Source organism: Teretinema zuelzerae, assembly GCF_021021555.1.
GTDB lineage: Bacteria > Spirochaetota > Spirochaetia > Treponematales > Treponemataceae > Teretinema > Teretinema zuelzerae.
Window position 1 is genome coordinate 170,233 of sequence record NZ_JAINWA010000003.1, and the last position, 115,343, is coordinate 285,575.

Genomic DNA, 115,343 nt, shown 5'->3' on the forward strand with positions numbered 1-115,343 from the left:
GTTCCTGTTGCTGTTTGAAAAAGTCGAAGGCGCTTTGCGTTTTCGCAAAAAGCACCAGGCCCGTTGTCGCGGTGTCCAGCCGATGAACTAAACCGAATTCAATATCCTTATAGCCCTTCACGTTCCTGCCCTCCGGAAAGCGATCCAGAAACCAACTAGTCAGATTGAGCGTTTCATCGATTTTTAAAGGCGCGCTCGGCAATCCGTGGGGTTTTTCAAGCAAAGTCCAGCTGAGCGAATCGGCTATGACGCGGGGTTCCTGAATCAAAGCTCTTTCCTGCGGTCATAGGTATCCCTGAGCTTTCGAATTACCTTGGCGAATCTCCGGGGAAAGGGAGCGATGAACGTTTTTATTTCGGAGGAAAACGGCAGGGCTATAGTCAGCGAGCGCGCATGGAGCATGAGCGTAGCCGACGGGAACAGAGGGTCTTTTTTACCGTAAACAGGATCGCCGAGAATGGGGCAGCCCAAGAATTTGCTGTGAACCCGGAGTTGATGGGTTCGACCAGTATGCAGAGTGAACAGTACTAGCGAGTAGCTTCCGTACACGGCAACAACCTGATAGCTTGTCCACGAGGCCTTGCCCCTGCCCGATTCTTCAGACCAGGTAAAGCGTTTACGGTTTCTCGGATCGCGAAATAGATGCGTCTTGATTTCGCCGTCTTTTTTTTTCGGCACTCCGGACAAAATAGCGGCGTAGATTTTTTTCACCTTTCTCCCGCTGAATTGATCCTGCAGCCAGGTTTCGCTCTCTCGATTTTTCGCGGTTATGAGGACTCCCGAAGTGTCCTTGTCCAATCGATGGACGATTCCAGGGCGCATGCCTCCGCAGGAACATCTGCCGCCCCAATGCCATAACAGGGCGTGCACAAGAGTCCCCGTCCAATTTCCGGCGGCCGGATGTGTCACCATTCCCTGCTTCTTGTTTACGACGGTGACGTTTTCGTCTTCGTAAAGGATGTCCAACGGGATGTTCTCTGGTTCGGGAGTTTCAGGCAAAGGATCTTCCCATTCGATTATTATAACGTCGCCGGCGCGCACCTGGCGGGACATCTTAGCGGGTGCGTCGTTTACGACTATCTGGAGAGCTCCGTTTTTAAGCCTCGAACGGCTCGGAGCGCCCTCGAGCGTTGCGCAGTACTTATCCAGCCGCATGCCGGACCCCGCCGAGGAATCTACCGTATATTTATTGCGGGGCAACGCTTTCCTCCGGATTAACTGGAGTCACGACGATGGGATCCTTGTAATCCCGTAATTGCCTGCGGATTTCCTTTTTTTTCCGGCTTCTCTGAATCGTCTGCCAGGCAAAGTCGACGACCGCGACTCCGATCGATATGCCGATCGAAGTAATGAACACTTTTTTCTGTTCATCCTCCGAGAGAGGCACCGCGGTATCCGAGTTCTTGAACGGCCAGGGAAGATAGCCTTCATCCTGATCATGGTCGTAATACCGCCACACATCGTAATAGATTGAAGAGAAAAAGGTCACGAACGGAAGAGCGCCGAAGGACAGTATTTCGGCCCGTCGCAGATCCTGCTGCCAGCCTGAAAACTCGTCCGGTCCGTAGGGTTCCGGCTTCTCTGCTTCGGCCGCGCCCGCGAACGAAAGAGAAAAAACGAGTAACACCAGCGCGAGCAGGGGCTTCATGCGCGCTCTCCGAAAATAGCGGTTCCGATTCTCAAAAGGGTTGATCCTTCTTCTATCGCTATTTCAAAATCGTTCGTCATTCCCATCGATATGCACGAAAAATCGAGCGAAGGATATCTTTTCACGCATTCATCCCTTACGGCTATCGCTTTTCTGAATGAATCGCGGATCGGCTTTTCTTCCCGGGTGAACGGAGCCATCGTCATCAAGCCCGAACAGCGGAGATAAGGATATTCTGATAACAGATCTATCGCCTCGAAAAGGCTTTGTTCGCCAGCGAATCCCGCTTTCGAATCCTCTCCCGTATGCAGCTCGAACAGAATCGGCATCGTTTTTTGAAGCGCAGCGGCTTCCTTGCCGATTTCCGCCAATATTTCGCGGCGATCTACGGATTGTATGCAGGACACGAGAGGGAGGATTTTCTTCACCTTATTCCGTTGAAGGGAACCGATGAAATGGACGGCCGCGCCGGCATGATGCGCCAGAATATCGGGAAATTTATCGACGATTTCCTGCGCGCGGTTTTCAGCGAACAATACGTGCCCGGCTTGCAGAGCTTCCAAGATTTCATCGCGGGAATGGAATTTGCTCACTGCCGCCAAGGCGACTGAATCGGGAGAACGGCCGGAACGATGGCACGCTTTAGCTATCCGTTCGCGGATGTCGTCCAAATTCTCTTTCACGCCCATTTGGAAACCACCGTATCGGAAAGCCTGAGAAAATCATCGACCTTCAATGTCTCTGCCCTTGCTGACGGATCAATGCCTGCTTCTATAAGAATTTGCTCCGGGAACTCCTTCGAAAAACCGGTAAATTCCGAGCGGAGCGCCATCCATGCGGTGAAATTATTGCGAAGCGTTTTGCGGCGCGAGGAAAAAAGACCGCGCAATAGAGACATGAACACCTTAGGAGAGGAACAACGAGGCCAGTCCGAACGCTTTGCAAGCACGACTGCCCGGCTTGTGACATTCGGCTGCGGCCAGAACGAACCTCCCGCAAGATCCATCAGCGGTTTTACATCGTACCCCCACTGGCATAATACGGAAAACGAAGAGTAATCCTCTGAATCGGGTTTTGCCGCCATCCTGAGGGCGACTTCCTTTTGAACGGTAACAACGATGCGTTCAAACCTGATTCCCGCCGAGATGAAATCTCCCAGGATAACAGCCGCGATGTTATACGGAAGGTTTCCGAACAGGCATTGGGGCGTTCCGGCCCGGGTAAATTCTTTTTCCCAGGTTTTTAAGACATCGCCTTCGATCAGGGAAAAATTGGGATATTCCGAAAAAATATCCCTGAGAACGGCCGCGAAACCGCGATCTATTTCGAACGCGGTCAACTCGGCTCCGCGCTCCAGTATTTCATGCGTCATTGAACCCAATCCCGGTCCGACTTCCCATACCGTAGAGCCTTTCTCTATTCCGAGGGCGTCGACCAGACGAGTGCGGCTGCTTCGGTTTACCAAAAAGTTCTGTCCGAATTTCTTCTGCATGCCCAGCCCTCTTTCCTCGAGGTAGAGTTTCAGCGCGGTGGGAGAATCATAATCCGGTAAAGTATTCAAGCGAAGACCTCCTCTTGGAACTTCTGAAAGAGAGATATACAAAGCAAAGGCCTATGAGCAGCGGCATAAAGCCGGCGGTCATTTTACCCGCCGCAGATGATAATGACAATGGGGGAAACGCTCTGAAAAAATCGATAATTCGAAGGATGCATGCATACTGAATCTCGATCAAGGCGCCGGCAGCGTGGGCGAATGCTGGAACTAGCAGGGAAATAGTTACAACCGCCAGTCCGGAAACCAAAAAAAACGATGCGAACGGGCTGACGAATACGGATGCGAGAATGCCGCAGGGAGCGAGGCATCCGAAGACAAGAGAAACAAGAGGAGCCGTCATGCATTGGGCGCCGATGGACGCGGCGATCGGAGAGGCAAGAGATACGGGAATAGACGGTTTTACGATAGCAGTAAGCGATTCGCCGATGACGATTATGCCGAGAAGAGCCCCGGTCGAGAGCATGAAGGCGATTGAAACCATGTCGGCCGGAGCGATCATCATATGAAGGATCACTGCCCCTGCCAAAAGAGCCCCCGCTTTAACCGGAATTCCCAGAAGAAGGCATCCATGCGATAAAAGGGACATGAGGAGGGCCCTCAATAACGAGGGAGAAGATCCGGCGAACCAGACGAAAAAAAGCATTGCCGGCAGCGCAAGCCTGATTCCCAGCTTCCTGCCGCCTATTTTAGTTCCGGCTCCCAGGGCGACTCCGCCCAAAAGAGATAAATGCATTCCCGACAAGGCAAGAATATGCGAAAGCCCTGTCGATCTAAACGCTTCTGCCGTATCAGGCTCGAGATATTCTCTGCTTCCGGAAAGAAGCGCCAGAAGAAATCCTCCGGATGCTCCCAATTCGTAGAGCAAACGTATAAGGCGAAGCCTCAGTGCAGAGCGCAGCCGCATCGGTATGCCGACGCCTTGATCCGAATCCGTTGGAACCGTTTGCCGCGCCACGATCGCATCGGCATAAAAGGCCGATCGTCCGTTTCTATCTTTCCGCGTTTCGCCTGAAAGAACGAGGGGGAATCCATCTGCAATATAGGATCTCGTTCCCCTACCGTCCGCGATTCCCCCCGGCAAACCGGATCGGACTAGTTCGGCCGGAAGGACGGCCTCCATAGTTCCGCTTGCGGAAAATACGGCGCCGGCAGCGTCTGTAACTTCGCGGACATCGCAGGTTAAAACACGGAATTTTTCGCCCCAGTTGCGGGGTTCTCCCCGGGCTGTGCAATACACCGTCCGCCACTGATCGCGTGGCAAAAGGCTTGCATACCTGCCGGCTGTCGTCGCATGAACGCTCCACGCAGTAAAAGCGAGCAGAATGCCGGCATATATAAAACGGATTGTTCTGCATCCGGTCTCAGGGCGGGAGCGGAGCGATATATAGAGCGAGGCTGCGATGCCGGCGGCCGTCACTGCGACGCCGAAATCAATTACGGCAGCAAGCCGGCGTTCAAGCGTCAGAAGAGACGACAATGCGGTGAACGCATAAAAAGCGCACGCCGCCGAAACAGCCACAGGAACTACAGGAGGAACGTGTGTCGACTCTCTTACCATTGAAGCCTCGCGAGCGCGTCGCGAGAGGCCTTTTTAACCGATTCGGGATATTCGAGATAACCTACATAGAGAAGATAGTCAAAAGCGGTTTTATCGCCAAGGTCTCCCAACGCTTGAATTAGTGCGAGCATTAATTGCTCGTTAAAGGTTTTCTTCTGCTCGGTTTCGGAATTGAGCAATCCAAGAAAGATCGACAGGGCTTGAGCCGCTTCGTTTGTGCCCATTGCGCCTAAACAGCCGACGACGGGAACGAGAGACTCGACGCTGGCTTTGCCTGTTTTGTATTCGCCTTGAACCGCGTAGAAATACTTTACAACCATCGGGGACGCGTTCGACCATTTAAGCCGCGTAAGCTGCTCCATTGAATCTGTCGTCATTTGAGAAACAAGCCGATTGGGTATGCTTCCGCTTTCAGACAGGACAGCGACGGAACGAGAAAAAACGGCTTCGGCAATGCGGCCCGAGTCCGCGGACGATAGATCGCTTTTTTTCCGGGAGAGCGAAAACGCCTTATGTACGATAGATATGTCGCGATCAGCTATTTTGCCCAAAACGGCGTCGGCATACCCGTTTTGTATTTGATTGACCGCTGTTTCCGAGGCCTTAACCAGCCCTGTATCGTACTGCCCCGAAGAACCGCGGAACAGGACCGGAAAGGAAACGACCGAGCCCATTTTTCCAAGTACGGCTGCGCAGGCGGTTGCCGATCTCAAATCGACCGTTTTTCCCTGATCAAGAGCATCAAGGGAAGTGGACAGCCAGTCTGAAAGAAAACCGATGTATTCTTCGTTGTCCGAGGCGAGAACAGCGAAGGTCTCAAGACAGGCTATTCTCGGCCGGGGATCGGGAACGTTCTCGAAAAGGACTTTCAAAACCGGAAGCACCGATTGATCTGGCCATGCAGCGACGCGCTGAGCCGCGGCGGCCGCTAAATCCATCAACTGCGAATCGGTTCCGAGAACCGGCAGCGTTTGGAGAACGAACTGCATCGCGTCGAGATACAACGGCGTCATGTTCACCGTGCTGATGCGCGAGGCATCGTTGAGAAGCTCGATTTTCGTGCTCATGCTCGCGCGAATGAAATTCCGCTGATACGATAGAACGACAGGATCCGCCGATTGGGCCGATACCAGAGTTCCGATCAAAAGAAACAGGAATAGAGCTCGTTTTTTCAATTCATCACCTCCGTGAGGCAGTTATTTCGCTGCGAAATCCGGCAATTCCGGCAGTGCGTCCTCGTCAATATTGGACACAAGCGGAAGGATTTCTGCTTCATCGCCGACTGTTGCGGATGCTCCTGGCTTGCCGTCCAGACTGTCTTCCTCGCTGAGCCGGATAGCATCGAAACGCTCCCGTTCTTCTTCGGGGAGCACATTGTATACAAAGGTAAGTATGGCGTTTTTCATCCGTTGATTCAATTCCGTGCATTCGAGATGAAGGCGCGACTGATTGGTAGAAGCGTTGTATTCGACGGCGCGTATGACCCCCGGCATTACAATGACGACGTCGTGAACCGCGAACTGGATTTTTACTTGCATCCCCTTCATCGCCTTCCCCCGACGACGAACATAGCTCCGTCTTCGGAAAGATCCTCGAGAAGGCATTTCATGCCGGGATCGCCTTCGAGAGAAGAGTTGAGGGTTTCGCCGGGCTTGACGAGATACAGCTGCGCGTAAATCGAGCATTTCGCCCTTACCGATTTTCGTTTCTGGGATCTCACCAGCTGGAACGAATGCGCGGCGTGCAGTATGGCCCGTCCCGCGGACAGAGGATCGGGAAGGACGACCGTATCGAATACATAGCCCGCGTCTTCATGACGCCAGAAATAGACGCTGATGTTTCTGTTCGCCCAATCGATCGATGTAGCCTGGATTTTCGGACTCGAGGGATAGTCGAACACGAGGTCTCGGGAATTGTTCTTTACAACCTTCGAGCTGAAAACGCCGACTCCCGGAAGCAGGATTCTCACTTTCTGACCGACCTGAATGTCGCGGGTCGATTCAAGGCCGCGCTTCTTTCTGGACTGTTCGAGCTCGACCTCCGTCCGGTACGAGTAGAGGCGAGCCATCAAGCTCTGGTGCTCCTCCGTATTTTCGGTTCCCCTCTGGTGCGCCCGGCGGACTATCTCGGCGATGCACCGGTCCAGAGCGGGAAGAGACCAGAAAAGGGATTGAAGGTTTTCGAGTTCCGCGTATTCTCCTACTTTTAACAATAGCAGTATCTGGCCGGGCTTAAAGCCCGAGTCCAGACCCGCGGAGAAGAAAAGTATTTTTTCGCGCAGATTCTTTCCCCTCTCGGTCAGCAAAAAAGCGATAACCGAGAGGAAAATCACCGCGATCAGGATCAGTAACGCGATATACATGGAAAATTAAATGAGTCCCGCAACAGCAGAACCAAGAGTCACCGCGTTGTCCATCGTGACTATCTCGTACCAGATTCCCCGCTCTTCAGTGAGCGCCTGGTTGAGATATCCGGTTACCCGCTCTCTGAGATTGTGGGTGCGAAGGAATGTGGTTCCTTCGCAAAGCACGCTGACCGGGCGGACGGGACTCGTGCCCTTTCCGCTTTTTATTATCGCGGCTGCGATGTTCGCGGCTGCGAGCCGGGCTGAACGCTCGACGAAGGCGTCGAGAAGACGGAACGCTGTTTCGCGGTCCGCTTCGTTTCCTGCAGCGAGGATCGCGCCGAGCTTGGTGTCGGTCCGGTATGGTCCGTAGAAGAACTGGTCCATGTCTTTGAGCTCAAGAGTATCTACAGCGGCGAGTTTCGCCGAAACGGCTGAAGAAAACAGGCCTTCCTTAGCCGCTTCTACGAGAGCGAGGCGGGAGACCGGGCCCAGATAGGCGCCGGAGCACATCTTTTCGTATCCGTAGAGGCCGGGAGAGTTGGTGGAGTTATCCAGAACAGCGTCGAAATCGCTGCGCGCGACCTTGTTGCACTTGCCTGATTCGCAGACGATTATCTGGCTTTCGGGAGCGGGCGCTCCCAGAGAAGCTATCTTCGGTATCGCGCCGGATTCGATGTAGGCAGCGTTCATTCCGGTTCCAAGGATAAAGCCGACGTAGGAATCGTATTCTTTACCGTTCGTCGCGGCAGACGCTCCCGCAAGGAGAGCCGCGGTTGTATCATTAAGCAGAACGACTTTTTTCGGGCGATTCCAGCCGCGTTCCACAAGAGCGTCAGAGAGGCTTTCGCCGACGAGCGAACCGATGACTTCCTTCGCTTTAATTTCCTTGGAGAACTGAATCACCTTGCCGTCGCCCTCAGGGGTGATCGACATCGCATAGGAGAAGCAGAAACCGATTAGGTCGGCCTTATTCTTCAGGTGATCGAGAAACGAAGCGATTGTTTCGAAAAATTCTTTTTTTGTATATTCGCGATCCGTCGCGGGCATCGCCTTTTTTTCCATATCTGAAATAGTCGGGGTACCGTTCGCGTCGAAAGTTACCAGGCAGGAACGGAAATTGGTGCCGCCGGCGTCGATTACGATGACGGATTTATTTTTCGGAGAGCTTTTCGGAGGCACAGCCCAGGTGGGAATCATGTCCATCGAGGGTCCCTGAGCGGGAGGGTTCGAAGGATCTCGGACAAGGCCTTCTTCCATATCGTACATCATCGTCTGAATTATCGAATTAACGCTCGGGCCGCCGGCCTGGAAATTATGTCTGCCCAGGAAGGCATGAACTGCATATCGGGGATTCATTACGCACCTCTTTTCTGGAAAATATTGTCAATAGTATAGCATTGCTATTGAAAATATGCCAGCTTTCCCTGCGTGTTACGAGCGTGTAAGCTGAAGATAGACCTGGTCGGCAAGGCCGAATCCGGCGGATTTTGTGACCGTTCTGGCGAGTTCGTCGTAAAACATGTCGTTGTACATTCCGGATGCGAAGCTTTCTTTTCCGTCGATGCCTGTTTTCTGTATGGTGTTTTTCATGGAGGAGAGCATTATTTTTACGAAATACGATTCGAGCTCCAACGCCTGTTCATAGATTTTTGATGATCGGTCGATCTTGCCTTTCTGTCCTGCATTGGCCGCCGCTCCCACAAGCGGGGAGTCCTTGTCTATTGACGTGATATCTTTTTTCGCAAGTGAACTGATGAAGTCTCCGGGAAGCCGGGGATCCTGGAGACCGTTCTGCGAGAGGTTTTTCGAAAGGGCGCCGCCTAAGGAGGTGCTGGACGAAGACGCGTCGTCTTCGTCTATTCCGGAGCGGATTCCGTCGATGAGAGCGGAAAAACGGCGCTCGGTTTCCTGCGCCTTCGCGTTGTCGAGCAATCCGCCCATGCCGCCGATGCCCGATATGCCTGCCCCGAGTCCTGCCGAACCGGCGGCAAGAGTTGCGCTGGAAAGAAGTCCCGTCATCAGTGTGCCCTCCGCTTCAGATTATCGGCCGATCAGGTTCAGCGCTTGAGGCTTACCGCGGTCTGAAGCATATTGTCGCTCGTTTGAATGGCCTTCGAACTGAACTCGTACGCTCTCTGCGCGACGATCATGCCTACCATCTCGCCTACTGTCGATACGTTCGACATTTCAAGGAATTTATGGATCGCTTTGCCGAAGCCTTCGAATCCGGGCCTTCCCGCAATCGAATTTCCCGACGCGGGGGTCTGCTTATAGAGATTCTCGCCCACAGACGATAATCCCGCGGGATTCTGGAAACGATAGAGTTCTATCATACCGACATCCACAGGATCGTCGAGGTCGTCCACTTTAACGGAGACGCGGCCGTCCTGAGTCACGGTGAGGGTATCCTGGCGGAAACCGTCGGGAAAGGTGATTTCAGGAAGCACCTTCAAGCCGTTAGAGGTGACCAGTTGCCGCTCGGCGTCTATTTTGAACGAGCCGTCGCGGGTATAGGCATAGGAGCCGTCGTACTGGAGCACCCTAAAAAAGCCTTCTCCCTGTATCGCGATGTCGCTGATGTTCCCGGTGTTCTGAAGAGAACCCTGGTCGAACATTCTCAAGGTTGAGGCGACTTTCACGCCGTGGCCCATCTGCACGCCTACGGGAGTTATGGTGTCTTCGGTGGCCGGCGTTCCCGCGGTTTTAACCGTCTGATACAACAGGTCTTCGAATTCAACCCGCTGCTTCTTGAAGCCGGTGGTGTTCACGTTGGACAGATTGTTCGATATCGTATCAATATTTGCCTGCTGGCCGTTCATTCCGGTGGCGGCAGTCCATAAACTTCTTACCATTTCACATCTCCTTCGAATGCAGCGTCGATCTTGTCAGTCAAAGCGTTTATCTCATCTTTACCGTCTCGCCCCAGAGTTTCGCCATCATCGTGTCTTCTGATTGTATCGATTTCTGGTTCGCTTCGTAGGCGCGGTTCACTTCGATCATCTGCACCATTTCGTGCACGACGTTCACGTTGGACGCCTCGATGAAGCCCTGGGTCACCAGCGGCCGCTCCGGTCCTTCAGCCGGCAAGGCGGGCCCGGATACGGGCGTGTCGATATAGAGGCTCGAACCCTGTTTTTTCAGGTACCGGTCGTTTTCAAAGCCGACGAGCTTGAGCCTGTCGACGAGTTCAGAGTCGGCCTCGGGGTTTCCGATCGGCCGGGCCCATACTTCGCCGTTTTTGTTGACTGTATACACAGAATCCTGCAGGAAGATCCGGCCTTTTTCGCCGAGCAGGGGAAAGCCTTCCTTCGTCATGAGATAGCCTTCCTGGCCGAGTGTGAAATTGCCGTTGCGCGTATAGCGTTCGCCGTGAGGGGTTTCCACGGCAAAGAATCCCCTGCCCTCCAGCGCCATGTCGGAAGGCGAGGAGGTCTGTTTGTAGGAACCTTGCGAGAAATCGGTGAACAGTTCGTTCAGTTCTACGCCGAGTCCGATTTTGCCGATTATGGGGGCCGCGTCGGCGGAGCCGAAGGGATTCTTATACACTCCGTCGTCCTGGAGCCTGCGCAAAAGAAGCTCGGGGAAATTCTTGCTGACGGTCACATCGCGCTTGTAGCTCGTCGTATCGACGTTCGCGAGATTGTTCGATATAGCGTCGAGCCGATGCTGCTGGGCAAGCATTCCGCTCGCGCCGGTATACCATCCACGTACCATTGATTTCTCCTATTCTCATAATCGCGGGCATTGCCGATTCTTATATGATTATCGGAATTTCGGCTCTGGAACTGAGATATTTATTCAGGGTATAGTCTTCCCCATGAAAGTCGTGTTTTATGAACACTCCGATTCAAGCTGGAGAATGCTTGAAGACGAGCTTGATATACTCGAAACGCATCGCGCGCAGGAGATTCCTTCTCTTTTGGAAACGGCAGACAAGCGATGCGAGGCAGGAGAATACGCCGCGCTCTGGATGGCCTACGAAGCCTCGCCCGCCTTCGATCCGCTGTACCGGGTAACGCAACCGGAAGAACCGAAGCCGATTACGTGTCGAACGTCGCGAATGTACGCGTCGCGATCAGAACCGCCGTCTTCGACCATGCGGGCAAGAGCGCGCGCTACGGAACGGGGAGCGGAATCGTCTGGGGATCGGATGCGCTCGCCGAACGGCGCGAATGCCTTGATAAAACGGCGGTGCTCGACTCTGATGACGGCTTTTACGTATTCGACAGCATGCTGCTGGAAAACGGCGGGATTTCGGATCTGGACGCGCATCTTGCGCGCTTGCGGAAGAGCTGCCGTTATTTCTTTCTGCCCGAATCGACGCACGACGGTTTGGAAAACGAGCTCTTAAGTCTGTGCCGAAATACTACGGACGGCAGTTGGAAGGTCAGAATACTCTGCAGCGCTAACGGTACGCGAAAAATCGAATGCGATCCGGTTCCCCCGCTTCCCGCTCCCTATTGCGTTGCTCCTGCTCCCGGACGGCTCGCGGCGGACAATCCCTTCTTCGCGCACAAAACATCGCGCAGAGAGCATCTCGACGCTGCGCTTCGCGAAGCGCGGATCATGTACGGCGAAGCGTTGGCCGACGCTGTTCTGGTCAACTCCAGAGGCGAATTGATGGAAACGACGAGGGCGAACATCGTGCTGGAAATCGACGGAAAAAAATACACGCCGCCCCTCGATTCCGGAATTCTCCCGGGTGTATTCAGAGCAGGCATCCTTGAAAGGGGCCTCGTGCAGGAAAAGAAGCTCTACATGGACGACTGGCATCGGGCGGACAGAATATGGGCGGTCAATTCGGTCCGCGGCTGGATCGAAGCGGAGCGGATTCCGCCGGATTTTCGGGCCAGTCGTGTCGGGGATAGCGGCCCTTCATGTCCTTTCTGACTTCTTTCCAGGAACCGGCCCAGAACCCCGCAAGGTCGCGGGTGATCTGCACGGGACGGCGAGCCGGCGACAGAAGCTTGAGCACGATCGGCTCCCCCAGTATCTCGGGAGTCGAACAGCAGCCGTACAGATCCTGCACGCGGGTTTCCAGGACAGGGGTCGGCAGCTCCCCGGCGGCGGATTCTTCCCATGAGAGCGGACGCTCGATTCCGTTAGCCAGCTTTATTTTAAGCGGCACGAACGAGTCGACCTCCGCCCCGTCGAACTTCCATCTGAGAGCCTCGAGAAAACGCTGCTCGGCGAGGTTTCCCGATCCGTCGAGAAAGGGAACGAGCCAGTTCTCCGGATCTTCGAGAAGCTCATTCGCGGACGGAACGGCGCCGGATCTGCGATGACGCAAAAAACGGCATCGCGCGTAAAAAAGCCGCGAAGCCTGATTCCAGGGCAGAATATCGATTCCTTCATCGCGGAGAAGGCGGCAGAAAGCTTCCGGAATATCCTCAGGAGACGCCTGGGTCTGAATTTCCCTTAATATCAGTTTTCCGTAAAACGTACGGCGAACCTTTCTGATTTTCCGGTTCGCGAGCGGGCCGGAACCCGAGAGTTCGATTGACGTTTCAGTCGAAGCCTTTGCCTCGATCCAGCGAAGAGCCTCCTCGGAAGGGAGGATTTCGCAGGAATATATGCGGCCTTCCCGCTCGCCTGCGTCAACATCGGGCGCTACGATCCACTCGGGAAAGACCGCATACGAGGCGGCATCGCTTCCGGCAAGGCGAGCGACGCGCCCTGAGGGGAATTTATACAATCCGTCCTGTTGATGCCGGGCTATGCGGTCGGGGAAGCCTTCGAGAAGGCTCATGGAAGGAGACCCAGCCGCGGAAAAGAATCGCGCGGGGACCTGCGCAAGGCGGCGCTTCAAATCCTTAAGGGCCAATTCCTTTTCCCGCGGATTTCCCGAACGGTCCGCCAGCGAGGCAGCCTTTTCGAAGCCTCCCGCAAGCGCGACCGCTGCGAGCCGGGGATGCAGGCCGAGAGAGGAAAGAAACTTCCCCCGCTCGGTGATCGCGCCGGATTCGTCGATCGCCCCCATAGCGGCGAGAATTTCGCGCGAGGCAGCCCAGGCTCCGCTGTTCGGAGGGTCTATCCACTGAAGGTCTTCGGCCTTTCTCGCGCCCCAAACCGCGCATTCAAGCACGAGGGGAATCAGATCGGATCGCACGATTTCCGGGGGAGTTTCCGCCACGCGCAGATCCTGCTGCGCCCACAGCCTGACGCAGCGGCCGGGGCCGGTTCTGCCTGCGCGCCCGGCTCGCTGAGCGGCCGAAAATACGCTTTCCGGTTCGGTTTCAAGGCGAGTCATCCCGGTGCGCGGATCGAGACGGCTGATGCGGGCGAAACCACAATCGACGACGGTGGAAACGCCCGGAACGGTAAGGCTGGTCTCCGCGATGGAGGACGACAGTATAACCCGGCGTTTTCCGTCCGGGTTCCGCAGAGCCATCTTTTGTTCGGAAAAAGAGAGGGATCCGTGGAGAACGGCGACCTCGGCTCCGCAATTCTGCAGCCGCTGTTCTGCGAGACGGATGTCGGCTATTCCCGGCAGAAAACAGAGAATCCCGGTCGAATCGGTCTCCCGCAATTCTTCAAGAACCGCGTCCGCGACCGCATCCCCGATTCTCCGCGGCTGAGAGGATGCTTTGTGCACGATTTCCACCGGCCAGGTCCGTCCGGGAACGGAAACGACGGGAGAGTCGAGGATCGCGGCGATCTTTTCCGCGTTAATCGTGGCGGACATCACTAAAACCCTGAGGTCGCCGCGAAGCGTAACCACTTCCCTCAAGAGCGCGAGCGCAAGATCTCCGTGAAGCGACCGCTCGTGGAATTCATCGAGAATAACGACCGAAACTCCCGTCAACGCAGGATCGTTTTGAATCATCCGGGTCAGAACCGCTTCGGTTATTATTTCGATGCGGGTGTTTCGCGAAATCCGGGATTCAAGCCGCATCCGGTAACCGACCGTTTCTCCGCACCGCTCGCCGAGCGTTTCCGCTATCCGTTCGGCGATGGCGAGAGCGGCCACGCGCCTGGGTTCGAGCATGAGTATGCGTCCCGGGAAGGCCGAAAGGAAAAACGGGGGAACCGCGGTAGATTTTCCGGCGGCGGTTTCGGCCGTCAATACGGCAATATTGGATGGGGATTTTTTGAGAGTCTCTGCGATCGATGAAAGATGCGCTGTTATGGGCAGTTCAGCCATGTTCGGGAAATTCTCCCTGTGCATTCAGTTTCGAGATTTTAGAAACGAGGCGAGCCGCCCGCTTTTCGTCGCCGAGCGCTTCGGCGCACCGGAGGGCTTCTTCCAGATCGCCCAGCCGATGCTCGTTGTCGACAGCCGAAAGGCGGAGCGCCAGGGGATCGCCTTCGAGAACGCAGTCCTTCAGAAAGGAAGCCGCTTCCATGTATTTTTTTTCGGATCTGAGCGCGAGGGCACGGATCAGTGCCGCCCGTCCCTCCGCAGCTTCGATTGCGGAATCGAGGCGGAAAAGCAGCCGCGCAAGGCTCACGCAATCGATCAGATTATGCTCGCCTATCCTGAGCAGATTTCCGCTGTCGCCGGTTTTAAGCCAGGAAAACCAGGCTTCCGGCGCCTCGCTTCCCGGAAGATCGTCCTCCCTGACGACGCCGAGCATCGCAGCTTCGATCGTCTGCAGCCGGCATGATTCAAGCTTTCTTTTCCATAAACGCCGGGAAGGATGCAATAGATCGAGATGGAGAATCGAACTCGAAAGATAGGAAGGCCGCAGTCCGTTCATGAGATTTCGGGTTACGAGTATCTGGCTGTCGAAGCACTTTCCGTTGAAAGACACGAGTATCGGGTCTTTCCCGATCAAGGCTTCAAGCCGTTCAAGAAAATAGGGCTCTCCCGGATAATCGGCAAGGATGAGCTGATGCACGGTCAAAACCGCTCCTCCGTCTTCCAGTTTTCCGACAGCAGCCATGAACGCGACGGTACCGCTTCCGTGTGAAAGACCCGTCGTCTCCAGATCGAAAAAGACAAGCCGTTTTGACAATTCAAAATCATTACAATGCAACAACATATCTCTCTGCGAGGGAAACAACAGAGGAAGATGAGGCGAAAACGCTTTCACAGGTCCGAAATCGAGCGCGACTCGGGATTCCTTTTCATAATACTGGCCGTCATGCGCCGTCCATCCGGTTAACATCGAACCATCCGCTCCTGTCGCATCGAGACCGGTTTCTACTTCAGGAATCGCCTCGACCATGCCGGCCGGCGATGAGGTTTTCCCGGCGCGAATCCGCTCAAGCCGTCCGGATAATCCGCTGCGCTTCGCCATCGGTTCAACTTCCCGAAAGCGCGGCAAGAAGGGAGACCGCGGCGGACTTAACCTCCGCTCCGGTCGCAAGTACTCCGATGCACGACGGACATCCGGAATCGCAGCCGCAGGTGCGAGCCCGCTCGGAAGCCGCGGCGAATACCTCGGGAAGGCGCAAGGACAGAGCCTCGGACAGCCCAGACCCCCCGGGAGCCGAGTCGAACACGTAGAGCGCGGGGCAGCCGAAATGAGGATCGCGCACACGGGGGGCAAAGCCTATGTCGCGGCGGTCGCACAGCAGAAAGAACGGGGCTACTGAACGCAGAATCGAGCCGATGCCGGACAAGGCCTCTGCCCTTGCGGCTTCGTCGAGTTCTGCGTATCCCGGAGGATATAAAGGGCTGTCCGGGGCTTCGGGCATCAAAATGATCATGCCGCGCGTTTCATGCTCTTCCGCATCGAGAGCGATTTCTCCGAAACCGATGTTCTCGTGCGTATGAAATCGAATTTTCTTGAACTTGGACACCTGGGTCCGTACTAACAGATCTCCGAGAATCACCTCGGATCCTTGCGGCGCAGGTTCGATGCGCTCGTCTTCCGACAAAACCTTGATGTCCGTTTTCACCACCGCATCGGTATAGTAATTAACCTCGGTTTCCTCGACTTCGGCGCGCCGGTTCGGAATGTCGAGAGAAGTTACGACGTATTGGCGTCCCAGGTGGATGTAGATCGCCCGCGGAAAAAGCAGCTCGCGCGCTGAAGGCCGGTCCATTTCGCCGATCACCGCATTGCGGCCCTTCGTCATGTCCACTACGACGACATTGTCGGCAGTAGCGGAACGGAGGCTGACCGCTTCCGCCGGATAGGAGCGGTCCGACCAGTGCCACCTGCCTCCGGTATGGCGGAGAATGCCGTCCTCCTGCAGATATTCAAGAATTTCAGTTGCGGCGGTTTCAGGGAAGCCGCCGCGTTCAAGCTCCGCATCGGTAAACGGCAGTTCGAAGGCCGCGCATTTGATATGGTCCGAAATAACGTAGGGATTATCGGGATCGAGCCAGGCGGTCTCCTGGGGGCGCGCAAAGAAATAATCAGGATGGTTCATAATGTATTGATCGAGCGGAGAAGCCGAAGCGATGAATACGGCGACAGAGGCCCCCCGTCTCCTGCCTGCGCGGCCCGCCTGCTGCCAAAAGGAGGAGAACGAACCGGGAAAGCCTGCGACGACGGCCGCGTCGAGGCCTCCTATATCGATGCCCAGCTCAAGCGCGTTCGTGGACACGACGCCCTGAATATCGCCTTCGCGCAGTCCTTTTTCGATTTTTCGCCGTTCCAGCGGCAAGAGTCCGCCCCGGTACGGAACGACGGTGATGCCATGGTTCTGATTGAACACGTTCGCGAGCGAATCGTTGATGTAGGAGGCGATCACCTCTGTTTTCACCCGCGAATGGGCGAACAGTATCGTCTTAATCCCTGCCTTCAGAAAGGACAGGGCCCAGCGCTGGCTTTCGTTCATGACGCTGCGCCTGATGCCCTGCACCGCGTCCACGAGCGGCGGATTGTACAGAATAACCGTTTTCTCTCCCGAGGGCGCGCCGTTTTTATCAATGAGATTGACCGGCGCTCCGATCAGTTTTTCCGCAAGCTCGCCGGGATTGCCGATCGTGGCGGAACACAGGATGAATACAGGCTCGGAGCCGTAGAATCGCGCGACACGCAACAGGCGTCTCAGCAGATTCGCCATGTGGCTGCCGAAAATACCCCGGTACATGTGCATTTCATCGATCACGATGAATTTGAGGTTGGAAAAAAAGCGGATCCATCTGGTGTGATTGGGCAGAACTCCCGAATGGAGCATATCAGGATTCGATATGATGATGCGTCCCTTGTCCCGGGCGTCGTTTCTCAGCGACTGAGGAGTGTCTCCGTCGTAGATGCACACTCGCAAGGGAATGCGGCTCCCTTCCAGGCCGCCGCCCCGCTCTACATTGCCGACCATTCCGTTGATTTCGTTCTGCTGATCCTGGCTCAGCGCCTTAGTCGGAAAAAGATAGAGGGCCCGGGCGTCCGGATTCTCGAGAAGGGTTTGCATGACGGGCAGGTTGTAGCAAAGCGTTTTTCCGGATGCAGTCGGCGTTACGATGACTGTGTGCGATCCTCCGCGTACCGAGGCCCAGGATTCCCTTTGATGAGAGTACAGCTGCTTCATTCCCCGGTCGCGGCAAGACTCTTCAAGCCGGGGATCCAGATTTTCCGGAAAGGGAACCAGTATTCCGTCCTTCGCGGGAATCTTTTGAATGTTCCCGATGTAGGGAGCGAACGCGGGATCGGAGAGAATGCGGGAAAGAGAGTCCTCGGTAGTCATGAGGGGAGTATAGCACAGCGACAAAAAAAGTGAATATCTAAACCGGTTAAGCCGCTTTTTAAAGTGGCAGACCGCCGACGGCGGGAGTATAATCTAGACTGCTTGATAACAACTTGAAGGAGATCATCGTGTCAAAAGTCCTCTCGATAATTCTCGGCGGCGGAAAAGGAACCCGCCTGTATCCATTAACAAAGGAACGATCAAAACCGGCCGTACCGTTCGGGGGAAAGCATAGAATCGTCGATATTCCGATATCGAACTGCATCAACTCGGGATTCAATCAGATTTATGTTTTGACACAGTTCAACTCGGCGTCTTTGCATATGCATGTGGCGCACGCGTATAACTTCGATTCGTTTTCAGGCGGCTTCGTAGAGATTCTTGCGGCAGAACAAACCTTCGAACACTCCGGCTGGTACGAGGGAACCGCAGACGCGGTGCGGAAAAACTTCATGCACTTTAAAACGCAAAAGCCGACCCACTACATCATTCTTTCCGGCGATCAGCTGTATCATATGGACCTGGCCGAATTTCTCAAAAAGCACCAAGAATCCGGAGCAGACATCACCATAGCGTGTACGGCGGTCAATCGCGCCGACGCATCCGGATTCGGCATATTGAAGGCGGACAAAACCAATAAAATCACCGAATTCATGGAGAAACCCGGTTCGACAAAGGATATATCCGAATGGATCATTCCCGACGAAACCCGGACTCCCGGCGCCGTGAAAGGGAAGGACTACCTCGCTTCCATGGGCATATACATTTTCAATGCAAACGTCATGGAAGAATCCTTGAACAATACGCTCACGGATTTCGGCAAAGAAATCATCCCCGAGGGAATAAAAAAATACGCGGTCAACGCCTATGTCTACGACGGATATTGGGAAGACATCGGAACGATCAGAAGCTTTTACGATGCGACGCTCGATCTCACTGGAATAACGCCGAAATTCAATTTTTACGACGAAGACGCTCCGATCTACACGCATAACAGAAACCTTCCGTCATCGAAAGTGAATATGGCGACTCTCGACCAGGTTACCACCTCCGAAGGATGCGTCATCACTAACGCCACGATTAAGCGCTCTGTGATCGGCATCCGCTCGATAATAGAAAGCGGATCCTATCTTGAAGGCGTAATCTGCATGGGCGCGGACTGTTACGAAACAGATTCCGAAAAAGCGGACAACGCGGCGAAGAAAATTCCCAACATCGGAATCGGAGAACGCTGCGTAATACGCAGATCGATCATCGACAAAAACGCAAGAATAGGAAAAGACGTCTCGATCGGAATGGGAAAGATTCCCGAAGACGGAGACTACGGCTGGTATCATGTGGTGGACGGCATCTATGTCATCACCAAGAACGCCTGCGTACCGGACGGAACTGTGATTTAAAGGCTCAAAGCCGACGGCTGAAATTGAAATAGAGGTTTGCGTTCGAAGCGTCCGAATACAATTCGGGACGCCGGCGCAAACCTTTTTTATTTACCGGTATATTCCGGAGACTTCCGAAATGATTCGCAAACCTTCCCGAACCTCTTCCGCTGGCCGGGAATAATTCAGTCGGAGGCATTTTTCGCGATGCGGGTGGTTTTTCCAAGATTGTTCTGCGTCGGAGCCCTTTTCGCGGCCGAAGAAAAAATACTCGCCCGGAACGACCACGACTCCCCTGCTTTTCAGATGAGCGTATAACTCGATTGCCGGAATAGTCAGATCTGGAAGATAGAGCCAGAGAAAAATAGATCCTTCATTGCGATGAATCTGCCAGGGCCTGCCTTCCCAGAACTCGGAAACCCAGGCCTGGGCTTCTCGCGATTTTCCGCGGTAAAAGGGCTGAACGACATCGCTCGCGAGAGATTTGAGCTCCCCGCTGAGAATCATCCCTTCGGCGAGTACCTGGCCGAGCGACCCGGACGCAAGGGCGACGATGGAATTGAGAGAAGAAATCGCCCGGACGATTTCCGCAGAGGCAATCACGATTCCGGTGCGCAGCGAAGGCAGGCCGATTTTCGAGAGGCTCATCGATAAAATCGTGTGTTCGTCCCAGTAGGGCGCAGGCGTTCCGTCCAGCATGTCCGGGAATATGATGTCGGGAAACGGCATTCCGTAGGCGTTGTCGATCATAAGCGGAATTCCGTGCCGGGCGGCCAATCGGGCAAGGGCGCGGATTTCGTCATCGGTTAGAACGTTTCCTGTCGGATTCGTCGGCCGGGAAACGCACAGAGCCCCTACTTCCGGATGATCGGCGAGATATTCCGTAACCAAGGGCAAATCGATCCTGTACTTGAAGGTATGTTCGTCGTCGTTGGTTGTTCTGGCAGGAAGCGTTACGAAGGTGTCCGGGTCTATGCCCTGATCGGCGTACCCGACGTACTCGGGAACGAGGGGAAACAGAATGGTTTTCCGTTCCTTTCCGTTCTCGGAAAAAAGATTAAAGAGATAAAAAAAGGCGGACTGGCTGCCGTTCGTTATGGCGATGTTCTCCGGTCCTATGTCCCAACCGTACTGGCCGCGGAAAAAGCCGACGAGGGATTCGATAAATCGAATGCGTCCCTGAGGAGCGTCGTATCTGCTGATCGCGTTTTCAAACTCATCCGGACGGGCCAACAGCGATTCCATTTCACGCCGGTAGGCCTGTTCCACCTTGGTTATGCGCGCGGGATTGCCGCCGCCCAGCATCCGCGGAACGACGCCCTCGGGCAGCGGGCGTCCCAAATCATCCATAAGCCTCAGAATTCCGGAATCTCCGGTCAATTTTTTACCGAACGAGGAAAAATTCATGAAAACGAGTATATCAAATTATCATCTCTTTGTGCACGGCTCTTCGTTTTCGTGTTCCGGAACTCCCGATAAATCCTCGTCCCTGCTGCGCAAAGAGTCAGTCGGCGAGGCGGAATCCGAGCGCAAAACCGGCAACAGCGGTTTTTTCACGCTGATCGCCAGCTTTCCGCTGCGGCCGTCCACGCGGACGGTATCTCCGGGCTGCAATTGTCCTGAAATGATCAACAGCGAAAGCGGATCCTCGATTTCCTTTTGAATCAGGCGACGCATGGGCCGAGCGCCCATGGAAGGCTCATATCCGTTTTCGACGAGATACGAACGGGCGGCGGGCTTGAGATCGAGAGCGATTTTCTGTTCAGACAGCCTTGATTGCAGCTCTCCGATCTGTATTTTCAGGATCGACGCGATCTCGGGCCGGGTAAGCGCGTTGAACACGATGATATCGTCTATGCGGTTGATGAACTCGGGATTGAAAAGACGCTTGAGTTCGCTCATCGCGCTCGATCGAATTTCTTCATAATCCATCACTCCGTCCCGCCCGAGCGAGAAGCCGAGGCGGTTCTCGCGGTTGATGAGTCGAGCGCCGGCGTTGCTCGTCATGATGATGACCGTATTGCGGAAGTTGACGGTATGTCCGAGGTTGTCCTTTAGTTCGCCTTCCTCGAGCACCTGCAGGAGCAGATTGAAAACATCCGGGTGAGCTTTTTCTATCTCGTCTAGAAGGATCACCGCGTACGGATTCCGTCGGATTTTTTCCGTTAATAATCCTCCGTCTTCGAAGCCCACATAGCCGGGAGGAGCGCCGACCAGGCGGGACGCGTTGTGCTTCTCCATATAGTCGCTCATGTCTATGCGAACAAGGGAGTCTTCGGCGCCGAACAAAAATTTTGCAAGCGTTTTAGCGAGGAGGGTTTTTCCGACTCCTGTGGGCCCGAGGAAGATGAACGAGCCCATCGGCCTGCGCGTCGAGGAAATGCCCGCCCGCGAGCGCCTGATCGCGCTCGCTATGACGGATATGGCGTCGTTCTGCCCGATGATCGTCTGATGGAGCTCTTTTTCCAGGTTTACAAGCCGTACGGACTCGGACTCGTTCAACGCGCTCGCAGGAATGCCGGTCATTACGGAGATTACATCGCAGATATCCTGAGGAGTCACCGTATTGACCGAGGCAGGCTCGGGATTCTGCCATTTGGCACGGATATCCTCGATTTCGCTCTTTAAACGGCGTACTTCATCCCGTATCAGGGCGGCGCGCTCGTAATTCTGCGTTTGAACCAACTCTTTCTTCTGTTCGGCAAGTTCGTTGATCCGCTGTTCGAGCGTATTCAATTCGTCCGGACGTACGTCGCCCTCGATTTTCTTCATGGCACCGGCTTCGTCGAGGACATCAATGGCCTTGTCCGGGAAAAAACGGTCCGTAAGGTAGCGCCGGGAAAGATCAACGATGCTTTGAAGGGTTTCTTCCGTATACACGACCGAGTGATGGGTTTCATAGCGCGAACGAATACCCTTTAGTATCTTCAAGGTGTCGGCAGGGTCGCTTTCATGGACGAGGATAGTTTGAAACCTCCGCTCGAGAGCCGCGTCTTTTTCGAAATACTTTCGATATTCGGCGAGAGTGGTCGCTCCGATGCACTGCAAATCGCCGCGGGCCAAGGCTGGTTTGAGCATGTTGGAAGCGTCCATCGCGCCCTCGGCTCCGCCGGCTCCGATAATCGTATGAAGCTCGTCTATAAAAAGAATTATGTTGCCGGCTTCCGCGATTTCTTTCATGATCCTTTTCAGCCGTTCCTCGAACTCGCCCCGATATTTCGTTCCGGCTATTACGGAAGCGAGATCGAGAACGAGAAGGCGCTTTCCTACCAGATTATGGGGAACTTTTTCGGCGACTATCCGCTGGGCGAGGCCTTCTACAATGGCGGTTTTTCCGACACCCGGCTCTCCTACGAGAACCGGATTATTTTTATTTCTCCGGGAAAGTATCTGCACCATCCGCTTGATTTCATTTTCACGGCCTATGACCGGGTCCAGGCGCCCTTCCCTGCTCATCGCGGTTAAATCCCGGCTGAATTCCTGAAGCAGGCTCGCGTTTCTCTGATTGGCGGTTTCGTTCTGCGAGGGCCGTTTCGGACGGGTTACGACTGTAACGTCCCGGGCGCTGGTCATTTCGAGAATCAACTGGCGTACTTCGTCCACCGTTATCGTTTCCTGCTCGAAAAACTGGTTCATCACGCTCTGGGATTCCCTGATGCAGGCAAGAAGAATATGTTCGGTTCCGATATAATCATGGCGTAGCGTGCGCGCTTCGATCGAGGCTGCGTCCAGCATGCCCCGCAGTCGCCTGGAGGGAGGAATATCGCCGAAGACGATGGTTCCGACGCGGGCGGGAAGCGCCTGTTCAAGCTGAAGCTGCAGTGCGAGAATATTGATTTTCAGCCCCTGCAATACGGAGAACGCGGTGCTGTCCGCCGCGCGGACGAGGGCGAGCAGAATGTGCTCGGGAAGAAGCTGATCGGCGTTAGATCTTTTCGCTTCTTCCTGTCCCAGTATGGTTAACAGCTTTTGAGCCCGTTGCGACAATCCCTTAAACATATGGCGGCTATCTCCTCTCGTGTATGTCGGCGGTTTTAAGCACTTCCTGAATCACCATAGCTCTCAACCGGTCTAATTTCATTTCTTCCGACGTTATGTCCTCTTCAATAATAATACCGGTCGACGAAATAACAAAACCGATATGGGCAGTTTGTATTCGATACAGCAGGGCCGTTAAATCGCGGTGCAGAACTCCGGTCACAAGACCCAGATAGAGGCCGAGCCTCAAGGACCCGAGCAAGGATACGCCCTCGGTTAAACTGATGAAACGGGCGTATTTCGCGGTGACGATAGCACGGAAAACCGCGTCTTCGACCTCTGTTTTCCGCCGGGCCCACAGGTCTTCGCGAGCTTTGCGCTCAAGCTCGACAAGCTTTGCCGCCCCCTGCTCCATGAAGGCCAATTGGGACTCGATGGTTCCGACTCCCGCCGACGCGTTGGAAATGTGATACAGAGCCCCTAACGACGCAACCTGAGATTGGGCGGAGTCCCGGCCGGCTCCGTAATACCCGCGGATTATGTATTGCTGGGAAAGGAATTCCCGGATCACCCGCTCGATCAGTCCGGTCATTTCAAGAGCCGGAAGATTTAAAAGCGCTGAAATCTTCATGCCGGAACCCGTGTTCGACAGCGAAGAAGCAAGGTACCCGAAACCGGCGAGAGAAGCGAAATGGAGGCGCTCCTGCATTTTACCTTCCAGGGCGGTTGCCAGATCGAATACGGTCTTCAGCGACAAACCCGGCTGGTAGGCCGCGATTCTGAGATGGTCCTCGATGTTCACCGTGGCCGAAAGCACTCCGTCTTCGCGGAGTATTACCGCTTTCCATGGTTCGCTTCCAGCTCCGGTTTCCAGAAGGCCGCGCTCCGCGAGAATCTTGCGTCCCGGACCGTCTATGCCGGAAAGTCGAATCATCTGATAGAGGTCGACTTCATCCACATGATTGAACGCGTCGAACACGAGGGATTGTATGCGCTCGGCTTCATCGGATTTGAGAACGGCCGGGAAGACGAAGCCGCCCAGGTTTCTCGCCAAGCGAAGGCGCGAAGAAAGGCATACGTCAGAATCCGGACCGTCGCAGGTGTACCATGCGTCTTTTGGGGATACGCCGTTAGTCATTTTTATCTCCGAGCGCCCGTATTCGATCCCGATAATACGCCGCCAACTCGTAATCTTCGCGTTCAATCGCCTTTCTCAATTCTTCGCGCATGTTTTCCGGAGCGACCCGTTCGTTTTGAAAGGCTTCATGGATTGCGGGAAGCGGGCCTGTATAGGAGAAGTCTATGCCGTCCTTGCGCAGAATGCCGATGATTTCCGCTTGAAATGCATGATAGCATTCCGCGCAGCCTGCGCGGCCGGTTTTTCGTATTTCAGAAAGCGCGGTACCGCATTGGGGACAGGAGGGAATGAGTTTTCCCGCATCGGCTGAACCTTCGGTTATTCCGGAAAATATGCCGCCCAGGGATATATCCATCTTGCTTTCGCCGGTGGTGAAACCCCTCTCGCGGGCGCATTCTTCGCATAAATGCAATTCGATCGATCCGTCCCGCGAAACCTGTTGAACGAAAATAACGGCGGACTTACGCCTGCAAATATCGCACTTCATCACACCTTCCTTAAGGTATCGAGCGGTTTTTCCGATCCCGCCCTCAAAGCCGGAAAAATCGAAACAAGCGAAGAAAGCAGCAGGGTTCCGGCCGCCACGAGATACAGTTCGGCCGCATCGAGCCGAACGGGTATGCCCTGAATATAATACGCCGGATCGAGCAGCTTGACTGCGGCGGGAGGGGCCGACGAGGAAGAAGAGCCCAACGCATAGGCGAATCCCGAAATGCCGTTTAAAACCTGCTCCAAAAACGAAAAAATCTCGTTGATGTTCAATGCGCACAGGATTCCCAGCGGAAGGCCCGCGACGACTCCTCCCAGCCCCGTGAAGAAGCCGGCCAGAACGAAGGCGAAGGCGATGTCCGACGGATGAGCGCCGATGCTTTTCAGTATCGCGATTTCCTTCCGCCTTTCCATTACGGTCATAACCAGGGCCGAAGAAACGTTCACCGAGGCTATGCACAATATGAGAAACATGATGAACAGCAGGAGGATGCGCGTTGTATTGAAGGACTGAAGCTGGGATCTGTTCAATTCCTTCCAGGTATAGCAATCGAATCCGTCGGGGAGACTTCCGAGAAGTTCATCCCGGACGCCGGACAAATCGCCGTAGGGATCGTCCGTATACACGCTGATGAAGGAATGAGCAGTGTCCGGATCGAGGATGCTTGAGTCCGAGGCGAAGGGCACGAAAACCCACAGCGCGTCGAGCTCCTGATAGCCTGAGGAAACGACCGAGCGCACTGTTCTCGAGGCGAACTTCGGCGTTTCCTTGCCGGAAGGGCTTCGATGTATGGTGAGCAGCCTGATGCGGTCTCCGGGAGCGAGGCCGACAGTTTCGGCAAGTTTCTCTCCGATGACGGCTTCGCCCTGTTCAGGAGCCCCGCCCGTTCCCGCAACCACGCGGAGGAATCCGTCCGATCCGAAGGATCGGGTAAAGAAAGCATCTGACACGGCGCGAATCGTCGAACCGCTTCTTCCCTTCGGCCCGATGGCGATTCCGAGCCCCTGGCGTTCTGCCGCGGCGTCCGCAATCGAGGCCGAATACCGGGGCAGTTCGGCTCTCAATGACTCAAGAGCGCCCGCATCCCCTGAAGCGTCCGAAAGTCCCGAATAATCGGCGACTCGCAGATGGCCCGAGGATAATTCGATAATGCGCCCCGAAATGCCTTCAATCATGCCGTCGGCTACGACGAGAACCGCGATGAGCGGAACGAGGCTGATTCCGATTCCCGCCACGGCGCCTATCAAACTCTTGCGGGCGTTAGAGAGCGAAAGCCGTGATCCGATTCCCATAAGGCGCAGCGCGAAAAGAACCGAGACACCCATTCTCATGAGCGGACCAGCCTTCCTTCCTGAAGCCGATACAGATGATCGGCCCGCGAAGCCATAGCCGGATCGTGAGTGACGATGATCAGCGAAGCGTTGTGACGATCGGCGGCCGAGAATAGCACATCCTGGATCATCAGAGCGTTCGCGGGATCGAGATTTCCCGTCGGCTCGTCGGCGAGCATTAATGCAGGCCTGTTCACCAGGGCCCGGGCGACGGCTGCCCGCTGCCTCTCTCCGCCCGATAATTGCGAAGGGAAATGATGCAGCCGGTGTTCCAAACCGACGTCTGCAAGCAGCTCTTTCGCCCTCTCAAGAGCTTCCCTCCGGGATACGCCCGCCATGAAAGCAGGCAGCATCACGTTTTCGAGGGCGGAAAAATCCTTTAACAGGTAATGGAACTGAAACACCAGCCCGAGATACGAGCTTCTATACCGCGCAAGATCGCGTTCGCTCAAGGCATGAACCGAAAAGGAACCGGCCTGTATCGTTCCTGCATCCGGAGTATCCAGCCCTCCGATGATATTGAGAAGGGTGCTCTTACCGCATCCCGACTCTCCTGTTATCGCGATTTTCTCGCCCCTGGAGAGCGCAAGGCTCGCGCCGTTCAATATGCGCAGCACTTCGGCTTCGCTGGGATAGGTTTTTGAAACGTCCTGCAATTCCAGAACTATATCACTCATACCGAAGGACCTCCGCCGGTTTCAGCCGCGTGATAGCACGGCTCGCCAGCCATGCAGCGCAGGATGCTGAAAATACTCCGAATAAAAACACGAAAACGACTTCAGGGAAAAGAATGCGGACGGGAATTTCATCCATGTAAAAATAATCGGGACTGAACAAAGTGAACGAAGAGCCCGGAGCGGAAAGCAGGAGCGCCGAAACGAAGGTCTGTATTCCGTTCACCGCGGTTTCTGCGAAGGAGAAAAAATCGTTGATGCGCACCGAGACGAGCAAACCTGAAAGAAGGCCGATGACCGAGCCGGCAAGCCCGATTCCCAAACCGTTAAAAACGAATACGTATTGGACGTGTTTCGGAGCGGCTCCCATCGCAGTCAATACGCTGATCTCTTCCCTTCGTTCATAGACGGACCGGCGCATTGCGTTGTAGATATTCACCGTAACGACGAGAAAAATCAATACAGTCAAAAAAAGAAGCATGTTCTTTTCTATGCGCAAGGCGTTGAAAAACGCCCGATTGTAGTCGCGCCAGGAACGGATCTTAGCGCCGGGATACATCGAGGAGAGCTCGCGAATAAAGGCCGAGTCTCGTTCGAGAGAGTTTAATTTCACCGCCGTTTTTATGTTCGATCCGCCGCCGAGAAGCAAGCCGGCCTCCTGGCTCACCAGCGCGAAGGAGCTGTCGATTTCGTAATAGCCGGTTTTAAATAATCCCCGGACGATGAACTCGGCGTTTTCAGGAAACAAGTCCGTGTCCGCTCCTCCGGCAACCGCGACGAGAGACACCCTGTCGCCCGTGCGCACGGAGATAAGCCGGGCAAGCTCGTATCCGAGCAGGATCGACGAAGGTGATTCGAGAGAAAACGAGCCCGTCTGCATTTCGACTTTGTTTTTAAAACCGGCGTCGATCGACGGCAAATCTTCCGGAATGCCCCTCAGGAGCACGCCGGATTCACGGCTATACCTGCCCCGTATCAGAGCCTGCGTTTCGCTGTATTGGTACGCCGTCCGTACACCGGGAAGGCCTATAATCTCGATCGGACCGGGATCCGCGCCTTCGACCTGGACATGGGCGGAGCTGAATTCAAGGATGCTCTCGATATAACCCATCTGAAATCCGTTCATCACGGATAAAATGACAATGAGGGTCATGACTCCGAAGCCGATGCCCAATACCGAAAGAAGGCTCGTCACGGCGGATCGGCCCTTGTAATCGACCGATCCGAATCTTCGGGCGGTAAAAGATATCCAACGCGCGTCGGCAAGGCGTAATCTCATCGGGAAACCATCCCGGTTCGAATGCCGTCGACCCATTCGATAGTTAAAATCTCCAGGCCGTTTCTATAAATAGTTTCCGTCCAGTCGTCTTCATCCGTGTATACGGATCTGCTTTGCATCGCGGAATTCCGGAAAAAATCCACCGTCTTAAGGTACGGCTCGTCGCTGTAGCGGATTTCCTTGCGCGTAACAACCGCGCCGGCCGATTTTTCGTACGAGGTCAACCTGTTTTGTTCGTCCCAGGTCCACGATTCCCGTTCAAGAATCGATCCTTCGGCGTCCTTGCTTTCGCGGGAAACGGGATTTCCGGCGGAATCCCATTTTTGTTCTATCGTTTCCGTTTCCTTCGTATCTATGCGGAAGGTCGGAATAGAGCTGTTTCCTTCATAGACCCAGGAGGTTTCTACGGTAATCGCGTTATTCACCCAGGTCAACGCCGACGACGGCCGGGTTAATTGATCGTACTCTTCAAGAATCCATTCGTCGCCCGTGACGAGAATGGTCGAATCTCGTCCGGTTCTCGCATAGGACGGCTGTGCGTTCTCCTGTGAAAATGCGGAAAATGAGGAGAAAAGAACGAAGCAAGCCGAGGCAAGAGGCAGAATAGATTTCATCACTCTGTCAGTCCGATGAACTCGTCAAGATATTTCGATGCCGAGAACCGGGAAAAATCTCCGTAGCCTTCTCCGGTGCCGACAAAGGCGACGGGAAGCCCCAACTCCCTCCCCGCCGCGAGCGCGACGCCTCCGCGTGCGGTGGAGTCGTATTTCGTCAATATCAAGGCGTCGACGCCGACGGCTTCGTGAAAGACTTCCGCCTGGCGCAATCCGTTCTGACCGGTGGTCGCGTCGAGCACGAGCAGCTTTTTATAGCAGCCGTGGTCCGAGCGCGATGCGGCGATGCGGTCGATTTTCTGGAGTTCCCGGACAAGATTGTCCTTATTGTGCAGCCGGCCAGCCGTGTCGGCGATCACCAAGCCGCCGCCCTGCGAGCGGACCGCTTCGGCGGCGTCGTATATCACCGCGCCGGGATCGGCTCCGTGCGCCTGGGCGACGACCCTCAGCGAAAGACGCTCGCCGTGAAGCTGCAATTGTTCGATGGCCGCGGCGCGGAAGGTGTCGGCGGCGGCCAATACGACTGGCACATATCCCTGGGCGTTGTAGGCATGGGCCATCTTCGCGGCTGAGGTGGTTTTACCTACTCCGTTGACTCCCAGAAGAAGATACACATTCGTTTTGCCGATTTCAGGAACCAGAGAACATTCGCGGACATCCGGAGCCAACAGCTCCCCGAGCTTCCCCAGAATTTCGGATTTTTCCGTTAAGCCCTCGGTTTTGCAGCGTTTCTCCAGCGTCTCCACGATTTCAAAAGCCGCCCTGGCTCCGAAATCGCCCTCTATCAAGGCGTCGGCGAGATCTTCGAAGAAAGCATCGTCCATGCTGCCGTGAAGCCCGAAAAAGCGTTTCAATTTCTGTGCAAAAGAAGTACCAGCCATCACCCTATTCCTTTTCGGCGGAGAAAGAAGCTCTGCGCGGGACAGCCTGTTCGGCCGCCAAAATATATCTGACCAATTGAACGGCCAGATTGATTCCCAGTCCGATGCTGACCCCCCGGGAAACGGCGGCGGCCTGAGTCCACGCATTGATCGATTCGGCGATATCCGCCGTTTGCTCCAGCCTGCCCTCGTTGTATGCCCGATACATATTAAGGCTTTTCCCCTGAAGCATCAACGTCGGCGGGAGCGAAAGATAGAGCGCGCCCAGCGACCAATAAAAGGTTTTGCGCGCCTTTTCCATGCGTTTTTCAGTGTTCGTTTTATTGAGTCTCACCTGCGCTTCGAACGCGTCTTCCTGCTCGGTTGACGGGATGTCGAGAACGAACCAGGTGCGGACGTTCCCAGTTTCGATGTTGCCGACCGCTTCTCCGGGGACAAGATCAAGCACGGATGAAGAATCGGTTTTCAGCGTCTTATCGTGAATATAAACGGTCGAATCGAGGGAACCAGGATTGAAAGCGACCTGCACTGTCTGCAGGGGTTCGAGGGAAATGGCAACATCGAACTCGGACGCATCGAAAAAAGCCGCCTTCTTTTCGGCTGAACGGTAGCCCGGAGCCTCGACGCGCAGAACATGTTCGCCCTCATGGGTGCGGACTTCTCCGTCTGCAATATCCAGCAATGAACCGTCCAGAAAGACTCGGGCTTCCGCGGGGTCCGCCTTGATTCGAAGCACAACAGAGGGGCGATTCGACAGAGTCGGCGTCAATCTGAGGGCGAGCAACGTAACGAGCTGGTCCAGGTCTTCCCAGGCGCCCGCGGCCACTACGGGTTCTGCCGGTAAACCCGGCAAACCTGTTTGAAACGAGGCGGATACGCAAGCATAGCCGGCAATGTCTTCGACGGTTCCGGTCAAGAGGGCCGATACGCCGGCGGCTTTCAACTCCGATGCAAGGCTTGCCCCTTCTTTTCTCGTCCAGTATTGATTTCCGTCCTTCCAAAGACCGATCTTTCGCATCGAAGTTTGCGGAGACGGGTCGGACAGGAATACGTCGATTTCTTTCGATTTTGCATCGATTTCAGCTTGTTTTGCGGCGATATCATCCGCCGCCTTCCGTCGTTTTTTTTCTTTTTCGGAATCGTCTTCGGCGGAGAACAGAATCTTATCCCGGCTTAGAAGCAGATCCGAACGGGATTTGACGAGGGCCAGCTTTGCGTCCGACAGTTCTTTCAGCTTCCTGGCCTGCAATTCGTCGGGAAGCACCATGCGGGACGACACGGTAGAGATCCTGCCGAGAAGGAGAGACGGAATAGCCTTCGAATACGGAGCATAGAGGGGATTCGGTTCCGTCAAAGAGAACTCTTCGGCCGCGATAACCCAAGCGTCTTGCGCGCAAAGCCGGGAAACGAACAAGAAAGCCAGGACGGCCGGCGAAATGCGCCTAATGAGAGACAAGGTCGAGAACTCCGGGAATATCGGGACAGGAGAAAGGTTTTTGAACGAAGGCGGAAGCCCCGCATGAAAGCGCTTTTTCAACGAGGTCTTCTTCTCCCGGCGATGAAATGAAAATGAAATGAGTCGAAGGGCTGAGCGATTTCAGGGGAGCGGGATCTACGAAAAAAAGAGATTCGTAAAAAACGGCGAAAACATTCGAAGAGGATAATGTTCCGCTCAGCCAAGAGAGCGATTCGGCTGTCGAATCTTCTGATATAGCGGAAAGACAGGAGAGAACCTTCCTTCCCGCGATATTCAGAGAAATCTCATCGGCAAGAAACCTGGACCTGCTCAGCACTGCGATCATAAATCTTCGTCGTCTCCTTCCAGCGGCAATCCTTTCCATTTGCTGTTAAGCCACGCTTCCATGAAGGGATCCAGGTCTCCGTCCATGACGGCCTGTATATTTCCGGTTTCGTGGCGGGTGCGGAGATCCTTGACCATGGTATACGGCTGAAACACATAGGAACGTATCTGGTTACCCCAGGAAATATCCTTTTTTTCGGCGGAAAATTTCTGGTTTTCCTGTTCTTTCTTCTCCTTGTAATACTCGTATAATCTGGCTTTCAGTATGTTCATCGCAGTCTGTCTATTCATGATCTGGCTGCGTTCGGACTGGCATGCTACGACGATGCCGGTCGGAAGGTGCGTAAAGCGTACTGCAGAATCGGTTTTATTGACGTGCTGGCCTCCGGCTCCTCCCGCACGATACGTATCAACGCGGAGATCCTCAGGGCGGATATCGACTTCGATGGTGTCGTCGAGAATCGGGAACGCATGGACGGAGGTGAAAGAAGTATGCCGGCGCGCATTGGCGTCGAAAGGACTGATGCGCACCAGACGATGAACGCCCGACTCGCCTTTCAAATAGCCGAACGCGTATTCTCCGGTTATCTGGTAGGTCACGGATTTAATGCCGCCGTCGGCTTCGAGAATATCGACCGTATCTATTTTCAAACCCCGCCGCTCCGCCCAGCGGACGTACATGCGCGCGAGCATCTGAGCCCAATCGCAGGCTTCCGTGCCGCCCGCTCCGGCATGTATGGATAGCCAGGCGCCGTTTCGGTCGACTTCATCGGAAAGCAGATTGAGAATATTGAGTTTTTCGAATCGTTCTCGAGAAGCCTTCAAGCCCTGTTCGATTTCAGGAACCAGCGAATCGTCGCCGGATTCCTCGGCGAGTTCGTACAGGGCTTCCAAATCGGCGATCTGGGTGCGAAGAACGCTCCAGGGCTCGATTCGCGCCTTCAGACTCTTGAGTTCGGCCATGGTTTTTTCAGCTTTCTTCTGATCGTTCCAAAAACCCGGGGACGCGGAAAAATCCTCTTTTTCCGCTATTTTTTCGCGAATGGTATCCGGGTCAAAGACGCCCCCAGATTTCATCGACTGCGGTTTTTAATTCATAAACCGGCGCTTTGCATTCTTCTAATATCATTATCTAAACTCCTCTGCTCTGATAGTATTTGATTTATGCCCTTCCGCTCGTTTTTGCGCGGCCGGGAGAAGGCGGAACAGGAGGTTTTACGAGTATCCTCTTCCATTTTTTCTTCGACAAAACGGTGACGGCCATTGCTCCATCAACCGGAAACTGATAGAGCCGAACCGAATCGTAGTAATCGGTAACCCTATCGATCTCCTGCTTCAATTGAGCGGCGGAATGCTCGGAAATCGAGACCGATTCCCAACACGCCCGCTGAACTTTTTCAAAGCCCCAGGTCGCAAGTATTTCCGCTAATTGACGCGCTGATTCCTCCCCGCCGGGATCGAGAACAACAGATACAAACATAGCCTAGAATACGGGAAAGAAATTATCTTGTCAAATCATCAATTAACTGCGAAAATAAAAGGACGGAGATTCTGATGAAAAAAATCGTTATGCTGACGTATATTGCGCTGCTTGTTCCGCTCTTTTCGCAGGAAGCCGATCCTTCGATTTTACCGGACGATGCGCGTACGGAAGATTTCGACAGAACCGTACCGCCCGCTCCCGTGGTTACCGATCTTCGCGCCTCTATTTCCGAAACAGTTGTCAGCCTTTCATGGAACAGCCCGCCGACGCCCGCCGGCGGATTCGTCATTCTCAGATCGGACAAGCCGATTTCATCGATTTCATGGTTTTCGGCGGAACAGCGCGCCCGGCTCTCGCCCGACTCAACCGAATGGTCGGAAGCGATAGAACCGGGAGAATCATGGTATTACGCGGTGCTTTCCACAAACCCCGACGGGGGAGAATTCGGCTTGTTCATCCCGGCCGGCAATTCATTGCTGATACCGGTGGCTTCAGGCGGATCCGCCGCACAAGTTCCCGCTGTCTTCTCGTCGTTCGACGTCATGACGCGAAACGAGTCCGTTATTATCACATGGAAGGCGTCCGTCCCGGGCAAACAGCTTGTGTTGTACCGTTCTACCGCTCCCTTTACCGGGATCTCCGATCTTGCTCAGGCTGTAGTGGTTGGTTCCTTCATCGACACGAACATGCCCTTCGTCGACTACCCGGTGCCGGGAATACCTTTTTTCTATGCAATGCTGGACGAGGATCTTTTACGAAGCGGGGCTATTTCATTTTTGGACGGATCGAATACGAACCGGATTCCGGTTGAAATTCCGGTTCTGTACATCGGACTTTCCAGAAAACCGCTTCCCGCTGTGCGCCCGATGCCGCTGCCGTGGCTCAACCCCTCTCAATCGTTGGCGCGGGAAAAAATTGTATTTTCAACGGCCACGGAGCGAATGATACGCGAGATCGCGGAAATGGCGGATCGGCAGAAAATCAAAGCGCGCATGCCCTACGTGTTTCCCGCGGAAAAGGGGCCGTTTCAGGGAGCAGGCGAAGAACTGGCTCTACGAAAAATAATCGAAACGAGTTTTATTCAATCGAATTGGGAAGATGCATGCGCTGAAATAGAAACATTTCTTTCGATACGAAGGTCTCCCGAAGTCGCCTCCCGGGCAAGGTTTTATCTCGGCCAGGCTCACTATTATTCAGGAAGACCCGAGAAAGCGCTATTGGAATTTTTGCTCATCCGTGAAAGCGTATATGAAAAATCGCAGGAATGGATTCAATATTCTCTCGAACTCATGGCCTCTTCATCGCGGAATACAGCTGCGCGATGAAACGACGATTATCTGATCGACCGCAATAAAGCGAACAGAGGACTTTTCATTTCTTCACCGGCAAGACGCTCGGCCGAAGCCGGATCCTTTTCTTTTTCGACCGAGGGAATAACGGTATCGCCTGCTTTTACCCGATCGAACACGCCGTTGCGATCGATCCTTCCCAAAGACACATCCTCGTCGACCTCAGCAATCGTAATTGTACCGATTATCGACTCGGGAGCGTATTCAAGACCGAAGCCTTCATTTGAGACCCTTGCCTTCCCCGGAGCGAGAATCTCAAATTTGTCGCCTTTTTTAATTCCGTCCGTTTTTCCCAGATCAATAACCGCATCCGACTGGTATCTTCCGACGACGGCCGCGCGGACGGGAAGAGCTTGGGTGAGCGCTTGAGCCATGCGCCTGAGCGACGAGGAGTACCGATCGTTTCCGGTTCTGAACACGGTGAACCGCTCAGCCAGAGCTCCCGTTCTGGAAACATACACGTCCAGGACCAGCGAAAGGTCCTGATCGTTTTCCCTCAGCTCAAGCATGGCAAAATAATCGTCGCCGGAGGTGCGGGAAGCCCGAAAAGCTTCCGAATAGCTTTCAGACGGAATCTCTGAATATCGCACCTTGATGCGTTGATTGTAGGAAAGCGTTTCAGCCAACATGCGGGTCGTAATTTTATCCGCCTCGGGATGAAGAATATTTTCCGGGTCGGAGACGAAATACAAGCCTACCTGTATATGCGACTTCGACAAATATAACGGATCGATCTTCCATCTGTTTTGAACAGAGGATTGAAGCATTTTCTTATAAGATTCAACCGAATCGTTCACGGTTCTGTCGCTTTTTACCAGGGACTGGATGAACTCCAGCTGTTCCACATGGCGGGATGGAAGCCCCCGCGACAACAGCAAAGAAGCATAAGACTTCCGGAGCGCTACATTGTACGGATCGATCTTCAACGCCCGGCGGAAGGAGAATAGGGACTGGTCCGAAAGGTTTTTATCGAGGAATTGATGCGCCCGGTCTCCATGCCACTTTGCCCATTTAGAACGGGAGGTATCTTCGAGGGGTGCATGGTCGATGACGAGATTTTCAAGATAGGCCCTGAGAATCTCGTCGGAAGGATCTATTTCAACTCCGACGGCGGCTGCCCGTATCGCATCGTCGGTTCTGCCGGAAAGCTGATGCACCAATGCCTTCATATACCAGGCGTTTGAAATGTTTCTATCGCGTTCGATTCGTTTATCGCAAAGCTCGGAAACTTCCGCATACCTTTTTTGAGAAAATAATAGAGCGGAGAGAAGTTCTTCGGCTTCTTCATACTCTGGCTTAAGGGCAAGGGCCGATCTAAGCCTGTTTTCTGCCTCTCCGTATTGGCCGTCCCTTGCTGCGAGATACCCGGCTATGTAAAACACTTGAGGATTTTCGCCGTGAAAACGCAGGGCTTTTTGAATGTAGTCCCGGGCAAGTTCGCCCTTGCCGCTTTCAAGGCTCACGAGCGCGAGGGATAGCAAGGCCTTTCTGTTTTCAGGCTGTCGGTGCAGGGCTTCCTGATACAGGCCTGCAGCGCTCGACGTGCGTCCCAAGGCTAATTCGATTTCTGCTTTGCCGAACCTTGCTTGAACATCGTTCGGCCAAATCGTAAGGATTCGGGAAAAAAGAACGCGTGCATCGTCAAGTTTTCCCAAACCTACCAGATTGAACGCCTTCAGATTCAGCAGCATCGGATCGTCCTTGCCGAATCGCGCCGCCTTTTCTATCTGATCGAGCGATTGAACGAACTCTCCCAATGAGTAGAAGCATTCGGCCAAACCTGCATATGATTCCTTATGGTTCGGATTGACGCGCAGCGATTCTTGATATGCCTCGATCGCTGAATACCAATCCTCGCTGTCCTGATAACGACGGGCTCTTTCGAACAAATCAACCGCGTCGGCTGCGATTACCGAGCATAACATCGATAGAAAGAACAGAGCGATCAGTCGTTTCACGGAATCAACCTTCCTTTTGCTTCGCTATTTTCACCGTATTTATTCTATGTCCGTCCATATCCTGGATGACGAAATCGAAGTTCTTCCATGAAACCTTCTCGAATTTTACCGGGATTTTCCCGAACAGATCGAAAACGAAACCGCCGAGCGTGTCGAACTCGTTTTCAGGAAACTCCTCTCCGAGAATCGGAGACAATTCGTCGAGATTCATGCGGGCGTCGCACAGCCACGAGCCCTCGCCTATCGAAAGGATATCCTCGCGTTCGTTGTCGAATTCGTCCTGAATGTCTCCGACGATTTCTTCGATGATGTCCTCCATGCAGACTATGCCTGAAACGCCGCCGTACTCGTCGACGGCGATCGCGATATGGACATGCCGTCTTTTAAATTCCCGCAGAAGGGAGTCTATGCGTTTCGATTCGGGAACGAAAAAAGGCTTGCGTACAATTTTCTCAAGCTCGATCGGTTCCTTACGCGATGACAGCTTGATGAGATCTTTCACATAGAGCACGCCGATGACGTTGTCGATGGAATCCCTGTACACGGGGAATCTCGAATGGCCGCTCTCGGCTACTCGGGTCAACAGTTCGTCTCCCGAAGTTTCAAAGGGCAGAAAATCCACGTCGATTCTCGGAATCATTACTTCTTTGACAGACGTCTCCGATAGATCTACGATTCCCTTGATCATATCGCGTTTTTCTTCGTTTAAATTTTCGGCTATGCTTTCTTTGAGATCCAGCACCGGATCTGCATTCTTTTTGTTTTTAAAAAAAGCGCGAATGTCCATTACGATTCACCAACCAATGATATCGAAGAAAAACCGGAGAGCAGGTGCTCCTGGAATTGAAGCATTTCCTGTTCCGGAGAATTGTCCGCATGATCCATGCCGTCCAGGTGCAGAATGCCGTGGACGAGGAGCCGTTTGAGTTCGTCGTTCATCGACACGTTGAATTCCTCGCAATTCCGGGCAAGGGCGTCTACGCTGATCACGATGTCTCCGGCGTTGAACCAGGTAACCTCGTCGTCGTCGATGTACTCGTCTCCCTGTTCGAATGAAAGAACGTCCGTCGGACCTTCTATATCCCTGAAGCGCTTGTTGAGATCGGCGATAAAGGGGTCATGGCAGAACAATACCGACAACTCCCACTGATCGATATCGAGACGATTGAACACTTTCTGAATAAATGGTTCAACCCCGGTTATCCAAACAGGTTCAGCAAGCGCTTCGTCCGACGATACTTCGATCTTGTTACTCATTTCTTTTCCCTTTACCGATTAGGTCTTTTATCTTTTGTTCCTGGGCATCCGGATCTTTTTGGTTCGGATACTCGATTCTTGAATGATAATATCCGGCCAGAATATTCACAAATGTTCGCGTTATGATTCCGATGTCGCGGAATGTCAATTCAGAGGAATCCAATTGATGGGCGTTGATCTTCTGTGAAATTAGCTCTCCGATGAATTTCTCCAAACGCGGAACGGACGGCTTGTCCAATGTGCGGCACGCGGCTTCTACGACGTCCGCCAGCATGACGACGGCGGACTCCTTCGTTTTAGGAGGATTTCCGGGATACGTGAAATCTTCGGGATCGACTGAATCGTCAAGCTTCTTCGCTTCGTTATAAAAATAGGTGATCAGGCTGTTGCCGTGGTGTTCGGAGATAATATCGATGATTTCTCTGGGGAGCCGCAGCTGGCGCGCTTTTTCGATGCCCTGCTTCACATGGCTGCGGATGACTGTCGCCGATAGCCTCGGATTGATGTCCAGGTGCTTATTGTAATCCGTTTGATTTTCGACGAAATATTCGCTTTGATCCATTTTTCCGATGTCGTGATAATACGCCCCGACTCGCGCGATGAGGGGATCGGCGCCTATTTCGCGGCACGCGCTCTCTGCCAGAGTCGCTACCATGATGGAATGATTATACGTCCCGGAAACCGAGAGCAGCATTTTTTTCATGATGGGAGAATTAAGATCGGAAAACTCCATCAATCTGAAGCTGCTCGAAGTATTTAAAAGAGATTCGATGATCGGCAAAAAACCGAGCACGAATATGCCGCTCATGAATCCGTTTATCGAAGATCCGAATACCGGAGTCCACGCATCCCTCGATGAGGAGGGAAATACAACGCTTAAAAAGACAACAAGAAGAGGATTCAATACTGCGAGAATACAGGCAGATTTAACAAGATCGATGCGCTTTCCCGATACCCGCATCACCGCGATGCCGCTGATGCCAGAAAACAGGGAAAACAAGGCGGGAGCCAGAGTGAAATTCGAGGCGATCAAAGATCCGCACGCCAAAATCACGGAGAACAGCACGGCGACGCGCTGATTTATCAATATAGTCACCAGCATGGCGATCATGGCCGACGGAATGATCATAACCATATCCAGGGGAAGGGAGAAAAAGTGAATTCTCCCCGCGATGAGAACGATCAGATAATTGAGGGAAAAGAAGACGCATAAAAGAACTATCGTCCGGAACTCGGCCAACTCCTGGGGAAGCGCGGTGAAAAACATATAAAAGGACAAGAAAATAGTAAGAAGCAGAAACAGCAAGGAACCGCTGAATTGGCGTATATCTATGTATACGCCTGAATTAGCAAGCGCGTGAAGCTGGCGGAAGCTTTCATCAGTTATAATGAAACCCCTTTTGATTATTTTCTGGCCCTTTTGGAGAACAACCAGCACAGGCTGAACCTGGCGGATAGCGGCTTCCAGCTTAGCTTCGCTTTCGTCCGCCTGATACACCAGGTTTTCAGAGACGAAGGGTAAAAAGAGCGGCATAATCAAATCTGCCAGTTCAGTTTTTTTCTGCATGAGAGAAAGAGACTTCACGACATAGGACCGTAAACCGTCTCTGGTCAGCAAAGTCTTGATCGGCACTTCCTGCCGTTCGACACGGTCGTTTCGCGACCGAACGACCTCAACCTCAAGTTCGTTGAAACGCTCCATGCCCGCATCGGGAAAGGCCGTGACGCCCTCATTAACAAGCTGCTTAAAAAGACTTCGCGCAGTCAACAGCACGTCATCCCTGTTTTGAGCCGAGAACAGTTTTTTTGCCTCTTTCTGTTCAAGAATGCCGGGATATTCCTGTTGAAGATTCAGCATGAACTGATCAAATTGGCGGTACTCGTTGAACGATTGCGTTAAAAACAGAGCGAAGGATGAAAAATTATTCTGCATCGACGCGGAGAGCGCGTTGTCGTATCGGAAAACGGCAGTTATCAGTTTTTGCCTGGCTTCCCGGCGTATTCTGGTGGCGTTTTCGTCTACGAAGGATATTTCACGGGACGTGGTAACGTCTCGTTCTGCGACTTTACCTACCTCGAAATCCAGCAGATTCACCTGCCGGAAGCCGTTCATTTCCAGAAAGCTGAAATACGTCGCAAACGCCAATATCGCAAACACCGAAGAGAAGAGTATCAGCAACGCTAATTTCGCGCGTATCGTTTGCACTGCAAGAGAAATCAAATGTGCGAAAAGGCTATTTTTTTTCTTGTTCATATGCCTGTATTATTTTTTTGACCAAGGGATGGCGGATGACATCGCGATTCTCCATCTGAACTATACCAATCTCAGGTATATTTCGTAAAAGATCAAGGGCATGAGACAAACCCCCGCTCATTCTCCCGGGCAGATCGGTCTGGCTTGGATCTCCGGTTATTATCGCTCGGGATCCTTCCCCGAGCCGGGTTAAGAACATCTTCATTTGCTCAGGTGTAGCGTTCTGGGCTTCGTCCAGAATTACCACGCAATGATCCAGGGTTCTGCCGCGCATATACGCCAGGGGAGCCATCTCGATCATCCGCGAATCTTCCATTTTACGCAAAATTTCCGGCGGAAGAAGGGTCTCCATCGAATCGTACAGCGGTCGAAGATAGGGACTCAGCTTCTGCTCAAGGTCGCCGGGGAGAAAACCGAGGCTCTCGCCTGCTTCGACGACAGGCCTGGTCAGAACCATCTTCCTCGCCTGCCTCGACAAGACAAGACGAAGAGCTTCCGCTACCGCGATAAAGGTTTTTCCCGTTCCGGCTGGTCCAACCGCGAATACTATTTCGTTCCGTTGAAGCCGCTGAATCAATTCGGCCTGTTTTACGGTTTTAGGATAGACGCGTTTAATTCCATGGGGAATCTGGATGTACGCCTCCTCGGAAGGCGTTTCGTGCTCTAAGGACGATACGAGCGCCGCGATCATATCGGGACAGGGAGTTTCCGTGTATGACGAAATAAGCCTCTCGACGATAATCTGAAATTTCCTGCAAACGGACTCGTCAGATGAAGCGACGCTCAGTTCATTACCCCGAGAGACAACCGGCGCTCCAAGATAGTCTTCAATCGCGCGCAGATTGCCGTCGTTGACGCCGCACAATGAAAAAAGACGTTCCTGATCGCCTACGACAATCGTGTATCCAGTATCCAAATGAACCTCGTTTCAGAAGTGTACATAGAAGAACCGAGCACCGTCAAGGAGTCTTTCTTCATTCATCGGTTTCGTCCGTGGTATTCAAGGAAAACACCCCTTTTTCGGATGTCACCGTCGTTTTTATGTCGGATATGGGTTTCCACTGAACGACGAAGGTGATGATCGGGGTGAATTCGTATCGATAGCCGCCGTCGGTTTGAAGCTCAGGCTTGACGGACACCTTGAGATTCGCGGTCCAGTCATGAAGATAATGAGTCATTTCCATGCTCAGGCTCTTAAGTTTATAGCCGGTAGCTGTTCTATCCTGTTCGTTCCAGAAATTAAATGATTTGACTAGATCCGTAACCAAATTTGTTTCGCCCGGAAGCGGCGCGGGAAGATCCATCCAATCCTGAAAATAGCGCGCGATTTCCGAGTTTCTGCTGGTGGAACTGAACGACAAATCGAGGAATTCATATATTTTGAACGTAATAGTAGGGACGAAATCGAAGGAACTTTCCGTCAGTTTAAGAAGATTGAATTTGACGTTGGTGGATACCTTCGCCTGCAGAGATACCCGGTTTTTCCAAAGATTCAAGGACAGGGGTTTTGCGCTGTTCGTGTAGGAAAGCCCCGCCGCGGAAGGAAGAAATTCTTTTTCGTCAGCGCTCAGCTTCCATCCTGAACCGGCTACCAGCTCGTAGGGAACCGTATTCGTAAAAGTGTAAAACGCAGACGCGCCGTTCTTTGAAAGTGAAAAATGAAGCCGCGAGGGTTCGTCGCCTTGAAGGTCATAGGCATATTCCTGTCCGGCTTTTACTCCGAACGGCAGAGTCCAGGTTAAAGACGCTTTAAACGGATCCCACAACCAATCGTCTTCGTCGTCGACCGTCTTTTCATACAATTTCGAGCTGAACGACGCATTCAAAAAGGAAGTAGCGAAAGCCGCCGTGCCGGTCCAGGATTCGAGCAAAGGAGGGAGATTGCTGACCAAAGTGAATTTCTGATCATAGCCTCCGAGCTTCGCTCCGATGACCGCTGTGGCGGAATGAACATCGATGAAATCCTTCTCCCATTCAAGAGGCTTGGTTTCCCATTCAGGTTCATCGACCGTGCCGGTGAACTCGGATTTTATAAGATCGCCGGTAAAATTCCAGGCAAACGATACGGGCTTCAACACGGCATGCCTGTTAAGCGGAACGCACTTTACGGATGAGGAATTCTCGACAGTGTAGGTGCTTGCCTTATAATCGACAAGCTTAACCGTGTTTTTTTTCGCTTCGGTGTCGTACACTTCATCCGAAAGCCAGGGATGGTCCTGGCGAGTCCCGTTAAGGGAAACCGACGAAGAAACGTCTAAAAAGTTCTGATCGTAAGACCAAGCCCCCTTGAGAGCGCCGGTCGCCTTAGCCTGATAATAAATCGATGAGTACGTGTTCCATCCGATTTCATCGGGAGACTCCCAATCCGTCGGATTATACCTTATTTCCTGAACAACCGAAGGGTCGACATTCCAGGTCACAGACCACGCTGATTGCCCGGAAGACGAAGTAATCGCAGAAGTTCCTGTGGTGCCGGCGGCAGGAATGAATCTTTCCGCCTCGGTCTTGTCAGGCGCTTTCTGAGCGGAAAGCGTATCGTCAGGTTCTGCTGAACTGTCAGTGAAAGGATTCTCCAGCGAACCGATGTCCGGCTTCTCCTTCTCCGCCTCTTTTTTCTTTGGACTCCGGGTCTTTGAAGAAGAGATAAGAGTACCAGCTAAGGCCGCCTTGAATTCCGGCTTAATCATTTCAGGATAAAAGAATCTCCGCTCCGGAGAATACGACGATTCCGACCCGGTTATCGTCGCGTTCGGCTTTGAATTGAAAGAGAGAAGCCCGGAAAAAGAAGATATCGAAAAAGTCGTCAACCAGGGAGCCGCAAAACTCACATCAGGTTGAACCGACCCGTTCAGGTTCCAGGAAAACGAAGTTTCCTGGCTGATGGAAGATCCGGACGCAAGCTCCGCCTGATCCGTAAGCAGGGTGAACCAGTTCAAATCTTCGCTTCTATCGAGAAAGTCCTGTTTGAAAAAAGGATCCGATATCAGAGGCAGCGTTGCCGTGAGCCGAAACGGTTTTTTATCGAAAGTCAGGGATAGATTTGCCCGATACCTGAACGGCAATTCGTTCCCGAAAAACCATCCCGAATTCCAGTATTCAGTTCCTGTTGAATCGTACGTACTGTAAAACAAACCTGAAGACGGTGGGAACAGGGTTCTCGAAAATCCGGCATATCCGGAAAACGAAAGGCTTTTAATCAAACCGGTGCCGGAGAAGGATCCGTCGGCTCCGGTCATATATCCCAGTGATGAGTACGTATCGGCGACTATTTTGAAATAGTCCGACGAGGTCGACTTTGCGTCGGATTCAAGGTTTCGCAGAAACAACCCTTCGCGCTTCTGTTCTTTCAGCGTATCGCTTTGCAAAAAGTCCGAAAATGATGTTCCCGACGTTGTCGAACTCTTCGCCGCGATCGGTTTTCGTCCGTACAAATAGGTCGAAGTTTGAACAAAGTACCCCTCCCGGTTGCGGAAACCGAATACGGGATGAAAGATCATTTCGTCGGAGGGATAGTAAAATGCGGGGATGTAGAAAACAGGCAAGGGGCCGATGAAGAAAATGCCGTTCAATATGGCGATCTCGTTTCCCGGCAAGAGCCAGATGCGCGACGCGTTTATTGACCAATGCGGATTGTCTGCGTCGCAGGTCGTCAGAACGCCGTTCTTAAACGCCATCGTCGTGCTCGAGTCGCGACCGGAAATTTCTGCCTGTATGATGTACGGATCGGATTTAGCCTTTCCGGTCTCCTGGGTCACCGCGCCTGAAAGGAAAACGCCTTCCTGTTTTTTTATATCGAAACGGAGCGCCTGACCCTTGAATTTCTGAGAGCCTGATTTTCCGGTTGTATGTTCGTAGGTGACGTTGCCGCGCGCTTCAAGCATGTCTTTGTTTTTATCGTAGGTGACTTCGTCGGCGCCGATCTTGGAAACAGAGGTTCCCTCGGTAACGACAATCTTGACGTCTCCCCTAAACCGGATGAGCTCGCGGTCTTTCGACGAGCCGTCTTGAGAATCTGAAATATATTCCGTAGATCTTGCGGATTCGATCGTAACGGTGCGGTCGGCCGCCGAAACGGCGGAAGCGCAGACGACCGCAAGCGCCAGGATAATGCGGAGCTTCATCCCATGCGGTCCAAAAGCTCTTTTATATAGTATCCGGTGTACGACTCTGAACAATCCGCTAATTCTTCGGGGGTTCCCTCGGCGATTATCGTGCCGCCTCGTATTCCCCCTTCAGGACCGAGGTCTATGAGACGGTCGGCCTGCAGTATCACATCAAGATTGTGCTCGATCATCAGAACCGTGTTTCCCTGGTCCACCAGGCGCTGAATGACGACCATAAGCTGCATGACATCGGCGAAATGAAGTCCGGTAGTCGGCTCGTCGAGAATGTACAGCGTTTTTCCGGTGGATCTGCGCGCAAGTTCGTTTGCGAGCTTCACCCGCTGAGCTTCGCCGCCCGAGAGGGTTAAGGCGGACTGTCCGAGGCGGACATAGCCGAGCCCGACGGACAGAAGAGTTTCGAGCTTGCGGGCGATATGGGGTATGGGAGCGAAAAACTCCGCGGCTTCCTCGATGGTCATTTCAAGGACGTCCGAGATGTTCTTTCCTTTATATCTCACTTCCAGGGTTTCCCTGTTGAACCTTTTTCCCCCGCATACATCGCAGGCTACGTATACGTCCGGAAGAAAATTCATTTCTATCGTCAACGTACCGTCGCCCTGGCAGTTTTCGCACCTTCCGCCCTTCACATTAAATGAAAATCTTCCGGCCTTGTACCCGCGCTGTTTTGCGTCCGGAAGGCTTGCGAATAGATCGCGAATTCCGGTGAAGACGCCGACATACGTCGCGGGATTGGATCGGGGCGTTCTTCCGATGGGGCTTTGATCGATGTTGATAACCTTATCTAGCTGATCCAGGCCTTCAATCGAGGCGTAGGCTCCTTCGGCATGGGAAGACCGCATTACCCGGTTCGATATCGCCGGATACAGAACGTCAGATAGCAGCGTCGACTTGCCCGAGCCGGAAACTCCCGTTATGCAGGTGAAGGTTCCCAGAGGAATACGGACATCGATGTTTTTCAAATTATGTTCGGTTGCGCCGACGAGTGAAATAAAATGTCCGTTGCCGGTTCGGCGGTTTTTCGGGATCTCCATCTTCAACGTTCCGGCGAGATACTGCCCGGTAAGGCTTTCCTTAACCTTCATGACTTCTTCGGGCGTCCCTTGAGCTACGATATAGCCGCCGTGTACGCCGGCACCGGGCCCGAGATCCACCACATGATCCGCCGTTCTGAGAGTCTGTTCGTCGTGTTCGACTACTATGAGGGTGTTTCCAAGATCGCGGAGATACAACAGAGTGTCGATCAGGCGCTGATTATCGCGCTGATGTAGTCCGATGGAAGGTTCGTCGAGAATGTACAGAACCCCTATCAAACTCGATCCGATCTGAGTCGCAAGCCGTATGCGCTGGGCTTCGCCGCCCGAGAGCGTAGCCGCTTTCCGTTCCAACGAAAGATAGTCGAGCCCGACGTTTTTCATGAACTCGAGGCGCGAAGTAATTTCTTTTAAAATTTGGGAAGCTATTTGCGATTCGGTTTCTGTAAGGGCCAGTCGTTCGAAGAAAACGAGCGAGTCGGCAACGGAAAGAGCGGAAAGATCGTGGATGTTCTTGTCTCCGACGGTAACAGCAAGCACTTCCGGCTTAAGCCTCATTCCATGGCACAGCTCGCACTCGCGATTGGACATGTATTTCTCGTAATTCTCGCGTTGCGACTGGGAAAAAGTTTCGGTGTAGCGCCGCTTGAGATCGGCCATGATTCCAGGCCATGGACGATGATAATTAAAATGCCCTGTCCCTTCCCTGTTCTTATAGACGAAGTCTATGGATTCTTCGCCAGTTCCATGCAACAAAATGTTGTATATTTTTTTAGATAAATCGCAAATCGGAGTGGAAAGAGAAAACGAATATTTCTTGGCAAGAGCTTCGAACTGGCTGCGGTTCCAGGCGCTTTCGGGATTATACGGGAGTATTCCGCCTTCGTTAAAAGACAAATTAGGATCGGGTATGATCAAGTCCGGGTCGAATTCCTGCTTCGCCCCCAGACCGGTGCATTCGGGACAGGCGCCGAACGGATTGTTGAACGAAAACAAACGCGGCTGCAATTCCGGTATCGATATTCCGCAATCGGGACAGGCGTTTTTCTGGGAAAACAGAGTCTCGGAATCAGGCCCCTCTTTGTTTTGTCTGGTAACGAGAATTATGCCGCCCGAACTCGACAACGCAGTCTCGACGGATTCTGCGATTCTTTTTTGCGATTCCTTCGATACGACGATGCGGTCGACAACGACTTCTATCGTGTGTTTTTTTTGCTTGTCGAGTTTAATATCGTCTTCCAGGCTTACGAGAAGGCCGTCGATTCTCGCGCGCACGAAACCGGCTTTTTTCGCGTCTGCGATGACTTTTTGATGCTCACCCTTTTTCGCCTTGATTATCGGCGCGAGAATCTGGATTTTCGATCCTTCGTCCCATCCCACGATGGTGTTGACTATTTGATCAACCGACTGTTCCCTGATTTCGTTTCCGCACTGGGGACAATGAACATGGCCGACGCGGGCAAATAAAAGCCGGTAATAGTCGTATATCTCGGTAACGGTGCCTACGGTGGACCGCGGATTATTGTGGGTGGTTTTCTGCTCGATGGATATAGCCGGGGACAAGCCTTCAATGTAATCGATGTCCGGCTTGTCCATCCTGCCGAGAAATTGCCTGGCGTAGGATGAAAGGGATTCTACATAGCGCCTCTGGCCTTCGGCGAATATTGTGTCGAATGCCAAGGAACTTTTTCCGGATCCGGACAATCCTGAAATGACAATTAGGGCGTCGCGCGGAAGTTCTATATCGATGTTTTTTAAATTATGTTCTCGAGCGCCCTTCACGAAAATACGATCATGTCCGCGAGGGCTTTTTGCTTGAAGTTGCTTCATGAAATTGATAATACCTCTTGTTCGTCCCGCGGTCAATTATCAGGGATGAGGACAAAAAAAAGACCACGTAAATACGTGGTCTTTTGGGCGCTGAGGGGATCGAACCCCCGACATTCTGGGTGTAAACTCATTCCCGCCTTGCGACATAGGCTTATTACCAGTAAATAGAATAGTATAATATAGAAGAATAAATCAATACCTGTAAATGAAATATTTATATTGTGGCACAATTTTGACACACAAGACATTCTGGTAAGTGAGACAGCCGGCACAAAGGCGTTTTTAGTGTGCCAGAATTGTGCCAAAAAAAAGGAGAAATCCGGCCAACCTTATGCCGAATTTCTCCCTATTCCTTCCTTGGTTCTCCACCTAATGAGGCCTCTTTCTTAACAAAATTAAGGTTATTATAACAAAGGCAGCGGTGCTAACGATCGAGAAAAGTATATTTCGCTGCACTTTGCACCTGGCTAATTCATTATTGATTCGCCCTATTTCTCCTTCTTTCTGTGAGAGGACCCGGGACTGGCCGATCGCGTATACTTCGAAGGATTTCCGTAAACTCGTCGTTGTCGTCCGTTCCGTCCTCAATTGAGAGTTCAAGAGTTGCGAGTCCTTGTTCAAGGATTCTGCTTTCATCCTCAATTCTTGAACCTGTGATTCCCAATTCTGCCTGTTGCTCTGAGAGGTCTCCCAGAGCTTCTCTAGTCGGTCCAGTTCGTTCGAGTTCGCCAGAAACCACGCTTCCGGGTGTACGGCACCCAAAAAGAGAAAGAACAAGAATATAAAGGCAGATGTTTTTTGCTTCATAGGTTTTCATGATCCCAACTGATAATGAGGGTAATCCGGATAATCTTTCCAATCACCTCCCCAGGCAAATCCGCGCGCTTTGAAAACATTCGCGATTACTTGCCATCGGGGATCTGTTGCAGGTGGCCAAACAGCCCGCCCGCCTTCAAGCGGCACAACGTCAAGGGCCTTCCCGCTTTGGTGCCGGCTTCGGTTCTGGATACCATCAGCGTTGGTAACGGTATATCGATTTTCCTTTTCCGGAAGAGTCCCGAGACCGGCGATAGCCCGCAGCCTGTTTACCTCGGCCAAATCCTTTCGCCCTTGAGCAAAAAGAGCCTGCTGCTCTTCAGTTGTTCTCAAGGTCGAAACAACCGATACCCGGACCCCAAGCCTCCTCAGTTCGGCAAGGGCTTCTTCCGCCCGGCTTCTGGCCGGTTCTTTCAGATCGGATAATGCGCGGCTCATACGGGACCGCCTTCAAGGGACAAGAGATACCCTTCGTTCTTCAAGATAGGGTCATCAACAGACGTCTTCCGAAATTCGGGCAGGATGAACCGGTCGCGGGATGCCTTGTAGAGAAATATTTTCTCCCTTGTTCTGGTACAGATTACGTCTCTCGTTTTATTTGCCCAAGTGTACAAAATGATACTAATTCCTTGGGATATGATATCCCAGGAGGGGTACCCTTCCCCGCAGGTTGTTTTATGGGTCGCCGTCAGAAATACGGCATACTCCTTCTGAATGTCATGAAGAACATCTGCGAGATACCCAGCAATTTCATTAAAGGAAAGCTTCTCCCGCATGTGATTTTCATCGATTCGTTGAAACAACTCGCCCTTAATGAAATTCTCCACCTGGACGGCCGGAAACTCGCATTTAACATATTGGGTAAAGACGCGGTAAATATCGTCGCTCAAGGAGCGGACGATCCGGCGCATGTCTGCTTTTACTTTATCGTCGATGATGTTCGATTCGCGGAAAAGCGACTTCCTGATTTCTTCATCGTGTGCGCGTGCGGCTTCTTTTTCGTCGAGCTCTTTTTTTAACGAATTGAGTTTTTTATCAACCGTATCGCCAATAGAAACGCTTTTGTCTCCGGCGCCGAGCTTAAGGCCGCGGAACCATACAAGCACAAAAAGCAGAATCAATCCCATCCCGATCACCAGCCAGCCGGCGGTCGGGATGTATTGTACTCTCTCCATTTAAATCCCCCTGACACTATAGTCAGGTTAGGATTTTATGCTTGATAAATTATGAACTCTACCTGTAATGATCCAGATAAGGTAGTTCCTGATCCACTTGTTATAACCAAGAAAGAGCCATTACCGTTATGAACAAACTCAAGCTGTGTAGAAGTAACACGATGAAGTCTAGCTATTTCATTATGTAGATACCTTCCGTCACAACCAATACTGGTTCCAACTGCTGGGTTTAAATAAGGGCTCAATGCCGTATATACTGCTGCCTGTGTCGTTCCGGGGGCGAAGTATTTATAGAGCTTCGGAGCAACATCGGCCACGTTGGCATATGAAGGGAAATACCGTCCATCCCAGAGTTTGTTAAGTTCTCCTCTGGTGGCATCGTACACCTTTCCTACGACGCCGCCACCGGCTTCAAGGGGATCGGAGCGGATTAATATACCGGAACCTGGGCTAATATATCCGCCAGCAATAAACACTCCATTATCATCGGTTGCGACGCATGAAAAGTCACCGACTGCTCCAAATGGTTGCTGTATATTCTCTTCACTAAAATCTTTGCCGGTTGTCGAAAAGGCAATCTTTCCGCTTCCACCAACGGCGACCCATTTTCCACTTCCATAGACAACATCCAGTATTGTATTTGTCCCAAATGAACTTGATCCTAGCGTAAAAGATGTTCCGGTTGTAGAATATGCAACCTTGCCTTGCCATCCAACGGCGACCCACATTCCGTTCCCGTAAGCAACACCTTCAATAATGCTGACACCGAATGGACTACTTCCAAGGGAGAAAGATGTGCCATTGGTTGAATAGGATATAATTCCACTATTTCCAACGGCTACCCATGTTTCATTTCCATAAGCAACATCAAGTATAGCATTAGATCCGAATGGACTACTTCCAAGAGTAAAGGAGGTTCCATTGGTTGAATATGCAATCTTTCCAACATTACCACCAGCGACCCACATTCCATTTCCGTAGGAAATTGCCCATATGATTGTTGATCCGAATGGACTACTTCCAAGAGTAAAGGTGGTTCCATTGGTTGAATAGGCAATCTTTCCAGCATCACCAACGGCGACCCACATTCCATTCCCATATGCAATATCCTGGATGCTAGATGTACCAAATGGACTAGTTCCAAGAGTAAAGGTGGTTCCATTGGTTGAATAGGCAATCTTGCTTCCACCAACGGCGACCCACCTTCCATTCCCATATGCAATTGACCTTATGGTATCTGATCCGAACACACTTGATAGTCTTTCCCAAACAACGCCCGGATGTGATTCCACGCCATCATTTGCCTGAACACACCCAGCAAGCGTTAGCGCCGCGGCTCCGGTTGCCAGCATTCGAGTCCAGAAGTGCTTCATCCAAACCTCCCTTGTTCCATCCATGCCTAAATATTCTTGCATCGCGAATTCATACTCGCGTGTTGCATCATTAGGATAGCGCGGATTCTTCCCCATGTAAATCTGTCTTGTGCCCGGAGTTGATCCAGATCGTGGGACGAGAGTATTTCCGGCTATAGATGCGACGAATTCCTCGAACTGGATTTCCAGCGTCTTTATTTTCTCTGCCATCAAAACATTCGTCACAAGCACATCATACGCCGCATCGATGTCGGCCGGGATCGCCACACCATTCGCCTTGTACACTCGAGCTGATGCCGCGAGATCGATCAGCGCCATTGACCGGTACTTGAGGTAATCCTCGGTTCTGGGAGCCTCCCAGTAGTAGCCGTCGAACACCCGGAGCGCCTTGATTGAATCGCTCGTACCTGCCTGTACCAGTGTCCCGCCGCGAACGAATACGCAGTCCCCCGGCCGCGCCCTCTTCCCTACCGCAGATGCGGAGAACTTGTACGGCGCTGAGGTTGTCTGGTAGAGCGATACCGAACCGGACCCGTTTGTAACCGCCCCGGCGATACCAAGGAACTGCTGCTTGAGGGCGATTCGCACATCCGAGAGTCGTACCGCACGGGGATAGAGGGATACCGATTCCGTTACCTCGGCGCCGGTGTTTATCATCTCGCCGATCGCAAGCCAACTGGCTTCCGTTAAGGCGGTGAACGTCCCTTCAACAATACTATACCATGTCTGGTTTGATATCCTGAAAAACCCCACAACCGGGACACCGCCAGCGACAGGGAGCAGGATGTACCCGTCGAGTGCATAGTTCGGATTAAGCATGTTATTATTGACGGTGAGTTTCTTTTCATCGAAGTAGATAAATCCGGGAACGTCGGCGGCGACTCCTGCTGTCGTAAACCCGTGGATATAACATTCACCATCGTTGATATCTGCGAAGGCGGCGTATCCCTTTTTAACGCCGATGCCGAGCGAGGATTGCCCTTGGGGCCGGTAGCACCGGTTGGGCCAGTAGACCCTTGCGGCCCTTGTATAGCCGTCGGGGTCCACGGAGAAAGGCCTGTCTGGCCGGGCGATGCGCGCGCGAAAAGAGGCTGGGTGAAGAAAAAGTATGAGTCGGAGCCTGATATTGTACCGCTCTTTCTAAGAATAAGCCGTGCGTAAACCGCATTTGCCGGCGCGGTTGCAATACCCCCAATAAGTTTATATGCGGTTAGATATTTTCCGCCGGCCATCTCCCCATTATTAGCATAGAGAGGTGAGTTTCCAACCGTAGCGCCCGAAACATCGTACCAATAAACAAACACCTCGGCCTTACACCTATGCGCTCCAGACCTCACCTGATATTCGTATGTCTCCCCACCGATTACCGGAATTGACCTTGAGTGTAGGTCGCTATATCCGCCGGCGGTTGCGGACGATTGCCTAATATATCCGGTAAGACCGCCGAGTAGGTTCCAGTCCAGGCTCAGATTTACTCCAAATGTAGAAACCGGCGAATTTGCTCCAAATACCCACCCATCCGTACCGTTTTCCAGTGTAGAGTTATAGCACTCGTTACCGTTTGCGCCGCGAATTCCCTGCTCCCCGGTAGCCCCCGTCTTCGCCTTCGTGATGGTCTGGGTCTTCGTGAACGAGAACGAAACACCAGCCGAGGTCTTCCCGGTAATGGTATAAAGGATAGTTGCGATAGCGGTACCGGCTGGCATCTCGGAGTGAACGGCTACGGTAGCGAATGCGCCTGAGTCGGAGATTCCGCCCGGAGTAATTCCGGTACCGGCCGCTGTTACCTTCCATGATCCGTTTGCGGTGCCGACTCCATCGTAAGCAAGCAGGGTCGCCCCTTCGTACACCCGGATTTCCGTACCTGATCCGGTGTAACTGGTGACGTTGCCGTCAGCGTCGGCGGGTACGGAGTGCGATTCGTTCTGTAGGATGCCGGAGATTGCGGAGGCACCGGTAGAGCCGGGGGTTCCGGTTGATCCATCGGAGACCACAAGAACGGTCAGGGTATCAAGGAGCGTGGTAACGCCCCCGGCCGCGTACAGCTCGCACCGAATCCCATTCACTGATGAGTCAGTCGGCGTGCGGGTTTTACCCGTGGCGTTCGCCGATGCCGTTTCCTTGAGCACCCAGCTTGATCCGTCGGTTGTCTCGTAGATTTTCCAGTATCCCGCATACGGGACAGGAGCGGCGGTACCGGTTGTAGAAAAGAAAGAGAACGATGCGGCGGCGGGAGTGAACACCCCGGCAACGCTTTTTGCAAGGACGGGAGAGGCGGAGGAGATTGAATAGACGGTGGCCGGAAGCCCCTGCGGGCCGACAGTATTATTCTTCGGAGGGGCGATTCTCTCAATTTCTTTTTCGGTTACGGTTGCCGCGCCAACTGCTTCAATAGAGTATTCATACGATTTTGACGTTATCGATTTATACCTGGTGATTTTCTTTACTATCCGGCACTTTTGAGAAATTCCAGAAAAGGTTTGTTCCGAAAGTGTAACGAATGAGCCGACAAGTAAATCGGCTTTTGATTTTACGGTATAAGAAAAATCGAGATTGTTGAAATAATTATAGAGTAGATCAGCAAGTTCTTCGGCTGCAGAAGTCGAATTAAGATACTGGGCATCATATTTATATTTTTTCTTTCCACCCTTATTACTGGTTGTGATATTAGTTTCATTTTCAGCGTATACGGTCGTTGCTGTGATTCTCAATTTTGTTATTGAACACGGTGAGGCTCCCGCGGTAATTTTCAGATCGGCATACAAGCCAAGATCTGTAAACGAAAGTGTACTACTTGGGCTTCGAACTACATCCGGAGCCGCGCCAACGACCAGCAGTATTTTTTCTCCGGTCTGTAATTGATACTGGGATAGTACCGCCTGGCCATCACTGGAAGACGGATATACCGCCCCTGCTTCTACCGTGATATTGCAGGGGTTCGTATCGTCTGCGCCGGTAGTATCTTCAAAGACAACCGTATTAGATAGAGTCTTAACGGACTTCCAGTTCACATTTATCTGATCGTAGCGAGTTCTATTTTTTTCCAAACGAACGACGCAAAGATCGGAAATAATGGGAGCAACATCAGACCCTGTGTTAATCAGTTTGTATAGTCGCAAGCTACCTGATTCATCGATGTAAAATGTATATCCGAAATCGAGAAGCAACGGTTTAAGAACAGAGTAATATTGAACATCATCAACATCCCGGATTACTTTAAAAATCTTTTTTGTATCAAGATCGCCCAAGTAATATGAGGAAGTGACAAATACAATTCCAGCGAGTGAACAAATATCTGAGACCACTGAGATTGCAGATACATTATTATAAACGGTTTGTTTACCGTTTAATGATTGCCAGGACTTCTTAAGCTTTTTATTTAAACAATCTTCTGCAACTAGACTTATCTGTTGCCTGCCTTTTGCATCAACGCCAAAAGACCAGTTATCGGTCAGAAATCCTGTGAAAACAGGAACACCGCTTTCTGTAACGAGACATTCAATTTCGTCTATAGCTGTTAGCAGATCATCATAAATATTAGATTGCTGTAACAGCGAAAAATTAAAGGTCGCGCTCGATGGTTCCAGAGCACGAAAAAGGGGCTTTGTGAAAACCATCGACTCGATGATTACATCATTGGTTACGTCATACCCTACATCATTAATTACAAGATTTATTGTCATTGATTGTAATACCCCAAGGTGTCCAGTTCATCTCTCAGCATCAACGTGAATTCCTTCATTCCGTTACTGCCGACTAACGGTGCGTTCTGATAAATATTTATGATTATGTTTTGTGATCCGGTATAGGTTGCTCCGCCCGAACTTGAGTTGTTCATACTATTGACCGTTCCACCGCCAGCCGCAATAATTTGAGCTCCGGTTAAAGCTTGTAGTTTTTCATCTTCCAAATTCAATTTGGGGATTTTATCAATATCCACAAAAGGAAGTCTATTCAAGGCTCCTATAACTTTATTAGCCGCCTCGATAAAAAAGTTCGCGATTGCCTCAACGATATCGATCATTCCATTCTGGAATGGAACTAATGCCTTGTTATATACCCATATGAATGCTTCTGTAATAAAACTGATTACCGGCGCCAGCATTTTCAGTGCCGGGGCAATAAGGGTCCCAAGGAACTCACCTACAATTGTAAGAATCCCAATTAAAGGAGTCAGCAAATCATTAATGATCGGGCCGAGAACATTCATTATACCTTGCAGGATTACGCCGAACGGATTAAGAATCGCTTTCACCGTCGTAAGAGAACCGATCATTCCGGTTATCCCACCGAAAAAAGAATCGAGGCCTCCAACAACCTTTGTGATTACATCTCCCATTTTTCCCATTCCATCGAATGGGTTAAATCCGAATCCAGGTGTTTGAACTTCGGGCTTGCTGGTCGCACCGGCTCCGGAGAAGTCAAGCAAAGAACCGCCAGTCCCAAGGCCATTATCTGCCCCAGGAAGAAGAGAAAAACGGAGCTTTGATATATCCTCTCCGAAGAGATCGGAAACATTCAATCCGCTTGAAACACCAGAACCAGAGCCACTTCCTTTTTTACCCTCCTCAGTGACCTTGGTATTTTTTTCGAGTTCGGCGGTTAGATCATTTATTTCCTTTTGCAGTTTTTCAAGAAGAGCGACATCTTCTTTAGATGTCATTCTTGATCTTTCCCTGGAAAATTCCATATTGTATTTTTGACGATCAGCATTTGAATTTCCGGAGTATCGATCATAATCAAGCGCGCGTTGGTTCTTTAACCACGTTTCGAAACTCCCAAGACCTTGACTTCGCAGACCAATTTCCATATCAGTTTGCAAATCGGATGCCTGATTTTTTTTATCCTTTATACGATCAGAAAGCGATGCATTCGCGCCTTCCTTCATGACTTTCTGATGAAGGCGGCTGGCTTCGATTGCGTCATTGGTTCGATCGATCAGCTTTTGAAGCCAGTCAAGCATCGGAGAAAACATATTGAATGAATCAGTCCCGATGTTTTCTTTCAGGTCTCCGAACGACTCCGAAAGATTTCTGATTCTTTGAGCGGCACCACCGGCCAGTCTGTCCGTCATATCCTGCAATCGTTCGTTGATTATTTCAGTCGCCGCGCCAGCCTTCGCCTGCGATTCCGTCAGATTTCCAAGTTCTGGGATAAGCTTAGAAAGTCGCGCAGAAACCTTCCCTTCGAAGGTATCAGCAAGCAGGAGATATGAGGAATTCAAATCCTGCCCGGTTGCGTTAGCCAGGTTAACCGACGCCCGCGTGATTGCTTCTATCTGTTCATCTGATTTTCCAAGAGCAGAAAGAGCCGAAACAACATTATCAATGTCATCCTTTGAACCCTCGTAGCTCCTTCCCATCGTGTCGATCACATCGGATAAACGATCAAAGCTATTTCCAAGACGCAATTGAGCGCGTTCGGCAGTTGCGAAATCAGATATACAAGCCCCGGTGAAATCTGAAATTTTCTTCGCGAGAACTGTGAACGCGGTAATAGATGCAAATTTTGTTAGGGTATCCGAGAATGAACCAGCAGATTTTTCACCATCGGCGAAATTCTTTTTCACGCCACTAATTGCTGATGAGGTTTTATCCTGTGCGCTGATTATAAACTTTGCTTCTGCTGCCATGACTGTATAGTCAGGTCAGAGAAGAAATAAGCCCGGGGATTCCGGGCTATTTCTGTTTCGATTTCAGGTAATCGATATATTCATTTTTTATTATGTCCAGTATAAACATCGTGATTGCGCCCTGTTCAAGGTATCCTCCTGGATATGGATAATGAACATAGTAGGCATTCTGGTTATCAATAAGGCTGTAAAGCATTTGACACCAGAATAGATATTGATCACCTCCCTCAGATAATACATCATCTGAAATACGCCCATAATTAAAATAATCATGGGCCACATTATGGATTAATCTGTTTTCTTCCCCCGATCTGAGCTCTCCTCCTCTTTCATCTCGGGCATGATAATAAAAAGGACTTTCTCATAGTATTGCATGACTACATGTTCGAACATTTCAATCTTGGAAAGAATTGTCTCGACCATCTCCTGGCTCGAATACTTTTCATTCTCGGATTTGTATCCGTTGTGCTCTACAATCAAGTTCGGCAGGAGGTCCACAAGCGCATACATCGACTGTGAAGCTGATCCGCGGGTAACCCGCCACTTTTCTTTCAGATCGTATAGCTCGGTCGTTGAAGGCTCTCTGAGTTCTACGAAACAATCCTCCGGCGATCCGCCGAGAAAGTTCCCTATTAAAATCTTTGTTCTAATCAAATACCGGTTCTTTTCAATAATCAAAATAAGCTCCTTTATTTAAAAGATGGTTGCGATGTCGGAAACGACAGTCACCGTACACGGGGAAACGCCATCTTTTTCCAAAGCCACACCGGTTATAGATACAGTAAGATCTTCTTTCCCATTGATGTTCGGAAGACCGCCGTTAATCAACACGGCAGGAAGCGAAATTTCAAACTGGTGTTTTATACCAGCTTCTATCTCCTCCGGGCTTTCAAAGGTCAACTCGACTTCTACCGTGTCGCCGGTTTTATACTTCGTCTCGATTAGCGAATTCGCGGCCGCGTTGAACTTCGTATCAAGAGTGACCGAATACTCCCGGATCCCATGACCACCTTCGGAAGGAAGCAAGCCGGAACCAAGGGTATGATCTCCGACAGTCGCGGCATTGTTCCCTGAAAAGACAACATTCGTTACATCGGCGAAGGGTGTCCCATCAATCGCACAAACACCGTTAACGAATTTGTACGCTTTCTTCGAAGGTTTCGGAAGGGTCGTAATTGTCCCGGTTTCTTCCGATTTGCAAATTGCCGTTACCTTTGTTCTGATGTAATCCTTCGACTTTGCAGAAATCTCAAAGGTGCCGACCTGACATCCGGCATAGGCTTTGACATGGAGCTTACGGTCAACAATTGCTGTAAAACTCGGCAGCGCGACATTCGCCCCGACTGGAGTAATAACATGGTCTTTCGCTACGGTCGCGCCGTCATGGGAAACCGGAGCGGCCTGTAACCCAAGGGCCAAGGCGAAAAAAGAAACTGCGTTCTCTGGTTTCAAAATCGAGTCGTATCCGCCAGAAACATTGAAAGCCGCGATATCCTTATCGCGCGCGGAAATCGAGCCTATCACAGAATCTTCTTCGATGAATTCCGGTTCCATCTTGAACGACTCAGACAGAAAATTGATGTTCTGGGTTGCCGGAACCTTGGTACCCCAGACAGACTCTTTTCCGATTTGCAGGGTTGTATCTATACCGTTAATATTCATTATGACTACCTCTCCCTTTATAGTCAGATCACCAAACGATTTCGCACGAAAGCATAAAGGCCTTTATCGAAGAATTTCCTTCCATTCCGTCGAAATAATCTCCGCTTTTTATATCAATGGTCCCGATCCCGGCAAGATTCAAATCAGCGATAAAAAGGTCTTTTAACGCTTTTCCATATCGGAGAACTTTCTTGTAGAGAATCTCCGGAGCACTATTACGACACACCATAAGTAGATCAAGAGAAAGCGACTGCTCATAATCGCTGATACTTAAATCAGAGAATGAAATTGAATCAGGATTGATGAAAAGCGTATTCGCAGCGGAATGTTTTGCGATATCACAATCACCAATGACAATGTTTGAAGTCGATAAGTCAGGAAGCGGAACTTCTTCTGTTGAAGCCGTTAGATATAACGGAAGTTCCGCAACGATGTAAGCTTTAAAACTCTCGAGAAGTTCTTCCATTTCTTATTTTCCCTCCGCCTGCTTATTGAACTTAACGATTGCCTTTTCAAGAATCTTGTCGATGTCTCCCTGGAGTTTTCCGGATTGGTAAGAGCCAACGCCTTCGGAAAAAAACGGAGCTCGCGGTAAAGTAATGCTTTTTGTTTTTACCCAGGTGTCCCCGACTCGATATGTCAGGTACTTATATTTTTTTGATTGAATCGTTGATCCGCGTTCGAACGCTGTAGCGATGTATTGTTTTGTCGGGCTATACACAATTGCAAAGCCCTTCTTTCTGTTCGTCTTTACTTTATACGATTTATATAAACCTCCGGTCGGCTGCCGTAAATATTTCTTGTATCCTCTTTTCACCTCTGCAAGCGAAGCGCGACCGACCGCGCGGAGCATGTCGATTTTATAAAATTTTGTCGATGCTCCAAGGCGTTCAAGCTCACTGATTGCATTTTTGAAATCACCTTGTACATTTATTACGATCATACCAGCGCCTTGAATAATTTGTACTTTTTGATATTTTTCAGGTAACGGTCAAAATTAGAGTAACTGATGAAGGTTCTTGAGCCTGTATTTTGATCACTATATCCAGAAATCCCGACTTTCCCCCGTTCGGTGAGAAGAAGCGAAGCTATTTGAAGAATCACATGCAAGATAGAATCAGGAACTGTTTCAAACCCAGCTTCATAGGATACCGGAATTCGTGACTTAAACGTAAATGTCGTATCGCGAATCGTAACTATATTTTGATTAAGGTCAAAACTTCCCGATTCGTAAATCGTTCCGTCAACGGTGATGGATCCAGAGACAGGAAATGCTTGAAGGTAAAGGTTTCCATCGCCTAGACCAACGACATCATGAGTGTACCCCTTTTTCACCGGATGAAACCCAAGGTACTCGGTTACAATATCTTCCGCGGAAGCTTCGCATTCATTGACGATAGAATCAGTTTCCGGGAATATTGCTGAAAAGTCTTTTATTGCAGATGCTGTCACCAATGCAGCCATACATACCTCTTAAAGAAAAATGCCGGCCTACATGATGTGCAGGAAATCTGAACATCGCAGGCCGGCGCCCTTAACCGCTACCGGATCAGGTCTGCGCTCCGGTCTTCAGATACGCGAAGGAATCGGTGACAATTGCTTTCCCATCGAAGTAGGAAACGCCCTGCAGGTTGCTATTCAGGCTTCCGGCTACCGGGTTGATCATCCGGAGCTCGACGTTCTGAGCAACCGCAACGCCGTAATCAGTGAAGTTACCAATTACCGCGACCTTGCTTCCAGCGGTAAGAGTGGTCGGGGCATTGTCGTTCTCGAATATCTTCACACCATCGAAAGCGAATATTCCATTCTGGAAAGTCACATGAGTGTGATAAATATCCTCAGCCATGATCGCGCCCCAGAAAATGGGATTTATCACGATGGACAATTCTGAACGGAGGAATTTTCCGGTCAGCTTTGCGATGAGTGCGGTGATATCCACGATCTTCGGGCCTCCCGGCGCCGCGGTAGTAGCGTTTGCGGTTATCCCGGTATCCTTGAAAACGCCAAGCATTTCGCCGCTTCCGGTTCCGAAAACGATTTCTTTTGCCATCTTGCGAAGGAATTGTTTGTTGAACATCGGGGCAAGCTTGGCGACAGCTCCGCCGGGGTTCTGCTTCAAGAAGCTGTCAGAAACAGGTACAAAGGCGAGGTACGGCGCCGGAGTAACCACGACAGGAGTAAACGCCGTAGTTGATACGGTTGATCCAGTACCATCTTCGGAAACCCGCTTTACGTTGTCCAGGTTCGGCGAGAACAGAGGGAACTTCGTATTCGGAGCGGCATTTGTCTCCATCGTGATTGCGTTGAGAATATTCGTGAGATCGCCGGGTATTTCGAACACCCTGTTGGAAAACTGGCTGTCTCCATTTGCTCCTACAGCGACCGCGCGTTTCTCAAGCAACGCCGTAGCAATTGCCCGGGACTCGGCCTCTTCTTTCATCTCCACGGCAGCCAGCTCAAGCGCCCTGGTTTCGGCGACGACTATTCCGGCAACGCCTGGCGCCGGGGGGGCCGAACGAGTTTCCGGCGCCTGCGGGGCCGCGGGGTCTGATCGCTTTTCGGTTGGCTGGGCCGGAGGCTCTTCGGAGTGGAACGCGAGAACTTCGTTTCTGGCTTCGAAGAGTTCTTTTTCAGCCGGCGTAAGTTCTCGGTTTTCTTTCTTGATCTGATCAAGAAGCGCGTCATTCGCCTTCCGGAGTTCTTCAAGTTTTTTCTTGTTCATACATCATCCTTTATCTGGGAATCTCTTTTTTGAGGTTCTCGTAATAGGTTTCCGGAATGACGGCGACTTTCGGTTCCTGAATCTTGTTCTCTGACCTCTTAGTTAAAGACTGCAACGCAGTCTGTAAAGCAACTATGGTTTTTTTATCATCTTCTGAAAACTGATACGATTGGTTCTGCGCCCGAAGCAAGAGTCCTTCTAGTTCTTCGAATCCTGAGTCTTCGAAGGCTTTCGACCGGGCCTGCGCCTGTGCTTCGGGATAAGCCGGAAAAACGACGAAAGAAATTTCGATCAGTTTCACATCCTTGAGCGTTCTCAGGGCGGGTGTTACGGTGGTATCCCATTCATCGATGAGCGTATAAAAACCGAAAGAGATACTGGTTATATTCCCGGTTCTCACGTTCTCGTAAAGATCGTTTGCATAGGATGTATTTGCCAGTTCTACTTCGAAATGGAGTCCATCAGATTCAGATCGAAGCTTAAGGGTCTCGTTCTTTACGCGGCCGAGAATTTTGCTCCGGTCATGATCGATGAGACATTTAACGTCCGCACCATCATTCAGAGTATGCGCGAATGCGCTTGGAGCGATTACCTCAAAGAAACCGCCCATATTTTCAGAACGCGAAAGATACGGAATCACACCCGTAAGAACTTTCGCAGCGCCTTCCTGTTCCCGGATTTCAATTTTCGCCTGGTATTCGCGCAGTTCATATCTCTTTGCCATTATCACTAGCTCCCTTGTTATATAGTCAGATCAGGATTTATCATCTCCGCTTTTATTATGCTTGGATTCTGCCGCCGACTTTTGAAGAGCAAGTTTTGACTGTGCGAGAACCGCCCGAACATTATCATCCGTGAGCGGCATAATATTGACCGGTATAAAATGAACGTTACCAGCATATGCTTCATCCAAGGCCGGCATGTTTTCTTTCGCGCGGATTTCGTTAACAGAATAAATACCGCCCTCAATCGCGGCACGATAAGCTGTATATTTTGCCGACATTGAGACGGTCAGGATTGGATCGGTCGAAGTCTCAAAATAATACCGCTCTTCTTCGTAAGGCGTGAGAAGTTGATTCAGGTATGTATCGATGAGCCTGATCCAGGGGGAAAGTGTGTACGAAAGGAAAAGCTGATTTGTTTTTTCAAGGTCTTCGGTTCCGGTCCCGGTTAAAAGTGGAAGCGGCAAATTGAAAACCTTAGCGATTTCTTTAACCTGCATTTCACGAGACTCATTCAACTGAGCGTCTCGGTTGCTTGATATATCCACTGGCGTTCCCTTCGTTTTTGGGAGCATTACGAGGGCCTTCCCTGCGTTAGCAGGTCCAGTGCCATGATTTGCATAGTACCGCCCGATGTTGTTCAAGGCGGTCGTTGTTTTATCTTCATCCTCCCCATATTGGTTAAGATACTCCGTTGTGTCGATTAACAGCCCTGTATTAATTCCGTTTCCGATTGAATTCTTTGCAAATTCGTCAAGGGTATTACCAACTTCAACGGCATATTTCGCCGCTTCCATAGGCGAGTGTCCGACAAGTCCATCGTAATGTAATGAGGGGATATGAAGGATTTGTTCAGCTGTATATTCAGTGCCGGCATATAAGAAAATCTTTCTTCCTGTTTTATCACGAGTGACGTTCACATAAACGGGATTGAGGAATCGTAATTCGATAATATTTCCTGAACCATCCTGAGCTTTAAAGATGAACGCATTTCCATTTTCAAGCAAATACCTGATCAGGCGGTATATAAAGGTGAAAACACTTTCTTCTCCGTTCGGCTTCCTTTTCAGTAACGTAAAAAGAGGATGCCAGGTTGCGCGGACACGGCTATCATCATTTTTTTTAAAATACAGAACAATCGGAAGCTTTGCGATTGTTCCGGCAATGAGATTTATAGCAGCCGAAACAGTTGGATTTGCAATATTTGAAGTATACAGCGAAGGGCTACCAAAATTTAAAAGCGGATAATAAAAATCTGTTTTACTACTACGGGTTTCCTTCGTTATGTTCCATCCGAATATTTTCATAGACATATAGTCAGATCAGAACATCAGCGAATCAAAATTGATAATGGTCTTTGCGCTCGTTTCTTCCGGCATATTTCCAGCGGCAAGGGAGACGGCCATCACGCTTGTAATTACTCCATCGATGCGGGATCCGGATGTTTTATCCTCGTTCACTTTCGTAAGTTTCAGTAGGTTTTTCGGCAACGTCTTGCATTGGGCGTTCGACATCATCCATTTGAAAACCGGATTATTGTCTAAATCTGTAATATTTCCCCTGGATATTTCTCTTTCAAAAAGCGAAATAGGACCGCTCATATTCAAGTGTGATTGCGAAAACTTATGAACCAGGTCGGGATATAAGGCGGATATTTCTTGTGCTCGATACGGATCAACACCAATTGCGCGAAGATTGTATTTTTCTAAATCGTCGTTGATGTCTTCGTACAGGTTTTCCATGTCGATCATTTCACCATCACATGGTTTTATAAATCCTTTTTCAATCCAGTCAAATATATGTTTCGAATCTGATGCGAATCGCTGGGTTACGGTTGCATCTGGAATATAAAACTTATGTCGTAAAATAAATCGTCGAAGTACTGGGATAAACCAGCAAAGCGTATACGCGGTGAAGTCGTTTTTTATTGATAAGTCGATAGCGCCGAAGCATGGATATTCCGTTAAGTCCAGAGCTTTGCTTACTTCATCCGGCTCAGCTTTTTTTAACACTTCCGGAGTAATCCATGAGTCGAACGATTTCAAGAAAATATTACAGTGTTTGGTCATAAACTCGGCCCGTTTGGATCCGGAGTTTTTTGCATCCTGTAGCTGAGAAAGTAAAAAAGACTCCTTTACGGAAACATTGAGATTTGGATTCGCCTTGATAAAACAGGTCGGGTCGTCCCATCGATCTTCTTTATCGTATTGATAGATGATCGTAAAAAAGCGTTCATCTTCCAAAGCGCCGGTTAAAATCTTTCTGGACTTTTCATACTCCTGGTAACCGGGGGATTCGAAGTTATAACCGGCGGTTGTTATTTGTACCAGTGCAGGATTACGCCGGGATCCCATTGAAGACTGAACGACATCAACAAGGTAAGAATCCCGCATCGCGGCCACTTCATCGGCAAGTCCATAAGATATCGACATTCCATCTTGAAACTTTGATTCCTTCGAAAGGCAGAAGAACCGCCCGGCGCTCCCCTTGTTCTGGATTTCAGCTCGATAGACAGTAAGCAATTCTTCAAGGTCAGAGTTTTTAGCAATTATTTGCTTGAGATTTCGGAGTATAATTTGAGCTTGTTCTCTGGTTGTGGCAAAACTACATACCTGGGCTCCTGGTTCGGTTAAAAGATTCTCAAGAGCAAATCCGGAAAAGAGAAAAGATTTTCCGTTTTTACGTGCTACCATGATGAAGGCCCGGAGAAATCTTCGGCTTGTCGGATCGATTTTCAATCTCCATCCGACGATATTTGCAATTATGAAACACTGCCAATCGGACAATACCAGGAACTTATTATTGAACTCGCCTTCAAACTGTTTTAATAGTTCCAGGAAAGCGATCATTTTATCCGCGCGACGCTCATCAAAATAATACGGATAGTCTGATTCCTTAGACCTTTCAAGATCAGAAAGGAATCGTTTAACGGACAAGTTGACCAATGAACAATGGGGAATTCTATTATCTATGATATCAGAACAATATGAATGATATCTTTTCTTCTTCTCAGTCATTCTTCAACGCTTCAAGCAACGGATTCTTTTTTTCAACTTTTTTCTTATTCATCAAATCAGACACCTTCGTCCTCTCTGAGGGTACAGCACCGAACTGCTTGATGATCTGATTAAATGTTTTCACACCTGTGGAATAAAGAGTGGAAAGACGTTTGTAAATTTCAGATGTAACGGGCGTTTCCTTCAGAACCGTATACACTCGTTGATTTTCCGCATAGACATTAAACGCCTCATAGAGAGAAGTTAAGTCCATTACCGTCAGGACTCCGTTCTTCTTCAAAAAACCTGCGACTCTTTTGAACTCTGCAGCAGTAACTTTGTCATAAGATTTCGGGATAGAAATGACGATCTTGTCAGATGCGGTTCCTTGAACCTCTGTACGTTTCCCTTGCCGGGAAGGCCGGTAATTTCCAGTTTCTTTCAATTCCTGAATGGTCTTCCTTGGTGGTGCCAATTTTCTCCCCCTTCTAAAAATCGAGCCATTAACACGTTAGCGTACATTCTACGTCAGGGCTGTGGTACATATTTTTATCCACCTCATTTTCCCTTGACCCCCTATCCGGTTATCTTTTTTCATTTTCGTTTCGCTCCGTAATATTTTGCATGACACTTTTTTCCAATTGCGATCAAGGTATCAGGATTTAGTGGATCAGAATAATCCTTATGGTGCACCTCTGAGGACGGTTCCTTCCCACACTCTTCACAGATCAAGCGTGAGCTGAGTATATTCCTTGACAGGCGGCGCCAAGCTGCGCTTCGGTAAAACGCTTCCCTCTTTCCTTTGTAGTTTTTTTCCAGGTGTGCTAACTGGAGTTTTGTTTCGTTCTCTTCTACCTGAAGATGCTCTGGGCAATAGATTCCCGATTCGGTTAACTTCTTGCATATTCTGCAGATTCCCATAACTATTACCTTCCCCAAGTTCATCAATTATCGATTCGTAGCTAATATCAAAATCTTTCTTTCTCCGGTATAATGCAAAATGTTTCACCCGATAAAAGAGCATTGTCGTAATTGACTTCCGAACGATCTGCCCTTTGATAAAACAGTTCTCCCATAAAGACGTAGTTGCATCATTGGCGACATCATCATGATCGCGAATATTTGGAAGCTTCCGTTGTATTGATCGTGAGAATCTTTTCGCATTATCAATACAAACGATAAACCATTCTTGCGATAGGTCTGCATCTTGAAGATCATGCCTCATCAGAATGGTTAACGCTTTTAAATATTCGTCTGTCGCGTTCATCCGAAAACTATATTAATAGTCCACTTAGCGACTTTAAAAAGCACTCCAATCAATCCCATAAAGACGATTGATGAAAGGAGTACTTTTATTGCGAATGAATATTGTGCTTGAAATTTTTGTTCGTCCATAATTGATCCAGACGAACAGAAGGGAAGTAATTAGTAGCGGTGGATAAGACTATGGTATCACGTTTATTTTTCTTTTTCAAGTTTTATAATTGCCTTGTCATAACGCGTAATTAGCTCAGCAGGAACATCTATTCCATGTTTATCCAATGTTGAGAGCATATCCCTTCCGCAGATAAGAAGCTCCTTAACCTCATTCAAAAAATTGATATCATTCATACCTTCTCCTTTTAACATTTGGTTCACCTGCAATCCGTAGGATTGTCAGGTGTAACCAGTTGTTAGAAACTCTTACTTGACTTCGATAGTCGGAACGATAACAGACGGCTTGAAAATAACCTTGTAGCCTTTCACTGAAACATCATTCGGCCTCAACGCTTCAGAAAAATACGTCACGTTGTCCGAAAGACCAAGATAGTGCTTGAGGTATTGGCCGTCTTCGGTTTTTACCGTTACGACGAGATCACCATCGGTATCGACCGTGACCGCGAGATTGCCTTCGATGGTGAGAATATACTCGCCGGTTATGCCGTTATAGAAAACGACACGGCGATATACCTGAAAGTTCTGCTCGGCGGTTTCAAGATTAGCCCGCGCGACTGAAGCATCCGAGCATCCGGTGAATACTGCCACCAGAAAAACAGCCATGATTGCGATAATTGCTTTCTTCATATTCTTCTCCTTTTCTTCCCGCAAATTATCCGTGTAGTGGCCGAAGGCCGGTACACGGTTGTTTGTCGTTCTAACATTGAGTTGAGCCGCGAGCTATTCGCGAGTCGGCTCGAACTTGTTGTTCGACGCCGCCCGAAAATAAATCGTGCATTCCATCTTGTATGTAGTAATTTTATTGAGAGATTCCAGTGCAAGTTTTGCACGGTTCAACGATGTGTACTTCTTTGCATCTTCAATGGAGCTACAGGTACAAGGGAAAATATCTCCTTGGTGTGAATATTTCTTGCCTATATAATATCCGTAATCACTACCTCCTTTGCTTATGTCATAAAGATGTAAAACATATTCCACTGGTTACTCCTTTCGGGCGGTTTAGTTGACCGTCCGCATGACGCAGTTATGCGGCGCGTCAATCCGTCGAACTAAATCTATGCTGGTCAGCATAAAATCTTACCTTGAGTCAGCCCCGGAAAAACCTATTTTCTTGAAGCGACAACTATTCGGATAGACGGTCTTCATTACGGCATCAGCGTCCTTCCTCGCCTCCCTCTCTCCCAGGGACACGATTTTTCGCAGGACATCATCCGCGGTGAATCGCTTCGCCTTCCCGGCCTTGAAATCCTCCCACCAGCGGGCATGCTCTTCAACGTCATCAGCGACGTCATACCCGCAAACGGAACAGGTATATTTCGTGCCGGATAGTACCGTCTTGCATACAGGGCATGACCTGGTGTTGACCCGCGCCCCGGAGCGAAGACGCAAGGTTCGCTTCTGGCTCAGGTTCTTTACGACAGATACGACGGATAGAACGTCCGGCGCTCCATAGCTGGCCGGACGAGTCCGAATAATTTCATCGCTAATCGCCTCAAGCTCTGAATCGTCATATCGGCGGAGTTCCTTCAAAACGTGTTCGCTTACGGCCGGGATGGACCACGGCCCGAAATACTCCTGGAGCGCCTGTAACGCTTCAAACGCTGTCATGTTCTACCTCCCTGCAGCGCCGCTTCTTCCTCGGCGATAATCTTGGCTTCCATGGCCTTAAAATCCTCTTCGGTCAAATACTTCCCGGCAGGCCTTTTCCCCCGGGAAGCCCCGGAACTGTCCCCGGCTTCTGCCGCGACCGTAACTGCTTCAAGCTCGAGAATTTCCGCAAAATGCCGGCAGAAGTTCCGGAAGTTCCAGTACGGCTTTTTCTGTTCCTCAGGCGCTTTTCTGGTGTGCTCAGCGGTCAAATACCAGGCATGGCGCCAAAGCGTAAAATGCTTCTCCACGGCTCGGGATATTGTTTCCTCGGATGCCCCGGAAAGCAGTTCCGGGAACTGCCAGATTAAGCTTTTAGCATCGGCTACGTCAGATGCGGCGGGATTCTGGATCCGGCAGGTTCTGGACTGGAACTCTTTGTACCAGCGGAATACGAGGCGCTTCCCAACCTGGTTAACGGCCTGTAGTTCTGTTTCGTTGGGGTTCCAGTTCCAGTGCCGGGAGGGAGGTGCCTCCGGATCGTCGGAATCGATGTGCAGTTCGTGCGGAGAGAGAGACATTTCCTTTTTCGTTTCAAGCATTTCATTCTTCGCTTCAAGCATTTGTTGCCCAGCACCGGTGTACCGGTCTACCGCACCCCCTGAAAACAGGGGTACCGGCGAACCGGTATAGCGGTCGTCAGGAGTACCGGCTTCCCGCTGTAGCTGTTCTTCGGTGTATCTGGCCAGTGGTACACCGGCATTCTCTCCGTCCCGTTCAGGACCATCGAAAAAGATATCCTCTGCGGTGAGCACCGCCTCTTCTGCTCCGCCTGTTTCCGGGGCTACAGGGGCCGGATCAGGGAAAGGAACCTCTACGGAATCATCCGGGCGTGAGAGAGCGGATGAAGGAATAAAGCAAATTCGAATATACGCCGGCCCCATTTTCCCGTTAATGCGGTCCTGTACGTACTTTATCAGGCCTTTTCGGTGCAAAAATGTCTTTGCGCGCCGGATAGCTTCCTTCCCGAGAGGAAGGGCGTTCGAAAGGTATACGTCATTTGCCCATACCTGATTTGTCTCCTGCAGCCGTGCGGTATAGATCAGGTGCTGGTACACCATATTCGCGATTAAACCATCTTTCCCGTGTGCCAGGAACATGCTGTAAAGCCCCACCGAAATAGGAATAATGTCGTATGATTTTTCAACGCTGATCTGCTCCACCCGCTCCCGGAGGGCCTGTTTATCGTCAACAACGGTTATGGTCATGACTGTACCCCCGCGGGCGCCGGGAACATCCGTTTAGCAAGCCATACTTCACCCTTGCCGGTAACGTAGGTCTGGGAAGAAAGATGTGCGCTTTCCTCATCGCCGTAGGTGCGTTCCTTTACCACGAAATACCCAAGATCGATGTATTCCTGGTGAGGGATCCAGTTGCCCCGGAGACGATACAGGATTTTCCGGCCGGAAAGCATCTCAAAGAGCTTCCGTGGCCCGATTCCGTTGATCTTCGCGACTTCGGTAATGGTTTTGAGTCCTTCCGCTATCGCGATCGTTCTGGCGACGCGGGCATCGTCGGCAAGGGAAGCAATCCGTTCCGCCTGCTTCCGGATAACCTCCTGCGCGGCCTGCAGGCCCCGGACCATTACCATTTCAGGCGTGTTCCAGGCGTTTTCGATGGAAATAAAGTGCTCCCGGACGGCCTTTCCGGCGCTCGTGTTGGTCATCAGGGCGATGTGCTTGGCGGCGTCTATAGTGAGGGAATAATCGGTGCTTGGGCGGCCGGTTTTCCCTGCGGGAGTTTTTCCCAATTTTGTGAAAAAGTCGATGCCCTGCTGGAAATTGTTGCGCTCGATCTGGTATTCCATCCAGTCGGTAAACTTTCGGTTGCTCTCAAGGGCTTCCCAGAGCATCCGGGCATCCACCGGAAACGGTTTGGCGGCATCAGCAAGGGATACAAGTTCAAGGGGCTTCCGGGGTGTGTCTGTTGTTTTTTCGTGTTCTACAACACAGGGAACGTTGCCTGACTCATCCTCGGAAGTACTTCCGAGGTACGGTTTCCGTTGCTCTCCGGAAAACAGGTCTCCGGCATAGCCTTCCGCCGGGGGAACAAAATTCGTCATGATTGACTCCTTTTCTCCGCTACCGGGGCGATACCAGTGCTTCGTTTGTTGAATATTTTCGGTTCAAACCCAAAGTACAGGGCTTGGATAACGTTCTCGAGAATGTAGAGCGCCTGCGCTTCCTCCGTTCTCCGTTCCATCCGGGAGATCGTCCGGAGGTACCGGGCGGTCGTAGGGTCAAGATCAAGCGAAATCGTCGCTTTCCGGGGCGCTCTCGTGCGCCTCGTGGCTTCGTTTGCGGTCGGTAGTCCGGACGTGCCGGTACCGTCATGGGCAGTCTTTTCCTGCATGCTTAGTTTCCTTTCCCCGGTCGCTGGTTTCGGCAACGGTTCCGGGGCAATAGGGATAATTTGCAGGGTATACAAACAAAAGGCCACAAAGGCAGCCTCTTGGTCGAAACCCTGCAAACCAACGACTAAGCGGCGTTGATAAACAGGCCCAAGAGGCCACCTTTCTGGCCTATTATGAGTCCTTGATGTATCAGTGTTTCCGCTTAGTTCGATGTGAGTACGGGGACTGGTTTCGGCAGTTGACCCGTACAAGAGCAGAATAAACGGTGTGCAAGGATTTGTCAACATTATCGGTACACCTCGAATAAAAAGAAGTAGAAAAGAACCCTCCGGATACCGTGATATACTCCTTTTAACCACAAAAGCCCGTAGCGTATGCAAACGGGAAAATATCACGTCCCCGGAGGGAAAAATGCCAATACTCGATCAAGGAAGCAGAAAATCTGCTATTGAAACAGTTCTTAAACTATTTGAAGGACGACCGGAATTGCTAAGCGGTCTACATCCAAGTCAAGCCGTTGATGCCTTAATTGCCGGTGCAGAAAAAATTGGAACGTATGTAGTTCATGGAACTATTGAGCCTCAATCAAAAGACTGATAGTTCCAAAAAGTGAAATGTCATCCCCGGAACGTTCCGCTCGAAATTGAGTATACGGTTCCGGGGCAGTATCAATTTCTATGACCGAATATCCTGCATCCGATAGAACCTTCACAAGATTCATCAACGCTTCATCTTTTGCTTTCAATCGCTTCCTCCTCGGGTAGTATCTTCAGAACCTTCCGAACCCGGATAAGTTCATCGCGAAGACGCTCAATTCCATATTCGACCGGCGCACCGGTATCAATGTCGGATTCAACAGCGGTTGCGGCCTCTTCAAGAGCAAAAAGAGCTTTCTTAAGTTCATCCCGTTCAGCCTCAGACTTCTTCCGCATAGAAAATTGTTCGTCAATGCTATCCAGCTCTTTCTTGATCAAATATTCAGGGTCTTCTAGTATTTCCTGAGATATTCCACGGCAAGCATTTACGCAAGCGACGACCCTTAATGCATCATCGGGCTTATAAAAAGCTCCAAAGCCATGACCGCATTCCTCGACCACTGTGAGGATGCTTTCATTCTCCTTTGCGATTGTTAGGAAATTTCTCCTATCTCCAATTTCTTCAACTCTCCAAGGCTCCTGCGTGTGCTCGATAGTTCCCATGGTATTCCTCCCTCAAAAATCCATAAACGGTTCATCCGCGGAACCGCCCTGCATGCCTTGAGCAGGATTTTTAATCTGCTTCTCGATCGCTGTTTTAATCCAGTCGGGAATAAAGCCATCCTGCAGTCGTTTCGGGAAAGGTGGATCTTCTTTCGGCTTCCTTCGGAGCTGGAAGATATCCGTCCAATCCTTTCCGGTTTTCGTTGATTTTTTCTTCGTTAAGGTCAGGTAGGCATATTTGCTTTCCAGGGGGGCGGTGTCGAATACCTTTACTTCCTCATCGGTGAAAGGCCTGCCGCGCCATGATTCGATAAACCGCCTCAGATTTGCTTTCGGATGCATTGAAGCGGTGAATCGTTTCGTTATCGTCATCGGTTTTCCGTCGCCCGTCACGGCGTCTAATTCAAATAAAAAAGCAACTTCGTGCTGAGGTCCTTCGATGCCTGGTTGATACCCAAGGTCGAATACCTTATACAGCCTCGAAAGGGTTTCAGTTTCCGGATATTCCGTCGATTCCATATTATCCGTCCGAATTATCATTCCTTTCCCTCCTTGATCATCCGCCTGGACATGTATACGCAACGCGCTCTCATACGAGCAAACGCTTTTTTCAATTCATTATGTTTCCGCACCCGCCGGATCATGTCCCGCTGGATTTGAAGTTTTTCCGCCTTCAATGTCGCTATTTCGTCTTTCAGCCTTTCTATCTCTGTTTTCGGCATTCCGGTTTTCCTGGTTCTTTTCTTTGGTACAGGAGCCGGGCCTTGCAGTTTTCAGGCTTGCAATCAATCCGCTGCGCACATGTCGCGCAGGAATCAGGCCGGCTACCCCTATCTATATTCATGGCGTCCATCCCTTCGAAACGAGATTGATGAACGCCAGAAATCCAATGATCGCGGTTCCAATTGCTATATCGAGAATGATCTTCAAAAGAAGCCGAAAAGGTAGAACAACGTGCCGATCCACCGCCACTAATTGCACTTCCTTTTCTGTATCGACTTCCGGTTTTACAGCCCCGGAAAGTAAAGGCTGAGGTTGTGAAAGCCGCAACGCGGCCTTTCTGGCGTTTTCCATCGCCAGCATTATTTCTGAAAGGGTTAAAAACCGCCCCGGAAGGTAGAACCCGAAAACTGTTTGATAGAGAATCCAACCGCCTTCAGGGTGCCGGTGAATAGGAATGGAAAGATACTTTGCTCCCAGCACATTCATACCGCGGCCTCCGCAAGCAATCGCCGGTCAATTCGGCTACGTTTCTGCAGCGCGGCGGCGATGAATTCCGGCACCCTTTCCCCGGGCGCTACCTCGGAAAGATATTGCCCAAGGGTTTCGTCCGATACCCGGGCCCAGCGTTCAACAGTTTCGCGCTTCCATGCCTTTTTCGAGTGTTGCCACCCGTCAGGGCGCCCGGCAGCCGGTTGCAAAGCCGTATTTTTCTTGATGGTCAGAATAGACGGTCCGAGCTCGGGAGAGCCGTATTTGACGGCATAGGCCTGTTCCAGGGTGTACCACTCCGGCGCTGACTGCCCCCGGAGCGCCCTTTCAAGCATTTCTTTGATTTCAGTTATCTCGGGTACTTCCAGGGGGATTGTCATAATCTCGCGCCCTCCCTTACGCCAGTACCGGGATTGCTACATCAGAGACGATGCTTTGTTCGATGTAGTCCTTGATCGCCAGAATGGCGTTATTCCTCCAGATTCCGCCTTCCGCGTCGAAAAGGGCTATCCGGGGGAGGCCGTTTTCGGTTGGCTTGAAGCGAAGGATAAAGCTTGCTTCCGGCTGTTCTACTTCCCGGAACGTCCGGTACGGACGGAGCCGATAGATACCCTTGGTTTCGACAGAATCCTTTGCCGCCCCGGAAACACCGCGGCGAACCTGAATCTCTTGCGAAAGGCCGTCATCCTGAGTAATCACCTCGTTTTGGGCGACTACCTTGCTGGCCATTGCAATAACGATATCAAGGTCATTCGATGGACCAATCAGGGCACGAGCTTTGATACAGAACTCTTCCGGATAGATAAACGAGTCGAACGGAAATTCCGGAAGGTCATCGTCCAATTTTGCCTGGTAGAAACAGGAACGTTTCAGGTCTTCATCGTCGAAACGGGCATACAGCCGAACCGAATGGTGCGATTCTATCTGAATCATGCACTGGTCAAGCTGGACTTGTTCCCGGTTATTCTTGATGTAATCAAGAAGGCCGGTAAGGGTGTAACCCCGGAGGGTGTCCGGGCGCGGGCAGAACATTACGGGTTTGTATTCTTTTCGGGCGAACGTGGTTCCGCATATTTCGAGCGTCTGGTTTTCGTCGGCGAGTCGCTCGATCTCTTTTACAGCTGAGCCGTCCATCAGTTCTCTCCTACTGTTCGTCTTTCAAACGGGATCGGATTGATTCCGTCGAGATCGGGTTGATTAATCGGGCCGTTTACATACGCTTCAACAGAGCGGCCATTGAAAGCGAAGGAAACAGTTGATTCATGGGGATTCATGGGCGCCAGGCTGGAAGATACCTTTACCTTGCTTGTGGCCATGCTCCGATCTGCCATGGGTTTGAGTTCGATCTTTATAGTGATCGCCCTCACAGCGGTTGGGGATGTATTATCATCCGCGATGTTTTTTAACGCTTTTTCGAACTCTTCCTCGAAAAGCTCCAGGACGGCTCCGCTATTCAGGGTTGAAAGCGTCACCAGTCGGTCGTTCTGCATACTTACCTACCTCCTAAAAAGAAGCTGTTGCCTGGGACCGGGGGGATTCGAACCCCCTGATCTTCTGATCCAAAGAAGTAAAACGCCGATGTACAGTCCCGAAAAAAAGAAAAGGTCAGATGTTCGTCACAGCAAAGATCGCCCCCGGTTCGCCCGGGCAGTGCCGTAAAAAACATCTGACCTTTTCCTCCGGTGCGATTTGCCGGATTAAAACTACCCAAATCAGTAGTTTTATTCATCGTACTACCGATTTAAGTACTTGTCAACAAGGAAAATACTGAAATTAGTAGTTTTCTGTACGATAATGAAAGCATGAACTTTTGGAATCGCACAAAAGTTGAAGTTGAAAAACAGAACACAACTTTTAGATGGATAGCTGAGAAACTCGGAATACCGGAAACGACAATCTCCGGATGGCGTAAACAAGATATCTTGCCACGCGCAGATATTGCTGTAGAAATTGCTGGTTTATTCGGTGTTTCAGTTGAATACCTGGTTACTGGCGCAGATCGACAGGTAAAAGTATTAAGAGATAGCGAAAAAGAAATTATTAATTTTATGCATGACCTTTCCGAAGATGATATAGAAGTTCTTCTCTGTACTGTAAAGGCCCTTGGAAAAAGAAAAGCTATTGATCTTTCAACCCAAACGGCTGGGTAAAAGCGGGGGAAAGGTTTTCAAAAAAATGTGTCACTATTGACAATTAAAATTACTGACGATCATTACAACAGACGTATTATCTGACCTACTAATCCGATTTACTGCATTTAAATCTATACTATATAAAGAAATAAGCAACCGCGCAAACGGTGCATAATTTAACATATTGGAGATTTTGAAAATGGAAGAACTGGTAATTTCGGATTATTCGCAGATGAATTCGCTTTTTCAACAACTAACAACCGATGTGAGTTGGTTTGAAAACAAGGAAGTCAAACTCAGTGACTCTTTGGGAGGATTCAAGATTCATGTTGAAGGCGATGTTTTTGACTCGACTATAACTACAGGAATAATGCGTGGTATGCTAAGCTTGCAAAACGCAGTATATGATGCATACTCTCATTATTGTTATGGCTATGTTAAGCGTCTTTCTGATGAAGAAAGGAAAATGTTGGAAATCCGAGTTAAAATTGAACCGGGTTCGTCGTACATTGAGATTTTAATTAAAGATATTGCAAAGGCTGTGGGAGACAGAATAAGGACAATGACCACAAAAGAATTTATTGCTTCAGTAGCGATTGTTTCTACCATTGCAGCTGTCAGCCTCAATGTGGGTAAACACATTGATTCAAAAAAAGAGATTGCCCGAATACAGGCACAAAACGAGCTGGTAACTGATGTCCAAAAAACGACTAATGAGGTTGCAATAGCAGCTCTTGAGGCACAGTCCAGTTTCTATAGATCAATGTCGAAACAGGATTTTACGTCTTTCTCAATAAACAATGAAACTGTTACTCCTGTAGAAATTGCAGAAATGACGAAAATTACAAGAGAAAAAAGACCTGTTGAGCAAGTTGTTTATAAAGGGAAATTTACCATCACCGATATACATTTTGAAGAAGAGACAATTTATCTCGACGTTATTAATCCTACCGATGGTAAAACTATAAAGTATGTGAATATCTTCAAAGACATCGTAACAGAGGATGATTACCAATGGTTTAAAGATTCTGCAAACAGGCAATCAATAGATATGACGATTGTTGCAACGGAAAAGAAAGGTGAAATAATCGGGGCCTTCCTTCAGAGCTTCAAAAAGTAAGAAATCTGTAAAACACAAAAGGCCGGGTCTCCCCGGCCTCTTTTTTTATCCCAACTTCCAGAATCCATTCACCGCAGGCAGGACTTTATCCCGGTATTCGTCCAGGCGTTCTTCAAGGACAGGGCGGTCATAGTGGTCCGTCATGCTGTCGGTTTTATGACCGATGATATCCCGGAGCATTTCGCGCGGGATCGCGTTTTTCATCCTGGTGTTATAGGTATACCGAAGTCCGTGGAAGGTTATCCGCCGGCCGGAAAGATCGATTCCGGCTTTTTTCATCGCCGCGCGAAACCGCTTCAAAAGATACCCTGATGAAATACTATGCCCGCGGTAGGTGAACAATAACCCCGGGTGATCGCCCCGGAGCTCTATCCAGCGCGTCAAAATGCTCATTGTATATACCGACATCGGAACAACCCGGATACGTGGATCAGCGGCGCTTCCCTTCTTAACATGATCGGTTTTTCCCTTTTCATCCAGGGCGCGGTCAATAATCAGCCCCTTCCCCGGAACGATCTGATCCATGGAAAGAGCCAGTGATTCGCCGGATCTGAGACCGCAGGATACCGCGATCGCCGAGAGTGTCGCAAAACACCGCCCCGGAATGGGGTCCCCTTCGTCGCTATCGGTTTCCCAGACTTTCCCGAATTCCTCCGGAGCAAACGGGAATAATCGTTGTAATTCCTGTTCGGTAAGGGTGTTCTGTCGCTTCGAATTGCGGGCATATGTAACGAATGTCGGGACAGAAGGAATCAAGCCGTCGAAATGGGCTTCCCTGAGAATAATCATAAGGGTGTCTTTTATGGAGTTCTTCGCAGATCCTGATAGCGGCCTGGACGGCTTCTCGTTTCGTCCGATTGTCCGGGCGTCGAGCAGATTAAGATCAAGAGCCTTCGCCGTGATAGAGTCCAGGAACGAGCTTCCAAACCACGGAATGAGATAGTTTTTCAGGTAGGCATGATGATTGGCCAGCGTGCGGTTTTTGGGATTCTTCCCATGTTTATTCCACCGCTTCACGATAGGACCTTTCGGATCAAAGAACTTTTCAGCGTAATCCAGGAACAAGGTTCTTTCCGAATTCCGCCTCTTTTGTTCTTCAAGAATTTCAAGACGCGCCAGAAAAGCCTTTGCGTCAGACCTTTTTGAACAGCCGGTTGACCGGCGGACGCGCTTCCCGTTCTCATCGATGTAGTGGAAATAAAAAAACGTTTGGCCATTTACCAAACGCTCGTACAGGGTGTATTCCATTGTAAACCGTCCTTACGGTCAAAACTGTGCCGAAACTTGGCACAATTTTGACACACAAAAAGATGCGGCAACAGCTTCTTTTTGCAAGGCAGTTTTTTTTCCTTACATAGTAAGGATTTAACTTTGGGCGCTGAGGGGATCGAACCCCCGACATTCTGGGTGTAAACCAGACGCTCGTACCAGCTGAGCTAAGCGCCCGATAAACAAGAATCTATCAGATCGAATAAAAAAGGTCAAGAGATGTCAATTGTCGGTAATTATGATCGATCCCATGGTAAACGAGGGACTGTAAATGCTGTTATACGTCGCATCGGTTCCATACGCGAATACGAGTGCGAGAACGTGCCATTTATCTGTCTCAACAGAAGAAGTATAGGTGACGTCGTCGTCGTCTGTGTCGATTTCGTCGTAACTGAATAGATAGTCGTCGCTTGACGCGTCGGTTACCCCTTCAGAATTGGTGCGCAAGGGAATTCCCAAATCGAAAGAAGTAGTAAGCAACCCCGCCAATTGTTCGTCTTGATCCGCGGCACTGGTTATTCCGAGATTTCCGACGAAAATTCTTGACGGAACATTGTCGGTATATTGCGTAAATCTGATATACACTTCGCGGTTATCCGAAGCCGAAGGAATTAGAGGATACTCGTTTACACGTACACTGTTCGCCATGCGGTGAAATTTTTTGGTATTCGAAAGCCAGTTTTGGATAAGCCCGTCGTAGCTTTCATAGTAGGTGCTGATGGCCGCAATGTCCTGGTTTCGCGCGCTCGAGCTGTTGTATATGCGATAATATACTTCGAAACCCCTGAAGCTGTCCGGTTCTTCAGCCTGATTGCGCGAATCGCTCGTTCTCACGTGGAAATATTGGGCGCTTACGTCTTCTGAATCCGTCGGATTATTCAGCTGCTGCGATACGGGAAAAAGATAGATATAATTATCTATTCCGCAACTTTGAAGAAACACCGCGAGAGAAACAATGAAAAGAGAAGAAAGTACTGATCGAATATGAATCACGAAAGCCAGTCCACCAATTCATATATAACGACAGGCTTGTTCTTTCCCTTCACGCGAATAATATCCAGTTCCCGGAATATATACTCGTCGCGCACAAGGGCATAGGTGTACTCGCTTACTATAATCATGGTTCCGTACATCTTGTTCGTTCCTTCGAGCCGTGCGCCGAGATTTACGTTGTCGCCCATGAGGGTATAATTCATTCTTCCCTCCGAGCCCATATTCCCGACGGTCATGACGCCGGTGTTGATTCCGATTCCGATGGCGAGCCGTTTTTCCTGCGGCCATGCGTTGTTCAAGTCTTCAAGTTTTTTCTTCTGAAGCAAGGCGCACTTGCAGGCTCTGCTGGCATGATCCTTCACTTCGAGCGGAGCCCCCCAGAAGCACATGATCTCGTCGCCCACGTACTTGTCCAGAGTGCCGCCGGTTTCGAGAATGATGTCCGTCATCGCAGACAAATACTCGTTCAAGTGTTTGACCAGCTCCTGAGGCGTCAAGGTTTCCGACAAACTGGTGAAACCGCGGATATCGGAGAAAAATACGGTCAAATCGCGATCGACCCCTCCAAGCTCTGGAGGGTTGTCGAGCATCTGCGCGACGACGTCGGGACTGACGTATTTGCCGAACATATTGCGCAGCTTGCGCTTATCCCTCTCTTCGGTCGTCGCACGGTATAGAATTATCGTAACATAGGTGAAAAACATTCCCGCCGCGGGTACTGAATAATTCAGAAGAATACCTGCTTCATCGAATAAATACGAGCAAAAGAGATAAAACAGGGAAGCGTACAGGAGAGACAGGGGAAGGGATAAAAGGCTCTTCATCCGGGCCGCCAGGAAGGCGACGAGCATTACCGAAAGAAATACAGCAAGGGCGAATGCGATCCCGTCCGGTCTGTCGATAAACCGCTCAGTCAACAGGGTGTTGAGAGCGTTTGCATGAATTTCTATGCCGAACATCATCCCGTAAGGGGTTTGCTTCTCATCGTCGGCCATCCCCTTTTCAAAGGCTCCGACGAGCAGGATTTTATCCTTCACACCCCGCGTCTCCGGCTGTTGTTCGACTTCCGGAGACGAGTCTCTTACATAGCCGGCGTAGGAACGAACGGGAAAGGTCCTATAGCCCTCAGAAGAGGAGGATGAAGGACGCCCGGCGAAATTAATCCACATGGCGCACTGGTAATCGACGGGTATAACCGCATCGCTTTGACCCGTCCGCGCGATCCTGATTTCCTTGCCGGGTAAAACTGAACAATCGTCTGCCTTCGCGTTCCAAGAATGCAAGGCAAGACTGAGCGCGATCGACGGGTAAAACGAATCGCGGTATATTTCGATTACTCTTGTTTCGGTTTCCGGAACGCCGTCGCCGTCCGCATCGTAGACGAGCGGAGGAGCTTTTCGTTCCATTGCCTTTCTTAAGCGAGCAATCGAGGCTTCTGTAAGGGGTTGTTCTATTTGATGTTCCAGGCCCTCCGAATCGAACCAACTTAACCGTTCGAAAACAGATTCATCCGCTAAAAATCCTGGAACAAGCTCTTCGTAGGCGATTTCGCCGACTAATTCAGAATACTTAAAAACAAGAGGCTGGCGCCTAACTACAGTATCCTGAAAATCCATATTCGCCGCTCCATAGCCGCGGGCGGCGGAATTAAGACCGGCGAGATTCGTTTGCAAGCCTTGAAACGATGCCATATCCTTCCACCCCTGCCCGATCTTGGTCAGGGATGGAGTCTTTGCATCTAAATAGGATTGACGGTGTTTCATTTCCTGATCGATGTCGATTTCAGAGGGAAATTGCTCGAGTATCGACTCGAGAAACACTCTGTCGGATTCGCGTATGCTTGATTCCAAAGCTTCATCGTCTTCGCGGTTGCGCGAATCATCGATAAAAAAGAAATCGAGGAGCAAGGCTCTTTCGCGTTCGCTCTGATCAGAAATTCGGGAGAATGAATTCACGAGATCCGCATGAACGGATCGGGGGAACGGCCATGATCCGAACCGTTGCAGCGTTTTAAGATCGACCCCGACGATTACGATATCCGAAGAAACCTTGTCATCCTCCGGATTGAACCAAACGCCCTTCTGTATTGAACGGCGAGAATAAAATTCCTTCAATGAAAAATAGCTGTCAAGGATTCCAGGCTCAAGATTCCTGAAAAATCCCGAACCCGAGCCTATAACCGTCAGTAAAACCGCAAAAAAAAGACCGATACACAATCCGAAGTTGCGCGTTTTCAACAGTTTGGCGTATTTTTTGACAGCCATGCATACCTCTCGAGGGTTATTTCACTTCCATAGCGACCAGACGCGACTTTGCAAGCTTGGTCCACTGGTCTTCGGGATAATCGGCGGCAAGTTTTTTATACGCCTCTGCGGCGGCTTCGGTATTCATTCTCTGTTCTTCAACTCTTCCCAGATTAAATAAAGCGCGGGGCTTCATCGAAAACGAAGAAGTATCGCTTGCTGTCTTGAAGTATAGCGCCGCTTCGTCGGCATTGTTCAGTTCGTCTGCGCAAACAGCCGCGTTGAAAAATGCGATGCCGGAAGTATAAGCCTGAACATCCGCCTGGCCTGCTTGAACATACCACTTCTGCGCCGTCGCCCAGTCTTTTTTTGCGAAATAGACTTCACCCAGGGACATCGCAGCGCGAATTCCCGCGAAACGCTTCATCTGTTTTTCGGCGATAGGAGTCAATTCGGCAATAAGAGCATCCTCTGCGGCGGTTATGGCAGCCTTGTCCGTAGAGATACGAGCTTCCTCCCAGGCGGAAACCCGGAGTTCGATTATTTCAAACGCTTTTTCGTTCGACTTACCGATTACAACGCTGACGGTTGCGATAACCGCAAAGAGAATGGTACAAGCGGCCAGGGCGGTCAATATCCAAAGTCGATGCTTAAGTAGAATCTCCGACACCTTATGCGACAATTTCACAGTTTCCGCGGTAGTTTCACCTTTTGATGCAATAGCCATCTTCGTCATTTCTCCTTAATTTCCAATTCCTTAATCAATCGTGATAGATATGTACGTTGTATATCCAGAATCCCTGCCGTCGCAGTTTGATTCCATTGATTTTCTTCTAAAACTTTCTGAATATAATGCTTCTTGAAAAGGTTCAAAACGGATTTAAGACTTTTATCTCCGTCTATATTATTATCAGGCATTGTCCGGATATTCAAGAGTAAATCTTCTTCCCGTATGTACGGGGGCTTTCCTATGACGCACGCCCTTTCTATCGTATTTTCCAGTTCGCGTATGTTTCCCGGCCAGGAATAAGAAATGATCGCGCTCATCGCCCCTTCCGAGAATCCGAGAAAATCCTTTTTGACCTCATGCCGGAACTTTTTGAGAAAAAAAAGCGCAAGCTCGGGAATATCTTCGAGGCGTTGGCGAAGCGGCGGTATATACATAGGCAACACATTGAGCCTGTAGTACAGATCAGACCGGAACTTTTGTTCTTCAACCAGTTTTTCGATATCTCTATTAGTCGCGGCGACGATACGGACATTAACGGTGATAGTATCGCTCGACCCCAGCTTTTCGAAGGTTCTGTTTTGAATAACCCGAAGAAGTTTCGATTGAAGAGCCAATGGCAGATCGCCGATTTCGTCGAGAAAAATCGTGCCCTGGTCCGCCATCTCGAAGCGGCCCTTCCTGTTGCTGATAGCATCGGTGAAGGCTCCCTTGACATGGCCGAACAATTCGCTTTCGAGCAATCCTTCAGGTAGCGCTGCGCAATTCACCCGAACAAAAGGCTTGGAAGCCCGATCGCTTTTCAGATGAAGCTGTTCTGCAATCAATTCCTTGCCTACCCCGCTCTCTCCGAGAATAAGCACCGATGAATCTGATTTTGCCACCCGTTCAACGATATCAAGCTTTTCCAGAATAACAGGACTGCGCGCTATCATCGTATGATAGCCTCTATCAGTTGCTATCTGATCCTGAAGAACAACGATTTCATCCCGCGAGCGTTGCAGAAAACGAGCGTTCTGGTACGCAAGCGCTGCCTGATTAGCGAGTATTTCAAGAACTTCAAGGTCCTGAAGGGTAAAACCGCATTCAGCGCCTTTATTCAAAATTTCAATAACGCCGATGCACTCGTCTTTGACCCTCATCGGGACGGCGAGCATGTTCTGAGTACGATAGCCGGTGGACTGTTGAACCGCGGGATTAAAACGAGGATCGTTTGCGACATCGTTTACGATAAGGCTCCGGTTGTTTTTTACAACCCAGCCGGCTATGCCTTCGTCCATTTTTACAATGAATTTCTTTGCTTCGAGACCTTTCGGGCCAAGAGCGATTTCGAAACGAAGGTACTGTTTACTTGAATCTACCAAAAGAAGGGAAGAAGCTTCGCCGGAAACAAGACGCATTGCCGACTCAAGTATATGAGCCAGCAATGCGCTTACATCGGAATAATTAGAGTTGATTAGCGTATTAATCTCGATAAGAGCATTGAGTTTTTCAGTGTCAAGGGAACTAGACAGTTTCATCAATGCCGCTCATCGAAATCATAATCAGTTGTTCTTGTTTTTCAAAAAATCTCCGAGCGTATATGCGCCGTCGTTTTTCTCTTCTTCAGAAGACATATACCGGGAAATTTCTTCTCTTTGAACTTTCTTTTTATAGTCCTTGATTGAGAAAGCGACCTTCTGCTTATCAGGGCTTACTTCTACAACGACTACTTTAATGGTTTCTCCGACGGTATACTTTTTTACAGCGTCTTCGAAGGTTTCTTCACGGGATTCTGTGAGGTTCTGCTTGTTGATCAAACCTTCGATTCCCCCGGCTACCTTGAGGAAAACACCGAAATCGGTGATAGAGGTAATCTCGCCTTCGACGGATGTTCCGGGAGGGTTCGCTGCCGCGAAATTCTGCCACGGATCGTCCGAGAGCTGCTTAACGCCGACGCGGATGCGTCTGTTGTCGGGATCGATCTCAATAACCATGACTTCGATTTCCTGATCAACAGAAAGTTCGCTGCCGGGATGCTTGATCTTGCGGGTCCATGAAAGGTCGTCGACATGAAGGAAACCGTCGATTCCTTCTTCGAGTTCTACGAATGCGCCGGCATTGGTGACCTTTACGATTTTGCGGGTCAGCTTGGTGCCGCTGGGATACTTCTTGGCGATGGAATCCCAAGGATTGTCGGTTACCTGCTTGAGTCCGAGCGAAACGCGTCCGGCTTGGATATCGTATCCCAGAATCATGCATTCAAGTTCGTCGCCGATCTTGACCATGTCTTCGGGCTTGTTGATTTTTTTAACCCAGCTGAACTCGCTGATGTGCGCGAGGCCTTCGATTCCCTCTTCCAGTTCGATGAACGCGCCGAACTCGGTCAACTTGGTAACCTTGCCCTTCACGACGTCGTTAACATGGAACTTGTCTTCAAAGTGCAGCCACGGATCTTCGGAGAAGTGCTTCAGAGAAAGATTGATTCTCTTGTCTTCCGGATCGAGGCGGATTACCTTGAGGGTGATTTCCTGTCCCTTCTTCACGAAATCCTTAGGCCGGGTAACGTGGCCCCAGCTCATATCGTTGATATGAAGAAGGCCGTCGAAGCCGCCGAGATCGATGAAGGCGCCGAAGCTGGTGAAGCTTTTGACGACGCCGGTGACCGAATCTCCGATCTGGATATCCTTGAAGAATTTCTCGCGGTTGACCTCTGTCTGTTCCTCGAGGTACTTTCTGCGGTTGACGACCACATTGACCTTGTTGTCTGAATAGAGGCGCTCTACATAAAACATCGCCTTGAGAGCGAGAAGTTTTTCGGCCTTCTCAACTTTCTGGCTGTCTGATTGGCTGATCGGAAGGAACGCGCGAACGCCTGCGCCGAGCAGGACTTCGTATCCGCCCTTCACTACTTTATCGATAGTTCCTTCTACGGGAACCTTGTCCTGAAAAGCTTGTCTGAGATTTTTCCAGAAAACCTTTACGTCGGCCTTCTGTTTGGAAACGATAACCTCGCCGTGCTTATTCTCTTTCTTTTCGAGAACTACGCTGACGGTATCGCCCACTTTCGGCAGTTCGGTAAACTCCGCAACCGGAATCTTGCCTTCGGATTTATAACCGACATCAATAAAAACCTGTTCGTTTGTTACCTGGATGACAATACCGTCAACAAGCTGTCCCTCTTCGAGAGACTGGAACGACTTCAGGTATTCTTCCTGTAATCGTGTCTGCTGGATGTCCTCGCCGGAGTTCTTCTGACCATCCTTTGCCACTTCCATCTGATCCATAACCAACCCTTATAAGTGAATTTTGGTTATCATCATGTCACAAACGTTCTGTATGGTCAAGTCCGATGTATCGATATAGACGGCATCGGGGGCGATTTTCAGGCTTCCTTCTTTTTTATTTCTATCTATTAGATCTCTTTCGGCAATCGAAGCTTCGATTTCTTTCAATGATAGCGAACTGGTGCCTTGATCGAACCGTCGTTTTGCCCGCGACGCAGGCGAAGCGTCGAGAAAAAACTTACAGTCCGCGTCCGGGAATACGACGGTGGTCATATCTCTTCCTTCGCACACAACGCCGGTTTCGCGGGCAACGGCGCGAATTTTTTCGTTGACGATGTGACGAACGCCGACGATAGCCGACAACGGAGCGACGATTGATTCGACGGAATCGCTGCGTAAATAGCTCTCGACGTCCTCCGGTCCGATGAAGAGCCTGCCATTTTTGTAGGCGAGCGGGACGGATTTCGCGAAAGATATTATCGCGTCTTCATCTGAAAGATCTGGAGATGCTCCGCCCGAACCGTCCAGGGCACCGCCCAGGCTGCGCAGAAGGGCCAGGGTGACGCCGCGGTAAAAACTTCCGGTGTTCATAAAGGTTAAACCGGTTCTTTCAGCGATAATCTTGGCTATGGTGCTCTTTCCGGATCCTGCCGGGCCGTCGATAGCGATAATCATATATAGTCACCTGTTGATGCGGGATTTGCTCTATTTGCGAGGTTTTGCACCTCCGCATCGGTCAGATTCCTGAAGGCTCCCGGCGGCATATCTCCCAAGAGCACCGATCCGATGCGAATTCTGATCAGTTTTTTTACCCGGACGTCGAAGTGTTCGAGAACCCGGCGGATTTCCCTGTTTTTCCCTTCTACAAGAACGATTCTCAATCGTCTCGATGAAATGCGCTCAGCTTCCTTGCATTTATAAAACACCGAATCGATCCGGATGCCCCCGATAAAAGACGATACCAGATCGTCGCGATACGGAAGACTTGTCTCGACAATATACTCTTTCTCGATTTCAGCCGACGGATGCCCGACGATCGATGCGAATTCTCCGTCATTGGTAAAAATCAAGGCACCCGAAGAAAACATATCCAGCCTGCCGATATTATACAGTCGCTCCGAATAGGCTTCTTTCAGCAAATCGGCGGCTACAGGACGGCCCTTCTCGTCCGAAAGAGAACAAACATGTCCGGAAGGTTTATGAAGAAGCACATACCGCTTCGTTTCTTCGAGCCTAAGCGGATTGCCGTCGAGACATATCCGATCGTCCAGGCGGACTTTTACGCCCATCTCGGACACTACGGCTCCGTTCACGCTTACCCGTCCGTCGAGAATCAATCTTTCAGCTCCGCGTCGCGAGGCTGCACCGGCGTGAGCGAGAAAAACCTGGAGGCGCATTTCTTTATCGGGCGAGTTCAAATCTGTCACTTTCTGTTTCATCCAATTTTGGCAAGTCCGCGATGCTGCTGAGGCGGAATACTTTTAAAAATTCCTTGGTCGTTCCGAATTGAACGGGCTTTCCCGGAATGTCCTTTTTGCCTACTTCCTTGATCAAATTACGCTCGGCGAGCAGCCGGATCATGTTGTCGGCCGAAACTCCCCGTATAGCTTCGATTTCAGAGCGGGTGATCGGCTGCGAATACGCGATAATTGAAAGAGTCTCCATCGCGGCCCGCGACAGCTTGTTATCGTTTTTTTTGCCGTATTTATCTTTTAAGCAATCCCACAACTCTTTCTTGGGGCTTATCGTCCATCCCCCGAGATCTGAACCATTTCAATTCCATGGGCTTCGTCGGCGTATCGTTCCTTCAACAGTTCAAGCGTCTGGTTGACTACATCCAGGGAAAGACCGGAAACCCTCACGATCGCCGCTTCATCGAGCGGTTCATTCTCCAAATACAAGATGGCTTCGACCAGGGCGGTTTCTTTTTCCATTTTATACTCCATACTCTATGTCACCCCTCGACCGTCAATTCCATCTCGTCGATGGAAATCTTCTCCCAGGGCCGTATTTTTATATCGCCGAACATGCGGTTCTGCCACACGCTCGCCATTCTGAACTTGACTGCCTCGAGAATCGCCATAAACGCGCACACTACATCCATCAGATTGCCCTTCCGGACGATCAAATCCGTAAACAGACATTCTCCGCGAGTTTCCAATAATTCGTTCATCAGAGTGATCTTTTCGTTCACGGATACTTCTTCGTATAAATCTAGTATTCTCTCCGAATTATAACTGGATACGAGATTTGAAAAGGTTTTTAAAAGATCCCAGGTATCCACGCGCTCCCACAATTCTTCTTCGCCGAAAGGAAGCGGACGCTGAATTTTCTTTCTTTCAAAAACCCACTCGGCTTCGCTTTCTTTTTGCTCCATCAATTCCGAGAGCTTTTTGTATTTCTGGTATTCGATAAGCTTGTCGACCAGTTCCTGCCGGGGGTCGTCGATTTCTTCGTCGTCGAGAACGATCTCGACAGGAAGGAGCATTCTGCTCTTTATATACAGTAGAGTTGCGGCTAACGCATAAAATTCCGTCAAACTTGAAAGATCGGATCCCACAGCATAATCGAGGTATTCCAGATATTGCTCGGTGATATGGCCTATCGGAATATCATAGATATTCACCTCGTTCTTTTTAATCAAAAAAAGCAGGAGATCCAGAGGTCCTTCAAAATCGTTAATACGGAACGTATTTCCCTGTTCCGCGTTTGCAGTCTGATTATCAGCTTCCATAGAGCGTTCCTGCCTTTAGAACCCCTTGATCGGGTAATGCTGCGCAAATATCCTGAAACAACCGTCCCGTAAGAGGATCTGATAGTTGTGGAAGAATTTCAAGCAGGGGAATCAGCACGAATTGTCGATTCTTCATTCTCGGATGAGGCACCTGCAGCCGAGGCGTATCTATTACCGAATTTCCGAACAATTCGACGTCGATATCAAGCGTCCGGGGTCCGTATCGAATTTCACTGGAACGATCGCGTAAATTCACGTTTTCAATGTCCAATACGGCATCCAGCAGATGTTCGGCCGTTCCGGAATACATTCCGGCGATTACCATATTGTAAAAATCGTCCTGTTGAAGATACTCCATCGGTTTTGTCTTATATATTGAAGACATTTTCATCTGATGAATCTCCTTTTCCAGAGATTCGACGGCATGACGAAAATACGATACGGATTCTCCGCAGTTCGACCCGAGACCTAATACGACTTGAGTCATTGATTAAAACAAACCGCCGTCTGCCGCAGGCGCCTCGACCTTGGGCTTTTTCGCGGCGGATTCGGTCTTTTTCAAAGAATCGGGGGCGGGAGCCTCTATTTTCTTAATAATTTGACCGGGAAAAAGCTTCGCCCGCAGCTTTGTTTCGAGAGTTGCTCGAAGTTCCTCATTACCCTGCAAAAAAGTGATGGCATTTTCGCGGCCCTGTCCGATTTTCTCATCGCCCATTGAATACCAGGCGCCCTTCTTGTCGATCATTTCGTGCTTGACGGCGGCATCTAGAAGGCTGGAAACCGCAGAGATTCCCTTGCCGAATATAATGTCCAGCTCAACCTTGCGGAAGGGAGGAGACACCTTATTCTTCACGACCTTCACTCGGACGCGGTTTCCGACGGCGTCTTCTTCGCCCTTGTCGATCGTTTCAATTTTTCTAACCTCGAGTCTTAAGGACGCGTAAAATTTCAAAGCGTTTCCGCCTGTCGTTGTTTCCGGGTTGCCGAACATGACGCCGATTTTCATACGTATTTGATTTATGAAAATGATGATGCACTTCGATTTTCCCAGAATGCCGGTGAGCTTCCGCAGAGCCTGGCTCATCAATCGAGCCTGTAGCCCCATATGAGAATCGCCCATATCGCCTTCGATTTCAGCCTGGGGCGTGAGCGCGGCTACCGAATCGACTACGATGATGTCGACGGCGCCGGATCTCACCAGGCTTTCAGCTATTTCAAGGGCTTGTTCGCCGGTATCCGGCTGAGACACCCATAAATCGTCGATGTTTACGCCTAAGTTTCTGGCGTATACGGGATCGAGAGCGTGTTCAGCGTCGATGAAAGCGGCAATTCCGCCCATTTTCTGGGCTTCCGCTATGGCATGAAGCGCGAGAGTTGTTTTACCGGACGATTCGGGGCCGTATATTTCTATTACTCTGCCCTTCGGATAGCCGCCGATTCCAAGCGCTTCGTCAAGGAGTATGCTTCCGGACGGGATCGCTTCTATTCCCGGCGTATTAGCACCGGTGCCCAATTTCATCAGGGAGCCCTGTCCAAACTGCTTTTCAATTTGGAGCCTCGCTACTTCAAGGGCTTTTAATTTCTCCCCCAAATCAGCGTTAGCATTAAATTCGTTTGCCATCTTTGCCACCTTTTCCTCCCTGACTATGATATAGGCGCAATCCATAATCCTGCCTGTCATTGTACCAAAAAAAACGGAAAAAAAAAACACTATAACAGGATAAGTCAGTGTATTATTAAAAAATGATCGAACCATTTTTGATTTTGGCGACAAGATCGTGCGTTGGTTATGCAAAAAAAGTGGTAAACGCCATCCGGCGCAATCCCGAAAGACTGCTTTTACCGGATGGATTTGATTACACCGAAGAACTGTCGGTGCTCCAATTCGCCGACGGAGAAATGGAAGTCGTTCTGCATAATTCAGTCAGAGGGAAAACGGTTTTTTTATTCACTACCTGCGCAAGAAATGAAGCGGGTCTTTCGGTGGAAAGCTGTAAACAGGAGTTATACCACACGATAGATGTGCTGCAGCGTTCTCAGGCTAAAGAAATCATCGTTTTCGAGCCCTTCATATCCTGCAGCAGATCGGATAGAACCACCAGAAGGAATTCCGTGGGCTTATGGATTCATTACAAGACGCTTATTTCGCTGGGCGCGGACCATCTGATAACCTATCAACTCCATTCGGATAAATCGAAAACCATTTTCGACCCCTGTCTTTGCGCCGTCGACGACGTGCCGGCCATATCGCTTCTTCAACGCTACCTCTGCGAACATGTGTTCATGTCTACCGAGAAAATGAATACATTTTACCGTGATTCGCTCTTATTCTGTTCGGTAGACGCAGGAGGCGAAAAACTTGCCAAGGGTTTTGCGAGCGCGTTCGGCACGCAGTTGATGGTAGCACATAAGCAGAGAAGCCTCGAAAAGGCCAATACAGTCGAGTGCATCAACCTTCTGTCCGCTGTCCCCCTGAAGGACAAGATAATATGGATTATCGACGATATGATCGATACCGGCGGTTCGATATACGGGTTAATTCAGGAATTATCCGCTCGGGAATGCGCCGAAATCAATGTAATGATCGTGCATCCTGTGTTGTCCGAGCCGGCAGCCGCGCGCCTGCAGGAACTTAAAGACAAAGGAATGATCCATCGATTCGTCGCCTGCGACACGATCGATTGTCCGGCTACGAAACGAGAACTGTCCTTTATGGAAGTCATCGAATCGACTACCTTGAGCGCTCATATCGTGCTCACGATTTCGCTGGACAGGCAAATGGCGCCGCTTATCGACGGCTTTTCCCCTCTTGAATACCTTGAACGCAACGGACCTTTCCAGGAAAGCTAGGGAGAAACGCTCTGGTAGATTCCGCCGCCGAGAAGCGACAGACTTCCGTTTTCGATTCGAATCTTCGCCAGAAGCTCGAACGGACGCGAAGGGTCAAGAAAGACGGGCTTGTCGAAACTGACGGGAACTATTCCTTCAAGCGCGCTGCGCGTGTCGTACCCCACCAGAAAATTAAAACCGAATCGATCGTCCGGAGCAGAGACATTGGCGGCCATCCCCTTCCATCGAATCCAGCAATCCTGATACAAGTACGCATCCTGAATAACGGTCGCGTAGGAAAAATTATCCTTCAAAGTATCGAATCCCGGTTCCGAAAGATACTCCATCAGCAGGCGCGCTTTGGTGCGAACAGCAATAGAAGCGTTAGAATTGAGTATTCTATTGATTTCCACCTGCGCCTGGTTGTCACGATAAGACTGAAAATACCTCTGAGAATTCTCGAAAGCCTGAACCACTTGTTTTTCTGTAAGTATGTACCTATAGCTCCCGCCTGCTTCCACAGAATTTTTCAGATCTATGGCCTGAAGACTGATTGACGACAGATCAGCCCGAGTTTCCTGTCCGACCGACAGCGAAACTGCTTTGATGCCGAAAATCGATGCGCACAGAATGAAAACCGCCAGAGGAGCTGCAACTGCGGCTGGATGAAGGCTTGTACGGCGGGGTTTCGGATAAAAAGCGGTAATTTTTCCGGTTTCGGCCATATTCAAAAAAGTTTCCTTATCGCCTTTTTTACGAATAAATTGCAAGGCCTTTTTCGCCAAAGCGTGATCGGGATCATACTCCAATGCATCCAGATAGTACTCGACGGCCTGATCAGTCTCGCCTCGCCGGAGAAACAACGCAGCCTGCGCCGTCAATAAGTCGGGATCGCGCATTTTAATCTGACGGGCTCTTTGAAAATAAGACGAAGCGCCTCCTGCATCTCCGGTATGAAGACAGGAAAGCCCAAGATACAGATAAAACTGAAACGATTCCCTATATTGGAGTATATTGGGCTCCAGAAGGGATATGACTTGAGAGTATTTTTTTTGGTCGAACAGTTTTTTTGCTTTTTGCAGTATGGTCAGGGGCATATTTCAGCTATCACCGAGGAGCATTCAACAACAGCACATCGAGAGATTGATTTAAAGCCTGCAATTCCGCATCAGTCGTCGACGCGGGGTTTCTCTGCAATTCATCGATTCTCGTCAGAATTTCACGTATCTGTCTCAATCGTTCATTTTCCGTCAGAGGAATCGGTTCAGAGAGACCGGTTCCAACAGGCGTAGTCGAATTCGGTGCTGCGAGCGAGGTCGATCCTGCATCGATAATAACAGACGCATCCGTGCCGAGGATCATGACGTTCTCATAGGTTTTATTCGCGCGAATTTCCGAAGCCGGCCATACGAATAAAATCGCGGAATCATTTATGGAATATATGCTGTTAAAAGAACGGCCCTCCAGATAGTCGGGTTTCCAGGTAAGAGTGTTCAAACGATCCCAATTTGCGAGATACACCTCTTCCGGTCGTGACGCGGATGAATCGTCCAAGAAAATCTCGAGCGACGCGTCTTCCGAACGGGATGAGATATATGCGTCCCTGGAGAGCGCAGGATTGATTCTTGTCTCGGCGGAGATGCGTTTTTTTACCGGAGTCGAGAAATGAATTCCTGAAGCCTCGCCGAGAAGCGTATCGAAAAGGGCTTTTAACGCTATTGTTTGGGTTTTCCCCGAGGTGTTTTCAATAATCGTCTCGATCTTCAGAAAAGCCGAGTCCACGCGGCCGGGTGCAGGGATAAAGGTAAAAATCTGGATGGCCTGAAAGTCGTCTGTAGGAGTGAATACTACGCGCGCTCCGGCGTCTGTCCGTTCAGCTTCGATGCTTCTTCCGCTTTTTCTCGCTAATTTGAAGACCTTATTATCGAGCTGCACTGAAAACCATGAAGTAGCTGAAGCGTTTCGATCCTCGATCAATGCCCGATAACGGCCTTTTCCGACATCGGAAAGTTGATGAAGAGAAAAACTTCCTGAATCGGGATGCACTACAAGCTTCAAATTCCGAAAACTGACTTCAATCGGCTGAGAACTGAAAAGCGGCGTTATCAGGGCCGCGAGTAAGATCAATGCAAAAAACTTCTTCATGGCGAAACCTCGACTGGAGCATCGGAATATATGTTTTCGAGAGTGAGCGCCTTTGTGCGCAATTCTTCCAAAGCTCGCTTTCGTTCAACAGAATCGCTCTCTTCGCCGGATTTGCCTGAGTTAGGGAAAGCCGCCGGGGCGGCTCCTGTCATGGTCAAAGCAGCCGCCAACTCGGCGTTCTGGCTCTCCAAAACTGCGATTCTGTCGGTCAAACGAGAATTGCGGAGCTTTTCGTCCCCTAATTGCTTTTCCAAATCGCCGAGGCGGGTATCTTTTATCATCTCGGAGATGCGCTTTTGATATGCCGTCATGGCCTGTTCATAGGTTTTCTCGCGGCGCTGGTATTCTTCTATGATTTTTAAGGATTCCTCATGGCTTTGTTTTAACAGTCGCAACAACTCGTCTTCCCGAACCGTTTGCCCGATAAGGGCCAACCGATAACGGGCCGCTTCGCCTTTGACCGATTCAGGGAATCGTTCAACGACCAGCCTGAATACCGACGAGGCTTCTTCATACCTGCCGGTGGAATACAAACATTCGCCGATCCAGTAATAAGCGGAGGAAATCGACGCATGAGAGGGCCATTCGCTCAGATATCGATATAAAACCTGAATGGATTCCTCATATTTTCCTTCGGTATATTTGATTCGTCCTTTTTGATACGACAAATCTGCGTTGCGCGCGTCTGCCGGATATCGTGCGGTGAATCTTTCCATTTCGGACATCGCAGTTTCGTAGTCTCCTGAGGATAGCTCTGACATGATAAGCCAAAACCATGTCTCAGGCCGATTTTTCTCGTCGCTGGAAGAAAGAGCCTTTCTGAACGATAAAATAGCCGTCGACCAATCGGATTTCGCGTAGGCGTCCAGTCCAGACACAAGCGCGTCCTGCGCTGTAAGAGAAACTAATAATACGAAAGCAAAAAACAAAGACACACTCGTTTTTTTCATGCAAACTCTCCAGCAATGGAAGTTAAATACACTTATCCAATGTTCAAACCGGAAAATTTCCGGAGAAAAAAGCCGATCCGGTAACAATCACATCAGAACCGGCAGACAAGGCGGAATCCAGGGTGCGTGAGTTCACACCGCCGTCCACAGATACTATATACGAAAAATCGTTTTCCTGCTTTAACTTTTTCAGCTCTCTCACTTTCTCAAGACATGACGGAATCAGGCTCTGTCCTCCGAAGCCGGGGTCCACAGTCATGACGAGTATTAAATCGACAAGGGGCAGCAGCTCTTTCAGGCTTGAAACAGGAGTCGACGGAACTAGAGATATGCCGGCTTTCCTGCCCGCCTCATGAATGCGGGAAATAAGGCGATGGGCGTGAATTTCGGCTTCGATATGAAATGTAAGATAATCGGCTCCGGCTTCAATGTATGAGTCGAAATGTTCCGCAGGATTTGAGGTCATAAGATGGACATCGAAGGGCAACGATGTTCGTTTGCGCAAAGCCGCGATTACCGGCGGTCCGAAGGTCAAATTCGGCACGAAATGTCCGTCCATTACATCGATATGTACCCAATCGCCGCCTTTTTGTTCAATAAACTGAAGCGCGTCTCCCAACGCGGAGAAGTCAGCGCTTAAAACCGAAGGGGCAAGGATGTATTCTTTATTCATAGTATAATAGTAGCAAAGTAGAAGCGACCTGTAAATACAAAGCTTAATTGACTAAACGGAAAGAATGAGTATAATTGTGTAGGTATTATGATAACAGATTCTGTTCATGGAACATTGCCCCAGGTCTGCGAAGTACTCAAAACGGGAGAGCTTGAACAGGCGCATAGGGATATTAGAGAGTTATTACAACATGAACTTGAGAACGAAGACGTTATCTATACGCTAACCGGCATCAATTTCTGGACTGATAAGCTGAAAAAAGCACAGAACGCATCAACGGCCTTTGAGAAAGGAGAGTTTCTTGTATCGCAATGGAAACCATTCTCCCTGTTTATGTCGAAGCAAGGCCGGGAGAGAGAGCCTGTACTCTATGCGCTCAAGCAGTGTGCATTCAGAATAGCGCTCGGTTTCTACCAATCCCTGTACAGGGAGGATGTTAACTCTCAGGATCCGGAATTATATAGAAAGATAGGTTTGTGTTATAAAGCTTTAGGAGATTATGAACAAGCGCTGAAGCTGCTTGAACAGGCGCACGACGGCACGAAGGATTCACCGGCGATTCTTGCCGAACTGGCCGACTGTTATGCGTTGTGCGGCGAATCCAGACTTTCGAAGGTTCTTTTCAGGGAAGCTTTTTTTCAGGGAGCGTCTCAAGTTGAACTGTGTTTCCTTGAGTCGGAAGTAATAAAAAGACTTGAAGCCCAGGTTCATGCTTTGGGATATTCAGGGGCAGAATTAGCCGAATGGATCCCGGTATACGGGGTTTTATACGGTATTTTCAATATAAAAAGGGAATTACGGGCGCTTGAGTTCGGGAAACTCAAACAGTCGATATTCGCTCTTGAGAATGAAATTCGGGATGCTGCTGCAGGGAATCGTTCAGTACTGATACCGCGGCTCATCAATCAGTATTTTTGGCTTATCGACCATTACGTTAACGTAGAGGATGAAAAGTCGAGAATTAATGAAGTACTACTTAAAATCAAATTATTGGATACAGATGTGTACAACAAGTACACAATGTAAACCGGATTTGCAGGAGAAAAGAATATGTCCGAGTCGTTGATTAAATCTGTCCAGGATATGCTGAATGAAGAGAAGTGGACCCGCGCCACAATCAGTAATTATTCAATCAGCAACTTCAAGGAACTGGATTCCATCCTACGCGATGCAAAGCAGGCTAACTGCATCGATGAAATCAAGGCTCTGTGCGATGAACACTTGTCTCACACGAAAAACAGCATCATAGCGCTATACATATCCGGAATTTCCGCGCTTTCACGACAGCTTCTCGACGATTCGGCCCTTATAAGCTTGATAAGCATTTTCATAGACAATCACAAAAACCCGATCGTAGAGTATCTGTGCGTCAGAATGCTCGATTACGGCGAATCGAAATTCGCTCTCCGCACTCTTGCAGACTGCTACAAGGAATCGGACGACGAAAAGATCTACGACATTTGGGAGCGTCTGGTCAAAATCGACTATGAAGAAGCGGACATCACAAAACAGCTGGCTGAAAAGTATGAAAAAGACGGTGAAATGGAACCAGCCGTCGAGTTTTATAAAAAAGCGCTGTATAGATACATCAACCGAAAGCAGGCGAACGCGGTCAAGGAAATCTGGTCGCATCTCGTCGCGTTGATTCCCGATGAAATCGATTTTTTCTATCATGTACAACGCAAAATTTCCAAAATCATGGGCGACGACAGAAGCGCGATGCTCATGCAGGAAGTCTACGAGTACTACAAGACGAAACAGGAATGGGCGACCGCGATCGACATATTGAAAATCATTCTCGGTTACGACGACAAGGATTCGTGGGCGAGAAAAGAGATCGTCGAATGCTTCCGGGGCAAGCACGCCGGACACAGCCAGCTTGACGAATACATCCGCGCTTCGAACCTCAATCAGAGCTGGCGAAATGTTTTTGAAGCAATAGCTGAATTCGAAAAACATATTTCATTCGACGCGGGAAATTTCGTATACCATCGATCATGGGGCGTAGGCCGCATCGCGAGCGTAAAAAACGACGAGATTACCATCGATTTCGCAAAGAACAGGGGCCATACGATGAGCCTCAAGATGGGCGTGAGCTCCCTGCAAACTTTATCGAAGGATCATATATCAGTTCTCCGCGCCATCTGGAAAAAAGAGAAGCTTTACGACAAAGTGAAGAGCGACATCACCTGGGCTTTGAAAACGATTATCAAGAGCTACGACAATAATTGCGACCTGAAAAAGGTTAAAGCTGAACTTGTTCCTTCTATTTTAACCGCGAATGAATGGACGAGCTGGAGCACGAAGGCGAGAAAGATACTTCAGGAGGATCCAAGCTTCGGCGTAAATCCTACGAACATCGACCTTTACGTCGTACGCGATCGGCCCATCTCTATAGAAGAAAAACTGTTCAACGAGTTCAAGGCTCAAAAGAACTTCTTCGCTAGAATCGACCTGCTCATGATGTTCTCGGAACGAGCGGAGCCCGATTCGGAATATTTCGCTGAAATGTTCTCATACTTCGCCGGCTATCTCAAGGCGTTCAATCAGGTTAACGAACAGGTCATCGCGTCGTATCTAGTTGTTAAACAGCTCGTAGCGAAGCATCCCCACCTCAATCCGGGGCTTCACTATAATTTCGCAGAGCTTTTCTCGGAAATCGAAGATCCTTCGTCCGTTTATATAGCGCTGAAAGACTCCGGACTTAAGAGAAGCTATCTTCAGGATATAAAGAATTTCCTCATCAACTGGCCGGACATCTACGTAAAGCTGTTCCCTTCGGTTCTGAGCGTAGACATCATCCAATCTCTTGTTCTCGACGGATATACCGAGAAAGTACAGACCCTGGCAGATCTTTGCTTCGATAATTACCGGGACTACAGAGAGGGCGCGATCTGGTTCTTCAAGAATTCGCAGGAAGCGGAGTGGTTCAAGGAACTCAATATTCCCTATGAGAAGCAGCTCATCACGCTTATTCACATTCTCGACATCACCTACCGCGAGATCGCCAACCATCGGGAGACAACCGAAAACAGAAAGATCAACCGCCAGGTGCTGAACATCCTCTTCGGCAAGGATGCCTTGCTGGAGAACTACATCCTCAAGAGCGACGTAGACACCATTACCCGAATTTATACCCTCATCGACGACGTGAAGGATCTCGATCCTTCCTTGAAGATGAATCTTCGAAACAAGATCCTTGAGAATCACAAGGGATTCAAGTTCTTCGGTTCGGAAGAAAAAACCGTCGTATCGAGAGGTCTTATCGTCACATCGCGCATGCTTGAAGAAAAGAAAAAGCAGCTGCAGCAGATTATCGAGGTTGAAGTTCCCGCCAACTCGAAAGAAATCGGATTCGCCCTGTCCCTCGGGGACTTGAGAGAAAACGCTGAATACAAGGCGGCGAAGGAGCGTCAGAATATTCTCAATACAACGGCGACCAGGCTTCAGGAAGAAATCGACCGGGCGCAGACCTTCGATCCTACTACCGTCACCGTCATCAGAGTGTCTTTCGGCACAATTGTAACGTTGAAAAACAACGACACCGGCCTCGACGAAACTTACACGATCCTCGGCCCCTGGGAATCCGATCCCGACAACAAGATTATTTCCTACATGTCGCCGTTCGGAAACGCAATATTGAATCACCGGGAAGGCGAAAACCTTACCTTCACGATCAACGAAAAGGAATATAATTATTCCATCAAAAACATTGCCGCGGCTTCTTTCTAGAATGTAATCGACGCTCGTTGAAGCATGCACTCTGAAAACGGGTGCGTGCTTTTTGTTTTTCCGGGACGCACTCGCGAAAAACAATATAAAAGAAAATTAAAACCGTGGAAGTGCAAAAGGGTATCATTATGAAGAAAAAACAGGGATTTCTTGCGCTGATTCTTCTCATCGGATCGCTTCTAAGAATTCAAGCGGCAAGCGCCGATATCGTTGTTTTGATGGATACATCCGGTACGATACTTCCCTGGTTTGATCAGATAAATAGCCGGGTTCTGGTCGATATAACGGAAAAATTCGTTCGCCCGGGCGACACGTTTCATCTGGTTTCATTTAATTCCCGCGTAAATCTTGAAATCGTACAACCGGTAAAAACAGAATCAGACATATCAAAAATCGTTTCAAGATTTATGCTGTTGTATCCGTTGGGACAAAACTCGGACTTTATTTCCGGTCTTCATTTCACTTGGCAATATTTATCTACCCTGAACCAATCTACCGAAAAAATAGTCATCATCATTTCCGATGGAATATTCAATCCTCCGAAGAGCAGCGACTTTCAAGCCTTGACGACTGAACAGGTAGAATCCGAAATCAACATGATGACTGCGAAAATCAGAGGCGCCGGATGGCAGGTATACTATGTAAAGTTGCCCTTTCCGGACGACGCCATTGTTACGAACCTCGACGGAACAACGCAAATTCATCCTGTTCCAGGATCAAAAGAGAAGAAAGAGCAGCACAGCCGAGCAATACAGGATAATATCGGAAATAGCGATTCGGATGGTTCGGAAAAAGCAGTTGTAACGTCTAAAGCCGGGGAAACAGGCGGATCGCCCGATGCAACAAAATCCACTTCAACCGGCACAGTATATCAGGACATATCGAGCACATTCACAGATGCCCTTGCGATAACCCCGAGCATTCTCCCGGAAGAGGGAGCCGAGCTGACCTTCACAGATTCGGCTTTCGGCATGCCTGAAGTCTCTTTTCCGGATAATCTCGGTAAACGGGGAAGACAGTTCGCCCTACCCTTGAAGATAACCAATCCATCGTCGCAGAATCTCAATCTGGAACTTGTCAGCATTTACCTTAACGGTGCTGATGTTTTGGAAGAAAAAAACTTCATCCGCATCAATCCGGGAAAAACGGCAACGCTTAAAGCTCAAATCAAAATTCCTGCAACCGTAGAATTGGGGTTGCATGATTTTCTCTTTACGCTTCGATTCGCAGGGAACACTCGCGTACTGCCTCAGGAAGGATTGGTTTCTGTCCAGCTTGTCCCGTTTTCCTTTACAACAGTCGTGAAAAACGGGAGAACATTTTCCTATGCTGTTTTCATTATCATTCTAACGGTTCTCTCGGCATTTCTAATCGCTTTTTTCATTTTGAAGCGCACAAGCAAACCCTCTCATGTATTACGCCGCGCGAATTACGGCGAAACTGATGAACGCCGAGAAACAAAGGAATTTGCGGTATCGACTGGAACAGGCGATACCCTATCGGCCAAAAAAATCGAACAGATTACTCCGAAACCGTACTCGTCAGAAAGAATCGCATCAAGCCGTTTGTCGACCGAGCAACAGCAACTGGATCGCACGAATTCGAATGCGCTTACGCAAATGCCGGAATCCCGCAAAAAAATATTCCAGTTTGAAACGGCGAAGCCGTATGATTCAAGCGCTCTCGACGAATTCTCCGATGGCGCTGCAAGCAAACAACAAGCGGGCGAAACACTGGCGGCTTCGATTCAGAAGAAACCGGACCAATCAACCGTGTCCGCTCTGGCCCGCTTGCAGGAAGAAGAGAAGCGCAACAGGCTCGCAATACTAAATGCCTCAAAGCCGGCCTACCACAAAGCGGAAACCGTAAGAAAAGGCGCCGATCCATCGCAACAGATTGAAATTAAATCCAACAAGCGGATCATGCTTGAGATTGTCGTCGACAGGCAAAATCCGCATATCGGAAAGAGGAATATTCATGTTTTAAAACCTGGCTCGCGTTTCTCGATCGGCGGAAACAATTCTTCATTCCTCGTATTCCTGGTTCGGTTCCCTTCGAGAATAGCCGAGCTCAGGTACGACGGAGAAAAATGCGATCTTGCAATCATCAAGCCTGAATACTTTCCGCTGGAAGCGAACAATATAATACCGGATTGCGTCGGCAGAACTTTCAAGATCGTGTCGGATAGAGGCTACGAGGTCTCATTCAGATTCGCCGAATACGAAGATCCTGTGATTAAGCTGAACGAGATGCTGAGATCCATCAGCATCTGATATACATGCGGCGGCGGCGCGGCTACTCGCCAGAAGCCGTCGTGGTTTTATCAGATTCGATAATTCGCTTCGCCCGCCGATGTAAGGCGCCTTGTTTTTCATCAGCGGCAATCTTTTCGATTTCCGACTTTGCTTCAGTGAATTTATATAGTTCGAATAAATCGATGCCGAAACTTTTTGTCGTAGGATCCTTGCTCGTTAAAAGCGAGATACAGACCGATGAATCGAGTTCTGTCCTTTTGGCGATCATCAGCTTAAGCAATTCATAGCGGTATTTAATTTTCTTTTCGTCTTCGAGCACTGAGATAAGCTCTTTTAAGAGCAATGGTGAAAAAGAGGTTTTGTGGTGCTCGGCGAGAACCGAAGCGGCTTTCAGCCTCAACCCCTCTGCATTCTTTTTATTCGCGAATTGTTCAGCAAGCCAGGAATACCCTTCTTGATCGCCGATCAATCCAAGCGCTTCATAAGATCGGTAACGAACAGATTCAACAGGGTCGCTTTTCGATCGATACAATAAATACGGAACCGATTCGTTCAGCTTTAGCTTTTCCGCAGACGCTATTGCGTCGAGCCTAACCTTATAATACGGATCCTTGAAACCCTCCAATATTATCGCTGTGGATGCTTCGGATGAATAACCGGAAAGAGCTTTTACCGAAGCGGAGCGGAGAAGCGGATCCTTATCAAGAAAGAGGCTTTCGAGAATCGGAATGGATTCAGGATTTCCGATTTCGCCGAGAGCGACGGCAGCCGTAGAACGGATGACCGCGTTTTCATCCTCGTTCCCGGCGACTTCTTCGAAACGGACACGATATTTTTCAGCCTTGAGCTTTCCGAGAGCCGTCATTACGTTTTGTCTGATGACCAGCCTTGTCTTTTCATCTACGGAAAATTCATCTTCAAGAAAATCAAAAAGAAAATCCGCGTCTTCTTCTGTTCCGATAGAACCCAACAGGGAGATCGCGGAATCCCTGTAATCGGTGTTTTCCGACTTGAGAATGGCACGAACAGAAGACGCCGCTTCCTGTGCTTTCATTTTTTCGATATATGAAAAAATTGATAATACGGTGGTCTTTTTATGATCCCAGGGATCGGCGATTATTGAAAGAGCCCATTCTTTCGGATACGGGTCGTTCTTTTCGCCGTAATATTTCAGCAATGATTCTTTAACAGCGGAGCTGCGCGTAGAATCGAACAAGGCCTGAAGCTCATTCTGCAAACCGGATTCATCTTCTTTTATTAACGCGTCGATCAATTCGACGATTTCGTTCTCCAATCCGTATGCAAGAATATCCCTTCGAATGTCCAGATCTGTTTTCTCCAGAGAAAACAAGAACATCGAGGATGCAAAAGCGCAGATAAGAGCTAAGAACCTTTTCATACGGAATCACCGGAAAAACGGGATAAAAAGGACGATCGATACTGGACAAACCTGTTTTCTTGTATTGCCAGCCGGATCTCCTTCATCATTTGGTGAAGAAAGGCCAGATTGTGATACGATGCGAGCATTGAACTGAGTATCTCGTCATTTTTATACAAGTGGCGCATATACGCCCGGGAATATTCCCTGCATACTCGGCAGGAGCATTCTGGATCTATCGGACCGAAATCGCGTGCAAATCGTTCCTTCTTGATCGCAATTATCCCGTCTCTGGTGAAGAAAGAACCGTTTCGCGCGTTTCGGGTAGGAAGAACGCAGTCGAAAATGTCGATTCCGTTCAACACCGCGTCGAGGATATAGTCAGGGGTGCCGATTCCCATTACGTAGCGAGGCTTGTCGTCCGGCAGCAATTCGGAAGTAGACGCGAGAAAATCGCGGTACACTTCGGGCGGCTCTCCTACCGACAAGCCGCCGATGGCGATTCCCGGCGTATCAAGATCGATTACTGAATCGATGCTTTCCTTTCGAAGATCCTGGTAAAAATTGCCCTGCACTATTGAGAACAGCTTTCCCTGATATTCGTCCGGAGTCTCAAGCCAGGCTTTTTTCGCCCGTTTTGCCCAATCAGTGGTGATGACGAGCGCTTCTTTCGCCTTTTTCCATTCAGTACCGAATCCCGTGCAAACGTCCAGCTGCATTTGTATATCGCTGTTGAAATCTGCCTGAAGCCCTACTACGCTTTCGGGAGTAAGAAAGTGTGAAGAGCCGTCGATGTGGCTGCGGAACTTTACTCCTTCGCGGGTGATCTTCCGGAAAGAAGACAGGGAAAAGACCTGAAAGCCGCCCGAATCCGTGAGGAAATTTTTTTTCCACCCCGAAAAACCGTGCAATCCGCCGGCATCACGAATCAATTTCGAGCCCGGCCTCAGATACAAATGATAGGTGTTCGCCAAAATAATTTCGAAACCAATTTCGTCAAGCCAGTCCTTCGTCATTGCCTTCACAGTGGCATTGGTCCCCACCGGCATAAAGGCTGGAGTTTGAACGGTGCCGTGGGGCAAGTCGATGAATCCGGTACGAGCCCTGGAACCGGAGTCGGCATGGTTGATTCGAAAAATCGAACTGTTTTTATTCATTGCATTATGTCCTTGCATACTTGAGTATAACGATGCTGGCGATTATAAACAACAATACCGGAGACCAGGCGCCGGCGAGCGGCGATATATATTCCCATTTCGCGAACAACATGGTGATCATTTGAGTTACATAGTACAAGACTGCTATAGAGAGGCTCAGCAACAAGCTCATCAGCATGATATTTTTCTTGAAACGTCCGCCCAACGATATCGAGAACAGCAGAACGATGAAAATCGTAAGCGGAAAGGAAAATCGCTTATAGTAATTCGCCAAATGCTCTGAAAACGGCAGGCCTGCTTTTTTCAATGTCTGAATATATTTTTTCGCGTCGGGAGCGGTCAGTTCTTCCACCGAAGCGACGTTTCGCTGAAAGGTTTCCGGAGGTTCGTCAAGCATCATCGGAATCGTTTTTTTTGAAATAAGCACGTCCGATGCATCAGCAAAAAGGTAGGTGATGAAATCTTCCGGCTGCCATTTCGAATCTATCCATCGGGCGGAAGGCGATTGCAGTATCGAAACAATATTGCCCTCCTGATCGCGTTCGACTACGAATAAGGAATACAATTTTTTGTCTGCATCCTGATAATAGTCAGCGGTATAGATTATCTTTCCGTCGTGAGAGAGCACGACGATGTTCGTATTGCTCAGCGTTTGCTGCTGCTTGAGCAGCAACCTGTTGAGATTGTTTTTTTCAGAAAGTGTTTGTATAACGACTCGATCTTCGAAATAAAACATGCCGAAGGATAGCAAAAGCCCGACAACCAACAGAGGAAGAATTAAAAGATACAACGGGTAGCCGGAAGCAAAAATCGAAGTGAGCTCGTTGCGGGCATACATGTTCCCCATCGTATAAGCGGCGGCAAAAAGAACCGAAAGCGGCAGAGCGAACGACACGCATTTCGGTGCGTACAGCAGAAGGACTTTAACCACAGAGCGCAGAGGAACTTCGTTCGAGAGATATTTCCATAGATTCGCGAATAAGTCGCCAAGCTGCAGCATCAACACGAAAAAGAGCAGTGCTACGACGCAAACCGGAACGAATTGCTTCAGCAGATACCGTTGAAGAAGATTCATCTAATCAGATACCTCCCGCCCAGAATCGCTCCAGTGGCGAACACCAGCGCATTCGGAAGCCACATCATGACGAAGCCGTCGAAGCCCAATCTGACGCTCAAAGTCTGGCCGCCTATCAATAGTGCCCAATATAGAACCGCTATGATCAATCCGAAAATAAACCCGACGCTCTGGCCGTTTGTTTTAGCGAACATGCCGAGAGGAAAAGCGAGAACGACAAAGAAAAAAGCTCCGAACGGAATGGAAAATTTCTTATGAAATTCCATTCGATACAAATTAATCTGCTTTGCGTCGGAGCCTTTTTTCTTTTCAAGAAGTTGCGCATATAAGTCCCTAGAGCTCATTTCTCTCGGGGTAACTTTGCCGGAATAAGACGGCAAGATATTTTTCGACAACACGTTGTAAGAAAGGCCTGAAGCATTGAGGACGTCGTAGTCTGTCCTGTTTTTTCTATCGAACGAAATTATCTTGGCGTCCGCCATGTCGAGAGTCATCAATACGGCCGCGTCCGACGACTGCACAATTTCAGCAGACGGCGCTGCGATGATGCGTTTATTTCCGGAATCCGTAGAGTCGATAACAAGCAGGCTATCCATGACTCCGTCTTTGATCGTTCCGGAAACGATAATTGCATTCTGGTTTCGTTTGATGGAGTTCGATTCCAGCTCCAGAGCCGGAGTCGACGTTATGATTTTTCTGTATAGCCGGTTGAATCTGATTGTTCCCGCGGGAAGCAGGATGTCGTTAGTAAAAAAAGAACCGATCGAAACCAATATACCGACGGCTAATACTGGCATTAGCACAAATCTGACGGGTATGCCGAGGGCGTTTATCGAGAGAATCTCCCGGTCTGAAACCAGACGGCCGAGAGCCATCAGCGTTCCGACGAGTGCTGCGAACGGAGCGCTTGTTGCAATGATGGCGGGAAGAGAAAAGATAATGAGAGATGCGACATCCCTGACTGGCGCCTTTTTTGAAAGGATGTCTTCAGCCATAAGCAGAATTTGGTTTACAAAAAAGACGAGAAAGAAGAAAAGAAAACACACAAAAAAATACAAGAGCATTTCTCTTGCTATATACCTAAAGAGAGTATAAGCCTTCATTCAATTTCTACCGGTGGAACCGTAGCCGTTCGCGCCGCGGCTTGAATCCGTCAAAGCTTCGGAGAAACCGAATCCCGCCTGTACTACCGGAGAGACCACTAGTTGAGCTATTCTGTCGCCGTCGCTGACTGTAAATGGTTCGCTACCATGATTGATAAGGACGATGCCGATTTCTCCTCGATAATCCGAATCGATCGTTCCGGGAGAATTGAGAACAGCGACTCCATGCTTCAAAGCAAGGCCGGATCTTGATCGTACCTGAATCTCGAATCCCTGAGGGATTTCAACGAATAATCCCGTAGGAACGAGCTTGCGTTCACCTGGACCGATAACGACTGGAGAGGAAAGAAACGCGCAGACATCCGCTCCGGCAGATCCGTCGGTCGCGTATTTCGGTAAACGCGAATCGTTCAGGCCGTCTTTCATTAACACTTTAATAACTTGACGCATTTTCGAACCGCCTTTTTTGTTCCATACGTGAAGATATGCATAGATTCAGGAGCAAAAGCCTTTTTACTGATATTATGTACACAATCAAAGTTCAGGGACTCGATAATTCCGGCGCTTTGATCGATGCCGAATACCGATTTATTGTACAGGTATTGCCTCGCCAATCGTTTCATCCGCGTATCCGTATCTTCTGCAGACAACAGGAGATCTCCTGTCAAATGCTCGCGCGCATAATCGAATTCTTCCCGGTTGATGCCTGACATGCGCAATTTATCGAACTCTGATAAAAGAACGCCCATAGTCTTTTCGGCAGCATCATGATTGACTGAACAGCCGGAGATAAGGTACAAGCCTTCCCGAGTAGGAAGAAATGACGTGAACACGTTGTAGCATAAGCCTTCCTTTTCGCGCAATTCCTGAAAAAGCCGCGAACCGGGAGTATCGCCGACGATGCAGGCGAGAAGCTCTCCGGCATACCAGGATTCAGCGGTTTTTTCCATCGGAAACAAGGAAGCGCTCCATATCTGAGTCTGCGAAAAAGGAGAATACGAACCGGCAAATCCGGCATGAAAATTGAAACAACCCGTTTTGGGCTCTTGTTGAAACGAAGGTTGCAGAGCAGACGGGTTAAAGCTGAAAGAATCAAGCAATTCTTTGCACTGCTGCACATCGAAGTTTCCTGCGACGGAGACCAATGCAGGTCCGTTCTTCACAAGGGAATTCCAGAACGAAACGAGATCCGTTTCCGAAAGCGAGCTCACAGATTCGACGGTTCCGGCGACCGGCAGAGAATACGTACTGCCGGGAAAAAGCGAGGCGAAAAACCTATCCGCGGCCTGCTCCTCCGGTTCATCGAGCGAGCTGACTATTTCATTGAGAATAACCTTTCTTTCCGCTTCTATGTCCGAGGTTATAAAGAGGGAATCAGACGTCATATCGCGAAGAAGCCGCATCGCCTCAACTGCATAGAGGGAAGGCACTAAGCAATGCACACACAAAGCCTCACGCTCCGTGAATGCATTGCAATACCCGCCGGTTTTATCGAAAAAACGCGATATGTCTCTAGCGGAATGAGAGGAGGTTCCTTTGAATAGCATGTGTTCAACGAAATGAGTTATTCCGTTGCTATCCGCGCTTTCATCCCGGGAACCGCAAAAAAACCAAAAACCGATAGCGACGGCTTTTGTCGTCGCTATCGGTTCAGCTAGAAACCTGGTTCCTCCCGAAAGAAGAAACTCATTAATTGGCATCTTCTCCAAGGGCGTCTACATACGAAAGGTTGAGGCGTCCCATCTTGTCGACTTCCAAGAGTTTAACGGGAATCTTCTGTCCTTCTTTCACGACATCGGATACATTTGCGATCCGTGTTCTGGAAAGTTTGGATATATGGCACAAACCTTCTTTTCCCGGAAGAATTTCAATGAATGCGCCGAAATCCATGATTCTTTTCACGACGCCGTCGTAGATGCGGCCGACCTCGGGATCTTCGACGATGCCTTTGATGGCTTCCTTCGCTCCGAGAGCGCATTTGGCGTTCTTTCCGTAAATAGTGACGGTACCGTCGTTTTCAGTATTGATCGTGACCGAATACTTCTCGGAAATCGCCTTGATGTTCTTTCCGCCGGGTCCGATGAGAGCGCCGATCTTGTCGGTTTCAATCTTCATGGTTTCAATGCGGGGAGCGTACTTGGAAATCTCGGCAGAGGGCTTGGAGATGGTTTTGTTCATGATTCCGAGAATATGGAGCCTGCCGCGCTTTGCCTGGGCAAGCGCCTTCGACATGATTTCTGTCGAAACGCCGGCGATCTTTATGTCCATCTGGAATCCGGTGATTCCCTCTTCGGTTCCTGCGACCTTGAAGTCCATATCTCCAAGGTGGTCTTCTTCGCCGAGGATATCGGAAAGAACCGCGTACTTTTCTCCGTCGGTGATCAGACCCATCGCGATTCCCGCAACCGGCTTCTTCATGGGAACGCCTGCATGGAGCATCGAAAGAGTTCCTCCGCACACTGAAGCCATGGAGGAGGATCCGTTCGATTCGAGAATCTCGGATACGACGCGTACAGTGTACGGGAATGCTTCTCTGGACGGAACCATCGGTTCAAGAGAGCGGCGGGCGAGATAGCCGTGACCGATTTCCCGGCGGCCTGTTCCCATTCTTCCGACTTCTCCGACTGAGTACGGAGGGAAGTTGTAGTGAAGGATGAAATTCTCGCGGCGATCGCCTTCGATGTCGTCGTAAATCTGTTCGTCGAATACGGTTCCGAGCGTACAAACTGCCAGGGCCTGGGTTTCGCCGCGAGTGAATACTGCGGATCCGTGGGGATAGGGAAGAACATCGATATCGCAGGTGATGTCGCGAATGTCTTCCGTGCCGCGGCCGTCGACGCGTACGCCTTTTTCGAGAATAGTGGTGCGAAGAATCGTATATTCCATATCTTCGAACAGCGCGTTGAAGAGTTTGCTTTGAACCTCATCCTTAAGCTGTTCGGCATACTTCGCGGAAAGATCGGTTTTAACAGCGTCGCATGCGTCCCTGCGCTCGAATTTGCCCTTAACGAAAAGAGCTTCAGAAAGACGGGGATAGGCTTCGGCCTTGATCGAGTCGGCGTTAAGCAACTCTACCTTCACGGGGTTGAGGGGAAGCTTTTCCTTTCCGCACAATGCGCGAAGATCGTTCTGAAGACCGCACATGATTTTAATGAATTCTTCAGCCTTATCGAGGGCTCCGAGCATGACTTCTTCGGAAACCTCGTGGGCGCCGCCTTCGACCATGGTGATGCCTTCCGCGGTTCCGGCAACTACGATTTCCATTTCGGCGTTTTCAATCTGCTCGAAAGTCGGATTGATCACATAACCGCCGTCGATGTAAGCAATTCGAGCCGCCGCGACCGGTCCGTGGAACGGAATATCGGAAATCGTCACCGCCGCGGAACTCGCGATCACTGCCAGAATGTCGGGAGGATTGGTCATGTCCGAGGAAATGCAGGTCGGAACGATCTGAATATCGCGGCCGAAGGACTTCTCGAAAAGAGGACGCATGGGACGATCAATCAAACGGGAAACAAGGACTTCCTTGTCTTTCGGCCGCCCTTCCCTCTTGATAAAACCGCCGGGGATTTTTCCGGCGGCATAATACTTCTCGTTATAATCTACGGTGAGAGGAACGTAATCAAGGCCTTCCTGGCTTGAAGACGAAGCGCATACAGTTGCCAGCACGGCAGAACCTGCGTACTGGGCGTAAATGGAACCGTTCGCCTGTTTCGCTAATTTGCCTGTTTCAAGGACCAGCTCGTTATCGCCGATCTTATATGTTACTCTTTGAATCATTTAAAAACCTTTATGTAGTCTGTAAAGAAAAAAAGTTACCTGCCGGAGACCGTACAGGTAACTTACACATCACTTGCGGAGGCCAAGGTCCTTGATCAAGCTCCGGTAACCTTCGAGGTCGCGGCGCTGCAGGTACTTCAGAAGGCGTCGGCGCTGTCCAACGAGGATGATCAATCCGCGGGTGCTGTTCTTGTCCTTCTTGAATGTTTTGCAGTGCTCAGTGAGCTGATTAATGCGCTCAGTCAATAAAGCGATCTGAACCTTCGTATTGCCGGTGTCTTTTTCGTTTCCACCGAATTTGTTTACCACCGCAGTGGTTTCTTCTTTTGTAAGTGCCATACTTACTCCTTCTCTATCATAATCATCTTAAAACCTGGAATTCTGCGGTCATAACGCCGGATATCGGAGAATCCGCCGCTCGATCCTTTGGAATCAAACAAAGCGTATCTCCTTCTATCTTGAGATCTGCCGGCACGAAAGCGCCGGATCTCGTATGAATCATGACCGTATACACGCCCCAACGGGGCAGTATTTGAGTGATCGCTGCACGAGAAGCTACAGGACCGGATTCTCCGGAGGCCCATATAACTTCGTTCAAATCCAGTAAAAATGGATGTCCCAAAAGAGTTTTCGCAAGGGTAAAATCGGCGTCTAAAACAGCGGTGCGAATAGCGCTAGAGCTTATTCTCATGCCGTTTAATTCAATCCGTTTTATGGAATCAAAACGAAAACCATTTATATGAGAGAGAGCCTCAATTTCCGAAACTCCCGTATCCAGGCGATGTCCGCATCGAAAATCAGGGCCGACGGCCAGATATTTCATTCGGACAGTATTTACCAGAATATCCAAGAAATCACCTCCAGTCATTTTACCGAATTCTGGAGAAAAGTCAATGAGGATAACGAAATCGAATCCTAACGATTCCAGACGCTGTAAACGCAAATTAAGGGTTGAAACATCGCCCGGATAGGTCGAAGGATGCTTCAATCTTCCCGGGGACGATGAAAAAGTAACAACTCCGGAAGCTAAACTCATCTTGCTAGAAGCATCTAATACGGAATGAAATAATTCTTCATGGCCGCGGTGAGGCCCGTCGAATCCGCCGATCGTCAGCGCGCTGCCCTTCTTTTTGCTCCAAAAATGATCGAACAGCGAAATCGACTCATGACTGTGCAAATGATCCCATCTAACGATTTTCATGCGCCTTTCCTGCCACAAAACCGTATCGCAACTTCCGGTCTTTTAATTCCACGGTGCCGATGAACTCGCCATCATGAAATACAGTGCGAAGTTCGTCTATTGATTCTGAAAACCATGTCTCTCTGGGTTCGACGCCTTTTAAAAAGGAGTTGATCTGCTCTGGTTTCAGTTGAACGGGCGGAAGACCCAAGAATCGTGAAAAATCGGGCGTTAAGTCCAATACATGCGAGCGAATATCGGCAGGATCTGCCTGTTCTATTTTTTGTTCGCGCGGGATAGGCGCATACGGGGCTCCAAAGGGTTGGAGGAGATCAAACCCGGCGGCGTCTTTAAGAAAAAACGGGCCTACGGTAGTTCTTCTGAGCGCGCCGAGATACCCCAGGCTGCCGGCCGCCCGAACGATGTCGCGAGCCAGGGATCTGACATACGTTCCCTTTGAACAGCGTACATCGAGTACTGCTGATGATACCTCATCCGATTCGTAAGCAGGCGCGCCGTCGCTTTTTTTTGCGTCGCTCAATTCTAACGAATGTATAACGACAGGACGAGGTTCAAGAGAAATAGACTCTCCGCGCCTGACCCGATCCGAGGCTCTTTCGCCTGAGACATGCACGGCAGAGTAATGGGGAGGGATTTGCATGATCGGGCCGGTGAAATCCTGAATTGCTGAATTAAGAGCGCTTAATATGGGAAGAGAAGTTGTTCCGATCACGGATCCTTCCGGATCGAGCGTATCGGTTTCTGAACCGAAGAGCACCAATGCTTTGTATGATTTATCGGAATCGGAGATGCAGGCGCCTAATCGAGTGTATCTTCCGGCAAGAGCTACGAGCAATCCGTCTGCAAACGAATCGAGAGTCCCGGTGTGCCCGATTTTTTTCGTTCCCAACGCGTTTTTAATCTGCCATAAAGATGAAAAACTCGTCCTGCCGGATTGTTTAGCCAGCAGGACGATTCCATCGGAAATCGATTGAGTCATAGATTTCACTCAGGCGAATTCTCGCCGGTTTCGGAAGATTTCTCCAGGCTATCGATTTTACGAACCATTTCGAAACCTTCCCGAATGCTTTCATCGAAAACGAAAGTCAGTTTTGGAAATTGCCTGATTTTAAGCTTTTTCCCTAACACGCCCTGAATAAAGCCGGCGGCGCTCTCTAAGCCCTTGATGCCTTTCTTCGTTTCCGACGGTTCAAGGAAACTCGAAATATACACTTTTGCGTAACCCAGATCTCCGGATACTTCAACCCTTGTAATTGAAAGAAAGGTTGAAACCCGGGGATCTTTAATTTTCGCGCCGAGAATCAGGCGGGATATTTCATCCCGGATCTGTTCGCCCAACCGGTCAAGTCTGTATTCTCCCATAATATTCGCGGATTACTCCGCTTTCTCCTTGGAAGGTACGGACTTGTCGAGCTTTTCGCTGTCCTTGAGCTTGCGGGCGACTTCGACGTATTCGATGACTTCAAGCTGATCGCCGACTTTGATGTCGGAATAGTTGTCGAGACCGATACCGCATTCGAAACCGGAAGCGACTTCCTTGACGTCGTCCTTGAAACGGCGAAGCGAGGATAGTTTGCCCGAATGAACAACGATGCCCTCGCGGATGACGTTGACGGAAGAACTTCTCTTGATAAGTCCTTGAAGCACGTAGGAACCGGCGATCGCTCCGATTTTCGGAACTTTGATGACGTCGCGGACTTCGACAGTACCGATGACCTCTTCCTTGATATCCGGCTTGAGCATGCCTTCCATAGCCTGTTCGATTTCTTCGACGGCTTTGTAAATGATATTGTACTTCCTGATATCGACTTTTTCCTGCTCGGCAAGCAGCTTCGCCTGGGGAGTAGGACGAACGTTGAAACCGATGATTATCGCGTTTGAGTCGGCGGCGGCGAGCATTACGTCGGAATCGTTGATCGCTCCGGCAGATGCGTGAATTACGTTCAAACGGACGTCGCGGGTTGAAAGCTTTTCGAGAGACTGTTTGAGAGCCTCTACCGATCCCTGAACGTCTCCCTTGATGATCACCTTCAATTCGAGAATTTCTCCCTGGTTGATGGTGTCGTACAGGTTGTCCAGCGTAACCTTCTTGATGTTCCGCGAATTCTCGAAACGCTTGAGTTCCTGGCGCTTCGAGGATATTTGGCGCGCAATGCGTTCTGTTTCCGTCACCTGGAAGGGATCGCCGGCGTTCGGCATTCCTTCAAGTCCGAGTATTTCGACAGGCATGCTCGGAGTGGCTTCTTCAAGCTTTTCTCCGCGATCGTTGAAAATTGCGCGCACGCGTCCTGAGAACACACCGGCTACGTAGGAATCTCCGGTGCGGAGGGTTCCGCGTTCGACGATGATCGTGGCTACGATTCCGCGGCCGTGGTCGATTCGGGATTCGATAACCTTTCCTTCGGCCCTGCATTCGTAATTCGCGGTGAGTTCGAGAACTTCCGCCTGCAGAAGAATCGCATCGAGAAGTGTATCGAGTCCGACTTTCTGAAGAGCGCTTATCGGAACGAAAATGGTGTCTCCGCCCCACGCTTCGGGAATAAGGCCGCGCTCGGAAAGCTGAGTCATCACCTTGTCGGGATTCGCCTCCGGCTTATCAATCTTGTTGACGGCAACGATTATAGGAACCTTCGCGTCCTTCGCATGATTGATCGCTTCGATGGTCTGGGGCATCACGCCGTCGTCTGCCGCTACTACGAGTACGACGATATCGGTGATTTCCGCTCCGCGCGCTCTCATCATGGTGAAAGCTTCGTGTCCCGGCGTATCGAGGAAGGTAACCTTGCCCTTTCCGGTTTCGACCGTATACGCACCGATGTGCTGCGTAATTCCGCCGAATTCGCCTGCCGCGACGTTCGCGCTGCGGATAGCGTCCAGAGTTTTCGTTTTACCATGGTCTACGTGACCCATGATGGTAACCACGGGAGGCCGATGCAATAATTCGACGCTTCCGTCGGATTCGCTCTCAATAACAGTTTCGTCGTACAGACTGACGATATGAACCGTGCAATCGTATTCGGATGCGAGTATTGTCGCTGTGTCGGCGTCTATGGACTGGTTCATGGTAACCATCATGCCCATACCCATGAGCTTTCCGATCAGCTCGGAAGCTTTCAGATTCATCTTCCTCGCTAATTCGGAAACCGAGATGGTTTCCATGATTTCAATTTCCTTTGGAATAGCGTTAGCTTTATCCAAAGCTTTCTTTTTCTGAAGGATCAATTTCTGTTCGAAATCGTCTTCTTTATTTCTGCGTGAATATTGAGTGGCTTTCTTGCCTTTAAATCCCTTTTTGGTCGCACCGGCGCCGCCGCGCGAATCAAGAGGAAGAGGAGCAGGTCCTGAACCGCCGGGACGGCCTTGGCCGCCCTGGTATCCGCCGCCGGGACGGCCTTGACCGCCCTGGTATCCGCCGGGCCTGGGCGCTCCGCCCTGGTATCCGCCGGGCCTGGGCGCTCCGCCCTGATATCCGCCGGGCCTGGGCGCCCCGCCCTGGTATCCGCCGGGCCTGGGCGCTCCGCCCTGTCCGCCCTGGTATCCGCCGGATCTGGGCGCTCCGCCCTGTCCGCCCTGGTATCCGCCGGATCTGGGCGCTCCGCCCTGTCCGCCCTGATATCCGCCGGATCTGGGCGCTCCGCCCTGTCCGTTATAACCGAACGAATCCCGGGCGCCTTCGCGCGCCTGAGCTCCGGAAAAATTATCCCGGCCAGGACCGCTGGGGCTTCCGCCCCGGGGAGGATATGAACCGCCGGGTCGTTGCGCCGGCTTGGTTCTATCGGCAAGATTTCCTACCTTGACGTTAGGCCTGGGTGGACTTAGTTCAATGGAAGTAGCCTTCCGTTTTTCCTGAACGGGTGCCGACTGGACGGCATCCCCCGAGGAGACAGAAGAAGCTTGAGGGGTTTCGGGGGCCGGATGATGGACCGGAACGACATGAACTTTTTTTCGTTCGACGTGTTCTTCCTGAACCGGAGCGGGTTGAGAAGATGCGGCGGCCGCAGCCGGTTTCTTTTTAACGACTACTACTTTCTTCTTTTCAGTCTGATCAGAAGAATCAGCAGGCGAGTCAGATTTGCGTTGTTTGTTCAATATTACCTTCGGTTTCTGGGTATTCTCGAGATCTTCAGCCATATGGTTTCCTATTCTTCGTCCTCATATTCAAAACTGAGACCAATACCACAATTAGGACATGTTGTCATATCGATCGTTATTCGTCCGCCGCATTCGGGACATTCGTATTCTTCTACAGCCGGAGATTCCTCAACAGGAGTTTCGCTTTCGGCGACAGAATCCGATGTCTCGATAACTTCAGGTTCTTCTTCGACAATATCAAAGGAATCCCTCATCAATTTACCGAGAAGAGTTATGTGTTCTTCCGTAATTCCGGAAATAGCTGAGAGTTGTTCTTCTCCGAGCGCTAACAAATCTCCTATTTTAAGTATATTGCCCTGAGACAGCAAAGCAGCAATCTCATCTGTAATTCCGGGCAAGTCGGCGATAGAAGATTCTTCGTCGACAAACACTTCATCGGAGAACAGATCATTCGCGGCCTTGCGTGAATCCGCGGTAATATCCATTTCTGCGAACTGTTCATCGGTTTTAACATCGATGCTCCAGTCGGCCAGGCGGTTTGCAAGACGGACATTCAATCCCTGCTTGCCGATCGCCAGAGAAAACTGCGGTTCGGATACAACGGCCAAGGCTGAGCGTTTCGCTTCATCCATTATAACGACTTCATTCACTTCAGCCGGCGACAATGCGTTCCTGATGAAAACGCGCGGGTCCTCGTCGTATTTTAATACATCTATCTTCTCGCCCTCAAGCTCCCTGATGACAGCTTGAATTCGGACGCCCTTCAAACCGACGCATGCGCCGACAGGATCGACGTCGTCGCGGTTCGAAAACACCGCCACCTTAGTCCTGTAGCCGGGTTCGCGGACGATTTTATGGATCTCCACCGTTTTGTCGTATATTTCAGGAACTTCAAGCTCTAATATACGGCGCACGAAGTCGGGATCGGTTCTTGAAAGAACAATCTGAAGTCCCGAGGGAGCTTTTTTCACCTCGGTAATCAAAGCCTTTATTCTGTCGTTAGGCCGGTAGGTTTCACGAGGAGACTGGAATTTCTTCGGGAGTATGCCTTCAACTTTTCCGAGATCAACGTAAATATTGCCGTTTCTTTCGCGCTGATAGTAGCCGATGATAATCTCGCCGACCTTATCCTTATATTCCGAATGAAGGCTGTCCTTCTGAATATCGCGTATCGATTGATGAGCAGTCTGCTTGGCCGATTGCACGGAAATCCGGTCGAATTCGCGGGGGTCGACTTCGATCAACAGCTCGTCTCCGAGCTCGCACTCTGGATCGAGAGCCAGGGCTTCTTCAAGCTCGATTTCAATGACCGGATTATATACGCCATCCACGATGGTCTTGCGGGAATATATCGATACGTCGGTTCTAGTCTCATTAAAGGTGACTACAGCATTATCGTTGGTTCCATACTTACGTTTATAAGCAGCCTTGAGGGTATCCTCAATCATTCTGAGAACCAAATCTTCGTCGATTCCTTTTTCTTGAACGAGTTGGCGGATCGCTTCTGCCATTTCTGCGGACATGAAAAACTCCTTCCAGTCGGCCGCTTTACGCGGGGCTGACCAATTTTGCTTTTGCTATTTTATCGAAGGGAATTTCGATATCGCCTGAAGGCGTGGAAAGGCGCAACGCCTTCGAATCACAGGACGATATTGTCCCGTGCATCCAATCAGAGATATCGGTATTCCATACCTTCACAAGTTTTCCGGTGAATACCGTAAACTCAAATCCATTTTTGATGATTCTATCCAAACCGGGGGACATTACCTCAACGTACATATCCTGGGAGGACAGCAGAGCTTCCAGACGGGGAAGAAGCGCGCGATGCACGCGGGTGCAATCAGCGATTCCCACGCCCTCAGGTCCGGCGATTACCATTCGAATATGCCATGTAGACTGCCTTTTAAAGGCGGTCAATTCAACTATGTTGAATCCGAAACCCTTGACCAGGGGTTCGCAATCCATAAAATACGGAACTTTCTCCGGCGAGATGTATTCCACTGCTTTTCAGCTCCTGAAAGGGGCGCCTGCGCGGCCCGCTTGATATAAAAAAAGGAGCCGTTCGAACGACTCCCGATTTTTTTAAAGGATAAAAATGTTCACTACTTATAGTACCATAAGGAAAAAACACTGTCAACCGAGTCAATCATGGAAGAGCGTCAGGCCGTAAACGACACGGCTTCCCGCATTTTTTAACGCTTCCGCGCAGGATTCGAGCGTCGCGCCGGTGGTCATGAGATCATCGATAATAATCGCCGTTTCCGGCGCTCTTACGTTGAGACAGCTGATATTTCCCTTCATATTATGAAGACGCGCTTCACGGCCAAGGCTTTTTTGCTGTTCGCGAGCGGTTCGCTGAAGGATTCTTTCAATTTTTACATTGTGTTTGTTTTCTAAGATACGAGACAGCTCTTCGATTTGATCCCAGCCCTTAGAGCGTATTTTACCCGGCCGGGGGGGACTGGTACTATGGTTGCATGCAGTTTGATGTCGGGGATGGTTGAGAGGTTCTTATCGATTACAGAAGCGAATATTGCCGACAAGCCCCTGCATCCGTCGATTTTCCAGGATGTTAAAAGTCGCTGTCCGCCTCCGTCGTACGGAAAAAGAGGAATAATGCGATCCATCGCAGACATCCAGGGCGTGGAAGCGCAGGAGCAGCAAACGCCTATTTCAGAAACAAGCGGCCTGCCGCACTTTGAGCACATATCGGTTTGGTTGCCGAAGAATGATTTTGATGCTGCGCTCTCCATCATGGATTGTCTGCACGAAGCGCATAATGGTTCGCCGTAATGGCACAAAACCGTTTTGCACGACAGACAAGGGACGGGCGAAAGAAAATAGCCCAAAGCATTTCTTATAATGGACGATATAGTTTGCACACGGAATACATAGGGTTGTATTAGCGATTCAGGCGTGCCGAAACGGCATCAAACTAAGGGATTATGAGCCGGAAAGCTTCCGTTTCCATCCGTCGAGGTATGTAAGGGCCTGCAAGGG

103 protein-coding genes, 2 tRNA genes and 2 pseudogenes (2 of these 107 only partly in view) are annotated in these 115,343 nt (G+C 50.0%); 11 read left to right on the forward strand and 96 right to left on the reverse strand.

Going from position 1 to position 115,343, the window contains the following annotated elements; translation table 11 throughout:
• The 13 genes from K7J14_RS08085 to flgF all read right to left on the reverse strand — a co-directional run.
• Window positions 1-268, reverse strand: the beginning of a protein-coding gene (locus K7J14_RS08085) for a pseudouridine synthase family protein (RefSeq protein ID WP_230755134.1). Its footprint begins 470 nt before the window's first position; 268 of the gene's 738 nt are visible here — the first part of the coding sequence; its start codon is at window positions 266-268; its stop codon lies off the left edge, out of view.
• Window positions 265-1,200, reverse strand: a complete 936-nt coding sequence (locus K7J14_RS08090; RefSeq protein ID WP_230755136.1) for an RluA family pseudouridine synthase — start codon at window positions 1,198-1,200, stop codon at window positions 265-267. The genes K7J14_RS08085 and K7J14_RS08090 overlap by 4 nt, the downstream gene beginning before the upstream one ends.
• Window positions 1,187-1,648: a hypothetical protein gene (locus K7J14_RS08095; protein WP_230755138.1), complete on the reverse strand. Its 462-nt coding sequence runs from the start codon at window positions 1,646-1,648 to the stop codon at window positions 1,187-1,189. The genes K7J14_RS08090 and K7J14_RS08095 overlap by 14 nt, the downstream gene beginning before the upstream one ends.
• The gene (locus K7J14_RS08100) at window positions 1,645-2,337 is read right to left on the reverse strand and encodes a YggS family pyridoxal phosphate-dependent enzyme (RefSeq protein WP_230755140.1); all 693 of its coding nucleotides are present in this window, start codon (window positions 2,335-2,337) and stop codon (window positions 1,645-1,647) included. The genes K7J14_RS08095 and K7J14_RS08100 overlap by 4 nt, the downstream gene beginning before the upstream one ends.
• A complete protein-coding gene (gene rsmA, locus K7J14_RS08105) occupies window positions 2,328-3,209 on the reverse strand; it encodes a 16S rRNA (adenine(1518)-N(6)/adenine(1519)-N(6))-dimethyltransferase RsmA (RefSeq protein ID WP_230755142.1) in 882 nt (293 codons plus the stop codon). Before rsmA ends, K7J14_RS08100 begins: the two co-directional genes overlap by 10 nt.
• Window positions 3,187-4,761, reverse strand: a complete 1,575-nt coding sequence (locus K7J14_RS08110; RefSeq protein ID WP_230755144.1) for a ComEC/Rec2 family competence protein — start codon at window positions 4,759-4,761, stop codon at window positions 3,187-3,189. The genes rsmA and K7J14_RS08110 overlap by 23 nt, the downstream gene beginning before the upstream one ends.
• Window positions 4,755-5,936, reverse strand: a complete 1,182-nt coding sequence (locus K7J14_RS08115; RefSeq protein ID WP_230755147.1) for a hypothetical protein — start codon at window positions 5,934-5,936, stop codon at window positions 4,755-4,757. The genes K7J14_RS08110 and K7J14_RS08115 overlap by 7 nt, the downstream gene beginning before the upstream one ends.
• Before the next feature lie 21 nt (window positions 5,937-5,957).
• Window positions 5,958-6,308, reverse strand: coding sequence for a hypothetical protein (locus tag K7J14_RS08120; RefSeq protein ID WP_230755149.1), 351 nt, complete (start codon window positions 6,306-6,308; stop codon window positions 5,958-5,960).
• Complete coding sequence (locus K7J14_RS08125; protein WP_230755151.1) at window positions 6,305-7,123, reverse strand: PilZ domain-containing protein; 819 nt, start codon at window positions 7,121-7,123, stop codon at window positions 6,305-6,307. Before K7J14_RS08125 ends, K7J14_RS08120 begins: the two co-directional genes overlap by 4 nt.
• 6 nt (window positions 7,124-7,129) lie before the next feature.
• A complete protein-coding gene (locus K7J14_RS08130) occupies window positions 7,130-8,464 on the reverse strand; it encodes a hexokinase family protein (RefSeq protein ID WP_230755153.1) in 1,335 nt (444 codons plus the stop codon).
• A gap of 75 nt (window positions 8,465-8,539) precedes the next feature.
• A complete protein-coding gene (locus K7J14_RS08135) occupies window positions 8,540-9,127 on the reverse strand; it encodes a rod-binding protein (protein WP_230755155.1) in 588 nt (195 codons plus the stop codon).
• Between the two features lie 38 nt (window positions 9,128-9,165).
• Window positions 9,166-9,960, reverse strand: a complete 795-nt coding sequence (flgG, locus tag K7J14_RS08140; protein WP_230755157.1) for a flagellar basal-body rod protein FlgG — start codon at window positions 9,958-9,960, stop codon at window positions 9,166-9,168.
• 46 nt (window positions 9,961-10,006) lie between these two features.
• The gene (gene flgF / locus K7J14_RS08145; protein WP_230755159.1) at window positions 10,007-10,822 is read right to left on the reverse strand and encodes a flagellar basal-body rod protein FlgF; all 816 of its coding nucleotides are present in this window, start codon (window positions 10,820-10,822) and stop codon (window positions 10,007-10,009) included.
• A gap of 225 nt (window positions 10,823-11,047) precedes the next feature.
• Here flgF and K7J14_RS08150 point away from each other — a divergent pair, with 225 nt between their 5' ends.
• Entirely contained in the window at window positions 11,048-11,998 is a 951-nt protein-coding gene (locus K7J14_RS08150; protein ID WP_230755162.1) for an aminotransferase class IV, read from the forward strand.
• Here the strand turns inward: K7J14_RS08150 and K7J14_RS08155 are convergent.
• Genes K7J14_RS08155 through K7J14_RS08165 form a run of 3 tightly spaced genes read right to left on the reverse strand, consistent with a single transcriptional unit; the run spans window position 11,904 to window position 17,692 of the window.
• A complete protein-coding gene (locus tag K7J14_RS08155; protein WP_230755164.1) occupies window positions 11,904-14,252 on the reverse strand; it encodes an ATP-dependent RNA helicase in 2,349 nt (782 codons plus the stop codon). The genes K7J14_RS08150 and K7J14_RS08155 overlap by 95 nt on opposite strands.
• Window positions 14,245-15,351 carry a ribonuclease H-like domain-containing protein gene (locus K7J14_RS08160; protein ID WP_230755166.1) on the reverse strand — a complete coding sequence of 369 codons (1,107 nt, stop codon included), beginning with the start codon at window positions 15,349-15,351 and terminating at the stop codon, window positions 14,245-14,247. The genes K7J14_RS08155 and K7J14_RS08160 overlap by 8 nt, the downstream gene beginning before the upstream one ends.
• Window positions 15,352-15,355: 4 nt before the next feature.
• Entirely contained in the window at window positions 15,356-17,692 is a 2,337-nt protein-coding gene (locus K7J14_RS08165) for a DEAD/DEAH box helicase (RefSeq protein WP_230755168.1), read from the reverse strand.
• 128 nt (window positions 17,693-17,820) lie between these two features.
• Here K7J14_RS08165 and K7J14_RS08170 point away from each other — a divergent pair, with 128 nt between their 5' ends.
• A complete protein-coding gene (locus tag K7J14_RS08170; protein ID WP_230755170.1) occupies window positions 17,821-19,092 on the forward strand; it encodes a glucose-1-phosphate adenylyltransferase in 1,272 nt (423 codons plus the stop codon).
• Window positions 19,093-19,182: 90 nt separating this feature from the next.
• On the opposite strand, the gene K7J14_RS08175 is transcribed toward K7J14_RS08170, so the two are convergent.
• The 13 genes from K7J14_RS08175 to cas2 all read right to left on the reverse strand — a co-directional run bounded on the left by K7J14_RS08175 (window position 19,183) and on the right by cas2 (window position 32,737).
• Entirely contained in the window at window positions 19,183-20,478 is a 1,296-nt protein-coding gene (locus K7J14_RS08175; RefSeq protein ID WP_230755172.1) for a valine--pyruvate transaminase, read from the reverse strand.
• A gap of 21 nt (window positions 20,479-20,499) precedes the next feature.
• Window positions 20,500-23,070, reverse strand: a complete 2,571-nt coding sequence (locus K7J14_RS08180; protein WP_230755174.1) for an ATP-dependent Clp protease ATP-binding subunit — start codon at window positions 23,068-23,070, stop codon at window positions 20,500-20,502.
• A gap of 7 nt (window positions 23,071-23,077) precedes the next feature.
• Window positions 23,078-24,187, reverse strand: a complete 1,110-nt coding sequence (locus K7J14_RS08185) for a hypothetical protein (protein WP_230755175.1) — start codon at window positions 24,185-24,187, stop codon at window positions 23,078-23,080.
• Window positions 24,180-24,674: a UvrB/UvrC motif-containing protein gene (locus K7J14_RS08190; protein WP_230755176.1), complete on the reverse strand. Its 495-nt coding sequence runs from the start codon at window positions 24,672-24,674 to the stop codon at window positions 24,180-24,182. The genes K7J14_RS08185 and K7J14_RS08190 overlap by 8 nt, the downstream gene beginning before the upstream one ends.
• Complete coding sequence (locus tag K7J14_RS08195) at window positions 24,674-26,008, reverse strand: FtsX-like permease family protein (protein WP_230755177.1); 1,335 nt, start codon at window positions 26,006-26,008, stop codon at window positions 24,674-24,676. The genes K7J14_RS08190 and K7J14_RS08195 overlap by 1 nt, the downstream gene beginning before the upstream one ends.
• Window positions 26,005-26,685, reverse strand: coding sequence for an ABC transporter ATP-binding protein (locus tag K7J14_RS08200; RefSeq protein WP_230755178.1), 681 nt, complete (start codon window positions 26,683-26,685; stop codon window positions 26,005-26,007). Before K7J14_RS08200 ends, K7J14_RS08195 begins: the two co-directional genes overlap by 4 nt.
• A complete protein-coding gene (locus K7J14_RS08205; RefSeq protein ID WP_230755179.1) occupies window positions 26,678-27,961 on the reverse strand; it encodes an ABC transporter permease in 1,284 nt (427 codons plus the stop codon). The genes K7J14_RS08200 and K7J14_RS08205 overlap by 8 nt, the downstream gene beginning before the upstream one ends.
• Window positions 27,958-28,575 carry a hypothetical protein gene (locus tag K7J14_RS08210; RefSeq protein WP_230755180.1) on the reverse strand — a complete coding sequence of 206 codons (618 nt, stop codon included), beginning with the start codon at window positions 28,573-28,575 and terminating at the stop codon, window positions 27,958-27,960. Before K7J14_RS08210 ends, K7J14_RS08205 begins: the two co-directional genes overlap by 4 nt.
• Window positions 28,575-29,456 (reverse strand): signal recognition particle-docking protein FtsY, encoded by an 882-nt coding sequence (ftsY, locus tag K7J14_RS08215; protein ID WP_230755182.1) that lies wholly within the window; start codon window positions 29,454-29,456, stop codon window positions 28,575-28,577. The genes K7J14_RS08210 and ftsY overlap by 1 nt, the downstream gene beginning before the upstream one ends.
• Before the next feature lie 4 nt (window positions 29,457-29,460).
• The gene (locus K7J14_RS08220) at window positions 29,461-30,912 is read right to left on the reverse strand and encodes a PEGA domain-containing protein (RefSeq protein WP_230755184.1); all 1,452 of its coding nucleotides are present in this window, start codon (window positions 30,910-30,912) and stop codon (window positions 29,461-29,463) included.
• Window positions 30,899-31,258, reverse strand: coding sequence for a response regulator transcription factor (locus tag K7J14_RS08225; RefSeq protein WP_230755186.1), 360 nt, complete (start codon window positions 31,256-31,258; stop codon window positions 30,899-30,901). Before K7J14_RS08225 ends, K7J14_RS08220 begins: the two co-directional genes overlap by 14 nt.
• Window positions 31,255-32,386 (reverse strand): peptide chain release factor 2 gene (gene prfB / locus K7J14_RS08230; RefSeq protein ID WP_230755188.1). Its coding sequence is split into 2 segments (ribosomal slippage): window positions 31,255-32,313 and window positions 32,315-32,386, totalling 1,131 coding nucleotides; the frame shifts between segments, so codons are not numbered across the junction. The genes K7J14_RS08225 and prfB overlap by 4 nt, the downstream gene beginning before the upstream one ends.
• 33 nt (window positions 32,387-32,419) lie before the next feature.
• Complete coding sequence (gene cas2 / locus K7J14_RS08235) at window positions 32,420-32,737, reverse strand: CRISPR-associated endonuclease Cas2 (protein ID WP_230755190.1); 318 nt, start codon at window positions 32,735-32,737, stop codon at window positions 32,420-32,422.
• A 74-nt stretch (window positions 32,738-32,811) separates the two neighbouring features.
• On the opposite strand from cas2, the gene K7J14_RS08240 reads away from it, so the two are divergent.
• Window positions 32,812-34,065 carry a tetratricopeptide repeat protein gene (locus K7J14_RS08240; protein WP_230755192.1) on the forward strand — a complete coding sequence of 418 codons (1,254 nt, stop codon included), beginning with the start codon at window positions 32,812-32,814 and terminating at the stop codon, window positions 34,063-34,065.
• Between the two features lie 8 nt (window positions 34,066-34,073).
• Here K7J14_RS08240 and K7J14_RS08245 read toward each other — a convergent pair whose 3' ends face one another.
• From K7J14_RS08245 to K7J14_RS08380, 28 genes are all read right to left on the reverse strand, one after another.
• Window positions 34,074-36,047, reverse strand: coding sequence for a tetratricopeptide repeat protein (locus tag K7J14_RS08245; RefSeq protein WP_230755193.1), 1,974 nt, complete (start codon window positions 36,045-36,047; stop codon window positions 34,074-34,076).
• A 4-nt stretch (window positions 36,048-36,051) separates the two neighbouring features.
• Complete coding sequence (locus K7J14_RS08250; RefSeq protein ID WP_230755195.1) at window positions 36,052-36,834, reverse strand: hemolysin family protein; 783 nt, start codon at window positions 36,832-36,834, stop codon at window positions 36,052-36,054.
• Entirely contained in the window at window positions 36,834-37,304 is a 471-nt protein-coding gene (gene ybeY / locus K7J14_RS08255; RefSeq protein WP_230755197.1) for an rRNA maturation RNase YbeY, read from the reverse strand. Before ybeY ends, K7J14_RS08250 begins: the two co-directional genes overlap by 1 nt.
• Complete coding sequence (locus tag K7J14_RS08260) at window positions 37,297-39,558, reverse strand: HD family phosphohydrolase (protein WP_230755199.1); 2,262 nt, start codon at window positions 39,556-39,558, stop codon at window positions 37,297-37,299. Before K7J14_RS08260 ends, ybeY begins: the two co-directional genes overlap by 8 nt.
• Entirely contained in the window at window positions 39,539-40,474 is a 936-nt protein-coding gene (locus K7J14_RS08265; RefSeq protein ID WP_230755201.1) for a PhoH family protein, read from the reverse strand. Before K7J14_RS08265 ends, K7J14_RS08260 begins: the two co-directional genes overlap by 20 nt.
• A 58-nt stretch (window positions 40,475-40,532) precedes the next feature.
• Window positions 40,533-43,679 (reverse strand): LPS-assembly protein LptD, encoded by a 3,147-nt coding sequence (locus K7J14_RS08270; protein WP_230755203.1) that lies wholly within the window; start codon window positions 43,677-43,679, stop codon window positions 40,533-40,535.
• Window positions 43,676-46,543, reverse strand: coding sequence for an excinuclease ABC subunit UvrA (uvrA, locus tag K7J14_RS08275; RefSeq protein ID WP_230755205.1), 2,868 nt, complete (start codon window positions 46,541-46,543; stop codon window positions 43,676-43,678). The genes K7J14_RS08270 and uvrA overlap by 4 nt, the downstream gene beginning before the upstream one ends.
• A gap of 475 nt (window positions 46,544-47,018) precedes the next feature.
• Complete coding sequence (locus K7J14_RS08280) at window positions 47,019-47,360, reverse strand: hypothetical protein (RefSeq protein WP_230755207.1); 342 nt, start codon at window positions 47,358-47,360, stop codon at window positions 47,019-47,021.
• Window positions 47,357-47,797 (reverse strand): M15 family metallopeptidase, encoded by a 441-nt coding sequence (locus K7J14_RS08285; RefSeq protein WP_230755208.1) that lies wholly within the window; start codon window positions 47,795-47,797, stop codon window positions 47,357-47,359. The genes K7J14_RS08280 and K7J14_RS08285 overlap by 4 nt, the downstream gene beginning before the upstream one ends.
• The gene (locus tag K7J14_RS08290) at window positions 47,794-48,534 is read right to left on the reverse strand and encodes a hypothetical protein (protein ID WP_230755209.1); all 741 of its coding nucleotides are present in this window, start codon (window positions 48,532-48,534) and stop codon (window positions 47,794-47,796) included. The genes K7J14_RS08285 and K7J14_RS08290 overlap by 4 nt, the downstream gene beginning before the upstream one ends.
• A 2,059-nt stretch (window positions 48,535-50,593) precedes the next feature.
• On the reverse strand, window positions 50,594-53,590 hold the full coding sequence (locus K7J14_RS08295) for a hypothetical protein (protein ID WP_230755210.1): 2,997 nt from the start codon (window positions 53,588-53,590) through the stop codon (window positions 50,594-50,596).
• On the reverse strand, window positions 53,587-55,539 hold the full coding sequence (locus K7J14_RS08300) for a hypothetical protein (protein ID WP_230755211.1): 1,953 nt from the start codon (window positions 55,537-55,539) through the stop codon (window positions 53,587-53,589). Before K7J14_RS08300 ends, K7J14_RS08295 begins: the two co-directional genes overlap by 4 nt.
• Before the next feature lie 288 nt (window positions 55,540-55,827).
• Entirely contained in the window at window positions 55,828-56,217 is a 390-nt protein-coding gene (locus tag K7J14_RS08305; protein ID WP_230755212.1) for a hypothetical protein, read from the reverse strand.
• 15 nt (window positions 56,218-56,232) lie between these two features.
• Complete coding sequence (locus K7J14_RS08310) at window positions 56,233-57,201, reverse strand: phage tail tube protein (protein ID WP_230755213.1); 969 nt, start codon at window positions 57,199-57,201, stop codon at window positions 56,233-56,235.
• A 28-nt stretch (window positions 57,202-57,229) separates the two neighbouring features.
• A complete protein-coding gene (locus K7J14_RS08315; RefSeq protein ID WP_230755215.1) occupies window positions 57,230-57,667 on the reverse strand; it encodes a hypothetical protein in 438 nt (145 codons plus the stop codon).
• Window positions 57,668-57,670: 3 nt separating this feature from the next.
• Window positions 57,671-58,144: a hypothetical protein gene (locus K7J14_RS08320; protein ID WP_230755217.1), complete on the reverse strand. Its 474-nt coding sequence runs from the start codon at window positions 58,142-58,144 to the stop codon at window positions 57,671-57,673.
• On the reverse strand, window positions 58,141-58,665 hold the full coding sequence (locus K7J14_RS08325) for a hypothetical protein (RefSeq protein WP_230755220.1): 525 nt from the start codon (window positions 58,663-58,665) through the stop codon (window positions 58,141-58,143). The genes K7J14_RS08320 and K7J14_RS08325 overlap by 4 nt, the downstream gene beginning before the upstream one ends.
• 85 nt (window positions 58,666-58,750) lie before the next feature.
• A complete protein-coding gene (locus K7J14_RS08330) occupies window positions 58,751-59,923 on the reverse strand; it encodes a phage major capsid protein (protein WP_230755222.1) in 1,173 nt (390 codons plus the stop codon).
• A gap of 10 nt (window positions 59,924-59,933) precedes the next feature.
• Window positions 59,934-60,647: an HK97 family phage prohead protease gene (locus K7J14_RS08335; protein ID WP_230755223.1), complete on the reverse strand. Its 714-nt coding sequence runs from the start codon at window positions 60,645-60,647 to the stop codon at window positions 59,934-59,936.
• A 30-nt stretch (window positions 60,648-60,677) separates the two neighbouring features.
• Complete coding sequence (locus K7J14_RS08340; protein WP_230755224.1) at window positions 60,678-61,952, reverse strand: phage portal protein; 1,275 nt, start codon at window positions 61,950-61,952, stop codon at window positions 60,678-60,680.
• Between the two features lie 15 nt (window positions 61,953-61,967).
• On the reverse strand, window positions 61,968-63,581 hold the full coding sequence (locus tag K7J14_RS08345) for a terminase large subunit (RefSeq protein ID WP_230755226.1): 1,614 nt from the start codon (window positions 63,579-63,581) through the stop codon (window positions 61,968-61,970).
• Between the two features lie 73 nt (window positions 63,582-63,654).
• On the reverse strand, window positions 63,655-64,116 hold the full coding sequence (locus tag K7J14_RS08350) for a P27 family phage terminase small subunit (protein WP_230755228.1): 462 nt from the start codon (window positions 64,114-64,116) through the stop codon (window positions 63,655-63,657).
• 246 nt (window positions 64,117-64,362) lie between these two features.
• The gene (locus K7J14_RS08355; protein WP_230755230.1) at window positions 64,363-64,908 is read right to left on the reverse strand and encodes a hypothetical protein; all 546 of its coding nucleotides are present in this window, start codon (window positions 64,906-64,908) and stop codon (window positions 64,363-64,365) included.
• A 191-nt stretch (window positions 64,909-65,099) separates the two neighbouring features.
• A complete protein-coding gene (locus tag K7J14_RS08360; protein ID WP_230755232.1) occupies window positions 65,100-65,252 on the reverse strand; it encodes a hypothetical protein in 153 nt (50 codons plus the stop codon).
• A gap of 72 nt (window positions 65,253-65,324) precedes the next feature.
• Window positions 65,325-65,705, reverse strand: coding sequence for a beta-sandwich lipoprotein (locus K7J14_RS08365; RefSeq protein WP_230755234.1), 381 nt, complete (start codon window positions 65,703-65,705; stop codon window positions 65,325-65,327).
• Between the two features lie 450 nt (window positions 65,706-66,155).
• Window positions 66,156-66,686 carry a hypothetical protein gene (locus tag K7J14_RS08370; RefSeq protein WP_230755236.1) on the reverse strand — a complete coding sequence of 177 codons (531 nt, stop codon included), beginning with the start codon at window positions 66,684-66,686 and terminating at the stop codon, window positions 66,156-66,158.
• The gene (locus tag K7J14_RS08375; RefSeq protein WP_230755237.1) at window positions 66,683-67,933 is read right to left on the reverse strand and encodes a hypothetical protein; all 1,251 of its coding nucleotides are present in this window, start codon (window positions 67,931-67,933) and stop codon (window positions 66,683-66,685) included. Before K7J14_RS08375 ends, K7J14_RS08370 begins: the two co-directional genes overlap by 4 nt.
• Window positions 67,930-68,787: a phage antirepressor KilAC domain-containing protein gene (locus K7J14_RS08380; RefSeq protein WP_230755240.1), complete on the reverse strand. Its 858-nt coding sequence runs from the start codon at window positions 68,785-68,787 to the stop codon at window positions 67,930-67,932. The genes K7J14_RS08375 and K7J14_RS08380 overlap by 4 nt, the downstream gene beginning before the upstream one ends.
• 702 nt (window positions 68,788-69,489) lie before the next feature.
• On the opposite strand from K7J14_RS08380, the gene K7J14_RS08385 reads away from it, so the two are divergent.
• Window positions 69,490-69,675 (forward strand): hypothetical protein, encoded by a 186-nt coding sequence (locus K7J14_RS08385; protein WP_230755242.1) that lies wholly within the window; start codon window positions 69,490-69,492, stop codon window positions 69,673-69,675.
• On the opposite strand, the gene K7J14_RS08390 is transcribed toward K7J14_RS08385, so the two are convergent.
• The 8 genes from K7J14_RS08390 to K7J14_RS08425 all read right to left on the reverse strand — a co-directional run bounded on the left by K7J14_RS08390 (window position 69,650) and on the right by K7J14_RS08425 (window position 73,079).
• Window positions 69,650-69,823, reverse strand: a complete 174-nt coding sequence (locus tag K7J14_RS08390; RefSeq protein ID WP_230755244.1) for a hypothetical protein — start codon at window positions 69,821-69,823, stop codon at window positions 69,650-69,652. The genes K7J14_RS08385 and K7J14_RS08390 overlap by 26 nt on opposite strands.
• Complete coding sequence (locus K7J14_RS08395) at window positions 69,807-70,277, reverse strand: hypothetical protein (RefSeq protein ID WP_230755246.1); 471 nt, start codon at window positions 70,275-70,277, stop codon at window positions 69,807-69,809. Before K7J14_RS08395 ends, K7J14_RS08390 begins: the two co-directional genes overlap by 17 nt.
• Before the next feature lie 12 nt (window positions 70,278-70,289).
• Window positions 70,290-70,817, reverse strand: a complete 528-nt coding sequence (locus K7J14_RS08400) for a phage replication initiation protein, NGO0469 family (protein WP_230755248.1) — start codon at window positions 70,815-70,817, stop codon at window positions 70,290-70,292.
• 300 nt (window positions 70,818-71,117) lie between these two features.
• Entirely contained in the window at window positions 71,118-71,486 is a 369-nt protein-coding gene (locus tag K7J14_RS08405) for a hypothetical protein (protein ID WP_230755250.1), read from the reverse strand.
• Window positions 71,483-71,869: a hypothetical protein gene (locus K7J14_RS08410; protein ID WP_230755252.1), complete on the reverse strand. Its 387-nt coding sequence runs from the start codon at window positions 71,867-71,869 to the stop codon at window positions 71,483-71,485. Before K7J14_RS08410 ends, K7J14_RS08405 begins: the two co-directional genes overlap by 4 nt.
• Window positions 71,870-71,885: 16 nt before the next feature.
• Window positions 71,886-72,623 (reverse strand): hypothetical protein, encoded by a 738-nt coding sequence (locus K7J14_RS08415; protein WP_230755253.1) that lies wholly within the window; start codon window positions 72,621-72,623, stop codon window positions 71,886-71,888.
• On the reverse strand, window positions 72,623-72,979 hold the full coding sequence (locus tag K7J14_RS08420; protein WP_230755254.1) for a hypothetical protein: 357 nt from the start codon (window positions 72,977-72,979) through the stop codon (window positions 72,623-72,625). The genes K7J14_RS08415 and K7J14_RS08420 overlap by 1 nt, the downstream gene beginning before the upstream one ends.
• 32 nt (window positions 72,980-73,011) lie before the next feature.
• Window positions 73,012-73,079 (reverse strand) — tRNA-OTHER (locus K7J14_RS08425).
• A gap of 212 nt (window positions 73,080-73,291) precedes the next feature.
• On the opposite strand from K7J14_RS08425, the gene K7J14_RS08430 reads away from it, so the two are divergent.
• Both K7J14_RS08430 and K7J14_RS08435 read left to right on the forward strand, forming a co-directional pair.
• Window positions 73,292-73,639, forward strand: coding sequence for a helix-turn-helix domain-containing protein (locus K7J14_RS08430; protein ID WP_230755255.1), 348 nt, complete (start codon window positions 73,292-73,294; stop codon window positions 73,637-73,639).
• A gap of 181 nt (window positions 73,640-73,820) precedes the next feature.
• Window positions 73,821-74,741: a hypothetical protein gene (locus K7J14_RS08435; RefSeq protein ID WP_230755256.1), complete on the forward strand. Its 921-nt coding sequence runs from the start codon at window positions 73,821-73,823 to the stop codon at window positions 74,739-74,741.
• A 45-nt stretch (window positions 74,742-74,786) separates the two neighbouring features.
• On the opposite strand, the gene K7J14_RS08440 is transcribed toward K7J14_RS08435, so the two are convergent.
• The 12 genes and pseudogenes from K7J14_RS08440 to recA all read right to left on the reverse strand — a co-directional run bounded on the left by K7J14_RS08440 (window position 74,787) and on the right by recA (window position 87,603).
• Complete coding sequence (locus K7J14_RS08440) at window positions 74,787-75,989, reverse strand: tyrosine-type recombinase/integrase (RefSeq protein WP_230755257.1); 1,203 nt, start codon at window positions 75,987-75,989, stop codon at window positions 74,787-74,789.
• Window positions 75,990-76,113: 124 nt separating this feature from the next.
• Window positions 76,114-76,187 (reverse strand) — tRNA-Val (locus K7J14_RS08445).
• A gap of 45 nt (window positions 76,188-76,232) precedes the next feature.
• A complete protein-coding gene (locus K7J14_RS08450) occupies window positions 76,233-77,003 on the reverse strand; it encodes a hypothetical protein (RefSeq protein ID WP_230755258.1) in 771 nt (256 codons plus the stop codon).
• The gene (locus K7J14_RS08455; RefSeq protein ID WP_230755259.1) at window positions 77,000-79,267 is read right to left on the reverse strand and encodes an adenylate/guanylate cyclase domain-containing protein; all 2,268 of its coding nucleotides are present in this window, start codon (window positions 79,265-79,267) and stop codon (window positions 77,000-77,002) included. Before K7J14_RS08455 ends, K7J14_RS08450 begins: the two co-directional genes overlap by 4 nt.
• A gap of 16 nt (window positions 79,268-79,283) precedes the next feature.
• Window positions 79,284-79,973, reverse strand: a complete 690-nt coding sequence (locus K7J14_RS08460) for a tetratricopeptide repeat protein (RefSeq protein ID WP_230755261.1) — start codon at window positions 79,971-79,973, stop codon at window positions 79,284-79,286.
• A gap of 5 nt (window positions 79,974-79,978) precedes the next feature.
• A complete protein-coding gene (locus tag K7J14_RS08465; protein WP_230755263.1) occupies window positions 79,979-81,493 on the reverse strand; it encodes a sigma-54-dependent Fis family transcriptional regulator in 1,515 nt (504 codons plus the stop codon).
• A 24-nt stretch (window positions 81,494-81,517) separates the two neighbouring features.
• Window positions 81,518-83,914: pseudogene (gene rpsA / locus K7J14_RS08470) on the reverse strand (30S ribosomal protein S1).
• Window positions 83,911-84,678, reverse strand: a complete 768-nt coding sequence (locus tag K7J14_RS08475; protein WP_230755265.1) for a pseudouridine synthase — start codon at window positions 84,676-84,678, stop codon at window positions 83,911-83,913. The pseudogene rpsA and the gene K7J14_RS08475 overlap by 4 nt, the downstream one beginning before the upstream one ends.
• Window positions 84,641-85,185: pseudogene (gene scpB, locus K7J14_RS08480) on the reverse strand (SMC-Scp complex subunit ScpB). The gene K7J14_RS08475 and the pseudogene scpB overlap by 38 nt, the downstream one beginning before the upstream one ends.
• Window positions 85,186-85,193: 8 nt before the next feature.
• Window positions 85,194-85,973, reverse strand: a complete 780-nt coding sequence (locus tag K7J14_RS08485) for a segregation and condensation protein A (RefSeq protein ID WP_230755267.1) — start codon at window positions 85,971-85,973, stop codon at window positions 85,194-85,196.
• The gene (gene folK, locus K7J14_RS08490; protein WP_230755269.1) at window positions 85,963-86,460 is read right to left on the reverse strand and encodes a 2-amino-4-hydroxy-6-hydroxymethyldihydropteridine diphosphokinase; all 498 of its coding nucleotides are present in this window, start codon (window positions 86,458-86,460) and stop codon (window positions 85,963-85,965) included. Before folK ends, K7J14_RS08485 begins: the two co-directional genes overlap by 11 nt.
• Window positions 86,461-86,463: 3 nt before the next feature.
• Window positions 86,464-87,603 (reverse strand): recombinase RecA, encoded by a 1,140-nt coding sequence (gene recA / locus K7J14_RS08495; protein WP_330165595.1) that lies wholly within the window; start codon window positions 87,601-87,603, stop codon window positions 86,464-86,466.
• A 113-nt stretch (window positions 87,604-87,716) separates the two neighbouring features.
• Between recA and prs the strand changes: the two genes are divergently transcribed.
• A complete protein-coding gene (gene prs, locus K7J14_RS08500) occupies window positions 87,717-88,823 on the forward strand; it encodes a ribose-phosphate diphosphokinase (RefSeq protein WP_230755271.1) in 1,107 nt (368 codons plus the stop codon).
• Here prs and K7J14_RS08505 read toward each other — a convergent pair.
• From K7J14_RS08505 to rpe, 4 genes are read right to left on the reverse strand one after another with little or no spacing between them, the layout of a single operon-like run.
• Entirely contained in the window at window positions 88,820-89,899 is a 1,080-nt protein-coding gene (locus tag K7J14_RS08505) for a tetratricopeptide repeat protein (RefSeq protein WP_230755272.1), read from the reverse strand. The two genes, prs and K7J14_RS08505, sit on opposite strands and share 4 nt — an antisense overlap.
• A 10-nt stretch (window positions 89,900-89,909) precedes the next feature.
• Window positions 89,910-90,947, reverse strand: coding sequence for a hypothetical protein (locus K7J14_RS08510; protein ID WP_230755273.1), 1,038 nt, complete (start codon window positions 90,945-90,947; stop codon window positions 89,910-89,912).
• Window positions 90,944-91,897 carry a tetratricopeptide repeat protein gene (locus K7J14_RS08515; RefSeq protein ID WP_230755275.1) on the reverse strand — a complete coding sequence of 318 codons (954 nt, stop codon included), beginning with the start codon at window positions 91,895-91,897 and terminating at the stop codon, window positions 90,944-90,946. Before K7J14_RS08515 ends, K7J14_RS08510 begins: the two co-directional genes overlap by 4 nt.
• Window positions 91,898-91,940: 43 nt before the next feature.
• Window positions 91,941-92,570 (reverse strand): ribulose-phosphate 3-epimerase, encoded by a 630-nt coding sequence (rpe, locus tag K7J14_RS08520; RefSeq protein ID WP_230755276.1) that lies wholly within the window; start codon window positions 92,568-92,570, stop codon window positions 91,941-91,943.
• 87 nt (window positions 92,571-92,657) lie between these two features.
• Here rpe and K7J14_RS08525 point away from each other — a divergent pair, with 87 nt between their 5' ends.
• From K7J14_RS08525 to K7J14_RS08535, 3 genes are all read left to right on the forward strand, one after another.
• Complete coding sequence (locus K7J14_RS08525; RefSeq protein ID WP_230755277.1) at window positions 92,658-93,596, forward strand: tetratricopeptide repeat protein; 939 nt, start codon at window positions 92,658-92,660, stop codon at window positions 93,594-93,596.
• 24 nt (window positions 93,597-93,620) lie between these two features.
• Window positions 93,621-96,302 (forward strand): transcription elongation factor GreA, encoded by a 2,682-nt coding sequence (gene greA, locus K7J14_RS08530; RefSeq protein WP_230755278.1) that lies wholly within the window; start codon window positions 93,621-93,623, stop codon window positions 96,300-96,302.
• A gap of 128 nt (window positions 96,303-96,430) precedes the next feature.
• The gene (locus tag K7J14_RS08535; RefSeq protein ID WP_230755279.1) at window positions 96,431-98,575 is read left to right on the forward strand and encodes a vWA domain-containing protein; all 2,145 of its coding nucleotides are present in this window, start codon (window positions 96,431-96,433) and stop codon (window positions 98,573-98,575) included.
• Between the two features lie 22 nt (window positions 98,576-98,597).
• Here the strand turns inward: K7J14_RS08535 and K7J14_RS08540 are convergent, their stop codons facing one another.
• The 14 genes from K7J14_RS08540 to rimP form a co-directional block, all read right to left on the reverse strand.
• A complete protein-coding gene (locus K7J14_RS08540; RefSeq protein WP_230755281.1) occupies window positions 98,598-99,956 on the reverse strand; it encodes a HEAT repeat domain-containing protein in 1,359 nt (452 codons plus the stop codon).
• The gene (tgt, locus tag K7J14_RS08545; protein WP_230755282.1) at window positions 99,953-101,092 is read right to left on the reverse strand and encodes a tRNA guanosine(34) transglycosylase Tgt; all 1,140 of its coding nucleotides are present in this window, start codon (window positions 101,090-101,092) and stop codon (window positions 99,953-99,955) included. Before tgt ends, K7J14_RS08540 begins: the two co-directional genes overlap by 4 nt.
• A gap of 4 nt (window positions 101,093-101,096) precedes the next feature.
• Window positions 101,097-102,167 (reverse strand): LptF/LptG family permease, encoded by a 1,071-nt coding sequence (locus K7J14_RS08550; RefSeq protein WP_230755284.1) that lies wholly within the window; start codon window positions 102,165-102,167, stop codon window positions 101,097-101,099.
• Window positions 102,164-103,270: an LptF/LptG family permease gene (locus tag K7J14_RS08555; protein WP_230755286.1), complete on the reverse strand. Its 1,107-nt coding sequence runs from the start codon at window positions 103,268-103,270 to the stop codon at window positions 102,164-102,166. The genes K7J14_RS08550 and K7J14_RS08555 overlap by 4 nt, the downstream gene beginning before the upstream one ends.
• Window positions 103,271-103,720, reverse strand: coding sequence for a dUTP diphosphatase (gene dut / locus K7J14_RS08560; protein WP_230755288.1), 450 nt, complete (start codon window positions 103,718-103,720; stop codon window positions 103,271-103,273). It lies immediately after the preceding gene.
• A complete protein-coding gene (locus K7J14_RS08565) occupies window positions 103,696-104,970 on the reverse strand; it encodes a M16 family metallopeptidase (protein WP_230755290.1) in 1,275 nt (424 codons plus the stop codon). Before K7J14_RS08565 ends, dut begins: the two co-directional genes overlap by 25 nt.
• Window positions 104,960-107,050: a polyribonucleotide nucleotidyltransferase gene (gene pnp, locus K7J14_RS08570; protein ID WP_230755292.1), complete on the reverse strand. Its 2,091-nt coding sequence runs from the start codon at window positions 107,048-107,050 to the stop codon at window positions 104,960-104,962. The genes K7J14_RS08565 and pnp overlap by 11 nt, the downstream gene beginning before the upstream one ends.
• A gap of 69 nt (window positions 107,051-107,119) precedes the next feature.
• A complete protein-coding gene (gene rpsO / locus K7J14_RS08575; RefSeq protein WP_230755294.1) occupies window positions 107,120-107,389 on the reverse strand; it encodes a 30S ribosomal protein S15 in 270 nt (89 codons plus the stop codon).
• 22 nt (window positions 107,390-107,411) lie between these two features.
• On the reverse strand, window positions 107,412-108,251 hold the full coding sequence (locus K7J14_RS08580; RefSeq protein WP_230755296.1) for an FAD synthetase family protein: 840 nt from the start codon (window positions 108,249-108,251) through the stop codon (window positions 107,412-107,414).
• Entirely contained in the window at window positions 108,238-109,230 is a 993-nt protein-coding gene (gene truB, locus K7J14_RS08585) for a tRNA pseudouridine(55) synthase TruB (protein ID WP_230755298.1), read from the reverse strand. The genes K7J14_RS08580 and truB overlap by 14 nt, the downstream gene beginning before the upstream one ends.
• A 5-nt stretch (window positions 109,231-109,235) precedes the next feature.
• The gene (gene rbfA, locus K7J14_RS08590) at window positions 109,236-109,613 is read right to left on the reverse strand and encodes a 30S ribosome-binding factor RbfA (RefSeq protein ID WP_230755300.1); all 378 of its coding nucleotides are present in this window, start codon (window positions 109,611-109,613) and stop codon (window positions 109,236-109,238) included.
• Window positions 109,614-109,625: 12 nt separating this feature from the next.
• A complete protein-coding gene (gene infB / locus K7J14_RS08595) occupies window positions 109,626-112,382 on the reverse strand; it encodes a translation initiation factor IF-2 (RefSeq protein WP_230755302.1) in 2,757 nt (918 codons plus the stop codon).
• 8 nt (window positions 112,383-112,390) lie between these two features.
• Window positions 112,391-113,866 (reverse strand): transcription termination factor NusA, encoded by a 1,476-nt coding sequence (gene nusA / locus K7J14_RS08600; protein WP_230755303.1) that lies wholly within the window; start codon window positions 113,864-113,866, stop codon window positions 112,391-112,393.
• Window positions 113,867-113,891: 25 nt separating this feature from the next.
• Entirely contained in the window at window positions 113,892-114,344 is a 453-nt protein-coding gene (gene rimP, locus K7J14_RS08605; RefSeq protein ID WP_230755305.1) for a ribosome maturation factor RimP, read from the reverse strand.
• Window positions 114,345-114,812: 468 nt separating this feature from the next.
• Between rimP and K7J14_RS08610 the strand changes: the two genes are divergently transcribed.
• Window positions 114,813-115,136 (forward strand): hypothetical protein, encoded by a 324-nt coding sequence (locus K7J14_RS08610; RefSeq protein WP_230755307.1) that lies wholly within the window; start codon window positions 114,813-114,815, stop codon window positions 115,134-115,136.
• Between the two features lie 150 nt (window positions 115,137-115,286).
• Here K7J14_RS08610 and mutS read toward each other — a convergent pair whose 3' ends face one another.
• Window positions 115,287-115,343, reverse strand: partial view of a DNA mismatch repair protein MutS gene (gene mutS / locus K7J14_RS08615; protein WP_230755309.1) — the 3' portion only. It continues 2,565 nt past the right edge of the window; only the last 57 of its 2,622 coding nucleotides appear in the window; its start codon lies off the right edge, out of view — the gene reads right to left on this strand; its stop codon occupies window positions 115,287-115,289.

Excerpts from the sequence above, each read along its gene's own strand:
- K7J14_RS08330 (WP_230755222.1), bottom strand. The coding sequence starts at position 59,923 with ATGAACAAGAAAAAACTTGAAGAACTCCGGAAGGCGAATGACGCGCTT.
- prs (WP_230755271.1), top strand. The coding sequence starts at position 87,717 with ATGATCGAACCATTTTTGATTTTGGCGACAAGATCGTGCGTTGGTTAT.
- K7J14_RS08410 (WP_230755252.1), bottom strand. The coding sequence starts at position 71,869 with ATGACAATCCCCCTGGAAGTACCCGAGATAACTGAAATCAAAGAAATG.
- K7J14_RS08165 (WP_230755168.1), bottom strand. The coding sequence starts at position 17,692 with ATGACTACCGAGGACTCTCTTTCCCGCATTCTCTCCGATCCCGCGTTC.
- K7J14_RS08395 (WP_230755246.1), bottom strand. The coding sequence starts at position 70,277 with ATGGGAACTATCGAGCACACGCAGGAGCCTTGGAGAGTTGAAGAAATT.
- nusA (WP_230755303.1), bottom strand. The coding sequence starts at position 113,866 with ATGTCCGCAGAAATGGCAGAAGCGATCCGCCAACTCGTTCAAGAAAAA.
- K7J14_RS08610 (WP_230755307.1), top strand. The coding sequence starts at position 114,813 with ATGGTTGCATGCAGTTTGATGTCGGGGATGGTTGAGAGGTTCTTATCG.
- K7J14_RS08440 (WP_230755257.1), bottom strand. The coding sequence starts at position 75,989 with ATGGAATACACCCTGTACGAGCGTTTGGTAAATGGCCAAACGTTTTTT.
- K7J14_RS08415 (WP_230755253.1), bottom strand. The coding sequence starts at position 72,623 with ATGGACGGCTCAGCTGTAAAAGAGATCGAGCGACTCGCCGACGAAAAC.
- K7J14_RS08405 (WP_230755250.1), bottom strand. The coding sequence starts at position 71,486 with ATGAATGTGCTGGGAGCAAAGTATCTTTCCATTCCTATTCACCGGCAC.
- K7J14_RS08260 (WP_230755199.1), bottom strand. The coding sequence starts at position 39,558 with ATGAACAAGAAAAAAAATAGCCTTTTCGCACATTTGATTTCTCTTGCA.
- K7J14_RS08565 (WP_230755290.1), bottom strand. The coding sequence starts at position 104,970 with ATGCCAATTAATGAGTTTCTTCTTTCGGGAGGAACCAGGTTTCTAGCT.
- K7J14_RS08580 (WP_230755296.1), bottom strand. The coding sequence starts at position 108,251 with ATGAAAATCGTTAGATGGGATCATTTGCACAGTCATGAGTCGATTTCG.
- flgF (WP_230755159.1), bottom strand. The coding sequence starts at position 10,822 with ATGGTACGTGGATGGTATACCGGCGCGAGCGGAATGCTTGCCCAGCAG.
- K7J14_RS08280 (WP_230755207.1), bottom strand. The coding sequence starts at position 47,360 with ATGAAAACCTATGAAGCAAAAAACATCTGCCTTTATATTCTTGTTCTT.
- K7J14_RS08365 (WP_230755234.1), bottom strand. The coding sequence starts at position 65,705 with ATGAAGAAAGCAATTATCGCAATCATGGCTGTTTTTCTGGTGGCAGTA.
- K7J14_RS08195 (WP_230755177.1), bottom strand. The coding sequence starts at position 26,008 with ATGAGAATGGGTGTCTCGGTTCTTTTCGCGCTGCGCCTTATGGGAATC.
- rpe (WP_230755276.1), bottom strand. The coding sequence starts at position 92,570 with ATGAATAAAGAATACATCCTTGCCCCTTCGGTTTTAAGCGCTGACTTC.
- K7J14_RS08210 (WP_230755180.1), bottom strand. The coding sequence starts at position 28,575 with ATGAAATCTATTCTGCCTCTTGCCTCGGCTTGCTTCGTTCTTTTCTCC.
- K7J14_RS08465 (WP_230755263.1), bottom strand. The coding sequence starts at position 81,493 with ATGAAACTGTCTAGTTCCCTTGACACTGAAAAACTCAATGCTCTTATC.
- ybeY (WP_230755197.1), bottom strand. The coding sequence starts at position 37,304 with ATGAGTAACAAGATCGAAGTATCGTCGGACGAAGCGCTTGCTGAACCT.
- cas2 (WP_230755190.1), bottom strand. The coding sequence starts at position 32,737 with ATGTTTGTATCTGTTGTTCTCGATCCCGGCGGGGAGGAATCAGCGCGT.
- K7J14_RS08400 (WP_230755248.1), bottom strand. The coding sequence starts at position 70,817 with ATGATAATTCGGACGGATAATATGGAATCGACGGAATATCCGGAAACT.
- K7J14_RS08095 (WP_230755138.1), bottom strand. The coding sequence starts at position 1,648 with ATGAAGCCCCTGCTCGCGCTGGTGTTACTCGTTTTTTCTCTTTCGTTC.
- pnp (WP_230755292.1), bottom strand. The coding sequence starts at position 107,050 with ATGATTCAAAGAGTAACATATAAGATCGGCGATAACGAGCTGGTCCTT.
- K7J14_RS08240 (WP_230755192.1), top strand. The coding sequence starts at position 32,812 with ATGAAAAAAATCGTTATGCTGACGTATATTGCGCTGCTTGTTCCGCTC.
- K7J14_RS08475 (WP_230755265.1), bottom strand. The coding sequence starts at position 84,678 with ATGAAACAGAAAGTGACAGATTTGAACTCGCCCGATAAAGAAATGCGC.
- K7J14_RS08375 (WP_230755237.1), bottom strand. The coding sequence starts at position 67,933 with ATGACCATAACCGTTGTTGACGATAAACAGGCCCTCCGGGAGCGGGTG.
- K7J14_RS08535 (WP_230755279.1), top strand. The coding sequence starts at position 96,431 with ATGAAGAAAAAACAGGGATTTCTTGCGCTGATTCTTCTCATCGGATCG.
- K7J14_RS08150 (WP_230755162.1), top strand. The coding sequence starts at position 11,048 with ATGCGAGGCAGGAGAATACGCCGCGCTCTGGATGGCCTACGAAGCCTC.
- K7J14_RS08340 (WP_230755224.1), bottom strand. The coding sequence starts at position 61,952 with ATGAAAATATTCGGATGGAACATAACGAAGGAAACCCGTAGTAGTAAA.
- infB (WP_230755302.1), bottom strand. The coding sequence starts at position 112,382 with ATGGCTGAAGATCTCGAGAATACCCAGAAACCGAAGGTAATATTGAAC.
- K7J14_RS08270 (WP_230755203.1), bottom strand. The coding sequence starts at position 43,679 with ATGAAGCTCCGCATTATCCTGGCGCTTGCGGTCGTCTGCGCTTCCGCC.
- K7J14_RS08550 (WP_230755284.1), bottom strand. The coding sequence starts at position 102,167 with ATGAATCTTCTTCAACGGTATCTGCTGAAGCAATTCGTTCCGGTTTGC.
- K7J14_RS08555 (WP_230755286.1), bottom strand. The coding sequence starts at position 103,270 with ATGAAGGCTTATACTCTCTTTAGGTATATAGCAAGAGAAATGCTCTTG.
- K7J14_RS08250 (WP_230755195.1), bottom strand. The coding sequence starts at position 36,834 with ATGGACATTCGCGCTTTTTTTAAAAACAAAAAGAATGCAGATCCGGTG.
- K7J14_RS08200 (WP_230755178.1), bottom strand. The coding sequence starts at position 26,685 with ATGAGTGATATAGTTCTGGAATTGCAGGACGTTTCAAAAACCTATCCC.
- folK (WP_230755269.1), bottom strand. The coding sequence starts at position 86,460 with ATGACTCAAGTCGTATTAGGTCTCGGGTCGAACTGCGGAGAATCCGTA.
- K7J14_RS08205 (WP_230755179.1), bottom strand. The coding sequence starts at position 27,961 with ATGAGATTACGCCTTGCCGACGCGCGTTGGATATCTTTTACCGCCCGA.
- greA (WP_230755278.1), top strand. The coding sequence starts at position 93,621 with ATGTCCGAGTCGTTGATTAAATCTGTCCAGGATATGCTGAATGAAGAG.
- K7J14_RS08110 (WP_230755144.1), bottom strand. The coding sequence starts at position 4,761 with ATGGTAAGAGAGTCGACACACGTTCCTCCTGTAGTTCCTGTGGCTGTT.
- K7J14_RS08430 (WP_230755255.1), top strand. The coding sequence starts at position 73,292 with ATGAACTTTTGGAATCGCACAAAAGTTGAAGTTGAAAAACAGAACACA.
- K7J14_RS08370 (WP_230755236.1), bottom strand. The coding sequence starts at position 66,686 with ATGACAGCGTTTGAAGCGTTACAGGCGCTCCAGGAGTATTTCGGGCCG.
- K7J14_RS08540 (WP_230755281.1), bottom strand. The coding sequence starts at position 99,956 with ATGAAAAGGTTCTTAGCTCTTATCTGCGCTTTTGCATCCTCGATGTTC.
- K7J14_RS08525 (WP_230755277.1), top strand. The coding sequence starts at position 92,658 with ATGATAACAGATTCTGTTCATGGAACATTGCCCCAGGTCTGCGAAGTA.
- K7J14_RS08460 (WP_230755261.1), bottom strand. The coding sequence starts at position 79,973 with ATGGCTATTGCATCAAAAGGTGAAACTACCGCGGAAACTGTGAAATTG.
- K7J14_RS08505 (WP_230755272.1), bottom strand. The coding sequence starts at position 89,899 with ATGCCCCTGACCATACTGCAAAAAGCAAAAAAACTGTTCGACCAAAAA.
- K7J14_RS08485 (WP_230755267.1), bottom strand. The coding sequence starts at position 85,973 with ATGGAAGCTGATAATCAGACTGCAAACGCGGAACAGGGAAATACGTTC.
- K7J14_RS08295 (WP_230755210.1), bottom strand. The coding sequence starts at position 53,590 with ATGACAATAAATCTTGTAATTAATGATGTAGGGTATGACGTAACCAAT.
- truB (WP_230755298.1), bottom strand. The coding sequence starts at position 109,230 with ATGACTCAATCGATTTCCGATGGAATCGTCCTGCTGGCTAAACAATCC.
- K7J14_RS08360 (WP_230755232.1), bottom strand. The coding sequence starts at position 65,252 with ATGAATGATATCAATTTTTTGAATGAGGTTAAGGAGCTTCTTATCTGC.
- flgG (WP_230755157.1), bottom strand. The coding sequence starts at position 9,960 with ATGGTAAGAAGTTTATGGACTGCCGCCACCGGAATGAACGGCCAGCAG.
- K7J14_RS08310 (WP_230755213.1), bottom strand. The coding sequence starts at position 57,201 with ATGAATATTAACGGTATAGATACAACCCTGCAAATCGGAAAAGAGTCT.
- ftsY (WP_230755182.1), bottom strand. The coding sequence starts at position 29,456 with ATGGCTGGTACTTCTTTTGCACAGAAATTGAAACGCTTTTTCGGGCTT.
- rpsO (WP_230755294.1), bottom strand. The coding sequence starts at position 107,389 with ATGGCACTTACAAAAGAAGAAACCACTGCGGTGGTAAACAAATTCGGT.
- K7J14_RS08510 (WP_230755273.1), bottom strand. The coding sequence starts at position 90,947 with ATGAAGAAGTTTTTTGCATTGATCTTACTCGCGGCCCTGATAACGCCG.
- dut (WP_230755288.1), bottom strand. The coding sequence starts at position 103,720 with ATGCGTCAAGTTATTAAAGTGTTAATGAAAGACGGCCTGAACGATTCG.
- K7J14_RS08320 (WP_230755217.1), bottom strand. The coding sequence starts at position 58,144 with ATGATCGTAATAAATGTACAAGGTGATTTCAAAAATGCAATCAGTGAG.
- K7J14_RS08125 (WP_230755151.1), bottom strand. The coding sequence starts at position 7,123 with ATGTATATCGCGTTACTGATCCTGATCGCGGTGATTTTCCTCTCGGTT.
- K7J14_RS08455 (WP_230755259.1), bottom strand. The coding sequence starts at position 79,267 with ATGGCTGTCAAAAAATACGCCAAACTGTTGAAAACGCGCAACTTCGGA.
- K7J14_RS08355 (WP_230755230.1), bottom strand. The coding sequence starts at position 64,908 with ATGAACGCGACAGACGAATATTTAAAAGCGTTAACCATTCTGATGAGG.
- K7J14_RS08290 (WP_230755209.1), bottom strand. The coding sequence starts at position 48,534 with ATGGAGAGAGTACAATACATCCCGACCGCCGGCTGGCTGGTGATCGGG.
- K7J14_RS08325 (WP_230755220.1), bottom strand. The coding sequence starts at position 58,665 with ATGGCTGCATTGGTGACAGCATCTGCAATAAAAGACTTTTCAGCAATA.
- K7J14_RS08180 (WP_230755174.1), bottom strand. The coding sequence starts at position 23,070 with ATGTTTAAGGGATTGTCGCAACGGGCTCAAAAGCTGTTAACCATACTG.
- K7J14_RS08155 (WP_230755164.1), bottom strand. The coding sequence starts at position 14,252 with ATGGCTGAACTGCCCATAACAGCGCATCTTTCATCGATCGCAGAGACT.
- rbfA (WP_230755300.1), bottom strand. The coding sequence starts at position 109,613 with ATGGGAGAATACAGACTTGACCGGTTGGGCGAACAGATCCGGGATGAA.
- K7J14_RS08380 (WP_230755240.1), bottom strand. The coding sequence starts at position 68,787 with ATGACGAATTTTGTTCCCCCGGCGGAAGGCTATGCCGGAGACCTGTTT.
- K7J14_RS08420 (WP_230755254.1), bottom strand. The coding sequence starts at position 72,979 with ATGCAGAACGACCGACTGGTGACGCTTTCAACCCTGAATAGCGGAGCC.
- uvrA (WP_230755205.1), bottom strand. The coding sequence starts at position 46,543 with ATGAAGCAACTTCAAGCAAAAAGCCCTCGCGGACATGATCGTATTTTC.
- K7J14_RS08175 (WP_230755172.1), bottom strand. The coding sequence starts at position 20,478 with ATGAATTTTTCCTCGTTCGGTAAAAAATTGACCGGAGATTCCGGAATT.
- K7J14_RS08515 (WP_230755275.1), bottom strand. The coding sequence starts at position 91,897 with ATGAAAAAAACGAGTGTGTCTTTGTTTTTTGCTTTCGTATTATTAGTT.
- K7J14_RS08190 (WP_230755176.1), bottom strand. The coding sequence starts at position 24,674 with ATGAAGTGCGATATTTGCAGGCGTAAGTCCGCCGTTATTTTCGTTCAA.
- K7J14_RS08285 (WP_230755208.1), bottom strand. The coding sequence starts at position 47,797 with ATGAGCCGCGCATTATCCGATCTGAAAGAACCGGCCAGAAGCCGGGCG.
- K7J14_RS08185 (WP_230755175.1), bottom strand. The coding sequence starts at position 24,187 with ATGACTAACGGCGTATCCCCAAAAGACGCATGGTACACCTGCGACGGT.
- K7J14_RS08315 (WP_230755215.1), bottom strand. The coding sequence starts at position 57,667 with ATGGAAGAACTTCTCGAGAGTTTTAAAGCTTACATCGTTGCGGAACTT.
- tgt (WP_230755282.1), bottom strand. The coding sequence starts at position 101,092 with ATGAATAAAAACAGTTCGATTTTTCGAATCAACCATGCCGACTCCGGT.
- K7J14_RS08120 (WP_230755149.1), bottom strand. The coding sequence starts at position 6,308 with ATGAAGGGGATGCAAGTAAAAATCCAGTTCGCGGTTCACGACGTCGTC.
- K7J14_RS08300 (WP_230755211.1), bottom strand. The coding sequence starts at position 55,539 with ATGGCAGCAGAAGCAAAGTTTATAATCAGCGCACAGGATAAAACCTCA.
- K7J14_RS08130 (WP_230755153.1), bottom strand. The coding sequence starts at position 8,464 with ATGAATCCCCGATATGCAGTTCATGCCTTCCTGGGCAGACATAATTTC.
- K7J14_RS08100 (WP_230755140.1), bottom strand. The coding sequence starts at position 2,337 with ATGGGCGTGAAAGAGAATTTGGACGACATCCGCGAACGGATAGCTAAA.
- K7J14_RS08135 (WP_230755155.1), bottom strand. The coding sequence starts at position 9,127 with ATGACGGGACTTCTTTCCAGCGCAACTCTTGCCGCCGGTTCGGCAGGA.
- K7J14_RS08335 (WP_230755223.1), bottom strand. The coding sequence starts at position 60,647 with ATGGCAAAGAGATATGAACTGCGCGAATACCAGGCGAAAATTGAAATC.
- K7J14_RS08385 (WP_230755242.1), top strand. The coding sequence starts at position 69,490 with ATGCCAATACTCGATCAAGGAAGCAGAAAATCTGCTATTGAAACAGTT.
- K7J14_RS08160 (WP_230755166.1), bottom strand. The coding sequence starts at position 15,351 with ATGGCGAAGCGCAGCGGATTATCCGGACGGCTTGAGCGGATTCGCGCC.
- K7J14_RS08435 (WP_230755256.1), top strand. The coding sequence starts at position 73,821 with ATGGAAGAACTGGTAATTTCGGATTATTCGCAGATGAATTCGCTTTTT.
- K7J14_RS08225 (WP_230755186.1), bottom strand. The coding sequence starts at position 31,258 with ATGATCGCAGTGCTGAGCAGGTCCAGGTTTCTTGCCGATGAGATTTCT.